Source organism: Pseudomonas palmensis (assembly GCF_049942755.1).
GTDB lineage: Bacteria > Pseudomonadota > Gammaproteobacteria > Pseudomonadales > Pseudomonadaceae > Aquipseudomonas > Aquipseudomonas palmensis.
Genome location: NZ_CP187958.1, coordinates 5,181,722 through 5,297,064 on the forward strand (window position 1 = coordinate 5,181,722; position 115,343 = coordinate 5,297,064).

86 protein-coding genes and 1 pseudogene (2 of these 87 running past the window's edge) are annotated in these 115,343 nt (G+C 62.4%); 27 read left to right on the forward strand and 60 right to left on the reverse strand.

The annotated features are described in order from the left end of the window. Together ACPRTJ_RS24015 and ACPRTJ_RS24020 are read right to left on the reverse strand one after the other, a co-directional pair. Positions 1-5,853: the 5' portion of a GH36-type glycosyl hydrolase domain-containing protein gene (locus ACPRTJ_RS24015; protein ID WP_426427390.1), read on the reverse strand. 2,739 nt of this gene lie to the left of the window's left edge; only the first 5,853 of its 8,592 coding nucleotides appear in the window; the start codon lies at positions 5,851-5,853; its stop codon lies beyond the left edge, outside the window. Between the two features lie 211 nt (positions 5,854-6,064). Further along, positions 6,065-6,961: a LysR substrate-binding domain-containing protein gene (locus ACPRTJ_RS24020; RefSeq protein ID WP_078480977.1), complete on the reverse strand. Its 897-nt coding sequence runs from the start codon at positions 6,959-6,961 to the stop codon at positions 6,065-6,067. Positions 6,962-7,120: 159 nt separating this feature from the next. On the opposite strand from ACPRTJ_RS24020, the gene ydiJ reads away from it, so the two are divergent. The 3 genes from ydiJ (at position 7,121) to ACPRTJ_RS24035 (ending at position 11,410) form a co-directional block, all read left to right on the forward strand. Next, on the forward strand, positions 7,121-10,159 hold the full coding sequence (gene ydiJ / locus ACPRTJ_RS24025) for a D-2-hydroxyglutarate dehydrogenase YdiJ (protein WP_275732000.1): 3,039 nt from the start codon (positions 7,121-7,123) through the stop codon (positions 10,157-10,159). A gap of 37 nt (positions 10,160-10,196) precedes the next feature. After that, positions 10,197-10,916: a TraX family protein gene (locus ACPRTJ_RS24030; RefSeq protein WP_043862795.1), complete on the forward strand. Its 720-nt coding sequence runs from the start codon at positions 10,197-10,199 to the stop codon at positions 10,914-10,916. A gap of 89 nt (positions 10,917-11,005) precedes the next feature. After that, positions 11,006-11,410, forward strand: coding sequence for a DUF2251 domain-containing protein (locus ACPRTJ_RS24035; RefSeq protein WP_229590104.1), 405 nt, complete (start codon positions 11,006-11,008; stop codon positions 11,408-11,410). A gap of 174 nt (positions 11,411-11,584) precedes the next feature. Here the strand turns inward: ACPRTJ_RS24035 and ACPRTJ_RS24040 are convergent, their stop codons facing one another. The 11 genes from ACPRTJ_RS24040 to ACPRTJ_RS24090 all read right to left on the reverse strand — a co-directional run bounded on the left by ACPRTJ_RS24040 (position 11,585) and on the right by ACPRTJ_RS24090 (position 23,832). Beyond that, positions 11,585-12,085 (reverse strand): DUF4019 domain-containing protein, encoded by a 501-nt coding sequence (locus ACPRTJ_RS24040; protein ID WP_058540192.1) that lies wholly within the window; start codon positions 12,083-12,085, stop codon positions 11,585-11,587. Positions 12,086-12,138: 53 nt separating this feature from the next. Then, entirely contained in the window at positions 12,139-12,570 is a 432-nt protein-coding gene (locus ACPRTJ_RS24045; protein WP_426429150.1) for an N-acetyltransferase, read from the reverse strand. A gap of 755 nt (positions 12,571-13,325) precedes the next feature. Then, the gene (locus ACPRTJ_RS24050) at positions 13,326-14,000 is read right to left on the reverse strand and encodes a hypothetical protein (protein ID WP_426427391.1); all 675 of its coding nucleotides are present in this window, start codon (positions 13,998-14,000) and stop codon (positions 13,326-13,328) included. Then, positions 13,987-14,946 (reverse strand): hypothetical protein, encoded by a 960-nt coding sequence (locus ACPRTJ_RS24055; protein ID WP_426427392.1) that lies wholly within the window; start codon positions 14,944-14,946, stop codon positions 13,987-13,989. The genes ACPRTJ_RS24050 and ACPRTJ_RS24055 overlap by 14 nt, the downstream gene beginning before the upstream one ends. An 11-nt stretch (positions 14,947-14,957) precedes the next feature. Then, complete coding sequence (locus tag ACPRTJ_RS24060; protein WP_226926229.1) at positions 14,958-15,425, reverse strand: hypothetical protein; 468 nt, start codon at positions 15,423-15,425, stop codon at positions 14,958-14,960. Between the two features lie 656 nt (positions 15,426-16,081). Next, a complete protein-coding gene (locus ACPRTJ_RS24065; protein WP_426427393.1) occupies positions 16,082-16,789 on the reverse strand; it encodes a DUF7281 domain-containing protein in 708 nt (235 codons plus the stop codon). Then, positions 16,786-17,948 (reverse strand): IS3 family transposase gene (locus ACPRTJ_RS24070; protein ID WP_100632666.1). Its coding sequence is split into 2 segments (ribosomal slippage): positions 16,786-17,696 and positions 17,696-17,948, totalling 1,164 coding nucleotides; the frame shifts between segments, so codons are not numbered across the junction. Before ACPRTJ_RS24070 ends, ACPRTJ_RS24065 begins: the two co-directional genes overlap by 4 nt. Continuing rightward, on the reverse strand, positions 17,917-18,168 hold the full coding sequence (locus ACPRTJ_RS24075) for a hypothetical protein (RefSeq protein ID WP_426427394.1): 252 nt from the start codon (positions 18,166-18,168) through the stop codon (positions 17,917-17,919). Before ACPRTJ_RS24075 ends, ACPRTJ_RS24070 begins: the two co-directional genes overlap by 32 nt. After that, a complete protein-coding gene (locus tag ACPRTJ_RS24080) occupies positions 18,165-19,406 on the reverse strand; it encodes a hypothetical protein (protein WP_193039938.1) in 1,242 nt (413 codons plus the stop codon). The genes ACPRTJ_RS24075 and ACPRTJ_RS24080 overlap by 4 nt, the downstream gene beginning before the upstream one ends. Beyond that, positions 19,403-20,038, reverse strand: coding sequence for a hypothetical protein (locus tag ACPRTJ_RS24085; RefSeq protein ID WP_186731512.1), 636 nt, complete (start codon positions 20,036-20,038; stop codon positions 19,403-19,405). Before ACPRTJ_RS24085 ends, ACPRTJ_RS24080 begins: the two co-directional genes overlap by 4 nt. 8 nt (positions 20,039-20,046) lie before the next feature. Beyond that, complete coding sequence (locus tag ACPRTJ_RS24090) at positions 20,047-23,832, reverse strand: ATP-binding protein (protein WP_426427395.1); 3,786 nt, start codon at positions 23,830-23,832, stop codon at positions 20,047-20,049. An 88-nt stretch (positions 23,833-23,920) separates the two neighbouring features. Here ACPRTJ_RS24090 and ACPRTJ_RS24095 point away from each other — a divergent pair, with 88 nt between their 5' ends. After that, on the forward strand, positions 23,921-24,874 hold the full coding sequence (locus ACPRTJ_RS24095) for a WYL domain-containing protein (protein WP_226926230.1): 954 nt from the start codon (positions 23,921-23,923) through the stop codon (positions 24,872-24,874). 334 nt (positions 24,875-25,208) lie between these two features. Then, entirely contained in the window at positions 25,209-26,768 is a 1,560-nt protein-coding gene (locus tag ACPRTJ_RS24100; RefSeq protein WP_426427396.1) for an endonuclease NucS domain-containing protein, read from the forward strand. Positions 26,769-27,459: 691 nt separating this feature from the next. On the opposite strand, the gene ACPRTJ_RS24105 is transcribed toward ACPRTJ_RS24100, so the two are convergent. The 10 genes from ACPRTJ_RS24105 to ACPRTJ_RS24150 all read right to left on the reverse strand — a co-directional run bounded on the left by ACPRTJ_RS24105 (position 27,460) and on the right by ACPRTJ_RS24150 (position 41,005). Then, positions 27,460-29,064: a DUF2357 domain-containing protein gene (locus ACPRTJ_RS24105; protein ID WP_426427397.1), complete on the reverse strand. Its 1,605-nt coding sequence runs from the start codon at positions 29,062-29,064 to the stop codon at positions 27,460-27,462. A 138-nt stretch (positions 29,065-29,202) separates the two neighbouring features. After that, a protein-coding gene (locus ACPRTJ_RS24110) for an IS3 family transposase (protein ID WP_426427398.1) occupies positions 29,203-30,353 on the reverse strand; the annotation gives its coding sequence in 2 pieces (ribosomal slippage) (positions 29,203-30,119 and positions 30,119-30,353; 1,152 coding nt in all). Between the two features lie 113 nt (positions 30,354-30,466). Further along, the gene (locus ACPRTJ_RS24115; protein WP_088515128.1) at positions 30,467-31,162 is read right to left on the reverse strand and encodes a hypothetical protein; all 696 of its coding nucleotides are present in this window, start codon (positions 31,160-31,162) and stop codon (positions 30,467-30,469) included. A gap of 90 nt (positions 31,163-31,252) precedes the next feature. Then, entirely contained in the window at positions 31,253-32,386 is a 1,134-nt protein-coding gene (locus ACPRTJ_RS24120) for a maltoporin (RefSeq protein ID WP_426429152.1), read from the reverse strand. Positions 32,387-32,622: 236 nt separating this feature from the next. Beyond that, positions 32,623-34,431: a thiamine pyrophosphate-binding protein gene (locus tag ACPRTJ_RS24125; RefSeq protein WP_168186847.1), complete on the reverse strand. Its 1,809-nt coding sequence runs from the start codon at positions 34,429-34,431 to the stop codon at positions 32,623-32,625. Positions 34,432-34,521: 90 nt separating this feature from the next. Next, positions 34,522-36,096, reverse strand: coding sequence for a GMC family oxidoreductase (locus tag ACPRTJ_RS24130; protein ID WP_426427399.1), 1,575 nt, complete (start codon positions 36,094-36,096; stop codon positions 34,522-34,524). Between the two features lie 523 nt (positions 36,097-36,619). Next, on the reverse strand, positions 36,620-36,820 hold the full coding sequence (gene thiS, locus ACPRTJ_RS24135; protein WP_116053986.1) for a sulfur carrier protein ThiS: 201 nt from the start codon (positions 36,818-36,820) through the stop codon (positions 36,620-36,622). Positions 36,821-36,854: 34 nt separating this feature from the next. After that, complete coding sequence (locus tag ACPRTJ_RS24140) at positions 36,855-38,081, reverse strand: MFS transporter (protein WP_426427400.1); 1,227 nt, start codon at positions 38,079-38,081, stop codon at positions 36,855-36,857. 184 nt (positions 38,082-38,265) lie between these two features. After that, complete coding sequence (locus tag ACPRTJ_RS24145; RefSeq protein ID WP_426427401.1) at positions 38,266-39,762, reverse strand: CoA-acylating methylmalonate-semialdehyde dehydrogenase; 1,497 nt, start codon at positions 39,760-39,762, stop codon at positions 38,266-38,268. Between the two features lie 82 nt (positions 39,763-39,844). Beyond that, the gene (locus tag ACPRTJ_RS24150) at positions 39,845-41,005 is read right to left on the reverse strand and encodes an iron-containing alcohol dehydrogenase (protein WP_088515023.1); all 1,161 of its coding nucleotides are present in this window, start codon (positions 41,003-41,005) and stop codon (positions 39,845-39,847) included. A 621-nt stretch (positions 41,006-41,626) separates the two neighbouring features. On the opposite strand from ACPRTJ_RS24150, the gene ACPRTJ_RS24155 reads away from it, so the two are divergent. Further along, complete coding sequence (locus ACPRTJ_RS24155) at positions 41,627-42,883, forward strand: MFS transporter (protein WP_426427402.1); 1,257 nt, start codon at positions 41,627-41,629, stop codon at positions 42,881-42,883. Between the two features lie 73 nt (positions 42,884-42,956). Here the strand turns inward: ACPRTJ_RS24155 and ACPRTJ_RS24160 are convergent, their stop codons facing one another. Beyond that, positions 42,957-43,742, reverse strand: coding sequence for an IclR family transcriptional regulator (locus ACPRTJ_RS24160; RefSeq protein ID WP_043859787.1), 786 nt, complete (start codon positions 43,740-43,742; stop codon positions 42,957-42,959). Positions 43,743-44,074: 332 nt separating this feature from the next. Here ACPRTJ_RS24160 and ACPRTJ_RS24165 point away from each other — a divergent pair, with 332 nt between their 5' ends. Then, complete coding sequence (locus ACPRTJ_RS24165) at positions 44,075-44,941, forward strand: helix-turn-helix transcriptional regulator (RefSeq protein WP_043859788.1); 867 nt, start codon at positions 44,075-44,077, stop codon at positions 44,939-44,941. Between the two features lie 83 nt (positions 44,942-45,024). Here the strand turns inward: ACPRTJ_RS24165 and hisD are convergent, their stop codons facing one another. The 3 genes from hisD to ACPRTJ_RS24180 form a co-directional block, all read right to left on the reverse strand. After that, a complete protein-coding gene (gene hisD / locus ACPRTJ_RS24170; RefSeq protein ID WP_088515025.1) occupies positions 45,025-46,332 on the reverse strand; it encodes a histidinol dehydrogenase in 1,308 nt (435 codons plus the stop codon). 314 nt (positions 46,333-46,646) lie between these two features. Beyond that, the gene (locus ACPRTJ_RS24175) at positions 46,647-48,368 is read right to left on the reverse strand and encodes a thiamine pyrophosphate-binding protein (RefSeq protein WP_426427403.1); all 1,722 of its coding nucleotides are present in this window, start codon (positions 48,366-48,368) and stop codon (positions 46,647-46,649) included. Positions 48,369-48,581: 213 nt separating this feature from the next. Further along, positions 48,582-49,448, reverse strand: a complete 867-nt coding sequence (locus ACPRTJ_RS24180) for a sugar phosphate isomerase/epimerase family protein (protein ID WP_123753041.1) — start codon at positions 49,446-49,448, stop codon at positions 48,582-48,584. A 29-nt stretch (positions 49,449-49,477) separates the two neighbouring features. On the opposite strand from ACPRTJ_RS24180, the gene ACPRTJ_RS24185 reads away from it, so the two are divergent. The 4 genes from ACPRTJ_RS24185 (at position 49,478) to ACPRTJ_RS24200 (ending at position 54,546) form a co-directional block, all read left to right on the forward strand. Beyond that, positions 49,478-49,603 carry a hypothetical protein gene (locus ACPRTJ_RS24185; protein WP_263010523.1) on the forward strand — a complete coding sequence of 42 codons (126 nt, stop codon included), beginning with the start codon at positions 49,478-49,480 and terminating at the stop codon, positions 49,601-49,603. Between the two features lie 222 nt (positions 49,604-49,825). After that, positions 49,826-50,143: a hypothetical protein gene (locus tag ACPRTJ_RS24190; RefSeq protein WP_043861263.1), complete on the forward strand. Its 318-nt coding sequence runs from the start codon at positions 49,826-49,828 to the stop codon at positions 50,141-50,143. Positions 50,144-50,221: 78 nt separating this feature from the next. Continuing rightward, a complete protein-coding gene (locus ACPRTJ_RS24195; RefSeq protein ID WP_426427404.1) occupies positions 50,222-53,737 on the forward strand; it encodes a hypothetical protein in 3,516 nt (1,171 codons plus the stop codon). 83 nt (positions 53,738-53,820) lie between these two features. Continuing rightward, positions 53,821-54,546 carry a hypothetical protein gene (locus ACPRTJ_RS24200; RefSeq protein WP_426427405.1) on the forward strand — a complete coding sequence of 242 codons (726 nt, stop codon included), beginning with the start codon at positions 53,821-53,823 and terminating at the stop codon, positions 54,544-54,546. A gap of 43 nt (positions 54,547-54,589) precedes the next feature. Here the strand turns inward: ACPRTJ_RS24200 and ACPRTJ_RS24205 are convergent, their stop codons facing one another. Next, the gene (locus ACPRTJ_RS24205) at positions 54,590-56,032 is read right to left on the reverse strand and encodes a tetratricopeptide repeat protein (RefSeq protein ID WP_426427406.1); all 1,443 of its coding nucleotides are present in this window, start codon (positions 56,030-56,032) and stop codon (positions 54,590-54,592) included. 318 nt (positions 56,033-56,350) lie between these two features. After that, positions 56,351-57,314 (reverse strand): annotated as a pseudogene (locus tag ACPRTJ_RS24210) (GNAT family N-acetyltransferase). 261 nt (positions 57,315-57,575) lie between these two features. On the opposite strand from ACPRTJ_RS24210, the gene ACPRTJ_RS24215 reads away from it, so the two are divergent. Beyond that, a complete protein-coding gene (locus ACPRTJ_RS24215; RefSeq protein WP_426427407.1) occupies positions 57,576-58,886 on the forward strand; it encodes an MFS transporter in 1,311 nt (436 codons plus the stop codon). A 133-nt stretch (positions 58,887-59,019) separates the two neighbouring features. Continuing rightward, entirely contained in the window at positions 59,020-59,235 is a 216-nt protein-coding gene (locus tag ACPRTJ_RS24220; RefSeq protein ID WP_054914496.1) for a TIGR02450 family Trp-rich protein, read from the forward strand. A gap of 25 nt (positions 59,236-59,260) precedes the next feature. Here ACPRTJ_RS24220 and ACPRTJ_RS24225 read toward each other — a convergent pair whose 3' ends face one another. After that, positions 59,261-59,893 (reverse strand): dTMP kinase, encoded by a 633-nt coding sequence (locus ACPRTJ_RS24225; protein WP_426427408.1) that lies wholly within the window; start codon positions 59,891-59,893, stop codon positions 59,261-59,263. An 88-nt stretch (positions 59,894-59,981) separates the two neighbouring features. On the opposite strand from ACPRTJ_RS24225, the gene ACPRTJ_RS24230 reads away from it, so the two are divergent. The 3 genes from ACPRTJ_RS24230 to ACPRTJ_RS24240 all read left to right on the forward strand — a co-directional run bounded on the left by ACPRTJ_RS24230 (position 59,982) and on the right by ACPRTJ_RS24240 (position 61,769). Next, positions 59,982-60,704: a hypothetical protein gene (locus tag ACPRTJ_RS24230; protein ID WP_078480947.1), complete on the forward strand. Its 723-nt coding sequence runs from the start codon at positions 59,982-59,984 to the stop codon at positions 60,702-60,704. A gap of 67 nt (positions 60,705-60,771) precedes the next feature. After that, positions 60,772-61,458: a hypothetical protein gene (locus ACPRTJ_RS24235; RefSeq protein ID WP_054914493.1), complete on the forward strand. Its 687-nt coding sequence runs from the start codon at positions 60,772-60,774 to the stop codon at positions 61,456-61,458. A gap of 140 nt (positions 61,459-61,598) precedes the next feature. Then, positions 61,599-61,769 carry a hypothetical protein gene (locus tag ACPRTJ_RS24240; RefSeq protein ID WP_173925048.1) on the forward strand — a complete coding sequence of 57 codons (171 nt, stop codon included), beginning with the start codon at positions 61,599-61,601 and terminating at the stop codon, positions 61,767-61,769. A gap of 4 nt (positions 61,770-61,773) precedes the next feature. Here ACPRTJ_RS24240 and betI read toward each other — a convergent pair whose 3' ends face one another. The 8 genes from betI to ACPRTJ_RS24280 all read right to left on the reverse strand — a co-directional run bounded on the left by betI (position 61,774) and on the right by ACPRTJ_RS24280 (position 72,141). Continuing rightward, positions 61,774-62,421 carry a transcriptional regulator BetI gene (gene betI, locus ACPRTJ_RS24245; RefSeq protein WP_052504246.1) on the reverse strand — a complete coding sequence of 216 codons (648 nt, stop codon included), beginning with the start codon at positions 62,419-62,421 and terminating at the stop codon, positions 61,774-61,776. 166 nt (positions 62,422-62,587) lie between these two features. Then, complete coding sequence (locus ACPRTJ_RS24250) at positions 62,588-64,030, reverse strand: purine-cytosine permease family protein (RefSeq protein WP_043861246.1); 1,443 nt, start codon at positions 64,028-64,030, stop codon at positions 62,588-62,590. 60 nt (positions 64,031-64,090) lie between these two features. Then, a complete protein-coding gene (locus tag ACPRTJ_RS24255; RefSeq protein WP_054914492.1) occupies positions 64,091-65,275 on the reverse strand; it encodes an iron-containing alcohol dehydrogenase in 1,185 nt (394 codons plus the stop codon). Between the two features lie 10 nt (positions 65,276-65,285). Further along, a complete protein-coding gene (locus ACPRTJ_RS24260) occupies positions 65,286-66,782 on the reverse strand; it encodes an aldehyde dehydrogenase family protein (protein ID WP_236176252.1) in 1,497 nt (498 codons plus the stop codon). Between the two features lie 158 nt (positions 66,783-66,940). Beyond that, entirely contained in the window at positions 66,941-68,308 is a 1,368-nt protein-coding gene (locus tag ACPRTJ_RS24265; RefSeq protein ID WP_043861243.1) for an APC family permease, read from the reverse strand. Between the two features lie 269 nt (positions 68,309-68,577). Then, the gene (locus ACPRTJ_RS24270) at positions 68,578-69,477 is read right to left on the reverse strand and encodes a proline iminopeptidase-family hydrolase (protein WP_426427410.1); all 900 of its coding nucleotides are present in this window, start codon (positions 69,475-69,477) and stop codon (positions 68,578-68,580) included. Between the two features lie 188 nt (positions 69,478-69,665). Next, entirely contained in the window at positions 69,666-70,742 is a 1,077-nt protein-coding gene (locus ACPRTJ_RS24275) for a hypothetical protein (protein WP_426427412.1), read from the reverse strand. Between the two features lie 58 nt (positions 70,743-70,800). Then, positions 70,801-72,141 carry a diguanylate cyclase gene (locus tag ACPRTJ_RS24280; RefSeq protein WP_426427414.1) on the reverse strand — a complete coding sequence of 447 codons (1,341 nt, stop codon included), beginning with the start codon at positions 72,139-72,141 and terminating at the stop codon, positions 70,801-70,803. A gap of 353 nt (positions 72,142-72,494) precedes the next feature. Here ACPRTJ_RS24280 and ACPRTJ_RS24285 point away from each other — a divergent pair, with 353 nt between their 5' ends. Next, entirely contained in the window at positions 72,495-72,779 is a 285-nt protein-coding gene (locus ACPRTJ_RS24285) for a methyltransferase domain-containing protein (RefSeq protein ID WP_426429154.1), read from the forward strand. Between the two features lie 110 nt (positions 72,780-72,889). Here the strand turns inward: ACPRTJ_RS24285 and ACPRTJ_RS24290 are convergent, their stop codons facing one another. Next, positions 72,890-73,663, reverse strand: a complete 774-nt coding sequence (locus ACPRTJ_RS24290) for an ABC transporter ATP-binding protein (protein ID WP_043861240.1) — start codon at positions 73,661-73,663, stop codon at positions 72,890-72,892. A gap of 433 nt (positions 73,664-74,096) precedes the next feature. Here ACPRTJ_RS24290 and ACPRTJ_RS24295 point away from each other — a divergent pair, with 433 nt between their 5' ends. The 6 genes from ACPRTJ_RS24295 to ACPRTJ_RS24320 all read left to right on the forward strand — a co-directional run bounded on the left by ACPRTJ_RS24295 (position 74,097) and on the right by ACPRTJ_RS24320 (position 83,878). Then, positions 74,097-74,651 (forward strand): phage tail protein, encoded by a 555-nt coding sequence (locus ACPRTJ_RS24295; RefSeq protein WP_054914486.1) that lies wholly within the window; start codon positions 74,097-74,099, stop codon positions 74,649-74,651. Between the two features lie 29 nt (positions 74,652-74,680). Next, entirely contained in the window at positions 74,681-75,238 is a 558-nt protein-coding gene (locus tag ACPRTJ_RS24300; RefSeq protein WP_116053949.1) for a phage tail protein, read from the forward strand. Between the two features lie 35 nt (positions 75,239-75,273). Continuing rightward, positions 75,274-75,813, forward strand: coding sequence for a phage tail protein (locus ACPRTJ_RS24305; protein WP_116053946.1), 540 nt, complete (start codon positions 75,274-75,276; stop codon positions 75,811-75,813). Beyond that, the gene (locus ACPRTJ_RS24310) at positions 75,806-76,351 is read left to right on the forward strand and encodes a GNAT family N-acetyltransferase (protein ID WP_426427417.1); all 546 of its coding nucleotides are present in this window, start codon (positions 75,806-75,808) and stop codon (positions 76,349-76,351) included. The genes ACPRTJ_RS24305 and ACPRTJ_RS24310 overlap by 8 nt, the downstream gene beginning before the upstream one ends. Before the next feature lie 123 nt (positions 76,352-76,474). Next, entirely contained in the window at positions 76,475-81,742 is a 5,268-nt protein-coding gene (locus tag ACPRTJ_RS24315) for a putative Ig domain-containing protein (RefSeq protein WP_426427418.1), read from the forward strand. A gap of 138 nt (positions 81,743-81,880) precedes the next feature. Then, positions 81,881-83,878, forward strand: a complete 1,998-nt coding sequence (locus ACPRTJ_RS24320) for a peptidase U32 family protein (protein WP_043861235.1) — start codon at positions 81,881-81,883, stop codon at positions 83,876-83,878. A gap of 56 nt (positions 83,879-83,934) precedes the next feature. Here the strand turns inward: ACPRTJ_RS24320 and ACPRTJ_RS24325 are convergent, their stop codons facing one another. The 6 genes from ACPRTJ_RS24325 to ccsA all read right to left on the reverse strand — a co-directional run bounded on the left by ACPRTJ_RS24325 (position 83,935) and on the right by ccsA (position 92,653). Next, on the reverse strand, positions 83,935-85,635 hold the full coding sequence (locus ACPRTJ_RS24325; protein WP_426427420.1) for an AMP-binding protein: 1,701 nt from the start codon (positions 85,633-85,635) through the stop codon (positions 83,935-83,937). 56 nt (positions 85,636-85,691) lie between these two features. Next, positions 85,692-86,849 (reverse strand): quinohemoprotein amine dehydrogenase subunit beta, encoded by a 1,158-nt coding sequence (gene peaD / locus ACPRTJ_RS24330; RefSeq protein WP_274096299.1) that lies wholly within the window; start codon positions 86,847-86,849, stop codon positions 85,692-85,694. Between the two features lie 31 nt (positions 86,850-86,880). Further along, positions 86,881-87,204 carry a quinohemoprotein amine dehydrogenase subunit gamma gene (qhpC, locus tag ACPRTJ_RS24335; RefSeq protein WP_054914481.1) on the reverse strand — a complete coding sequence of 108 codons (324 nt, stop codon included), beginning with the start codon at positions 87,202-87,204 and terminating at the stop codon, positions 86,881-86,883. Between the two features lies 1 nt (position 87,205). Continuing rightward, positions 87,206-88,636, reverse strand: a complete 1,431-nt coding sequence (gene peaB / locus ACPRTJ_RS24340; RefSeq protein ID WP_426427421.1) for a quinohemoprotein amine dehydrogenase maturation protein — start codon at positions 88,634-88,636, stop codon at positions 87,206-87,208. Positions 88,637-88,708: 72 nt separating this feature from the next. After that, positions 88,709-90,226, reverse strand: coding sequence for a quinohemoprotein amine dehydrogenase subunit alpha (gene peaA / locus ACPRTJ_RS24345; RefSeq protein WP_104572475.1), 1,518 nt, complete (start codon positions 90,224-90,226; stop codon positions 88,709-88,711). 240 nt (positions 90,227-90,466) lie between these two features. Continuing rightward, on the reverse strand, positions 90,467-92,653 hold the full coding sequence (gene ccsA / locus ACPRTJ_RS24350) for a cytochrome c biogenesis protein CcsA (protein ID WP_426427422.1): 2,187 nt from the start codon (positions 92,651-92,653) through the stop codon (positions 90,467-90,469). 303 nt (positions 92,654-92,956) lie between these two features. On the opposite strand from ccsA, the gene ACPRTJ_RS24355 reads away from it, so the two are divergent. Continuing rightward, positions 92,957-94,276 (forward strand): hypothetical protein, encoded by a 1,320-nt coding sequence (locus ACPRTJ_RS24355; protein ID WP_054914478.1) that lies wholly within the window; start codon positions 92,957-92,959, stop codon positions 94,274-94,276. A gap of 4 nt (positions 94,277-94,280) precedes the next feature. Here the strand turns inward: ACPRTJ_RS24355 and qhpG are convergent, their stop codons facing one another. The 9 genes from qhpG to ACPRTJ_RS24400 form a co-directional block, all read right to left on the reverse strand. Continuing rightward, the gene (qhpG, locus tag ACPRTJ_RS24360) at positions 94,281-95,585 is read right to left on the reverse strand and encodes a flavin-dependent monooxygenase QhpG (protein ID WP_104573172.1); all 1,305 of its coding nucleotides are present in this window, start codon (positions 95,583-95,585) and stop codon (positions 94,281-94,283) included. Beyond that, positions 95,578-96,258, reverse strand: coding sequence for a subtilisin-like serine protease QhpE (gene qhpE / locus ACPRTJ_RS24365; RefSeq protein WP_104572477.1), 681 nt, complete (start codon positions 96,256-96,258; stop codon positions 95,578-95,580). The genes qhpG and qhpE overlap by 8 nt, the downstream gene beginning before the upstream one ends. Next, positions 96,248-97,981: an ABC transporter ATP-binding protein gene (locus ACPRTJ_RS24370; RefSeq protein WP_104573171.1), complete on the reverse strand. Its 1,734-nt coding sequence runs from the start codon at positions 97,979-97,981 to the stop codon at positions 96,248-96,250. The genes qhpE and ACPRTJ_RS24370 overlap by 11 nt, the downstream gene beginning before the upstream one ends. Before the next feature lie 5 nt (positions 97,982-97,986). Then, on the reverse strand, positions 97,987-99,900 hold the full coding sequence (locus ACPRTJ_RS24375; protein WP_088515045.1) for a sigma-54-dependent Fis family transcriptional regulator: 1,914 nt from the start codon (positions 99,898-99,900) through the stop codon (positions 97,987-97,989). A gap of 169 nt (positions 99,901-100,069) precedes the next feature. Then, entirely contained in the window at positions 100,070-101,107 is a 1,038-nt protein-coding gene (locus tag ACPRTJ_RS24380; protein ID WP_054914476.1) for a FecCD family ABC transporter permease, read from the reverse strand. After that, on the reverse strand, positions 101,104-102,108 hold the full coding sequence (locus ACPRTJ_RS24385; protein ID WP_054914475.1) for a FecCD family ABC transporter permease: 1,005 nt from the start codon (positions 102,106-102,108) through the stop codon (positions 101,104-101,106). The genes ACPRTJ_RS24380 and ACPRTJ_RS24385 overlap by 4 nt, the downstream gene beginning before the upstream one ends. 3 nt (positions 102,109-102,111) lie before the next feature. After that, complete coding sequence (gene fepB, locus ACPRTJ_RS24390) at positions 102,112-103,050, reverse strand: Fe2+-enterobactin ABC transporter substrate-binding protein (RefSeq protein WP_116053933.1); 939 nt, start codon at positions 103,048-103,050, stop codon at positions 102,112-102,114. A gap of 3 nt (positions 103,051-103,053) precedes the next feature. Continuing rightward, the gene (locus ACPRTJ_RS24395) at positions 103,054-104,364 is read right to left on the reverse strand and encodes an NtaA/DmoA family FMN-dependent monooxygenase (protein WP_426427426.1); all 1,311 of its coding nucleotides are present in this window, start codon (positions 104,362-104,364) and stop codon (positions 103,054-103,056) included. A gap of 64 nt (positions 104,365-104,428) precedes the next feature. Continuing rightward, positions 104,429-106,519: a TonB-dependent receptor gene (locus ACPRTJ_RS24400; RefSeq protein ID WP_058540521.1), complete on the reverse strand. Its 2,091-nt coding sequence runs from the start codon at positions 106,517-106,519 to the stop codon at positions 104,429-104,431. 227 nt (positions 106,520-106,746) lie between these two features. Between ACPRTJ_RS24400 and ACPRTJ_RS24405 the strand changes: the two genes are divergently transcribed. Further along, positions 106,747-107,535 (forward strand): IclR family transcriptional regulator, encoded by a 789-nt coding sequence (locus ACPRTJ_RS24405; RefSeq protein ID WP_426429156.1) that lies wholly within the window; start codon positions 106,747-106,749, stop codon positions 107,533-107,535. Here ACPRTJ_RS24405 and ACPRTJ_RS24410 read toward each other — a convergent pair. From ACPRTJ_RS24410 to ptrR, 6 genes are all read right to left on the reverse strand, one after another. Then, positions 107,503-108,327: an ABC transporter ATP-binding protein gene (locus tag ACPRTJ_RS24410; RefSeq protein ID WP_043861228.1), complete on the reverse strand. Its 825-nt coding sequence runs from the start codon at positions 108,325-108,327 to the stop codon at positions 107,503-107,505. The two genes, ACPRTJ_RS24405 and ACPRTJ_RS24410, sit on opposite strands and share 33 nt — an antisense overlap. An 86-nt stretch (positions 108,328-108,413) precedes the next feature. Then, on the reverse strand, positions 108,414-109,472 hold the full coding sequence (locus tag ACPRTJ_RS24415) for an NAD(P)/FAD-dependent oxidoreductase (RefSeq protein ID WP_229590264.1): 1,059 nt from the start codon (positions 109,470-109,472) through the stop codon (positions 108,414-108,416). 5 nt (positions 109,473-109,477) lie between these two features. Then, positions 109,478-111,421 (reverse strand): LodA/GoxA family CTQ-dependent oxidase, encoded by a 1,944-nt coding sequence (locus tag ACPRTJ_RS24420; protein ID WP_426427428.1) that lies wholly within the window; start codon positions 111,419-111,421, stop codon positions 109,478-109,480. A 130-nt stretch (positions 111,422-111,551) separates the two neighbouring features. Beyond that, positions 111,552-111,767, reverse strand: coding sequence for a PLD nuclease N-terminal domain-containing protein (locus ACPRTJ_RS24425; protein ID WP_282361499.1), 216 nt, complete (start codon positions 111,765-111,767; stop codon positions 111,552-111,554). 87 nt (positions 111,768-111,854) lie between these two features. Next, positions 111,855-112,601, reverse strand: a complete 747-nt coding sequence (locus tag ACPRTJ_RS24430) for a hypothetical protein (RefSeq protein ID WP_043861224.1) — start codon at positions 112,599-112,601, stop codon at positions 111,855-111,857. A 118-nt stretch (positions 112,602-112,719) separates the two neighbouring features. Beyond that, the gene (ptrR, locus tag ACPRTJ_RS24435) at positions 112,720-113,592 is read right to left on the reverse strand and encodes a putrescine utilization regulator PtrR (RefSeq protein ID WP_088515131.1); all 873 of its coding nucleotides are present in this window, start codon (positions 113,590-113,592) and stop codon (positions 112,720-112,722) included. 106 nt (positions 113,593-113,698) lie between these two features. On the opposite strand from ptrR, the gene ACPRTJ_RS24440 reads away from it, so the two are divergent. Continuing rightward, the gene (locus ACPRTJ_RS24440) at positions 113,699-115,090 is read left to right on the forward strand and encodes an aldehyde dehydrogenase family protein (protein WP_054914471.1); all 1,392 of its coding nucleotides are present in this window, start codon (positions 113,699-113,701) and stop codon (positions 115,088-115,090) included. Between the two features lie 215 nt (positions 115,091-115,305). Continuing rightward, positions 115,306-115,343 carry the beginning of a polyamine ABC transporter substrate-binding protein gene (locus ACPRTJ_RS24445; RefSeq protein WP_043861222.1) on the forward strand. 1,006 nt of this gene lie beyond the right edge of the window, so 38 of the gene's 1,044 nt are visible here — the first part of the coding sequence; it begins with the start codon at positions 115,306-115,308; the stop codon falls past the right edge of the window.

Below are 115,343 nucleotides of genomic sequence, written 5' to 3' on the forward strand. Positions count from 1 at the left end.
GATCACCAGGTCCACCACCAGGCCTTTCTGGCGCCAGTAGGCATGGGCCTGGACCATCTGCTGTACCAGCTCGATGTTGGCCGGGTCGGCGATCTGCACCAGCACGATGGGCAGGTCCCCGGAGATCGCCTGGCCCCACAGCCCCGACTGGCTGCGCCGATTGCTGGCCAGCACGGCGCTTTCGGCGCGCAATGCAGGGTTGGCATACAGCACCGAGGCCGCCATCTGCTCGAACAGCCGGGCATCGGCCATCGAGGTGTTGAGCTGGCGCAGCAGCACCTGGCTGTGGGTCCAGGCCAGGTCGAACACCCGGTCGGCCAGGTGCCGGTCGCGGTATTTGTCGATCAGGTGCAGGCAGGCCTCGCGGCTGTCGGCCACCCCGGTGACCAGGTCGATGGTGGCGCTCTGGCCAGGCTCCAGGCTGATACGGCAGCGGATGGCCACGACCGGGTCGAGCACCGCACCGGCAGTGCCGGACAGCTGCTCGCAGGTGTCAGTCAGCGCGGCCGGCGCCTGCAGGGTGCGGCCGCGGCCGATGAAGCGGGCACGGTCGGTTTCGTAGGAGATCTGCTCGATGTCCGCCCCGTGGGCTGCCAGCAGGTGGCACATCCACGGCACGGCTTCGTCACTGGCACGCGGACGCCGGCTGCACAGAATCGCCTGCAGCGGTCGCACCAGCTCGGTTTGCACGAACAGCTTGCTGAACGCCGGGTGCAGCGCATCGCTGATGGCCGAGGCCAGCACCACTTCGGCGTAGCTGGTCAGCTCCAGGGTGCGACGGGTACGGGCGCGGTTGGTCAGGTGCAGGCGACGCAGCTCGATATCGTCCTCGGGGGACACCACGATCTCGGTGTGGCAGTCGAAGTTGAACTCGCGCACGCGAAACTCGGCGCGGGCATCGGTGAACACGGTTTCCTGGCTGTGCGCGCGATGCTGGGTGGGCTGGTAGGTCGTGGACCAGAAATGCCCGCTGGCCACGTCGCGCAGGTAACAGAAGGTGCCAAGGCTGTCGCTGGCGATGTCTTCGCGCCAGCGCGTCACCGCCATGTCGTTGCAGCGGCTGTAGCCGCCACCGGCATTGCTGACCATGACGTGGTAGCGCCCGTTGGACAGCAGTTGCACGGCCGGCCGACGACGGTCCGGGTCGGTGAACACGCGCAGCTTGGTTTCATTGCCCTGGCTGGCATCGTCGACGGTAGGCGCCTGGGCTGCATGCAGGTATTGCGTGGCGCGTTTGGGCACGCGCTCCTGCAGCAGCAGGGCACAGGCCTGGAAGGCCGGCTCGGCGGCAAAGCGCCGCTGCATGGGCTGGCCCAGCAGCAGCGAGGTCAGGGCCAGCAGGCTCATGCCCTGGTGGTGTGCCATGAACGAGCGCACCACGGCGGCATCCGTTCCAGGGGGCAGGCGTGCCGGGGTGTAGTCGACCGCCTCGTACAGCCCGAACCGCCCGGCCACCCCCTGCCTGGCCAGGCGCCGCAGGTTGTGGCAGGCGGCCGCGGGCGCGACCATCAGTGCCAGGGCACTGGCGTAGGGCGCGACCACGTTGTCCTCGCCCAGGCCACGCTTGAGGCCCAGCCCCGGCACGCCGAAGGCGCGGTACTGGTAGTTCAAGTGCGCATCGACGGTGTTGTAGCCGGACTCCGAAACGCCCCAGGGCGTGCCCAGCTGGCTGGCATGCTCGATCTGGCGGGTGACGGCCGCGTGGCAGGTCTGGTCGAGCAGTGTGCCTTCGTAGCTGGGCATCACCAGCATCGGCATCAGGTACTCGAACATCGAGCCGGACCACGACAGCAGCACCGGCACCCCGGCATTGCTGGTCAGCAGGCGCCCCAGGGCAAACCAGCTTTCCTGCGGCACCTGGCCCTGGGCGACGACCACGAAACTGGTCAGGCGAACTTCGGACGCCAGCAGGTCGTAGAAGGCGCTGTCCAGGCGTCGCTCATCGACGTTGTAGCCGATTACGAACAACTCGCGGCGGGCATCGTAGAGAAAGCCGAAGTCCATGTCGGCCATGGCCTCGACGCGCTGGGCAAGCTGCGCCGCCTGCTGCATGCGCTGGCGGGCCAGGGCCTGTACCTGCAGCACCTGCGGGCGATCGGCAGCGCACCACTGCTCGGCGTCCAGCCGCGCCAGGTCGCGCCAGCAACCGGTCGGCGGCCGCGTGCCCGGTTCGTTGGTGGCAGGCAGGGCAAAACGCAGCAGTTCGTCGCGCTGCTCGGTGCACTGACGTTGCAGGCTGTCGAACCAGAAGCGCGCGTCCGGATCGTCGGCGGGCGCCGGCAGGTCGAGTGCGTCCTGCAGCAGCTGCGCCAGATCGTGTGGCTGAGGTGCCAGCAGACGCCGGCATAACGCCTGTACCTCGGTGGCGGGCAGGCCGGCATTGGTCAGGGCCTGGCCGAAGACTTCCAGGGTATCGAGCAACCCCTGGGCCTGGCGCGGGTCATCCAGCGGTGTGTCGGCCAGGCCCAGCAGGCCGGGCTTCAAGGTCAGCAGCAGACCGGCGAGATTGCCGCTGTCCACCGTGGAGACGTACAGCGGTGGCAGGGGTTTCAGGGTGAGGGTGTCGTACCAGTTGTAGAAGTGGCGCTGGTGACGCTCCAGCCCGTCCATGCTGTCGAGCATGGACTGCAGGCGCTCGAGCAGCCGCCCGCCGCCCAGGTAGCCAAAATCGTGGGCGGCCAGGTGGGCCAGCAAGGCCATGCCCATGTTGGTGGGCGAGGTGCGGTGGGCAATGCGGGCAACCGGCAGTTCCTGCACGTTGTCGGGGGGCAGCCAGTGGTCGTCGGGGCCGACGTATTGCTCGAAAAACGCCCATGTCTGGCGCGCAAGGTTGCGCAGAAAGCGCAGGTCTTCGGCAGTGGGGTCGAAGTGCGCGCGCGGGGAGGGGCGGCTGATCCACCAGGCCAGTGCCGGGCTGGCCAGCCACGCCAGCAGCAAGGGCGCCGCCAGGGCCAGGGTCATGGGGCTGGGCAGCAGGCACAGGCCCACGACCAGGGCCAGTAGCGGGGCGCTGCACATGCTGCGGTACAGAGCCCCCAGGCGATTGACACTGGTGCGTTCGACTTCCCGTGACGGGCTCCATTGCAACAGGCGCTGCTTGCTGACCAGCATGCGCCACAGCGTGCGCACGATGGCGTCAAGGCTGTAGTAGACCTCGTACGGCAGCCAGGCCAGGTGCAGGCCGGCGCGCGCGAAATGCAGGGCGCAGCCGCGCAGCGCTGCCCACAGGTGCTGCGCAAGGGGTACGTCGACAGGCTTGCGCAGCATCTCCAGCAGGGTGCCGAGCACCGCGTGGGTCAATACCAGCAACAGCGCGGCAAGGGTCCACAGCCCGGGCCGGCCCGAGGCCAGCCAGCCCCACAGCAACAGGCACAGCAATGCACCGGGCTCCAGGCTGCGGCGCAGGTTGTCGAACAGCTTCCAGCGGGCCAGGGCATCCAGCCGGTTGCGCGCATAGGTGCCGCCAGCGGTGGGCGCCCAGGGCAGCACCCACGGCAGCAGTTGCCAGTCCCCGCGAATCCAGCGGTGGCGGCGCTTGACGTCGGCGCTGTAGCGGGCCGGGTACTCTTCGAACACCTGAACATCGCTGAGCAACCCGCTGCGGGCGTAGCAGCCCTCGATCAGGTCGTGGCTGAGGATGCGGTTGTCCGGCAGGCAGCCTTGCAGCGCCTGCTCGAACGCATCCACGTCGTAGATACCCTTGCCGATGAACGAGCCTTGTTCGAACAGGTCCTGGTACACGTCCGACACTGCGCGGGTGTACGGGTCGACGCCGGCGTCGCTGCCGAACAGTCGCGCATACAGCGAGCGCGCCGCGCTGGGCAGGCTGATGCCGACCCGCGGTTGCAGGATGGCGTAACCGCTGCCGGCCTGGGCGCGGTTGAGCGGGTGCTGCATGGCCCCGACGAACTGGCGGGCCGCATTGCGCGGCAGCTGGGTGTCGGTGTCCAGGGTGATGACGTAACGTACCGCCTCCAGCACCTGGACATCCCCCACCTGCAACATGAAGCGCCCCTGACCGTGCCCGCGCAGCAGTGCATTGAGATCGGCCAGCTTGCCACGCTTGCGTTCCACGCCCATCCATACCTGCTCGGCGGGGTTCCAGCGCCGCGGACGGTGCAGCAGCACGAAGCGCGCATCGTTCGGGTACTTGTGGTTCAGGCCCTCGATCAGGCTGGCGGCCAGGGCCATCAGCGCGGCGTCTTCAGGCAGGGTTTCGCTGGGCGCATCGAGAAAATCGGTCAGCAGGGCAAAGTGCAGGTAATCGTCACGATTGGCCAGAAAGCGCACTTCCAGCCCCTCTGCCAACTCCTCGATATCGGCGGCATTGGCCATCAGCGTGGGCACCACCACCAAAGTACGCGCCTCAGCGGGCAGGCCCTCGCTGAAATCCAGGCGCGGCAGCAGGCGGGGCGTCACGCTCAGGGTCACCAGCCAGTTGACCAGGTCGATGGCCAGGCGGCTGGTCATCACCAGCGTGGGCAGGGCCAGCGCAAGCAGCACTGCCAGTGGCCAGCCATCGCGCAGCGTGGTGTACAGCAGCGGTGCGCTCAGGCCCAGCGTGAGCAGCGCCACCGGGCCGAGGAAGAACGTGAGTGGCGCGCGATGCAGCAGGCGCCGCCAACGCTCGCCCAGCGCCACGCCGGCGTGCACGCGGCGCTCGAGCTGCGCTCGCCCGGCGCCGACCAGGTAGAACCCCACATGGGTGGTGGCGCTGGCGTGTGGCAGCGGGCTGGGCGCACCGGCGGCCAGTTCGACGGCGGCGCGGGCGATTGCCGCCTGCGACTGTGCGCTGTGCCGGGACAGGCGTTCGATGACATGCCGGTAATGATCGCGGCTGGCGAAGTCCATGGCTGGGTAGATGCCGGCAGGATCGCTGCGCAGCACCCGTTCGACGTGGCTCATGTGCTCGACGAATTCGCGCCAGTCGCTGGTGGCGAGCAGGCGCAGGCTGGCAATGCTGTTGCTGACCGAGACCTGGTCGGCTGCCTGCTGCTGGGCATCGAGCTGCACCTGACGCTCGATGCTCAGGCCGGATTCGGCGAGCATCTGCTCCACCCAGGTCAGCGGCTGGATCAGCGCGGCGCTCTGGCCTTGCAGGCGGCGTGCGAGCTCGGCGACGAAGGCGGCGGTCATCGGCGGCTGCGAGCGCGCCATGTCGGCCAGCACCAGCACCACGCTCTTGGCGTCGCGCCCGGCGGTCTCGCGCAGGCGGTCGGCCCAGTCGTTGGCCAGGTTGCGGTCGGCCCAGCTGGCCATGACCCGCGAGGCGACCCGGCGCAGGTTTTCGATCAGCGCCAGGCGCAGCATGATCGGAATGGCCCACAGCTCGCCCAGCGCCAGGGAGGTGACGCTCTGGTAGGCCTCGACGAAGTGGCTCAGGCTGTCCACGTCGACGCGCCCATCGCCATGGGCGATGGTTTCCAGGGCGATGTCATACACCCGCGGCAGCCCGCTGGACACGCCGTTGGCCAGGCGTGGCAGCTCGCGGCTGTAGCCTTTGGGCAGGTGGGTCTTGGCGATGCGGATGTGTTCTTCGACCAGGTAGTAGTTGTCCAGCAGCCATTCGGCCGCCGGCGTGACCCGTCGCGCGGTGGGCTGTTCGGCGATCAGCACCGCGCAGCTGCTGGCCAGGGTCCGTTCGTTGTCGGCCAGCCGTGCCAGCAGGGTGTCATTGCCGCTGCGGGGGCTGAGGGCGTGGTGCTGGGCCAGAAAGGTGCCGTGGGCGGCCATCTGCTCGGCGCTGAACAGTTCGGAGCGCAGGATGGCTTCGTATTCGAACTTGCGGGGTGTGGTGCGCCAAAGGCCTGCGTTGCGCAGGCTGGCGCGTGCACGGCTCCAGTAATTATCCATAAAGGCCTGTAGGTGCTCGCGTCGCGGGGTCTGGCCCCCAGTGTGGCGACGCATGGCGCAGGCGTCTGTTCGCTAGCGAACACAGTGGGCTTTGTGCCCGGCAACCGGTAGGCGCTGGCCATGCCAGCGAAGGGGCAGCGCGCACCTTGCGGCAACGGCGTCGGTGCCTTCGCCGGCAAGGCCGGCTCCTACATGGCGCCGGTAACGTCGCTCAGCTGTCGGGAAACTCGACCGACAGCAGCCACTGGGTGAACGCCTGCAGCGCTGGCAACTGCTGATAGCGCGTGGCGTAGGTGAGGTAGTAGCCACGCCCGCTGTCCACCGGCTCGAACAACGCCACCAACTCGCCGCTGGCGATCTCGTCCTGCACCAGAATGCGTGGCACCAGCCCGATGCCGATACCGGCCACCGCCGCCTGGATCAGGTGGGCAGTCAGCTCGAAGCCCGGCCCCATGCGCATGGCCCGGTGCTGCAGGCCGTTCTGTTCGAACCAGTCGGCCCAGGCATGGGGGCGTGACACCACGCTGAGCAGGGCCTGCTGCGAGATGTCCGCCGGCGTCAGGCTGGCATAGCCGGGCAGGGCGCCAGGGCTGGCCACCACCACCAGCGTCTCGGACAGCAGCCGATGCGCCACATGGCCGGGCCAATGCCCGGTGCCGACACTTATGAAGGCGTGCATCTGATCCTTGTCCTGCTCGGCCGGGGCAATGCGCGAATGCATGTGCACCAGCACGCCGGGGTGGCGGCGGTAGAAGTCATTCATGCGCGGCAGCAGCCACTTGGAGCCGAACGTGGGCAGCACCGCCAGGTGCAGCGGCCCGTCGCCGGCCTTGTGGGCGATGGTCTGCAGCGTCGCGTTGCGAATGCGGGCCAGGGCCGCGGCCAGCTCGTGATGATACAGGGCGCCGGCGGCGGTGAGCTCGATATGCCGGCCCACGCGGCTGAACAGCGCCACCTCCAGTTGCGCCTCCAGCGCCTGCACCTGGCGACTGACCGCACTCTGGGTCAGCGCCAGTTCTTCGGCCGCCTTGGTGAAGCTGCCATGGCGCGCCGAGGCCTCAAACGCGATAAGCACCGACATGGAAGGGGTGAGTCGTCTTGGATTCATTCATAAAGCTCATGCAAAAGTCACACGAAATTCAGTTGTAGGCCCGCGCCGCACACGGGAACATAGCCCCATAAAGCATGCGGCAGACCTTGCCTGGCTGCCAAGCATACGTGTTTTGAATGTGACGCTGCGTCATATATCGCCTCAGGATCCCTTGTCATGATTGCTCTGCTTGCCCCCGACCGTGTCCCCGCCAGCCATTACCAGCGTTTTCTCGATGCACTGCAGAGCGAGGGCTTCAGGGGCGAGGTCGCGCGCGACATGGGCCTGCGTACCGTGCTGGCCACCGACAACTCCATCTACCAGCGCCTGCCCCAGGCGGCCGTGTTCCCCCGTGACGCGCAGGATGTCGAGTTGCTGGCACGCCTGGTCGCCCAGCCGCAGCATCGCTCGGTGGTGCTCACGCCGCGTGGCGGCGGTACCGGTACCAATGGCCAGTCGTTGACCGACGGGATCATCGTCGACCTGTCGCGGCACATGAACAACATCCTCGAGATCAACGTCGAGCAGCGCTGGGTGCGGGTGCAGAGCGGGGTGGTCAAGGACCAGCTGAACGCCGCGCTCAAGCCCCACGGCCTGTTCTTCGCGCCGGAACTGTCCACCTCCAACCGTGCCACCGTGGGCGGCATGATCAACACCGATGCCAGCGGGCAGGGCAGTTGCACCTATGGCAAGACCCGCGACCACGTGCTCGAACTGAGCACCGTGCTGCTGGGCGGCGCTCGCCTGGACACCGCACCGATCGACAACCCGCAGTTGCAGGCCTGTACCGCCCGTACCGACAAGGTCGGCGAAGTCTATCGCTGCGCCCAGGCCATTGCCGACGGCAAGGCGGCGCTGATCGAGGCGATCTTCCCCAATCTCAACCGCTGCCTGACCGGCTACGACCTGGCGCACCTGCGCGAAACCCCGGACACCTTCAACCTCAACAGCGTGCTGTGCGGTTCGGAAGGCTCGCTGGGCTTCATCGTCGAGGCCAGGCTCAATGTGCTGCCCATCCCCAAACACTCGATCCTGGTCAACGTGCAGTACGCGGCGTTCATGGATGCACTGCGCGACGCCAAGGCGCTGATGGCGCACAGCCCGCTGTCGATCGAGACGGTGGACTCCAAGGTTTTGATGCTGGCGATGAAGGACATCGTGTGGCACGGCGTGGCCCAGTACTTCCCGCCGCACCCCGACACCCAGACCCTGGGCATCAACCTGATCGAGTTCAGCGGCGACGACCTGGATGCCCTTGAACAGACCGTCGACGCCTTCATCCAGCACCTGCAGCGTGACACCTCGGTGGTGCGCCTGGGCCATACCCTGGCGGTGGGTGCCCAGGCGGTGAACCAGGTGTACACCATGCGCAAGCGCTCGGTCGGTCTGCTGGGCAACGTGCAGGGCGAGGCACGCCCGCAGCCCTTTGTGGAAGACACCGCCGTGCCGCCGGAGAACCTTGCCGACTACATCTTCGAGTTTCGCGCCTTGCTCGACAGCCACGGCCTGCAGTACGGCATGTTCGGCCATGTGGATGCCGGCGTGCTGCACGTGCGGCCGATCCTGGACATGAAGGACCCGGCCCAGGCCCAGCTGATCCGGCCGATTTCCGACGCGGTCGCGGCGCTTACGCACAAGTACGGGGGCCTGCTGTGGGGCGAGCACGGCAAGGGCCTGCGCTCGCAGTACGTGCCGGATTTCTTCGGTGAGCTGTACCCGGCGCTGCAGGACCTCAAGGCCGCGTTTGACCCGTTCAACCAGCTCAACCCTGGCAAGATCGCCACCCCGTCGAGCGTGCCGGCGGCGCGCCTGACCGAGGTGGACGCGGTAACCCTGCGCGGCGACCTGGACCGCACCATCGACGAGCGCGTGTGGCAACACTATGAAAGCGCCGTGCACTGCAACGGCAACGGCGCGTGCTACAACTTCGACCCCAACGACGCCATGTGCCCGTCGTGGAAGGCCACGCGCAACCGCATCCACTCGCCCAAGGGCCGTGCCTCGCTGATTCGCGAATGGCTGCGCCGCCAGGGCGAGGCGGGGGTGGACGTGCTGAACCTGGCGGGAGCGGGCAGGGTAACCGGTGTAGCGCAGCGCACCTGGAACTCCCTGGCGCGCCTTGTTGGGCGCAAGGACTTCTCACATGAGGTGTACGAGGCGATGTCCGGTTGCCTGGCGTGCAAGTCGTGCGCAGGGCAATGCCCGATCAAGGTCAACGTACCGGAATTTCGCTCGCGCTTTCTGGAGCTGTACCACAGTCGTTACCTGCGCCCGATGAAGGACTACCTGATCGGCTCGCTGGAGTTCAGCATCCCGCACCTGGCGCGCTTGCCGCGACTGTACAACGCGATCATGGCCGCCACACCGGTGCGCTACGCGCTGCAGCACATGGCTGGCATGGTCGACAGCCCGCTGCTGAGCACCCATGACTTCGAAGCCGAGTGCAAGCGCTGGAACGTCAAGCAGGCAAGTGTGGGCGCCCTGGCCGCGTTGTCCGACGAACAACGCAAGCGCAGCGTGATCCTGGTGCAGGACGCCTTCACTCGCTTCTTCGAAACGCCTCTGGCAGCCCAGTGGCTGGAGCTGATCAGCCGCCTCGGCTACCAGGTGTACCTGGCACCGTTTGCCCCCAATGGCAAGCCGTTGCAGGTGCAGGGCTTTCTAGGTGCGTTCGCCAAGGCTGCGCAGTTCAACGCCAAGTCGCTGCTGCTGTTGCAGGCCTCGGGCGTACCCCTGGTGGGCCTGGACCCGGCGATGACCCTGGTGTATCGCCAGGAATACCGCAAGACCCTGGGCAACGACGGTGCCCCGACCGTGGCTTTGCCACAGGAGTGGCTGGCGTCGGTGCTGCCCGAATCGGCAGCGGTGGTCGACGAAGAGGTCTACCAGTTCCTGCCGCACTGCACCGAAAAGACCAACGAGCCGGCGGCGATCGCGCTGTGGCAGAAGGTGTTCGAGCGCATGGGGCTCAAGCTTCAGGTGCTTGCGAGCGGTTGCTGCGGGATGTCCGGTACCTATGGTCACGAGACCCGCAACGTGGCCACCTCCGCGATCATCTACCAGCAGTCCTGGCAACCGATCGTGGCCCGGCATGGGCAGGGTGGCCGGTTGCTGGCCGATGGTTATTCGTGCCGCAGCCAGGTCAAGCGCCAGGAGGGGCAGGGGTTGCAGCACCCGCTTGAGGTGTTGCTGGCGCGGGTAGCCCGTCAAGTGTGATGATGGCCTGGCCTTCCATTGACCCAAACGAGGAGCCATGACTGTAGCGACACGGCGCGATATCCCGCTGGACCTGATCAAGTGGCTGGCCATGCTGACCATGCTGTTGGATCATCTGCGCCTGTTGTGGCCCGACGCCCACGCCCTGTTCATACCCGGACGGCTGGCGTTCCCGCTGTTCTGCCTGGCGATCGCCGCCAACGTCGCGCGTTCGCGCCCTGGCCAGTTGCTCAGCCAAAGCAACACGCGCTACCTGGGCTGGATGCTGGTGTTCAGCGTGATATCCGAAGGGGTGTACCGCCCCATCAGTGCGCTGGGCACCCTCAATGTGATGTTCACCCTGACCCTAGGGCTGCTGATTGCCTGGGGCTTTCAGCATCGCAACACGCTCAGTGCTGCCTTGGCCGTGGGCGCCGCTGTCGCGGCCGCCTGGCTGGACGAGAGGCTGATGTACGGATTTCTCGGCTGCCTGCTGCCGGCGGCCCTGCTGTTGGCCATCAAGCGGCCGGGGCCGATATGGCTGGTGCCGGCCTTGCTCAGCGTGGCGGTCAATACCCGCAGCAGTTTGTGGGCGAGGGCGATGGAAGTGGACGCCTACTCACTGGCCGTACTCGGCACCGCGTTCCTTGCACCGCTGTTCGGCCTGTGGCTGTTACGCATGCCTCTCACCACCGGCATCTGGCCGGTACGCCATTGGGCGTACTGGTTCTACCCGGTGCATCTTGGCGCGCTGCAGGTCATACGCAAACTTATGTGAGTGCCGGGCCTTGCGTTGCACTTGCGAGTACTGCGCAAGGCTAGGCATCATTCGCGCCTTCTTTTTATTCGGTGACAAGGACCGTTCGCATGCCCATCTACCTCGCAGCAGAGCAGGAACTCATCGTAGGCCAAGCCACTGTAATCGAGGCGCCCGCACAGGAGGGGGCCTTTGTTGTGGTGTTCGAGGACGACGAGGAGACCGGCTACTTCTATGCACTTGACACCACCGCTACCGATAATCCGATTCAGGATGCGTTGCACATCTACAACGTGGACGAGGTAACTGATCGGCAAAAGCCTTCGACAGTGAAGGTCGGCTGGTCCATGGACCATAGCAAGGCGGTACTGCTGATCAACGATCGCCCTCATGCGGTGTTTGATTTCACGGGCAAGCAGGGCTATTGCCATACCGCATTTCCACCACCTGTGGGTAACGGCTGGTCGGAGCAGGGCCATGAGTGGAATGACGATGTGCTGAAATTGTTTGCCTGATGAGGCAGCAATTTGACCAGGAGGGGGCAGGGTACAGGTAGGCGTGACCAGCTGCTTTCCACATTTCAATATAACTCAACTAAATAGTCCTTTAGTTGAGTTATAAGAAAAGGCTAGTTTAGCGGGGAGCAGGGGCACCCTTGAACCGCTGCGAATCCAACCTCACGAACGCTACTAGAAGAGCCGCATTTTTGCAGCAACTTCGACGGTTTTACTGAGGTTGTAGCCAACAACGCGCCACTGTTCGTTTTCTTCAGCCAGCAGCACAGCCTCGGTGACGGTGAGGTTCGAAAAGGCCGATTGGGTCTGAACTGCAGCGTAATGCCCAGGCGGCGCATCAGGCAGCTGTTTGGTGAAGGTGATCTGTGCTCGATCACGTTGCTTCAGCTCGCCCAGGCCCATGCGCAACGTCCCGATGCCTTTTACCCAGTTCGACTCGGTCGTGGTTGCCTTGAGCGCGGAGCCCGCTGTGGCCCAGGTCATGTCGGTTCTTCCGGCATCGAGCAACATCAGGAACTGCACAGCGGTATCGACCACCAGGCGTTGCTGTTGCGCAGAGCCTGGATCGGATACTACGACTGCGGACGCCTGTGTACCGCTGGCGTTTGTGTTGAATGAAACATCGCAACCGGCAATCAGTAACAGGCTGCTTAGAACGGCGAAACATTGCTTCATGCAAAAACCTCGAAGGTTGAGGGGTCCAACGGACGAATGTGGCGTCCAGACGTTTAAAGGTGGCTCTTGTAGCTCATCAGGTATTCGGCATGGCCTTTCTGCGGATCGATCTGCTCTTTGACCACTGTAAAACCCTGGGACTGGTAAAAAGCGATGCTGCGTGAGTTCTCCTTGTAAACCCCCAGGCTCAATTCGGTGCGCAACGATTTGACGTGTTCGAGCAATTGACGACCCAGCCCACGGCCTTGCTGGTCAGGGTCCACGAACAGTGCCGCCAGTTGGTTGCCCAGCAACGAGCAAAATCCCTGAACGGCGGATTGGTCTTCGATGACAATTGTCTGTGATGCAGGGATGTAGAGTTCGCGCATTGCCACGACATTGGATTGCCAATACGACGCGTCGATAAAGTCATGGGCCTTGATCGAAGCGCGCAACCAGATGTCGAGGACGCGTTCCATGTCTTGCGGTTCAAATGTTCTTACCATGTCGTCCCTTGAAGTGCGTGCAAGCGGTACAAAGCTTGTGAGTATGCCGCAAAGCGATTCGTGGTGGGAAAGCACGGGGGCTCAGGGTTGAAATCTGGCCTGGCGTAGTCTTGAGCGGATGATACGGCAGTACGCATAATGTATATTATGTTAAATCGCGTGTAGCGTTGGTAAGTTCATGTACGTGATGTTTCGTACTGCCGGCATACTGCTTCATGACCTGGACATGAGTACGCTGAAGTAAAGCTCTGTACAGAATCCTCTCTCCCTACCATTTAGACCTCAAATCCGCGATGACTAGCGATCAGTTCAGGCTTCCGCTGCTCCGACCTGCTCCGAAGGTTTAGACTCATCTTCACTTCTAAAACTCTCATTTAGCACCTCATCGCATGTAGCTAAACGCCAACTAACTATCAAACGTCTTATGCGGCTCTCAATAGCTCAAATTATAGTCTCATATGACCATCAAGCTAGGCTGCCGGTCTGTGACTGCATCCCCATACGCGTCAGTGAGTTTTGACTTGCCGCGACTACGCCATGTCTAGCCTTCACTTCAATGCCGCACGCTCAGTCCTGATGATTACTTCAAATGATCATTAAGGCGCTGTAGGCTCGCGGCTAGTCTTTGAGGTAAGGCGTCTCAGGCCCTCTTGTGAACTTTTAAACAAAACGGAATTCTGTTGCGTCCCCGGAAACCGGATCTGCGCCGCGCTACCTGTACTATCACAGTGACATAGAGCCAGTGCAGTGCTTGGTCAGGAAAAGCACATCATTACCGGTCGTATCGCCTCGGGTGCCACGAGTTTGGCAACCTCTTCTATCACCCATGCCGCGCAAGGCCACAGTGCCTGCGCAGCCAGCAGCACGGTGAAAACGAAAAACGCTCGCAAGAGGTAGTCATGCGCCAGCTTGATATGGCTCACCTTGGCGTTGTTGCCGGGGTAGTTTTCGATGACTTTTATAGCAATAGACTTGGCCAAGCTCGCGGCGGGTTGTTGCGTGCTCCAGCAACGCGAAATGTCACCGGCCCCCACTGTGTGGGCATTGCTCACGCGCAGTACGCAGAACGCGCTGTACCCCGCTCGAAGGACATACGCCACGGCAAGCGCAAACACCGCCAGCGACAGGGCGCCAAGGGCTTTACTGGTCTTGTCGCTCCAAAGGGTCGGCAATAATGACACCAATACAGGGATGAGTGCGGTTACTGCCGCAAGATAGACCCCTGCTTTCGTGTCAGCACCCCTACGACGCTCCTGTTCGGCGTCGTACATCCGGCGCGCCTCTTCCAACGCTATTTCGCTCTGCAGATCCCAATTGCCGTTGTTGACGGATGCTTTCCACTCGGCGCGCATTTGGTCATTTGCCACAACCTGTTCAGGCGTAGGAGGAGCCAGGGTCGGCCAAAACAACTCTCTATCAAAGCGGGCCATTTCGGATCATCTCCAGCTCATCAACGATTGCCGCAGCAATTGGGTATCCGGTTTGATTTTCGATCCAGGCCCACTGACCGTTTGGATTGATTTCCAAAAACCACAGCTTTTCGTCTGTGTCGCACACCAGATCAATAGCGCCATACCGCAGGTTCAGACGGTGTACCAGCTCTCGACATTGAGCAGCCACTTGATCGGGCAAGCTGATGGCATCGTGGCGTAAGTCAGGGCGGCTACCCCGTCGCCAGTCAACTTCGGTTTCTTCGTTATCCTGAGACCAGATGGCAGTGGCGAACACCTGAGCGCCAACGACCGTGACGCGAACATCATATTTTTTTGGCACTTCAGCCTGAATGATCAACGGGGCAAGGCCAAGGGCAGGCGCATCTGCTTCGGTCAATGGCTGCAGCCGTGAGGTGAACATCACCTTCTCCAGCGCGCCCGGCAATACCGCTTGCCGCAGAGGCTTCCCAACAGCCCTTCCCTCTGATGTCAGCAACTCGGCGGGCTTCAACTGGTTCGTTATGGCAGTATCCGGGATATTGAAGCCGAGGTGCCGCGCAATTAGGAGCTGTCGCGGTTTATCCTCAGCCAGAAAGATCTGAGTAGGGTCACTGAACCAGCAACCCTCCAATCGGAAATAGAGACTCTTCAGGAAGCTGCTCCATTCCGCCTCAATGTAGGCACGCTCACCCGCATCCAGGACTGCTTCAGGTGCTTGTGGCGCGCCAGGCCTGCGAAAATAGGCAGCGGTAACGTCACGCCCTGTAATTCGTTTCCCTTCCAGCTCAATTGCCCAATCATCCATGGCACGTACGCCCAATGTGCTTCGAGACAGAGGGAGCAGTTCAGTGTTGAGCCTGAAATAAGGCAAGCCCCGCCGTTGGAGCTTTGCGACGACGAAGTCCATCGTTATGTCGCGGCGATTAGTGACCAGCAGAAACATAGTGGAAAGCCTCAATCCAGGTAAAAACGCTCGTCGAGGCCGAATTGCATATCCCCTGGATCATCGTGCTCAAGCTCTGCCTCGGTTTTGGTCATCAGCTCCAGCATGGCATAGCTGTCACCCGGGTCATCCTCTTCGATCACCGTATCAGTCTTGGTCATCAGTTGAAGCAGATGAGAGGCCTGCCCCTTGGAGATGAGATCGTCGTCACTTTCGGGCTTGGAGTTTGTTTTTGTCAGCGTTTCGAGCGTCACGAACGAGTCGTCATCCTCTTCACTGTTGACCTTGGTCTTGGTGAGAAGCTCGTCCAACGCTCCGCGAGCAATAACGGGCTGAATACCATTAGGTGTCTCAACAACCCACATATCGTGCTGAGTCGAGTAATAACCTGGCAGATTGTCGGTACCTGTTCTCGGCACAGCGCTTCTTGCGAGCAGGGGTGAAACTGCCTTGTAGGCGGGGATGGAGGCTGTAGGCATTACGCTGAACTCCTGTATGGCGATTTGCCAACATGTTACGGAGAACTGAGCGATTCGTCATGTTCGTTCCTGCTGAGCACCTGTAGGCCAGTGTGTTGCGTTCGTTCGCAGAGGACTCTTCGTGAATTGATACCTTTGATCCTCAACACTGCAGCCGACCGCATGGGGGAATAGTCAAATTCCAGCGTTGGCCCGACCCATCATCGGCGAAAGTCGAACCTTTCCTGATTTGGCGACAATTTGGCACGACAACGTGGTCGCATAGATGCTGCGGCTGATGACCGGAATTATGGCCCAGGCGCAGCAGCGTGGTGAGGTTCGGCCTGGCGATCCGGCTCTGTATGCTTTCTCAGTATTGGGCCAATGATTGCCGGCGCGCTATTTCGAGAGATATTTGGCCTATCGAGTCCTTATGCTCCGAGCTCCAGGCGCGTGCCAAGCAGCGTGGCGACACGGTTGTCAGGGGAATGCTAGTACCAGTTGAACAAGGCCAGTAGGTGCTGATGCCCGATGTGTGTTGAGCGGACGCTTACCTGGAAGTCCCTTCTTCGGGAAACAATCACGGTCTATACATGGGCAGCAAGGCTATCGACCCTAGGTATCCACGAAAGATAACAACAACAGGTGCCTACAACGGGCACCTACGCATTACACTTTCAATCAGCGGTAACGTTGCACCAGATCTTCAGCTGCCGTCTCGCCATGGATTCCTGACTGAACCCGGTACGAAGGTCGCCGAGAACGAGTGCTAACGGATGACCCGACCTGGTTAGGCCATCCATCATCTGCAGTTGGTTCATGTAGTCATGCGGCTTATCCAAGCCATCAGCTTTGAGCTCACGAAGTCCATCAAGGTTGCAGCTTATGACCCCAGAGCAATTGGCTGCATTCAAGCTGTTGGCCAAACCTTGAGGATCGGTGTCTGGGAAATAGAAAACATTTGGCGTCTCCTCGGCCAGCATCGCAGCCGTAGCGGGTGAAAATTGTGGCGACCCCCTGAAGACCCACGGAACTCCCGCAAGCTCCTCAGGCATTTGATACAGATGAGCGCCCAACAGGACTGCAAGATTCTCGACCATCACGAACCGGTCAATGCCGGCCAGCACCTCCACTGGGAGCGCTAAAGATCCACCGGGTGGAATCATGAAGCGGGAACCACCCAAGTCCACTCTCCCCTGAGGGCTACTCACCAATACCAACAAGCGGCCGACAGCTTCATTGGAAGCTTTTTCTACTCGAGTATGGCTGGCCAGCGCGAGCCGTGAGCCTTCGACCTTCCTGGACTCAACCGGATCCCAGTTGGCCTTGTCGATCAGCAGGCTTCTAAGTGCTTGCCTGTCAGCAGGGCTCAGTGTAGTGGTCAACTGATCCCGGACACTGAATTGAGTTTTTCCTCTGCGACCGCAGGCGGTAGCCCTTCGTTGAATTGATGCGGTCGCCGCCAGTTGTACCGCTCCATCAAAAACCGACTGATATCTTGCTGCGCCAGCACAGCGCTCATGTAGCCCACCGTCGGTATCCATTCAGTCTTCAGGCTGCGAAATAGCCGCTCCATCGGCGCGTTGTCGTGGCAGTTGCCGCGCCGACTCATGCTCTGCGTGAAGCGGTATCTCCATAGTCTCTGGCGGAAACTCAGGCTGCCGTATTGGCTGCCCTGGTCGCTGTGAAACAGCACATTCTGAGGCCGGCCACGCTGCTCATAGGCCATATCCAATGCCTTGATCACTAGGTTGGCATCAGGCTTGGCTGAGAACGCCCAACCTACAACACGCCGGGCACAAAGGTCGATGACAGCCGCCAGATAGTGCCATTGGCCTTCAGCCCAGACGTACGTAATGTCACCGCACCAGACTGTGTTCGGGGATGCCACGCTGAACCCGCGATCAAGCACGTTCGGGATATCAGGCCGCTCCACGGTAGCCTTTTTGTAGGCATGGGAGCCCGGCTGTTTGCTGATCAAGTTCAGCTCGCGCATCAACCTACGTACCTTGAATCGCCCGATCTGCATGCCGTCCTCTTTCATCATCAGCATGATGCTCCGGCTGCCCGCAGCGCTTCGGCTTTGCGTAAACAACTCGTTCACGCGGCTACGCAAGACTACTCGTTCGGCATCCGGATACCGACGTTTCCGGCAGTACGCGTAGTAGCAAGATCGGGTGACATCAAATACCGAGCACAACAGATCAACAGGCTCTTGAGCCCGCAGTTGATCGATTAACGCGAACGCTCGTGTTCCTCGGCCATCAAGAGCGCGGTGGCCTTTTTTAAGATCGATTTTTCCCGTTCTAGCCGATTGATACGGGCTTCGAGTTCCTGGATTTTTTGCTGCTCAGGTGTCAGAGCCTTGCTGGTGGGAGTAACACCGCTACGTTCTTGCTGAAGCTGGCTCACCCATCGACGAAGCGCCGATTCGACCAATCCGAGCGAACGGGCGGCTTCGATATGGCTGTAGCCTTGGTCGAGCACCAGGCACGCAGCCTCGCGCTTGAACTCAGGGGTAAAGGTACGACGTTGCTTGGTCATCAGACACCTCTCTATGGCGAGCATTCTCGCCTAAATGGGTGTCCGGTTTCATTAGACCACTACACAGCAACAGCTTACTGCCACTTACTTCACCGACCCCATAGTCGCGGTGAATCGTCTTCCAAAATTTGCCGAGCGCCACACTTTCAAAGCCCATACGCACGAGCGCGCTGATCATCTCTATACTTCGCTTGCTGCGTAACACGCTGTGGTTGCTCATTCGCCCCGCCTCTTGATACGTAAGGTAAGGTCAGTCACGAGTTGGTTCGCGATGCCTCTGGGCATGGGCTCAGCTACTGGCTCAAGCACGTACCGCAGGGGTTTTTCAGTTTTCTGCGCAACCAGCACAAGGTTTCGGTAATAGGCATCTAGCGCGTAAAGCCAGACATTCACCCCGTATTCACTCTCGGCATTGTCTTCCCAATAACGGCTGGCGCTCTGCGGCACACGATGCTCTTTCAAAGCTAAGAGCATGGCTTCCAAGTGCGGTTGAGCAAATGGAATGGGGGCCTCGACGACTTCCAGCTCGGTGGGGATCACACGTGCTGCTGGCCGGGCCGCAAGATCTTCAACGGCTTTGCGCACCCTCGGTGCGGGTAACGAGTGGATGAGCAGCGCCATATCGTCAATCGCTTGGGAGTCTTCTACGGGAGGGTGCAGATAGCCGCCTAGAGATAAGGGCGATGCGCATACCCACTCAGCCGCATCCGCGCGATCCAGAATGCCCTCAAGATCCGGGACATTGCCGGCTTGGAGCCAGCTTTCAACGGCCAGCACCACTTGGCGCAATCGGTTACGTTTTCTTACCGTTACTCCCAGCTGGTCGAGCCGGGTGATCAAGTCCCCCAGGCGGGTGCGCTGGCGCATAATTGCGTTGTGAAGGGTTGTCAGCAGCAGCCGACGCAGTGTCCGGTCATTGTTACACCAGCCTGACAGCTTGTCGTACTCAAAAGCGTCCAGCTTGTTGGACAGACGCTCCAGGCGTTCCACGGCTTGCCGGATGTCGCGCAGGCGGTCTTCAAACCGGGGCGAAAAGCCGTATCGGCCTTCGATGAACTCAGTCGTTGCTCGATGCTCATCGCGCAGGTGCGTCACGACCTGGCGCACGGCCAGCCAGATTGATCGCTGCTCCTTATCAGCATCGGCTAGGGATAAGTCCTTCGCTGCCAGATACCGCTCGCAAGCCTGCTCGATCTTGACCAGCAACTCTTCAAGATCCGGTGCGGATAGCTCGAAGCGTTGCGAACTGATTCGTACACCGAGGTCGATCAGGAGGGAGGAAGGGTGCAGGCTTCCTTCGAACTCATCGACCAGGTGCTGCTTGATCAGCCACATAATGCCCTGGGTCATCATTTCTGGCTTGGCGGCACCCTCCTCATCCGCCTGGACAATGGTTTCAAGGGTGGCGGCGTTTGCGACCAGGTGCTTTCCGAGCGTTGCCCAATCTTCGGCTCTCACAGGATGAACTCGCTCTGTGTGTCGGAGGCAGCATCGCTTTCGTCGTCGGGAACTAACTTCTGGTGCTCCACGATCCAGGACATGGCCCGATAGATATAGGTCATTTTGCCCGTGGCGACGAAGATGGATGATCCAACCCCTTTCCTGACCAGGAAGCCCGCCTCTTCCATGGTCTTGAGCACGACGGAGAGCTTCTCGCTGTGGCTGTCTCCACGCTTGGATTTGCGGAAGAAAGCGTGACCCGCAAGATCGCGCAACTGATCTCCACAAATCGAGCTGTTTTCAACTTGTGCCAGAAGCTGCGCGGTATGCACTTCCTCCCCAGGAGCCAGGCAGACGTCTCCCCTACCAGCCCGGGCACAGAGCTGGATGAATTCCACCACAGGCCAAATGGCGTCACGGATATGCTTGAATTCCTCAGCAGCGGCAATGCGATCATTCGCATAGGAGAGGCTCACGAAGCGCGAGAAAAACGCGCTTGGTTGCTCAATACTGCCCAGCCAGCCAAGTGTCCGACCCAATGGCTGCAGAGCCTGGTCGACAGCGCGGGCATAGCTGGCGTCACAGAGCTGGCTGTACAGCTCAGGACTTGAGTAGCGACAAATGAAGCGGCCGCCCAGCAGGCTTTCCAAAGTGTCTCTCATACAAATGCCCCCGGCCCATCGATATCTGGCCCATTGGTATGCGGCCTATTGATATCCGAGCCATTGAGATCGAGCCCATCATCAAGCTCTAGCTCATCATTCAAATCAGCAAGTCTGTCGGTTTCGGGAGCTTGATACTGCTTGACGTACACGGCCCCCGAAGGCCGGCGGTCAAGGGCATAAAGGTGCGTGAAGTGACGGATAAGCTCAGGGGCGCCACCGGGAAATCCGAGCATCAGCTGTGAGTTACGAGCGTTGAAGTATTTAAGCAGGGTATACGCATTGTTCACATCGAGCTCCAACGCCTCATCAATCGGCAACAGCAGATCGAAGTCAGCATCACGTCGAATGAGCTCAAATAGCGCCTGGTAAATCATCCCGACGATGATCTTGAGCTGGCCTGTACTGAGCCCATCGCCCAAGTCTGCGGTGTTGAAAGCGACCTTCTGAACACCGTTGACCATCCAGCTCAACGAAACGTCGAAGCAGTCCGCAAGCTTCGGGGAGAGCCAACCCCCTGCCTTCATGCGCCGCTGCATGGACATCAGTCGTTCATTGAGAGCGTCCGTTGGGATCTCGCCAGACTTGAGACGCCAGCGGTTGAAGTGCTCCACTAACCCCTCGATCTCGTCCCATGCACTGATGTCGTGGATCCTGGAAACCACTCGAAATTCGAAGTTGGTAAACTGAGGAAACGCTGCCAGCACCTCATTCACCTTCCTGGTGGCCTTGCGGCCGAGATCCATGATGGAGCGATGCAGTCCATTGAGCACTGACTGGTTTTCGGCGACCTGGGTACATAGAGATCTAACACGGGTGATCAGCTTGCTGCGCTGCACGTCATGACCTTCTGCCATGTACACCTGCAATTCAGGCGTGGCGTGGAACCAGACTTTCTCACCGGTGCCATCCGCTTGGCGTGAGCGCATCGCGATGTCCTGGATCGCGTCAAATTCCGCGGTATCGCGTGGGCCGGCCATAATGGCTTGCTCAATCTTTCTGAATAAGCTCCTGCCTTCTTCTCGCTGGCTCCTGGCTTCGCGCTCCAGTCGCCCTACCTCGGCCTCGATATCGGCCGGCGTGAGCTTGCGCAGGCTATCAAGATCCGAATTCACCACGGGGGTGTCCTCTAGCCGCTTTATGACCGATGCCAGTGTCGATAGCTTCGTACCGAGCACAGATTGGCGTTCAGAGATCACTGCCGAGGCGGCCTTGAAGGCATTCAGTTGCTCAGTCCTGGCTTGCTGGAACGCTTCTACTTCAACTTGGATACGGCTGGCCAGCTCTGAAGCCTGGAGGTGCGTGGCTTTGAGCGTAGGGAGCTTGGGCAGGTCATCATTAAGCCACCGCTGGTAGTTTCGGATGTCGGACAAGTGGTTATTCAGGGTGGCGAGTTTCGACTCCAATGCAATCATCGCTGCTTCAAGGTTTTTGATGGCATCACTGTCCACCCCGGCCTCTGTGAGCTCAGCGAGTCGAGCAGCCGTGTAGCCATCCACCTTCTCGGCTTGTTCTCTATCAAGCGCGTCGAGGGCGTTCTTTTTCGCCCGTTCAATTTCATCCAACTGAACCGCAAGCTCTTGCTTGACTTTGTCCACGATCCCTTTGAGGTTCGCCAGATGGTGTTGCTGAGACCTTTTCAACTCTTCGCGCTGGATGACATGAGCTTCCAGGCTGCGCTCAGCTTCAGCTAAAGATTGGGCACATTGAGATCGCAGGCGACCGATGTTCTCTTTACCCTCTTCTTCCAACGTGGCGATGTGGCCTTGCAGTGCTTGGAGATTCTCCTGATGCTTGTTCTGGCGACGGAGGATCTCGACAAGTAATGACTGGTGCTGCTTGCGCTGTTCCAGCATCACGGAGGCTTTGCGGGTCAGGCGCTGCTGTTCTTCGTCGACCTCAGTAAGGTGCTGATTTGCTAGAGCCAAGCTTGACTCTATTGCTTCCCTGTCAGACTCTGCCACTGGTTGAAGCCGATTCAGATCAAGCTGAATCCCGAACAGGGTGGACGATTCGAGCGCACGTGAGGGCGACAAGTCATTGCGCAATAGGAGCCCGCGGTCGATGACCTTACCGATCGATTGCTCCCAAGCTGGGCACTCTGAGCGCAAAAATGCCAGCAACGTGTCCTCGCTTGGATTGAGTTGACACTTGAGCGTCTCGACTTCGTCACGCAGTTGCTCACGACGCCTTACGACCTGCTCCTGCTCATCGGCTACCGCTTGCTGCTCATGAGCGAATCGCCGCTGCTCGGCGCCGTGCTCGGCAACTTCGATCGTTGCGCTGTCCAATTCGGCGCGGATGAGGTCGATCGACCACTGTTCGTTCTGTATCGCATCAGCGGTTTCCGGTAGATACCGAGTGGCACTCAGGAAAGCGGCCTGGCTTTTGAGCTCTACGAGCGCTGTGGCCAGCAAGGTATGCTTCTGCTCGTGGTCTTCAAGCTCACTGCTATGCTTTTCCCGGGCAGATTCGAGTTGCTGCTCCAGGTGATCCAGTTGAGCTTGGGCCTGTGCCCGGGTATCCATTTGCCGTATTTCGGCCTCTTGGCTGCGGCGTTGTTTTCGCTCGAGCACTGAACGGGTCAGCTCTGTCTGAAGCTTGTCATACCGCTGTTGAATGCCTTGGCCTTGCTCGACGAGTATGGAATGCTCGCCTGCCGTAGCGCGCAGTCCCTCCTCCATGGCACTCATGGAAGCATAGTCCTTCATCAGCGACGGGAGGCTGCTTTGGTCATAGCTGTCCCGTTGGCGGATCAGTGATTCGACATCTCGCAGGGCCTCCCTCTCTGCACGACGCGCGGTGCTAAGCCGGTCGTGAATGGCCTCGCTTCTTTCGCTGTAAAGGTCGGACGCGGCGGATTCGCGTGCCCTGGCCTCCTGGATCTCCGCTTCGACGGTTGTCTTGGCAGCTAGAGCGTCCCGTTGTTGATCAGTTGCGATTCGTTTGAGGCGGCCTTGCTGACCTTCGTTGGTGACCAACCTGGGGTGCAGTTGGGCAAGACGATCGATCATGGGTCTGATCTGTTTTTCCATGATCAAGAAGCTTGCGCGGCTGTCGATCGCTCCAGTGAATGCGGCTAGATCCATCCCGGAAAGATCGACACTCTCAACGCCTGTCTCTTGTTGGAGTATCTCTTTCATCGCCGACTTCATGGAGTCGAAGGTACCTTTGGACTCCAGAAGCGAGAACATCAGGTTGTCGATGCCGCCGAAGTGATGCCGCAGTGGTGCCAGTGAATAGGAGCGCCGAAGTCCTGCAATCATGCGCTTGCGTTCGACTGAATTGATGCCCTCAAGATCCGCTACGCCTGTGTTGTACTGGATTATTCTGAGGTAATCACGAGGGGTGAGCTCGGGGGTGCAGTCGATTCGCATATTCATTGCACGACGCTGTAGACTGCTCGGCTCGACTAAAAGACCAATGATTTGATCTACATACAGAAGCTCTGGGTTCCACGCGCAACTGACCAGGCGGTAGGCATATCCCGAGTGTGAGCGATGAAGCACGGCGCACCGCGGCTCATTCTTATGATTCAGATATTCGAAAACGATGTAGCTGGTGAAGCTGGGTAAATAGTGGTCGGCAAAGCTGGAGGTGTTTGTCCCCGCCTTTACCATCCTTCCGGCGCTGGCGCCGTAGAACAGCGGAATCAGCTTCAGGAAGGTCGACTTACCGATGCCATTGGTACCTGTGAGGCAGGTATTGGCATCAACGAGCACTTCGGCCTTGTCGCCGGCACACAGCGAATCAATGAGAACGATGCGGAGCAAACGTGACATAGCAAACCTCTGATCAACGAGTCACATGGCGCACCCCTCAGCGAAGGGCTAGACTGAATGGCTAGAATGAGCGCATAAAGAGATCAAAATGATCTCAATGTCGGACGATAACGATCCTAAGATAAGCTTGCAACTGAGGTTTTATACAGTGGGTTTGCGAGAAGAACTTCCGCAGCTGTCACAGAAACAGCGCGATCGACTGGCTTTCATCGAGCTGCAGGCGTGGTTTTGTGGCGCGGTGTCGCGACAGGACATCGTTCAGCGCTTCGAGCTGCAAACGGCCGCAGCTACGCGTGACTTGGCGCTCTATCGGCGCTTGGCACCGGACAATCTGGTGTTTGATAGTCGCACCAAGGCATACGCCCCCGCCGAAAATTTCACGCCGATATTTGAGTTCACCTCCGAACATGTGTTGACATGGGTCAGTCGGGGCTTTGGCGATGCCGAGCCATCGAGCTGGACTCCAGGTATCCCTTGCTTGGCTCAACCCCAACTTGCGAAGCCTCGACTCGACATCCTTGCGTCCATCTGCAGGGGCATTAAGCAAGGTCATGCAGTCAGGATTGACTATGAGTCCCTGCGCGAGAGAAGCGAGCGGGAGCTGGTTCCGTATGCGCTTTTCGACAACGGACAACGGTGGCACGTGCGCGGTTATGACCGCAAAAGCGGTCAGTTCAGAGATTTCGCGATTACTCGCATCACTGGCGTGAGTAGCGCCCAGGGCCCAATCCTCCCTAACGAACTAATGGCTGAAGATGATCAGTGGAACCACCGAGTGGAGCTGGAGCTTGTCCCCCACCCGAAACTGGCAAGGCCCGAGACCGCGCTCCTCGACTTCGATATGGATGAAAGCGCTACCCTGCGAATCCGGCTTCGTTCAGCGGTAGTGGGCTACGCTTTGCGCCAGTGGTCAGTCGACTGCAGTCCTGATCACTCACTCGACCCACTGGAGTTTCGCCTGTGGCTGAAAAATCCTGGGGCTCTGTATGGCGTTCATAACCTAGAGTTGGCCCCGGGCTATCCGCGCACCGACCATCGGTGACAGGGGGAGTTGGATGCATCCGATCTGTAATCGATGTTTTGATTACTTGGTTGAGAACGGCCGGCAGCTGCGGATCCGCTTGAGTAATGCAGGTTCAAAGGCGACCGGTATCGTCGATTGTCTATCCGAGCGCTGCGCTTCAGGCTAAGTGGCCTAGCCGATCATATGGGACGTTCCCTCATCGCGCTTCAACCGGATGCGTCACCTCGGCTGAAGGTCTTTTCACACTTCACTAATCAAACGCCGACCGCCCGACTTTTAAGAACGCTATGCAGGGTTCACATGGAGTCGGCAAATTCAGACCTGCCTCTACACGCTGTTAAGGAAATTCGGTATGCCGGGAGCAAAACCTGTCTTGGGGCTTTTCAAGAATGAGGACGAACTGCGTGATCACCTAGCAGAGCGCCTGACAATTGTTGAGCCGCAGCTCGCGTTGATAACCACTAATTTTGTTGTCGAAAACCCAGCAGGCGCAAGCGGCGCCTTTGACATACTGGCTAAAGACCGCTTCGGCAATTTTGTGATCATTGAAGTCAAGCGCAGCGAGCAGGCTGCACGACAAGCCCTCCATGAGTTGAGCAAATACATCGCTTTGTTCATGGAAGATCAGAAAGTGGATAGCCACAGAATCCGCTGCTTCGTATTGTCAACACACTGGCACGAACTGGATATCCCCCTATCGTTCTTCGCTGATTACTGCCCGGTGCAGGTGAAGGGTTTTGAGATTACGCTGGAGAATCAGGCTGTTGTTTCTGAAGAACGAGTCCTGCCCAAAGTGAGCCTACAATCTCGCCTGTCACCAGACATGCGTTTCTATTATTTCGCCTCTGCGCAAAACCAACAAAGCTTCAGCGCTGACCTTCAACGGGCTTTAAGCAACGCCGAGCATGTACGAGCTGCCGTGATCGTCATGGAACCGATTGGCAAACGCGAACGCATGTCCCTATTGTGCGTCTGGAGAGTACCCGATAAGGCCATTGGAGATGTGAAAAAGCTGATATTTAATCCGGACTTCCAGGAAGAAATTTACCTGCATCCAGGTTGGGAGATTGAGACCGACCTTTGCGACTGGCTGGAAGATCAGAGCGATAAAGCCGAGTTCGTTTTCTACTCGGACACTCGGGCAACCCCTGAGAAAGTCGAGAATCAGAAAGTTCACCATCACTATGCTCAACTCGTGAAACTGGGAGACTGGCCTCGCAATGACCTCGTGAACAACCTTGATGAGATCATGCGTTGCTTAACAGCCAAAGATGTAGACGCAAGGTCGACTCGCTCCAATCGATACCGTTTTAGCAAGGCCTCCAGCAAATCCACCGGCAAAGCTTGGAGTTACGCATCAGAGGCCTTTGCATCCTTCATCGGACATACCCCTTTCTGGTTATCGATGTACCAACAGATAGCTTCGGAAATTCCGGACGACGCCACTGTTGAGTTTGAGGGCTATGACATGAGGCATTTCTACTACGCAGTGCATCAGGGAACTGAGTACCCCGGTGCAGAACTTTCAGCGTTTGGCTTGATTATAAAAAATAATGACATTCACGTCACAGTTGAAGGTGGATGGATGTGGGATGGACTTACTCGACCTCAAAATGCCCTCGCCAATATCGAGAAGACATACGGAAACCTGCCGAGCTTATGGCATATGATCGGGAGCGCCGTTGACCAGGACAGGTACGAGTCAGTGTATGAGGAGCATGGCTTCTTTCCCTATGTGTTCGTCCAGAATCTGCATGCTTCAGAGGCAGTGCTGTACGGCCCGGATAACTCTCCAACGCAATTGGATACTCCCAAGAAATTGCAGGCTTTCATTGCCGCCAACCCTGATTACTGTGCAGAGGTTTCAGAGTGCCTGAAATGTTTCCCTCGCAATTTTGCGACCGTTGAATGATCTCCATCCTGCAGCCACCCGGAGACCGTCCAACCTCATTGCTTAAAATTTTCCTTTAGGTCACGCTCAATGAGTTGGTCAACCCCACGCCCCAGCTCCAAGACCTCATGATGAAGATCCTTTGCTCAGACTGTAGGAATATCGCCCGTGAGGTCACGAATCTTATGGACGTACGAGTCACCAAGGGCATAGTGCTGGATCGGGATAGAATCGAGGCTGCAGTTGAGCATTGGGGCGGCCGAAAGGCCCAGCAAGGCCCCCAATCTACCTCGACTTCAGTCCCTTTCCGTCTCTCAGACAGGGTTGCCTATGGGGAGTAGAACTCTCCGAAATCAAATGGGTTCAGCGACAGCAATTCCCTGGCAGGGCGACTGAGGCGCAACCGTATTCAGCCTGGTCTGTCACTGGACGAGAATGAGATATCCCGGCGGCTGGAAGCGCCGAGATCCTCAAGAGCCCCGTGCATGAAGAGCACTAATCCCTGTCATTTGCGCAGATCTGATCTGCTGCCGTTACACTGAACATCCTGCCCGATTTTGATGGCAAAGAAGACGATGGACAGAGCAGATCGGTATCCGGTGCACCCGCTACCGCATCAAGCCGTTGCCCAGTGTCGTCCGCGCGAAGACGTATTTTGAGCTCTCACAGGAGCCGGTAGGAATTTGCACTCAGGCTGGGCGCGCGCGATCGCTTACGTCGTCGCTCCAGTAACAATCGAACACACCGGAGCGGCCGCGATTGGTACCGCAGTCAGAATACGTTTGATCTCGCCCCCCAGCGCCTCCCCTTCTGATTCAGCTCCGATTTGCCAAGCTCCAACCCCATAGTCCGCATGATAGGTCGGGCTGGCAAGCAGCGTTACGTTGTCTGCCCGAGGGATCAGCAGCAACGAAACGTCAGGCTTGATGCCCTTCCACCGGAGACTATCGTGATATATGTGCGCTGACTCCATTGCATCCAGGACGCTGGCGCGGGCGCTGCGATACTTCGCGTCGAAAACCACGAAGCGCTTCGCCGAAGGCGAGTCCAACGTCACGACGATGTCCGGATATCGCTCTCGCGATAAGCTTTGGAAACCGCGATGCGCAGGTTGATCAATCGCTGGGCATCGGACTTGGTAACACACCTCAACGGTCACATCAGCCGCCTTCCCCCGCCATACGATTTCTTTTAACCCCAACGATCGATATTCACGACTCCATACGAGTTCAGGAAACTGACGTTGCAGCTGTGAGACAACCGTCACAAAGCACCACCGCTCATAGATCTCCCATGTTGGGCTGATCCACAGAGTCTCATCAGGATCCTTCCCCAACCACCCTGAACGCAACGCGTACCAACCAAACCGATAAGCTCGTGCATATGCAGGGTGAGCAGAGATCGCATTCAATCCCGCAGCCGATAGACGTCTGGCAGTCACGATGCAGAAAGGTCTTGCGCGTTGAAGGCGTTCTAGCTTGCGAGCAAGCGACTCGGTGAATGCGATTCGGCGTACGAGCCTTGGCGTTAACGCTGATCGGGTATCACTGACCACTTCAGTGGCAGCTGCGTGCTGAAGCCCCCTCACCACCTGCCGGCAACGTCTAAGTACATCAAAGAGAATAAGCCCAACGGTCTGATTCGCGGGATTGTCCTCTTCCTCGTAAGATCTGCTGACCTCAAAGCGAACAGTGTTCAAGACCGGACGCTGAGTGCTAGCAGGATGCAACAGTGCCTGCCCGGTCGGCCCTCTCAGTGCCTTGCGCACGGATGCGGAATCCAACCGCTTGACCGTGTGCGCACTCACCGACGTGCGATCGCTCTTCAAGGTTGTTAACGGCCGCTGAGATATCTGTTTGAGCGCGCGGTGTAGTCGATCCCCATAGCGTCTCAGCCTCGCATACTGCAGATGCGGGCTGGTTAGTGCTCCATCATGGCCAATTCCAAACTGAGCCTCTTCTGTCCCCAGAACGAGAGCCGGGTCGAAATCCAGAATCGCCTCAACCATGGCAGCGAATACCTGTCCTCCAAGCTTATTATCAGCTGCTGAGACGTCCAGCCGGTAACTGGCGGCAGTCCGCCCCTGACCATCCAGAAGCTCGGCCGCGACCTCTCCCGCATAAAAGCCTGGCGACCATAACCACGCACACGCCCCGTTTTGGTCGACCGCCTCGACCAAAACGTCATCAATGTAGAAGGAAAAGCCTTGAAGCGCGGTAAAACGATAAGCCTTCTTCTCCATGAAACCTGGGCTCAACTGACCTGGGTGCACTTCAAATCGCGCATCCCCGTGCTCTACCTGCAAGATGATCGACATGGTCTACCGCCAGAATCTGGTCGAACCGGAGTGAGCCAGGTCGTCAGCCATTTCTTTGACCTTGCGCAGAGACATTTCCAGACCAGCCTGTTTGAGCGTGGTATGGAGCGATGTGAAGACTGAATCGCCCCTGGTTTCCTAGAGACTCTCCAAGCTCAGAAAATAGCGTTTCTCATACTCTACCGGCGACAGCTGATTGTTGAAGCCATGCCGACGTTTTACGTTGTAGAACATCTCGATGTAATCGAACACATCACTACGAGCATCTTCCCGCGTGGTGTAGATTTTCCGCCTGATCCGTTCCCGTTTCAGAAGTTGGAAAAAGCTCTCGGCCACGGCATTGTCATGACAGTTGCCTCGGCGACTCATGCTGGCAACCAAATTGTTCGCCTTCAAAAAGCTGCGCCAATCGGAACTGCTGTATTGGCTGCCCTGATCGGAGTGAACCATCACCTCCTGTTTCGGTTTTCGCCTCCAAACCGCCATCAATAACGCATCAATGGCCAAATCACTGGTCATCTGCGACTTCATTGACCAGCCAACGACCTGACGAGAAAACAGATCCAGCACCACTGCTAAATACAGCCAGCCTTCGTACGTACGAATGTAGGTGATGTCGGTGACCCAAACCTTGTTGGGTTCTACGACATCAAACTGGCGCTTCAGCAAGTTGGGTGAGGCGATTGCTGGCTTACCGCCGTACTTTCCAGGGCGACGTCGATAACCTGACTGAGAACGCAGACCTTCAAGACGCATCAGCCTTGCCACACGATGACGACCACAATCCTCGCCGGCCTCGCGCAGATCGTCATGGTTTTTGCGATAGCCATAAACGCCGCCGCTCTCCAACCATGAATGCTTAATCAAACCCAGCAGTCGCTGGTCGTCTTTGGCTCGTAGAGATTGCGGCTCAGCCAGCCAGGCGTAATAACCGCTGGGATGGACTTTCAGCGTCAGGCAAAGCCGTCGAATCGAATACTCGTCCGCGTGCTGCTTGATAAAGGCGTACTTCAGCCGCACTCCTTGGCAAAGTACGCGGCGGCCTTCTTTAAGATGTCTCTCTCTTCCGTCACACGCTTGAGTTCAGCGCGTAGCTTGCGCAACTCGGCCTGCTGATCATCATCTTGCTGACGCTGCTCTTGGGGCTTGCTGTAGACCTTGATCCAGGCGTAAAGGCTGTGCACGGACATGCCCAGACGCTGGGCGACATCGGCAACAGGTTTGCCTTTTTCGGTCACTTGCTTGACCGCTTCGATCTTGAACTCTTCGGGGTAACGCTGACGACTCATGGCACCTCCTATTTGGGCCTCATTATGAGGCTTGGAGGTGTCTACGAAACCAGGGGCGATTCAGAGATCTCATCTGAATCAACAGTCAGGTGCACACGATCCAAACCTGATCATCACTCCGGGTGGAACTCGATAGCCAGCCAGATGCAGTCCGAATCGGAGTAGTAACGGTGCCATGGGTACGTCGGAAGGCCGTTCTCTTCAACATGAGAGAACGGGTCATGGGTGTAGCCAGGCGCCATGACGATCTGCTCGTAGAGCGTGCTCTCGTCACGGTCCACAAACTTCTGGATGCGCCCTACCCCATGGATCTGAGTATGGATTTCCAGAAAGGGGTGCTCGTTATGCATGTAGCAATCAGTACCTGTCGGCGCCCACCACAGGTTGATGCGAACGTTGTAATCCCGGACATCAGATGCCTCTTCACGCTGATTGGCGAAGACGAACGGATCAAGCTTCACCGACCCCACGTGGTCATAACGAGAGATGTACAGCGGAGTCGTACGAGGGAATTTGGCAAAGCGGTTGCCGAACCAATCCCATTCTCCAAAAACCAGCCCGCCCAGATTGGTTTCGGATTGAACACGCAAGACCGCGACGCGCTTGGCGCTGGTAATGATGCCGTTGAACAAGGTGGCCGACTTCCACCCTGGGATTACACTCGGTACCGGGCCGCCGATGTGCATGGGCTCATGGTCGAGGTTCACCACGACACCCCCTGCCACGGTAAAATTCCTGACGTTCTCAACAAGATAACTTTCTACAAACTCGTCCGAGAACTGCAATGGGCGCTGAATGTTAGTTTCCATGTGGTCATCCTCAATCTTCAAAAGCAAATGGGTTATAAACATGCAGTCTGCTCGCGGCCGTTTACCAACTAGCCGGCGGCCACACCATCATCATTCCCACCAATATTCTACTTGCGCACCAAAGTTACTACCATGATTAGCACCTCCAAACGGCCCCGTGGTAGACAAGGCTGATCCTTCTGCAATGGCATCAGCTGCACGCTGGGCAACATCGTTCCACCAGGCGTAGGTGTAATAGAATCTGATTTCAGGTCGATCCCAGAAGCCTGGGCCTTTAGGCGACCAGGTCGGCGCGACAGTGAATTTCGTCAGCTTGCGAGTGCCATCCGAAGCCTCTATCTGATCTCGCCCGATTTCTGTAACAATTTTGAATTGGTTCGTGATTGCATAGATGGGGCGCACACCCACGGATGTCCACTCCTGGCTTCCACCATCGTCCCGGATATCTTTCTGATATACCGCCTGAACCTGCCCGCTCCACTTTTCTGACATTTTCCAGTCAAAGTACTCGACCGCCCGCCAACTGCGATTAGTACGATCCAGGGTGACGTCACCGGTGTTGCCCAAGCCGGTTCCTGGCCCTTCACCGTATTGCAACGCGACGGTATTGACCCCACCCAGAAACGCATCCTGCTTGTGCTGCGCGGTCACGGCCCAACCACTGTTGCTGTCGTCTCGGCTCGGCTTGTCAAGAAAGCTGACGCCGAACTCAAGGTGACCATTGGGGTTGGAGCGAAAGCCACTTACGTTGAAGTCGTGCCGACTGACATCGTTCTTCTGGAACACGCTGTCTTTTCGCGAGAATGCGTAGCTGTATTTCAAGCCGTCGTATTCGAAGTTTTCGAGACCTGCGCCGGTAGCGCTTTGATCCCAATAATAGAAGTCCGAGATATGGATATCATTGCGTTTATAGAAACGACGACCCGCCCAGAGCGAACCACCGTTCAAGAAGCTGACATTGCTCCACTCGGTGTACATCTGGTTCATCCTGGCATAGCCGTAGTCGCCGGTAAAATCCAGTGAATGTCCATACGCATTGTATAACTGAGCCATGCCCTCAAGACTGACAACAGAACCGTCATCGAGCGTCAGGACATCTTGCCGCAAATCAAGTTCTATATACTGTTCACATTCGTTACCCAAACGATACTTTGAAGGTGCGCCGGGCAATTGAAAACAGGATTGCGTGCCCCCCAACGTTGCCCCACCTACCCCACTACGCATATAGCCGCTAAACTGCACTGCTTCTGACGCCGCAGACACACTGAATAAAACCGGAACGGCCAAGCAAATACGCTTACCGAGATTCATACCATTTCCTTTTTTCTTGTCATTAATTCGGATTGGCAGCACGTGACACGCATTGCGCGCGTCATAAAAGCGAAGTTCTAATCTTTATGGATTCTGACGGTGATAAGACACAGGCCGCCGAAGCGGCCCGGCCCGTACTACAAGACGGCTTAGAAGCCGCGGTTCTTGACGTACTCGTCGCGCAGGTCACCCAGGTAGGCGGGAACAGTAATGTCCCACCAGCCAGTCGGGTGCATGTTGCTGTACGGACGCTCGATGGAACAAATGGCCTCAACCAGGTACGGCTGACCGGATGCCATGGCGCGCTTGAGCGCAGCGCCGATTTGTGCAGGATCTTCAACGCGTTCGGCTTGTGCACCGAGCGACTTGGCGAAATCTGCGATGTTGGCCATGTAGCTGCTGCCGTCTGGCTTGCTGAAGTTGGTGATGATTTCGCGGTCCTCACCGAACATGTTCAGCTGCAGGTTGCGAATAGCACCCCAACCGCCGTTGTTGATGATGAGGAAGATCGCCGGAACCCCCATCATCACTGCAGTCGCCAGCTCCTGCCCGGTCTGCAGGAAGGCACCATCACCGCACACCGCTACAACGTGCTGGTTTGGCAGGCCCATCTGGGCGCCGATTGCGGCTGGTACAGCGAAGCCGATACCGGAGAAACCACCCGGGGTGATGTGCTGCTTAGGCCCATATACCGGAAACTCGTTGAAGACCTGGTTTTGCGGGTTGCTGGAGTCGGTAACGACCACAGTATCGCGTGGCAGTACCTTGCGTGCCTCGAAAAGCACCTGGGATACGCTCATCGGCGAGTGGTTGCAGGTACGCAGCGGATGCAGGTGCTCTTCCCACTTCGCCTTCAGTTCCTGCAGGCGCAGGAACTGAGGATCGCTGGTGTAGTCCTTGGCCGGTGCAGCCTCACGCAGGCCTGCCAGCAAGGCGTTCAGGATGGCGCCGGCATCGCCCACGATACCGATTTCAGCTGGGTAGTTCTTGCCGATCTCGAAGCCATCGATGTCGATCTGAATCAACTTGGTCTTCGGAATATCGAAGGTCACACCTGGACGATACGACGAGGTGATACGGTCGCTGAAGCGGCAGCCAACGGCCAGAATGACGTCCGCTTCACGGGTCATGGCATTACCCGGGATCGAACCCAGGTCACCACACGGCCACGCGTACAGCGGGTGGTCTTCAGGGATGGAGCCTTTACCCATGAAGGAAGTGGTTACAGCGGCGCCGACGTGTTCTGCAATGGCAACCAGGTCAGGGCTGGCATTGGCAGCAATTACCCCCCCACCGGCGACAATCACCGGGCGCTGGGCGCAAAGCAACAGCTTGACCGCGTTTGCGATGTCGACGGGGTCGCCATGCAGACGACCGTGAGAACGGTGAGTCTGGGGTGCTGGCAGATCAATTGCGGCCTCTTCGGCTTGCAGATCCTGCGGCATGTTGATCAGCGCCGGGCCACGACGACCTTCCAGCATGACGTTGAAGGCCTGGGTCATTACACCAGGGATCTGATCAACATGGCTTGGCTGCCACCAGCGCTTGACCACCGGCTCGGCCATACGTGGGAAGTTGTCCGGATGCGGACGATCCAGCTCCTGTAGAACGCCTTTACCCATCATGTAGGTGTGCACACCGCCGCTGATGACCAATTGCGGCAGGGAGTCGGCGAACGCTGTGGCGATGCCGGTCAGTGTGTTGGTTGCACCTGGGCCGATCGATGCGCAGACTGCGGCGATCTGGCCGGTCGCACGGTAGTAGCCGTCGGCCATGTGCGAAGCGCCTTGCTCGTGCATAGCAGGAACAAGTGTGATTTCGTCTTTGCGATCAACAAAAGCGTCGAGCAGCGCAGTATTACCATGACCAGGAATGCCGAATACGTAAGGCACTTTTTCGCGGATCAAGTATTCGACAATGATTTCGCCGCCGGTCATTTTCTTTTTTGTATCAGCCATTTGCTGTTCCTCATTATTAAATAAAAGCTACTGCGAGCTGGTCGCACACATCAGTTCTGCATTCACGCCAGAGCGGCGCTGGCGGAACGCTTAACGCCTCACGGCGGCTCCATAGATCAAGGCCTTGGCCTTGGCTTCTGCGGGTTGTTTGGTGACATCGATGCCGAAATCTTTTTTCAGCATGTGATCGGCAGCCCGGAAGGCATTCGCTGCGATGGTCAACGCCGGGTTGACAGCGGCAGACGACGGCATGAACGAAGCATCAATCACGAAAAGATTGTCTTGATCGTGGCTGCGGCAATATTGGTCCAACGCCGACGTCGCCGGGTCATTGCCAAACTTCACAGTTCCGCACTGGTGCGAAGTGGAGTGCTTCAACAACGGCTTGGTCAGTACAACCGGATAGCCACTCAACCTAATCAGCGACGCCAACTTCTTAACCAGGACTTTATGCGGCTTGAGATTGTTACGACGGATGTCGAGCTGGACCTTTCCATTCTTCCACAGCACCCGGTTGTTTGGATCAGGCAGATCTTCAGTAAATGCAATCCAGTCGATACTGTGCTTCGCCATTGTCACGCCCACGATCTTCGGCAGGTATGGCACATTGGCGGAGAGCATCCCACCTTGAAGCTTGCCCAGCATCTGGGCGTGTCCCAACGGGAACGAGTAGTCATCAGCGCCAAAGTAGAACTCGTTCATCTGAAGCGTCTTTTGGAACACCGTGTCGTTCTCTTTCAACGAGAGGCCCATGAGCGCCGTCTGGTTGTGCGCCATGTAGTTGCGGCCTACCACCCCAGAGCTGTTCGCCACACCGTCTGGCGCCTGGGCACAGGCAGACCTGAGCAAAAGCGCAGCACTGTTGATCGCACCGCATGCCACGACGATCAGTTTCGCAGTCAGCACCTCGACCTTGCCGCTACGCATGACCTCAACGCCTGTCACCTGCTTGCCGTCCTCGGAAAGCAGCAGGCGTTGAACAAGCGTATTGGTCGACAGTGTCACTCGCCCGGTGGCCAAAGCTGGCTGAATCAAGGCCGTCTCAGCTTCGCTCTTGGCACCTACGCGGCAAGGAAAGCCGTCACAGGTCTTGCAGCGTATGCAATTGCCACCTTCAAAGTGATTCAGGCCCAACGGAAGTGCCGAAGTGCGTGCGCCGTAATCGCGCATCGATTTCGCCATCTGGGCGACGACGGGCTCGGTGGCCATCGCAGGGTACGGGTAGGCCTGGCTACGCCAGGGCGCGCTTGGATCGTCCGTGTCGTCGCCGTGAACGTTGAAGATCTCCTCGGCTTCCTGGTAATAAGGCTCGATGTCCTTGTAGCGATAGGGCCAGGCTGGCGACAGGCCTTCAACGTGAAGCAGGTCGTCGAAATCTTTCTCACGGAAACGGATCAGCGATGCACCATAGAACTTGGTGCAACCCCCTACGTTGTAATAGATGCTCGGGCGAAACGCTTCGCCCTTGGCGTCCAGCCAGGTGTCGTGCGCGGTGTACTTCTTTTCGAAGAACACCGAAGACACACTCCAGTTGTCTTGCTCGCGAGGAACCCAGTCGCCGCGCTCAAGGATGAGCACATTCACACCATTCTCAGCCAGACGACGGGCAGTGGCCCCGCCACCGACCCCGCTGCCTATTACAATGACATCAGGTTTTGTTTCCATCTTGTTCTTAGCCTCACTAATCACGTAACAGGCAGCTAACTGATGCGTCACAGGGCTGAACCTCCAACCTCTACCCACAGGCTCATCTCGGGCCCATGAAGCAACGCTAGTGGTGCCAGTATTTGCACTACGGCTTTCGAGCTCAATTTCGCAGCCCCCTCCAAAGGCGACGCACACTGACGCACTAAGTGAGCCCCCCAGCACGGCACGCCGCAGCCCCCCGAACTAGAGGGGTTGCGTGTGATTTAGCAACGTTGCTGGAGCCGCCCATGACGTGATTGGCACACGCCTAACTGTGCTTTAACGCTGGAACGCGTCGACTACGGAGCACAAGCCCCAGTCAGTGATCGGCATGTTCATCGCAGGTGACGCACTGGTGTACGGATTTCGAGGCATCCGGTCTGCCAGATGGGCCAGTCAAGCGTCTATCACCGCATGCTTCATGGCTGCGGCCAGCTGCAGCGGGTATAGCAGCCATCTGCTCGCTCGCCTCGACTAATCGCCTGAACAGTTGCACGCTCGCTCAACCCCCGCCGATGGCGTGCACCACCTCAAGCCTGTCGCCTTCGCAAATCTCGGTAATCGAATAAAGGCTTCGAGGAACGATATCCTGATTGAGCTCGACAGCTATGCGCCGATTGGAAAGCCCAAGAAGCTCGATCAGTCTCTCAACCGTCGCATCCAAGGGGAGATTGAAGTTTTCTCCATTCAGACTTACACGCACTTTTGCACCTCAACAAACCGGATGACACCGAACACTATGTACGGCTGCGGGAACGAACCGCTGGAACCAGGAAGAACACGATCGTCAACATCGCAAGAACCGGAGTCATCGCCATTCGTAACCCGAAGTGCTCTCCCAAAAAACCAAGCATGGGGGGACCGACCAGGAACGCGAAGTAGGCCGCCGTTGAGGCAATTGACACGCGAGCCTCCGGATCATTGGGCGTATCACCCGCGGCAGAAATACCAATCGGGAATCCGATGGAGACGCCAAGCCCCCAGAGCAACGCTGCAAGCCCGGCGAGTATCGGGTGGTTGATGAAGATCACACCTGCCAGGCCCGCCACGCCTAGCCCCAGGCAGGCCCGCAACACGCGATCACGACCAAAACGCTCGATGAAGTAGCTTCCAGCAAATCGCCCTATGGTCATCACGGCGGTAAAACCGGCATAGACGATCGAGCTGGCAGCGCCGCTGTAGCCATGGCCATCCACCATCAACAGCGGCAGCCAGTCGCTCGCCGCCCCTTCAGCCAGTGCAATTGCGAGCACAAGGATGCAGATCAACAGCAGCCGAACATCTTTCAAGTGCAAAGCCAGGCTGGGTGATTCAGCCGTCGAGTTCCCCTGCCCCGCCACCGGTCGCCTGCCAAGTCCCGGTCGGATGTGTCCCAAGGCAGTAGCCGCGATCACCATGCCCACTCCCACCGCGCAAAGCAGATGCAGGGCCACGGGAAACTTCATTGCAGTGAGCGCTATTCCGCATACAGCCCCTAGAAACGTCCCGAAGCTGAAAAAGCCGTGCAGTTGCGTCAGCACTGATCGTCGAATGATCTGCTCGACATTCGCTCCCTCTATGTTGAGAGCAATTTCGGCGGTTGCCATGCCGAGCCCGAAGGCAAACAAGCCTGCCGCCACAACCAGGGCAATGGAAAGTGACGCCCCCACTGCCATGATCGATAAACTCAAAACAACTGATGACACCCCAAACGATACGATGGGTTTGGTTCCGAAGTGCCGAACCAGTACCGCAGCGCTTAACACGCCAATGATCGAGCCCAAGGAAAGCCCGAACAGCACCATCCCCATTTCTGCGGTTGTGGCAGAGAGGCTGCCCCGAATATCTGGTGTGCGGGACACCCATGTCGCCATGCAAAGACCAATGATGAAAAACAGCGAAAAAAGCGCTCGACGGCGCTTGTAAATCGTGGCGTCAATTAGCCCCTCTGGAGCTTTCTCAACCGCAATATCAATGGAACTCACACCATCCTCCGTAAACTCCGCTGACAGCGGCCATTGCAGTGCTCACCACGCCTTGAAGAGTATTGATCAGCCCACCCGATGCGATCCATTTCGCAGCCCGGCCCACATCGACGCGAAGTGAAGCACTTTGGTTGGGGCAAAAAAAACCACCGCACCAGGCGGTGGTTATTCTGCGACTCGATCACTACTTCATGGTTGGCATCGAGAACTCTGCGCCTTCACGAACACTTGCCGACGGCCAGCGCTGCGTGATGGTTTTACGACGGGTGTAGAACCGGACGCCATCCGGGCCATAGGCGTGCAGGTCGCCAAACAGAGAGCGCTTCCAACCGCCGAAGCTGTGTGAAGCCACCGGTACCGGCAGCGGCACGTTGATTCCAACCATGCCCACCTGGATGTTGTCGCTGAAGTAACGGGCGGCTTCGCCATCGCGGGTGTAGATGCAGGTGCCATTGCCGTACTCATGAGCGTTGATCAGTTGCATGGCTTCTTGCATGGTGTTCACACGGATGACCTGCAGAACAGGGCCGAAAATTTCGGCTTTGTAGCTGGACATGTCGGCGGTGACCTTGTCGATCAAAGTTGCACCAACAAAGAAGCCATCTTCAAAGCCAGGGACGATGACGTCACGACCATCAACGACCACGCTGGCCCCCTGAGCCTCGGCGCTGGAGATGAAGCCGACAACCTTTTCTTGGTGCTGGCGAGTGATAACCGGCCCGAAGTCATTGCTACGCTCGGTGTGATTACCGACCTTCAGAGGCTTCATTGCCACCTGCAGCTTTTCGACCAGCGCGTCTGCTACTGCATCACCAACGGCGACAGCGACCGACAATGCCATGCAGCGCTCACCGGACGAGCCAAAGGCCGCACCAAGCAGGGAGTTCACCGCGTTATCAAGGTCTGCATCGGGCATCACGATCGCATGATTCTTCGCACCGCCAAGGGCCTGGCAGCGCTTGCCATTCGCAGTGGCGGTGGAGTAGATGTACTCCGCGATCGGGGTCGAGCCCACGAAGCTGACGGCCTGGATACGAGGATCATGCAGCAGGGTATCAACTGCCTCCTTGTCACCGTTAACCACGTTCAGCACACCCTTTGGCAGGCCAGCTTCATGCAGCAGCTGAGCGATCAGCAGGGTTGAGCTAGGATCGCGTTCGGAAGGCTTGAGGATGAAACAGTTGCCGCAGACCAGGGCCATGGGCAACATCCACAACGGTACCATCACGGGGAAGTTGAACGGGGTAATGCCCGCCACAACACCCAGAGGCTGGAACTCGCTCCAGGAATCGATGTTCGGGCCTACGTTCTTGCTGTGCTCACCTTTGAGCAGTTCAGGAGCACCACACGCATACTCGACGTTCTCAATACCGCGCTGCAGTTCGCCAGCGGCGTCGTGGGAGATTTTGCCGTGCTCCTCACCAATGAGAGTGCAGATACGCTCAGCATGCTGCTCCAGCAATTCCTTGAAGCGGTACATGACGCGGGCCCGTTTCATCGGCGGGGTATCCCGCCAGGCGGGGAATGCAGCCTCTGCCGCGGCAATCGCCTCCTCAACAGTGGCCTTGCTGGCCAGGGCGACCCATTTCTCTACCTTGCCGATAGCCGGGTTGAAGACATCCTGAGTACGGTTGTCATCCAGGCGAACTTCGCCGTTGATCAAATGCCCGATCGTGTTCATCTAGTAATCTCCTACTTCGAATTCAAAAAATGCGATAACTACGGTTAGTCGCGACACCAGCGTTAAGCACAAACGGGGCAGTTCACCGCCAGAGAGCCTGGTACAGCTCCACCATCTCTTCTACGGTCGGTACTCGCGGATTGTTGCCTGGAGAGCCCGAAGCCAGTGCCTGTTCGGCCATGGTCGTCACCACTTCATCAAAGCGCTCGCGGGTCACACCAAACTCTTGGAGAGTTGGCACCGACAGGTCGCGATTGATCGCTTCCAGGAAGCTGACAAGCCGTGCATTGGCAACCGCATCCGGATCGCTTGGGCTTGCCGCCCCAATGGAACGCGAGCATTGGGCATAGCGCTCCGGCGCAGACGAGATTGAGTACGCCGTCACGGACGGCAGGAGCATGGCGTTCGACAGACCGTGAGGCACATGGAAGAAAGCGCCGATGGGACGACTCATGCCATGCACCAGGGCAACGGAAGCGTTGGAGAACGCGATACCGGCCAGCGTTGAGCCGATCATCATGGCTTCGCGCGCCTCCTCATCAGATCCGTTTTCGTAAACCCGGCGAAGGTTCGGCCCGATCAAGCGCATTGCTGCCAGTGCTTGCGTATCGCTGTAAGGGTTGGCCTTACGACTGACGTATGCCTCGATGGCATGAGTCAGCGCATCGATGCCCGTATCGGCCGTTGTTCGAACAGGCAGAGTCAGCGTGAGCTTGTAGTCGATCAACGCGGCAACAGGCATGAAGCCGACACCTGCGCAGAGCAACTTCTCGTCAGTCTTTTCATTGGTGATGATCGTAAAGCGCGTCACTTCCGACCCGGTGCCTGCCGTTGTAGGAACAGCGACGATCGGCAGGCCTGCCTCGTTGACCTGGCGGGGGAAACGATAGTCCTGAATCTCGCCGCCGAACTTGCCCAGGATGGCAATCGCCTTGGCGCTATCGATTGGGCTACCGCCTCCAAGCGCGACAATCGAGTCGAAGCTCCCCTCTCGCACCCGGGCAACGCCGGCAGCGATGGAAGCAGCAGTGGGCTCGGGCACGGTGTCGTCGAACACCTCGGAAGGGATATCCCGCTCCGACAGCAACGAGGTCAGGCGCTCGGCATAGCCCAGCTTGACCATCACCTTGTCCGTGATGATCAAAGGTCGCCGGCAGCCCAGCGAGTTGAGCACATCTGGCAATTTGAGGCTGGCATCGCCTCCGATTTCCATGATTCGCGGCAGGATGGCTTGTACCGACATGGATCACACCTCCAGGCTTTTCAGAAGCCAATATTTTTATATAACGAGACAAAACGTATCGCTATTGGCTTTTTATGTCGAGGGTGTCTTGGTGATTTTTTTCGTGCCTGCAAGGCCGGCACTCTCGATTGCGAAGGGCAAAAAAGCTTCAAACCCATCTGCTACAGGGCTATCGGGATTTGATGCACGGCTCAGATGTTCGGCGATGCGGCGATTCACACCGAACCATGCGCTGCGACTGTGCTGCGGGATTGTTCGCGGAGTGCGTCGAGGTTGCTTCAGAGTGCGTCTATCAGGATCGCGATGCGAAATTGTGAGGCAGTGACTCCGTCAGTTAAAAATCGAGTCACCGGTTCTTTGCAGGGATGCGTAGAGCGCACGGAGAACCCGGGAAGCTGGAGCTGCCTGGTCACTCGACCAGCAGATCGAGCCTGAGGAATCAACCAGGTGCAAGATAGAGCGAGCAGCACCGTTGCGAATCAAGCGCGCAAGCTAACAGTGGCGATAACAGCCAAAACAACAAGCAGTAGACGTCAAGATTCATCACTGTCTAAAAGCCTTAGGCAATAACAATCCAATCAAGGAAGAGCAATCCCAAGCTACTTCCGGGCAGGTGATAAAATGCAATCCAACAATCAAAACAGTTCTCTCGTGACACCCAAAATCCGCAACGCGCGCATGGCAACCTTCTCTGGCTTCATGCTTCTGGGCGCCCTCTTCTACACATGGTCTGTCGGCGTCACTGCATTTCGCAATCACCTTGGCCTCTCCGGGAGCCTGGGCGACATGGACTTCGGCATGCTGGCACTGGGTATCGCCGTGGGTGCTGCGTTCGGCGCTTTCCTGGTCGGCTACGCGGTCGACTACTTCAGTCCGCGAGCTGTATTGCGAGTACTCCTCTGCGCCTATCCGGTCTCGTTCATTTGCTTGGCGGTGGCCCCTGAATACTGGTTCGCCATGGTGTTCGCCTGCATGCTCGGTTTCTTGCGCGGCGCCACAGACACAGCCCTGAACGCGCATGGTGTGGAGGTCGAGAGGTACTATCAACGCCCCATCATGTCCTCTTTCCACGCCTTCTTCTCACTGGGTGGCTTCCTGTTCGGCTTCATCGCCAGCTACCTGGCCGGCTTCTCCACCGACAGTGCCATTATTCCTTTCACAACCGCAGGCGTGTCACTTGCAATCCTGGGTCTGATTACCAGCAAATTCATGCTCGGCAAAGATGACCTTCTGCCTGTACCAACACCAACCGGTGCTGCTGCCTCGACCAGCCAGATGGATTGGCGCGTACTGTCTCTGATGGTCGTATTCGGCCTCATCCTGATCGCCGGCATGATTGGTGAGAGCTCTGTCAGCGACTGGGGACAGGAATTCATGCACCGCGAGCGCGGCATGAGCATCACCACCGCAGGCATGGCCATCAGCCTTTACACTGGTGCCGGCTTCATTGCTCGCTTGACCGGTGACTGGCTGGCGGCGCGAATTGGCCGCGCAAGCATGCTGTTCCTGAGCTGCGTCGTATCGATCGTCGGCATGCTCTGTGCCACCCTTAGCAAAGAGCCACTCATGAGCGTCGTCGGCTGTGCGCTACTGGGTGCAGGTCTGGCTTGCATCGCTCCTCTGATGTTGGGTGCGGCCGGCCAGAAGGATCCTTCGAACGCAGGCCGAAACGTGGGCATCGTCAACGGCATCGGTTTCTTCGGCATGCTCGGCGGCCCAGCTATCTACTCGCTGATCATTACCACCTACGGAATCGAAGCACTCTTCTACCTGCCGCTGGTACTCATGGCGATCGTCACCGTCATCGCCCCGCTGAGCGTACGCGCCAAGCCAGCTAACCAGGCGTGCACCACCCCCGGAAATCTCGCCGTGCGTTAAGCGCCGGCTCGCCAGGCCTCAGCACCACCCGCATAAACCAGGGGCTCCCTGGTTTATGCGTTATCAGGACGCCCTACTCCTCCCCCAAGGGTTCCTCCACCAGGCTCGACAGTTCCGCCGCCGCCTGCTGAAGGTTTGGCTGGAATCGGAGCAGATCCGCCAGGCTCTTCCTCACCGTCGGTGCATGCGCGTAGAGGCACGCCATGAGGCGCCCACTTGCATCCTTGATCGGCACCGCGCAAGCCACCATGCCCTCTACAAACTCCTCGTTATCGATACCGATCTCTGTCGACCTGATCTTCAACAGCTCAAGCTCCAGTTGCTCAGCACTGGTAATAGTATTTTTCGAGAGCCGCTTGAGGGCGAGATTTTGAAGTATTTGCTGACGGCGAGACTTAGAGAACGTGCTCAAGTACAACTTCCCACTGGCCGTGCACCACATGGGAACATGCGCCCCCTCAGGAAGGTGCAACTGCAACGGCCAGTCACTTTGAACACGGTCGTAATACACCATATCAATACCGTCGGGCATCGCGATGCCACAAGTCTCATCCAACTCACTTGACAGTCGACGCAAAATTGATTGCCGGAGTGCCTTGTAGCGACTGGCGTAAATGACGCCCATGGCTATTTTATGAAGCCGCGCTGTTGGCACAACCAGCCCACGCATATTGGTTTGGAGGTAACCATCAGCCTGAATCTGTTGAAGCAAGCGATGAATACTTGGCTTCGGAATATCCAACATAAATGCCAGGTCTGCCGGGGACAGGGCCGCCTTGGCCAGCGCGACAGCCTCGATAATCTCCATGACGCGCGAGATGGAGGATCCCTTAATCCTGCCAGTGTTACTTTCACTCATTCAAAACACCATTTTGTCATAAGTCAGTTACGGAACATGCAGCGGCGTGCCCACCCTCAAAGACCTGAAACAGAGCGGATACATTGCTCGACACAGTAGACCGAACGTCGATTCTGACGCAGAATGTACAGGATTGAGACAGCAAAACTCAAAAATCGGAGAATGCCATTGAAAACCCTGCCTTGCTTCAGATGGCACAAAGCATGCTTGAGTTTTCAATCACCGTGTAGCTCGATGAAGTGTGTGCCCCCAGTTTCCTCCAGTATTGGGAGTGATACTGCCGAAGCTTACAGCTTGGGCGGGCCGCTATTCGTAGTGGAGGATTATAAGAAATGCCTGTAACGATTACGCCCAATCTAGTTGAACGCAGTCAAAACCGGTACGACTTGCAGCTCAATCTTCAGAAAAACTTAATGACGCTTGTAGAGTCCTGCCGTTCTGTTGCAGACCTGTGTCGAAAAGTTGATGTCAATCGGCAACAGTTCAACAAGTATCTCGCGGGACAGCACCTGCCTTCTCAGAAAATCCTGCAGAAAATCTCCAGGTATTTCATGATGGAGGTTGACGACTTATTCCGATCGCCCCTTGAGTTTAAAAGCTTCTACGAAGGATTTGAAAACGAACTGCCGATGGGGCTCCGCTCATCAAAAGAGTTCACGCACTTCTTGCCACTGGCCAAAAACTCGCCTGAGCAATTGAACGATTATCTGGGTGTTTATTACCGCTATCACAACTCGTCAATTTACAAGGGTCGCATTCTTCGCTCGGTCACCTGCCTGTACCGCGCTGAGTCGATGGTGCAGTACGTCACCGTGGAACGCTTCCCGCTGCTGGATGGCAGTGGAAAAATCGGCTGCTCGTTCACCTATCACGGGTTCTGCTTGTTGCTGGGCGACCGAATCTTCATGATCGACTTTGAGAGCAAGCAGCGCAACGAGATTACCTGCTCGATCCTTACGCCACAGCACCGACGCCCCATTCGCTTCCTCTACGGCCTGATAACCGGTGTAGCGTCCACGTCCTACCGGCAGCCGTTCTCTACGCGCATGGCGCTTGGATACGTGGACAAAGGGCTGATCCGCCGCGAGCACCTCAGGAACGCGACTGTGATACTGCCCAGCGACCTGTCCGTGCCGCTGGAAGTGCGCGAGTACATGACAGGGGATAGCTCGACCATCCTGTGGGGTGGTGAGGGCTGAGTCAGCACGCGCGCCACTCGCAAACCGGGCAAACGAAAAAAGGCTGGTCATCACTGACCAGCCTTTTTCATGAGCGCACGGTGTTACTCAGCAGCCGCACCGAACGGAACATCCTTGCCGCCGTAGCGGCGAACACGAATGTTGGCCTGCTCGGCGTGGCCAGTGAATTTCTCCAGGATACACAGACGGGAGCAGTATTCACCGATCATGGCCGAGGCCTCGTCTGTGAGGATGCGCTGATACGTACAGGTCTTCAGGAACTTGCCAACCCACAGACCGCCGGTGTAACGAGCAGCACGCGAAGTAGGCAGCGTGTGGTTGGTACCGATCACCTTGTCGCCATACGCAACGTTGGTGCGGGCGCCCAGGAACAGCGCGCCGTAATTCTGCAGGTTGTTCAGGAAGTAGTCCGGATCACGAGTCATCACCTGGACGTGCTCGGAAGCCAGACGGTTCGCTTCCACGATCATCTCTTCCTGGCTTTGGCAGATGATAACCTCACCGTAGTTGTCCCAAGCCTTGCGCGCGATCTCAGCAGTGTCCAACAGCCCCAGCAGACGCTCGATCTCAGCCAGGGTGTCTTCACCCAGCTTGCGCGAGGTCGTAATCAGCACTGCCGGCGAGGTCGGGCCATGCTCAGCCTGACCTAGCAGGTCGGTTGCCACCAGCTCGCCGTCAACCGAGTCATCCGCAACAACCAGGGTCTCGGTAGGGCCAGCGATCAGGTCGATACCGATCTTGCCGAACAGCTGACGTTTGGCTTCTGCAACGTAGGCGTTACCTGGGCCAACGATCATGTCGACCTCAGGGAATTCACCGATACCCAAGGCCATCGAAGCAACGGCTTGCACACCACCGATACAGTAGATCTCATCGGCGCCGGCCAAGTGAATTGCAGCGATCACCGGAGCGCTTGGACGGCCTTCGAAGGGCGGGGAAGTCGCGATAACCTTCTTCGCACCGGCGACCTTGGCAGTAATGATGCCCATGTGAGCCGAGGCCAACAGCGGGTACTTGCCACTCGGGATGTAACAGCCAACCGTCTCAACCGGGATGTTCTTGTGACCCAGGATCACGCCAGGCAGCGTCTCGACCTCGATGTCTTTCATCGAGTTGCGCTGATGCTGAGCGAAGTTACGAACCTGTGCCTGAGCAAACTTGATGTCATCAATCTGCTGCGGGGTCAGCTCGGCCAGGCATTCGTCGATTTGCGCTTGAGTCAGGCGGAAGCTGGCGGGGTCCCATTTATCAAACGTTGCCGAGTATTGGTGAACTGCCACTTCGCCGCGGTTGCTGATGTCGGAAATCATCTCCTCGACGATTCGGCGTACTTGTACGCTGTCCGCCTCTCCAGCTGGCTGAGTGGTTGAAGATTTCAGATAGTACGCCATGGGTTGTTCCCTTTTGTTGATTTGCTTCGCCTAGGACGGATGCGCTCAAAATGAGCTTGGTTCTCCCATCCGATGAGCGAAGTATTCCCAAGAGTCCATAGCGCGCTCAATTTCGCAGCTCCAACCTGATTGACGCACAGTGACGCATTTGCAGGCGTAGTTTGAGAAAAAACCCAGCAGTCCCCGTACGGCAGGCTCAAGTCCCGGCGTAGCAGCCAAAGAGATCAGGCAAGACCAACGGCAGAAAATCGAGATAGGCCGCATAGACCTTGCATCGTGCGTCAGGTGTGACGTGCGACGCAGGTAAGAGCGCTTCAGCGTGCGTACTGCGGGGCCGGGAAAGAAAGGTCATTCTGTAGCACCGGCCCTGCCCCCTCACGCGCAACGATCACCTCAACAAGTGACGGCCCATTGCTTTTCAGCGCCTTCTGATACACCGACTTCAATTGCGAAGCGTGCTCCACACGCCAGGCATCGAGCCCGAAATTCCTCGCAACCTCTGCGTAGTGTGGAGAATATGGTTTGCCATCTGGAAAGTTGAACTCGCAACCATAATGGCGCCCGAACACCCCGTTCTGCCCGTCGCGCAGCGACATGTATCCGCTGTTGTTGAACACGACGAACAGGACAGGAATGGTATGCATCACGCAGACCGCCAGTTCCTGGAGCGAGTGGAGGAAATCGCCATCACCGACCAGGCAGATGACTTGGCGAGCGGGCATGGCGAGCCTGGCGCCGATTGCAGCAGGAACTGCCCAACCGAGCGATGACGAGTCACCACACGTGAGGTGAGTGCGCGGGTGGTAGATGGGAAACATCTGGTGCACCGCCCCTTTGACGCCGCCTGAGCCTACAACGATGATTGCGTCGCTTTCGATCCAGTTGCGAAGCTCCAGCAGCGGTCGCTGCAGGTTGAAAGGAGCACAGTCACTGTTACTCAGCAACTCGACCTGCTCATCCCACTGCTGTCTCAGGGCAATAATTTCCTTCAGATAGGGCGCCCGCCTGGTGGCCAACTGCGTACGTTGAGCCGCGGTGATTGCCGATCCAATTGCATCCAGGGCCAGCTTCGCATCTGCAACGATTGCCAGGTCGACGTCATGGCGCTTGCCAATTTGCTTTGCATCGATATCGATGTGCACCAGACACGCATGAGCAAGGGCAGAATCTCGTCCCCCGCCCCACCCCAGGTCCAACACATTCTCCAGCCGGGTGCCAACAGCCAGGATCAGATCTGCACTACTCAAAAGACAGTTGCCACAAGTACTGCCTAGACGGCCGATAGCGCCGCCATTGAGGGCATGATCATCAGGGAATGCGCCCTTGCCACCGGATGTACTGACGACCGGAGCGTGCAGGTACTCGGCCAGTTTCACCAATTCATCAGTGACGTCAGCATTGATGACGCCACCCCCCACCAGAATCACCGGGCGCTGGGCATCACAAAGCAGCGCAGCAGCATTCGACACCACCTGCGCATCCGGACATGACTTGAGATTGGCCTGCCGCTGAACCGAGAAATCGAGTTTGGCTTCTGACGTGCCGATCTGCGCACTGACCGACAATGCAAGGCTGGCCGGGCCAGGCCGACCCGATAGCATGCTAACGAATGCCTGCCTCAGAACCTCCGGAATTGCGTCGACCTCGTTCACGTAGCAATCGACCTTGCAAAGTGTTGCTCTATCGCCTCGAGACGCGGTTTTCGCAGCGTCAACCAACGACCTTTCCTTATCCCCGCTCAGAACCAGTACGGCAGAAGAATTCGCTGACGCCGTAGCCAACGCACAGACAGCTTTAGACGCTTCCAGACCGGCTGGCAGTAACGCTGCCATCGGCCGTCCGCAGGCTCGAAAGAAACCATCGGCCAGATGAACGGCGCTCTGTTCCTGCATGACCTGGATGAAGGGAATCTCGGATCCAGGCTCAAGGAAGGCATCCACCATGGCCCAAGAACCGTAGCCGGGAATGCCAGCAACGTACTGTACCCCGTGGGCTTTTAGCGCTTTTGCCAGAATCTGGCCCCCAGTGAGCTTCATTGGAATACCTTCTTGTTGAACGCCGATGACGAGGTGCGAGCCTGCTGCAGGGAACACTTCCAGGACCGAAGATTATTTTTCCCATCAGGCGAGATCTCCATTTCGCACCCCTTGAAAAATCGACGCAATGAGACGCACACGTTCGGGCTCACCCACGCTTGAGCCCAAGCTCCACAAGATGAAGCCCGATGAAAAACATCGGAACTCAGTCTGTCAGGCGTAGGGGGGTTCGAAGAACTGCATCGCAGATTGGTAAGCGAGTTCAGCCATCTGATCCACCGCAAGCCCACGATGAATGCCCGATATGATCTCGACGCCCCAGGGCCCGTCAAAGCCCGTCTGCCTCACATTGTGAATGAACCCGCAGATATCGATCTCTCCGTCGCCGATGAGCAACCTCTGGTGGTTGGACTGCTCTATCAGGTTATCCGACATCACGAACATGGCGTCACTCAGCTCCACGCCCTTGATCAAAGGTGCTGGGATCTTGGCAATCTCGGACATCTCCATGCCACCATAAGCTACGTGCCAACTGTCGATGACCATGCCTGCGTTATCGTGCAAGCCTTGGGTGACTGCCATGGCCTTGTCGATAGTCGATACTTTGGAGAACGGCATGAACTCGATAGCTACGTCGATGGAGAATTCAGCTGCGACTTCGCACAAGGCCAGCAAAGAGGCCCGCATGCCCGCTACATCAAGGTCGCCCTGCTCCAACACACCAGCCCCACATTTGAGTCGCTGGGCCCCGATAGCCGCCGCGAACTCCAGAAGCTGCTTTCGCTTGTAGTCGGAAGCTTGCTTTTTGCTTCCTTGCAAGTGCCAATCGGTCAGGAATTCGACTTCAGCGTACTCCAGGCCATGCTCTTTGAGCAGATTGGCGACTTCTCGAATACCAATGGTCTGCTCCAAGTGAAGCAAATCAGCATAGGTGAACCCCAGCCCACTCCAACCGGCCTTACTTGCTGCAGATACACGATCCTGAAGGCTAAAAGTGGCGACCTCACTGGGCGCGCCAGGAAACGTGTTCCCAGCCAGTGTCCAGTACGAAGCGATCAATTGAGTTTTCTTGTTTTTCATGCAGAGCACCTGAACTCAAGAACATGGCAGTGAGCAACCTGATCAAGCAGGCAATATGGGCAATTGCGGCAGTTGGCCGAAACTTCGCAGCCCATGAAATCGCGACGCAGATCGACGCACAGCGTTGTGCTCCCAGATTTTTCCAGAAGGATTGAATCGCCACGGATGCTGCAGACACCTTCTTTACCTGCGTGGCCGCCCCCGGTAGCCCACGAGCGAAGCAATGCCGCGCCCGCAACGCACCTGCAGCGAGGCAAAAAAAGATTGTGGCCATTTGCTATATCGCCGAGTGCCTACTACTTTTCCAAGCGCCACCGTCGCGTCACCAGGAAGGTGGCCACCCCCCCCCCCAGTCCATGCAGCAAGGAGCTCTCAGAATGGGTATCAGTGCCAAAGTAAATGCTGAGTTTTTGATCGACAACAAGACCTACAAAGCTTCGCTCAACATCCCCAACTCCGCACCGACTGCCGATAAGCCGTTCATCTTCACTGTCACCTCCAAAGGCGAAGCCGCAGACGCGGTACTGCAGACACTTCTCGAAGTCGCTGTCGGCGCTACCGACCAGGTATACGTTGCAGTTGCACCCCCCATGGACCTGATCTCCGACGCCATTGGTGGTGACGCCAAGGTCGTCCAGGCGCTCAACGTTGAAGTCTCCGAAGGCAAATACAAAGACGGGAAATTCGAAGCCTAGGCCTGACTCCTCCACGGTGGGGCATGTCACTATGCCCCACCGCATTGATGTACCTGCCTGCGGGAGGGCCCCTCGCCCATGGATATCCGCGTTACGGCGCACTTTGCCTGGTCGGAGATTTTTGGTCGCAAGATCGCCGCCCGAAGCAAGTGCCAGCTGGACCTGTCACGCCAGTACAGCCTGATCTATGCAGACCTGGGAACAGAGGATGCACAGGGGTGGAATGTTCTCGCTGAACTCAACAAAGCCTTCGATATCGAGCTTCCGGCCGAATATCTGAGGGTGATGGATGCCGGGTTCTTCACATTCAGTCATTTCGGCAACGGGGCGGTCCCCCCGAACACCTCTTTGGACAAGATTTTCCCGCAATCGCCGGTTCCACTCAGTGTCTCCAGGGCCACCGAGCCGATGACCAACACAGCGGGGTTTTGGCTGACGGTAAGCCTCGACGATATCAAGCTGTTCGGCAGCCTGATTGAAATAGGGTACGCCTCGCCCTCTGGCGACGGTGACAAACTTTCACTCTCCGCGGTGCTGGCTAGAGGGACTGTCGCCGGCAAGGCGGTGAGTGACGCGATCTACTTGGCCAGCTTGCCGAGCTTCCGCTTGTTCAAGCTGTTCGGCTTTGAAGAGGTCGAGGTTCGATATCGCTTCAAGGAAGCCAGACAGCTCAATGTCAAAGGCAAGCTGCGTGTGTCCCTTTTTGATGAGAAGCAGTATCTGTTCGAAGGGGTACTGAACTCGGACGAGGTCAACAGAACCTTCTCAGCCTGCTTGAAAAGTGCCGAACCCGATCAAAGCGTTACCAGGCTCTTCGGCGACCAGATGCGTGGCATTACCTTCCAGCGCCTGGTGTTCGGGATATTCGCTCGCTATGGCGACAACGAAGATCAACGAACATTCCAGGTCCAGGGTACGGTCAGAGTCGGCTCAGCCCAGCTGACCGGGTACATCTACCTGCACAACGGCAAACCCCAGGTGGCCAGCATAAAAGTCGACAAGGCACTGTCGATCGGTGATGTGTTCAACCAATGCATCCCGGGGGCCCCGTGGCCGACCTCGCTCATCGACATCACCTTCAAGGCAGGCAGCGAGCTGTATTACCGCTCGGCCGCTGGAAGCCAACTCGCAAGACTGGAGACATTCTCATGCCCTGCCGAGGGGGACCTGCTCGATCGTCAACTTAGCGCCAGCCTCGACTACCAGAATGGGTTCAACATAAGGGCGCTGTTCGACCTGACACTCGTCAAGACCCTGGAAGTGGTCGGCACGATCCAGATTGCCGAGGATGGCGTCACTGCCGATATCAGCCTGGGCAAGCCCATCGACCTCTTCATCGTGACCATCGCGGCATCACGCGCCTCACAGCCCATCGGCGGGCCTGCGTTCGAGCTGTCTACCGTCGAGAAGAAATCCTCTATGGGTTTCGTTGGCAGCCTATGGTTCATGCAGGAACAATTTGGCGTCGACGTCCGCGTGAAAGCCACCAGAAACGCGAAGGGAAACACCCAGGTCGACGGTACGCTCACGGCGCTATCGAACTACCCACCGTTCCTGCCCGCTGGCACATCCCTGGGGCTTCGGTACAGCAAGGACGGTGGCTTCCAGGTGACGAACTGGCCAAGTTTCGAGTATCTGACCAACGCCATCGATTTCATCAAGACACTGCAGAAACTCTCCGACCAGGGCAGCGCCGGGTGCGGCAAACTCGTCGGGTTCGCCTTCGAGAAGCTTCTACAGTCGAAATTCCGCGTGAGTGTCTCGTTTGGTACCCAGGAAAATGATGAGGGGGTAACGCTGGTCCTCGATGGGTCCTATACGCTCTGCGTCGCGCAGACCTCCCTCACCGCGGTAGCGATTCCATTTCCAGGGTTGGTGTCGATCCCCCTACCCAACTCGATCAGCTTTTCCGAGTTGGGCAACTACATCGAACGTGCTCTGGCTGCAGCAGCTGAATCATTTGTCAAAGCCCTGGTGAAAAACCGAGAGGCCATTGCTGCCGTCATTGGCCTCACCGCGGGAAAAGCCGCGGCCTCCTATGCCGCTACTCTTGCCTGCCAGGCCTTGATCGACGGTGTAGCAGCAGATGCTGTTGTTGCGACAGCTGCAGAGACCCTTGCCGCAGCCACGGCCGCAGAGGCGGGGGCCGGCGCTGCTGGGGCCCTGGTCGCCGGGGCCGTAGTCGCGGTTGCAGATTTCTTTGCTGGCACAGGCACAGGGACTGGCACTGGCGGCACAGGAACAGGAACAGGAACAGGAACCGCGACACAGAGCCCGCCTGTTGATCCGCGAGTCACCATCACCAACCGTGTGGTCACTCTGACCTGGGGGGGTGGCCAGGGCAATGCGCGCTATCACGCGCAATTGCTCGACAGTGCCGCGACCATCCTGCTGAACAACCCGGACCTGGCGGGTGCGGCCCGGCAGACCCAGTTCGAGTTTGGCCCAGAGTGGCCTTCAGGCCCTTACACGGCCCAGGTCCAGGGTGTTCATGAACAATCGGCCACCCGCTGGGCGGCGGCTCCCTTCAACCGGCTGACAGCGCCGGCCCAACCCAGCGCTCAAGCAGACACCACGGTCCCGGCGCCAGCATATGGAGTGCAGCTGAGTTGGCCACCGATTGCCGGGGCCTCCTCGTACGAGCTCTCTACCCGCCTGCCCGGGAGTGCGACCGATAGGGTCCAGATCGAGCCCGGCGCAGATCAGTCGCTCCCACCTGCGACATACGCATTCATTTTCGAAGAGGCTTCCCCAGCGGGGGATTATCGCTTCAGCGTAACGGCCAAGGGTGGGCATGCATCCGTAGCAAGTCCAGACAGCGAGCCGCTGACGCTTGTACGTCCAGGCCAGCCCCAGGACTTCCAGGCCAGCAGTATCGGCAGCAATGTTGCATTGCGCTGGCGTTCGGTTGCCGGTGCATTGCGCTACCAGGCATTGGCGCAGAAGAAAGGGGTTGCCCCTTTGGTTATTGAGCTGCACGCCCGGGAGGAAAGCGGCGTCGAGCATGCAGACTTCGCTCTACCCTGCCCTTCGCATTCGCCTTCCGTTTACCAGGTGCAGGTCTGGGCGCTGCCTGGCGCTGACCAGGTGAACTACGTAGCGGGCGTGCCGTCGGCCGTCGTCGAGGTGACGATTACGCCCTATGCAACCGCATCAGAAATGGCCACCGCGCTGCATGCCCTCACTATCGAGGGGAACGCGTGCGGTACACAGTTGATAGCGGCATTCCCGAACCTGACACCGGACACTTTGGCCATCGCCATGGCGCAAGGCGGCTACCCCGCCATTGAGACCAGCAATGGCCTGCTTGCTGTGTGGCCTGATACCCCACCCCTTGAGCTGGCGACCGTACTCGCCCTGGCGTATCCCGATCCGTTGCAGTTTGCCGCCTCCCAGCGTGGCCAGGGCGTGCCTGGTGAGCTGTGCGCAGTCAATCTGTTGAAGGCATTCCCACAGCTTGGCGTATCAGAGATGGCGCGCGCCATGGCAAAGGCAGGTTACCCCGCAACGGACACAGCGACAGGCCTCAAGGTGGCGTACCCCGCCATCTCGCCTGTGGAACTATCAACTGCGCTGGTGCTCGCTTATCAGTGACGCCGCCATGCCGAGCAAGAAGATCCACCGTTCAACTGCGTCATTCACCCCATTACAAACAGCGACTACGAGAGGTAAACAGCATGAGCACCGAAACCCTGATCAGCATCCTGCAGTCTCTTAAGCAACAAGGGCTGAGCCCCCTTGAGGCGGTCAAAGAGGCACTGGCCCAGCTCCAGTCACATGCCCGAGGGGCTACCACCGACAACACCGCAGTGGCCGAAGCCGTGATCGAGGTTTTCTCGCCCCTGACCGCGACCCAACTCGCAATCATCCTGCACACCACCTATCCGGACCTGACTGCGCTTGACGTCGGGAAAACCATTCTCAACCCGAAAGTGCTGCCAGCCACACCGGCCACCGAGATGAATGAAGCCCTTGGCAAAGCGGGTTTCGACGCCTCCAGCGTCAGTGATGCAGTGAACATCCTGTATCCGGTTACCGTGACCATTCAGGCCAATCAAGCCTGGCAGCAAAGCGGCCTGACAGTGACTGGCCGCCAGGTCACCCTGATTGCAGCGCAAGGCTCCTGGACTTCCAACCCGGCAACAGGGAAAACAGGCCCGGCCGGCAACACGAACTATCGCGCCAAGCAAGGCTATACCCTGCCAGGCCAGTTCGAGGGGGCCCTGATCGGCCGCATTGGCGACAACGCACCGTTTCTGGTTGGGCCTCAGGTCAAGGTGCCGGCAGGACAGTCGGGGGCCTTGCAACTGTGCATCAACGATGACCTCAACGGGATTTATGGTGCGGGCCTGACGGACAACGTCGGTAGCATGCAGGTAGACATCCGCACGCAAGGCGAATAGCCGATGCTGCCAGCCCGGTGGCTACCTCACCGGGCTGGCAGCCTCATTGCCCCGGCGCGCTGCCACGCTCCCCGAAGAGCAGCGTCACATTGACCCGTTGATTGAGGTAGCCCGGCCGGAAAGCCAGTGGCGCGGTGGCATGGAACAGATCTGAGTTGAAAATCACAGCGCGATTGCACCTGTAAGGGATGACTGTGCGCCGGGCTCCAGCCTCCTTCAGAAAGGCGGCAATTCGATCACCTTGGCGATTGTAGGTTTCGAAATCCCAGTCAAAGGGCGCCTCGACGTCGTAGACCACAAGCCCTCCCGAGTCGCGGTCAAGGTTTGCCTCGTTCGGCGTGATCCAGAAGTTCACGTTCACAGCGGCAAAGTCTGCATGGGGGTGTGTCGCAGGCTGGTCATGCTGGTACTTGAACCCCCACATCTGAAGCAATGGGTGATGCTTGCCGATAAGCTGGGGGAAGCAACGCCGAATCTCATCGGCAACCTGCAGCAGAAGTGGGCAATTGAAACCCTCCCTGAAGAACGCGCCGAGCCGACCATGAGCATATCGGTCGGTATGCCAGATGGTGGACTGCAAACAGAACGCCTGCACAAGCGCCAGTGCATCAGCAGACAGGAAGTCGTCGATCACGACCAGGCCCAGGGGGCTCTCCAGGTAATCGCGTTCAGCTCGCAGCAGCGCCTGGCTCATCTTCAAGGCCCCCTCTTGCAGTCGCGGAGCCTGCAACTGGTGCACATTACGCCCGTAGCTCGGGGGCAGCGCAGCGACGTTGGCCGGGGGTGTTGCCAAACTGTTGGGCTGTTCGAATGGTTGGAGAGCTGCCTCATAGCTAGCAATCTCCGCCTCAAGACGCGGACCAATCAGCTGGTGGTCTCGCAAATAGCGTAACTGCTCCAGGTCGTGGGCCAGCTTGGCCCGCGAAGCCCTCGGTACAGCGCCACGCCCTTCGCAGGCACCGGGTTGAGACAGGCTGCGCTCGTCACCACGAACTACAGAGGCATAATGCGCAGCCCACAGGCCCGCAGCGTCAAGGTCGTGAGTACGCAATGAAGTGCTGACGAGTTGCTCCAGGATCTCTGGATCGCGCGGGTACAGTTCGCCGAGGACCTCCCACATGCCACGGGCCGAATCGTGCTGGCCCATGTGGCCATACAGCGTGGCCAGCAAAAAGGCCAGGTTGGCCCTGGCCAGGTCGAAGGCAGGCTGCAGGCTGATCGCAGCCTTGTAGCTCGAAATTGCGTCCTCATTGCGCCCCGATTGCTGCAAGGCCCAACCCAGGTTGTTATGGCCAACAGCCCAGTCAGGACACTGCTGCACAACGGAACGAAAGCATGCCTGTGCGGCATCGAACTCGCCCTGATCGCACAGGGTACAGCCCTCCTCCAGCAGCACCGATACGGTCTGCTGCGCGCAGCCATTGCCTGCAGCTTCTGGCGTGGTGCGCAGGGCACCATATTTCGCCATCCAGACTTGCGCACTCACGCAAAGCCTCTGAACGGGTCAAGGGCAGCCTTCATCTTCATGGCGCGACCGAAAGCGTCCTTGTCGGTACTTTCAGCAGCCTCATTCCCGTCATCGTCAATCGCGGCGCTCGCACCGCCAGTGTCATTCAACGCAGCCCAGGCAGGCTCGGTCTCAAGAGACCTTGCGCCGTAGGCTCGAATCACACCGGTTATGTTTGTGCTATCCCTTTCAGCGTGCATGGTCCGTCCTTGGAATCGAGCATCAGGTGGCTCGTGGAGCCGGGTTGCGAAACGCCAAGCATAGCCACTGTATCGCCACCATCCACTGAAAGTGCAACTACAGGTGGAAATGCCCCGCAGCCTCGGGCTGATAGAGCACTTTCCGGATCTCGATCCGGCGGGTTCGATCAGCTATTCGCCAGTCGATGGCGTCCCCCTCCTGATAGCCGAGGATGGCGGCGCCGATGTCGGAACACACCGAATGCTTGCCGGTGCTGCTGTCCGCGTCTTCGGGGTAGACCAACGCCACTTCGATCTCCTCGTCGTCCAGCTGCAACAAGGCCCTGGAGTTCATCGTGACGACATTGCGCGCCACCTGCTGCGGCTTTACGACGATGGCTCGCTCGAGCTCATGCTCGAGTTCCACCACGGTCGGGCCTTCCTCTAGCGCGATCAGGCCCTCGAGCCTGGCCTTGTCGATTTCTGTGATGTAGATCCCGGTGGAGTCGCCCACTGCACCTTCGCGCAAGAACGTGAGGTAGCGCCCCATCGTCATGGCAAATGACTTCAATGTCGGGGTTTCGCTCTCCAGCACAAAGCCGCTGCGTACAAAGGCTTTCAGCGAGCGCGTGTTGTCCGGGTGGATCTTGGCGATGAGCTTCTTGGCCCGCATGTCGAGGAAGGCCAGTTTCATGCCTTCGCGAATCGTACGGGCGCCAAGGTTTCGGCCCCACTTGTCGCTGTCTCCGATGACCAGGACGATCTCGCAGTTGGAGCCAGTCTTGACGAGGCGGACAAAGCCGACGGGGGCGTCATGCCGGTCATAGGCCATGAAGAATCGGCCGCCCCGATTGAATAGATGGGTCAGGATCGGCAATTGAGTCCGATCGATGGCTTGTTCGATGGAGCGAGAAACATCACGCGAATCACTCAGATAGCAGGTAACACGTTCGTCTTCCAACCAGTCCATCAACGTCAGCGCATGTGCCCGGGTAATTTCAGGGCACAGCGAAATGAAAGGCCTGTTCATCTTCACCACACTTGATATGCAAAGGATGAAAGCCCTTCATGGCGATTGCCATGACGGTTCTTTCGGCAACCGGCCATCTTAAGACATAACGCCAGAATGGCGAACAGTTTGCGCACTTTCCTCCCCCCCGCACCGCCTGCGTCCGAACGTCGCAGCAAAGTGACTTGGCAAATGCCGCGCAATGCTTAAAATCTCGCCTCCTTTTCTACAGTCTGCAGGCGGCATCGCCCTGCCCTGGCTGGCCCTTTCCTGCCGTTCGATACATCGCGCGTACTGCCCGAAGGCGCCGTGCAGCAGGTCACTCGAGGTTTTTATGTCTCCGCGTTTGCTGGCCATGGCGCTGGCGCCCCTGCTGGGCCTGTTCATCATCGCCCTGGGCAATGGTGCCTTGTCGTCCTTGACCACATTGCGCCTGGGCGAAGCCGGGGAATCGGCCACGATGATCGGTATCGTCGCCTCGGCCTACTTCATCGGCCTTACGCTAGGCGCCCTGTTCAACGACCGGCTGATCCTGCGGATCGGCCATATCCGTGCCTACAGCAGCTTCGCCTCGCTGATTGGCGTCACCATCCTGCTGCAGGGCATGTTCTATGACACCTGGGGCTGGTTCGTGCTGCGCCTGATCAACGGCTGGGCCACCGTCGGCGTGTTTCTGGTCATTGAAAGCTGGCTGCTGCTGGCCGGTGACGCAAAGATCCGCGGGCGCCTGCTAGCGCTCTACATGATCGCCCTGTACGGCGCTGGCGTGCTGGGCCAGGCAACCCTGGGCGAGATCACCGGTTGGGGCGACACGGCGCCATTCATGGTCGCCGGCTTGCTCGCGTCCTTGTCGGTGCTGCCGATCGTGATCCTGCCGCGGGTGTCGCCGCTGCTCGACCAGGTCGAGCCGCTCAAACCACGACAGCTGCTGGGGGTGACGCCTACCGGTTTGGTGGGTTGCTTTGGCTCAGGGGTGGCCATTGCCGCCGTGTATTCGTTGCTTCCGCTGTACCTGCAGCGTATCGGCCACGATATCGGCGAAGTCGGCAGCCTGATGGCCTGGACGATTCTCGGGGCAATGCTGCTGCAGTATCCCGTAGGGCGCTGGTCCGACCGCAGGGACCGCCTGGAAGTACTGACCGTGCTTGCGGCGGTATGCAGCGTGCTTTCGCTGGCCGTGGTACTGCTGCCGCTGTCCGCGACGCTGCTGGCCGCACTGCTGTTCCTGCTGGGCGGCGGCGTGTTCGCGCTCTACCCGGTAGCGGTCAGCCATGCAGCAGACCGCGCGTCGCCCGAGGCGCTGGTACCCATGATTCAGGGCCTGCTGCTGATCAACTCGCTGGGCTCTGCCATGAGCCCGCTGATGATCTCGCCGGTCATGACATCGCTGGGCGAAAACGGGCTGTTCTGGGCCTTCGCGGTGGTCAACCTGAGCATGGTGACGTTTTTCGTCTGGCGTCGCGGCAAGCGCCCGGTACCGGTCAATCCTGCGCCGTTCACGGCCTCGGCAACCTTTTCGCCTACCGGTGCCGAGTTGCGCCTGACAGAAGACCTGATGCAGGCCGTGCAGGATCACCCGCCGATGCCCGATGCGGTCAACGGCCAGGCCGCCCCCAAGCCCGCGCCACACTGCGAGCCTGGTTGAAAGAGGCTACAGTGGAGCGTCCCGAGACCCCGAACGCGTTGATCGAGCGTTCACCTTGGGTCGAGAGGCACTGCTTCAGCAGTCGACAGCCTCTTGGGCAACTCGCAATCTGCTCGAAACTGCCGGAGGACGCATGAACCGTTTCAATCCACGAAAGCTTGGGCTGTCAAAGTGGACCGCCTGCCAGCCGGTCAACCGTGAAAAGCACTTCCTGGTCACCGAGTTGATTTGCGATGAGCACGGCACACCCCTGCAGATCGAACTGCAGGCCGTGCACAGCGGGCGAAAACAACTGCTCGACTGGCAGGAACTCAGGGATAGCCAGCGCTGGAAAATCGGATGGTGCTGAACGGCACATTCTGGGTATGGGACGATCAACCGATCGCCTTGTGAATCCTTTGACTGGCAGCATGGATCTCGCAAACCAGTTGCCTCACCGCCTCCTCAACCGTGCCTTCATTACGGCACAGCACCCACCTGTTATCCGCAACCGCCTGCTCGAATGCCTGCGTGGCAGCAACCTGCTCCTCCAGGCTGAACATAACGGTACTGCGCAGCCCTCGCGTTCTGGCCGCCGCCCTCGCCCACGAAATCTGCGGGCTGGTAACCACCCCTACGTGCAGGTCCGGCACACTCACCTCGCGCTCGAGGTTCAACCGCAGAATCTCGGCAAACGGCACTATCCGGCGAAACGCCGCATCCGATGGATACCAGCGGTCGATCAGGATGATGCTGTTGGGCGGCTGCCTGGTCAGCACCTGCCGGGAAATCCAGGCCCGGCTGTCGGCAAGGCGTTCGCAAACCGCCCACTCCAGCGACCGGCTGGGGTTTCTGACCAGTGCGTTGACGAGCGCCATCGTCTCGCCCCGGCCGGGGTCGCTGTTTTTCTCGGACAGCCGGACCACCTTTCTGCCGTCCGCCCGCAGTGCCTGGGTCACGGCTTCCAGCAGCGTGGTCTTGCCGGTTCCCTTGGGGCCATCCAGAGAAACGAAAAGCGGACGGTTCATTGTTGTTGCGCCTCTGGTTGTGTCCATCAGTCATGAGCCGGCATTCTTGCACACCCGCTCCCCAGCAGACACCGAGGCACCTCCGTCAATGGACCCGACACTCACCCAGGCCCTTGCGCAACTGCGCCGCGCCCTGCCCATCGGCCTGCGCCACGCCCGGGCCCTGCTGCAACGCTGCGCCGGCAACCCGCAGCAGGCCGCCGAGCTGTACAAGGCCGAACTGCTGCAGGTGCTGATGGAAAAATCCGGTCTGCCACACCACCAGGCCCGCCAGTACCTGCACAGTGCGGGCTACGACCTGAGCCGCGCCTTGACCGCCCTGGACGAAGCGCGTTTCACCCTGACCCAGCGCATTCTGCGCCACCATCACCAGGACAAGCCGCGCGCCCTGGACCTGATCGCCCAGGCCATCGAAACCGCCGGACAGCTGCCCCGCCAGTACTGGCTGGATTTCGAGCGCCTGGATCAACTGCCCCCGGCGCTGCGCTGCTTCATGGTGATCCACGAATGGCTGGCCTTCGAGCAATGGGAAGGCTTTGACAGTGCCCTGCACTTTCACCTGCCCCAGGCCATCGCCCAACTCAGGCACCTGCAGCTCGATGCCCTGGCGCACACACTGGAGCAGGCCGATCAGCGCCAGCAGCACCTGCGCCAGGCCCATGCCGATGAACACCACGTCGAGCTGGCCATACGGATCCAGCATGACCCGCTCTTCGACGCCTGCCAAACCCGCTTCAACCAGCAGCGCACGCAGCTCGACGAGCAGCTGTACGCGTGGGTGGAGCGGCACATGGCGCAGTTTCCCGCCTGAGCTGCGCCCCTGCAGCGCGCAAGCCGGTAGACTGCCGCCCTCCCCGACGGACCTCGGATTCCCCCTCATGGAACTGCACTACCGCATCACCCCCGACCACCTCCAGTCCTGGATCGCCGAACCGCTGAAGCAGGAACTGCTCAAGCAGGACGCGCAACAGGCCCGCGCCCTGGCCACCTTCGCCAGGTGGCAGAGCCGCCTGATCGGCCCGCTGATGTTCGCCCTGTGCCTGATCGGCGCCCTGCTGGCGGTGTATCTCCCGGAGCGACGCATCACCCCGGAGAAAGCCATCGCCCTGCTGCTGTTCACACTGGTGTTCATCCCGCTGTGGTGGCGCTTTTCCGGGCGCTGGGTCGGCCACCTGCAAGCGCGGATCGCCGCCAACCACGCCAAGCCCCGGGCACCGGTACGCGGGCTCAACCAGCGCCTGATCGAGGCCAGGCTTCGGGCACCCCTGAAATCGGCCCAGGACACGTACAAGCTGAGCTTCGATGATCAGGGCTTCACGCTGGACAAGGCCCGGGGCGGCAAGACGGTCCTGGCCTGGGAGCAAGTCGTACACCTGCTGGAAACGCCGGATTTCTACCACGTGGCGAGCGCAGACATGCGCGCCAAGGGCATGGCCTGCCTGATTGCCAGGCACAGCGAGCTGATGCCGGCGCAGGACTATCAGCAAGGTCTGCAGGCGTTTCTGAGCCACTGCCCGGTCACGGCTAGCGCCCCGGCCACGTCTTGCCCATCAACCCCGAAGTAGCCCTCGGCCGGCCTGGGCGCAGGTGGTAATTCGGCCAAAGCACAGGGAAGCAATGCCATGGCAACGCGCCGGTGCTGCATGCAGCCATGGCGAACGTATAAGGTAGGCCGCACAACAATCCAACTGCCAAGGAGACAGCCATGACCCTGTTCTGCCGGCTTAGCCTGCTGTTGCTGATCGTGGGAATGCTGCTGGGCGAGATCGTGATCGCCAGCGTGGGGCTGGTGGGCGTGTGCGGTGCGGCGCTGTACATCAGCATCCGCGAGGACACCCCGCAGGCGCCCCCCGCCGAGCCGGAGTTTCTCGCCTAGCCGTTCAAGGCTGCAGCGGTTCGGCGCCCTTGACGAACATCTGCGCCGTGACAATGCAGCACTTCTCGGCCTTCTTCGAACTGAAGGCCTTGTGGTCGAGCGCCCATTCCAGCCAGAAGCCGTCGATCAGCGCGGTGATGGTCAACGCCGCGCTTTTGGCGTCTATCTGCGTGCCCTGTGCCTTGCCGATGGCCTTGAACACCGACTCCAGTTCCTTGCGATAGTCGGCATAGAGCTTCTTGTTCAAGGCTCGCAGCTGCTCCGACGATACCGCCGCCCCCCAGAACCCCAGCCAGGTGGTGAGGATGAACTCGTTGAAGATCTGCCCGCGAAACGAGGAGCGGATGATCGCCAGCAGACGGTCCTCGGGCGTGCCGCCCTGCACCGCCAGGTACTTGCGGGTTTCTTCGCGCAGCTGGTCGGTGAGTTCCTGGTAGGTCGACAGCATCAGCTCTTCCTTGCTGGAAAAGTGATGGCCGATCAGCCCGATGGACACCCCGGCCTGCGCGCAGATGCGCTCCAGGGTACTGCCACTGTGGCCATAGCGGGTGATGCACTGCATCGTCGCCTCGATGATGGCCTTGCGGCGCGTCTCGGGGTCGATGCGGGTTCGACGCTTCCTGGGTTGGGTTACTTCGGGCTCACTGCTCATACGTCAACAACCTGTGCACTGCGGGGCATGGCCCCGGTCTCCGGACAGCGGCTACATCTCAGTCGCCAAGCGAGGCGACAATTTAGCAACTTTTGCCCGGGCAAGTGACAGGAAATGGCGATTGCCCCGGCGTGCGTCGCGCACGCCGGGGCAATCGTCGACAGGCTCAGTTGGCGCTCAGGCCGCGCTCCAGGTCCTTGTCCAGTTCATCGATGCGCGACAGCTCCGCCGCGATGTCCTGGGTGCGGCACAGCCACCCGTAGACCAGCGCCGACACCACCAGGCCCACCAGCATGCTGATGTCGGCGCCATCGAGCAGCGTGGTCACGTAGCCGGTATACAGCCCGGTGCTGGAGAACGGCAGCATGGCCACGAAGCCTGCCACGTAGGCGCCGATGCCACGCCAGTTCCAGCGCCCGTAGATCCCGTTGGGCTTGAAGATCTCGGTAATCGAGAACTTGCCGTGGCGTACCTTGTAGAAGTCCACCAGGTTGATCGCCGTCCACGGGGTGAACAGGTACAGCAGGATGGCCAGGAAGTCGCCGAAGTCCTTCACGAAGTTGTCCGAGGCGGTCATCGCGATGGCGATCGCGGTACCGCCCACCAACAGCATCGAGACGATGCGCTTGAACAAGGTGGAGGTCTGGGTCTTCACCGTGTCGGCGATACTCAGCAAGGTGATCGAGGCGCCGTAGAAGTTCTGCGCCGCGCTGGTCACCAGGCTCAGCACCGCCAGGATCAGCAGGCATTCACCGAAGCCGCCGAACAGTGTGTTGCCCAGCATCACCAGGCCCTTGGCCAGGTTCTGCCCCGGGCTCAGTGCCGCGGCCAAGGCGCCGATCAGCATCATCCACACCCCGCCGATCATCGCGCCCATGTAGGTCCACCAGAACGACGAGCGCACGCTGACGTTGGCCGGCAGGTAGCGCGAGTAGTCCGACACGTAGATCGCCCAGCTCAGTTGATACGCGGCGGCCACGAAGAACTGCGCCAGGAACGGCGTTGCCTTGAAGTCCGAGACGCTCAGCTGATCGGCTGGCAGCTTGACGAAGAAGAACAGCCCCACGGTGAACACCAGCATCACCGCGATCAGCACGAACGCCAGCAGCCGCTGCACCTTGTGGAAGGTGTTGTAGCCGGCAATCGCCATGACGATCGCCAGCAGCGAGAAGGCGATGGCCGAGCCGTTTTCAGGAACGTCGAACAGTTCGTGCAGCGTCTGGCCCACCAGCAACTGGTTGAAGGCGTTGTAGCCCACGTAGGTGGCGATGGCCACCACATACACCAGCAACGCGCCCAGGTAGCCGAATTGCGGGCGCGACTGGATCAGTTGCGGCAGGCCCATCTGCGGGCCCTGGGTGGAATGGCCGGCCATGAACAGCGTGCCGAAGGCGCAGCCCAGGAAGATCGCCACCGCCGACCAGAACAGGTTGGCGCCCATGCCGACCCCGATGATGCCCACCGCCAGGGTGGTCAGGTGCGCTTCCCCGCAGAACCAGATGGGCCACAGGTGCCACGCCTTGCCGTGGCGCTCTGCGAGCGGGACGTAATCGATGGAGCGTGTTTCAAGGTTCAGGCGTCCCTTGGACGCCGAGTGGGAGGCAGACATGGCAGTTGCACCTTTTTTTATTGGTCTGGTTGCACGGCTAAGCGGAAAACAGCGAGTTCATCAATCGCGGGCGTGGTTGATCGCCTGGGTCAACAGCGCCTCCAGTTGCGCCTGGGTGCTGTCGCGCGGGTTGGTCAGCCGCGCCGGGTCGCCCATGGCCTTGCGTGCCACGGCGCCGACATCGGCCTGGCGGACCCCGAGCTCGGCCAGCGACCTGGGAATCTCCAGGCGGTCGAGCAAGGCGCACACGGCGTTGTAGAAGGTCTCGAACTCGGCGTCCGGCAAGCCCAGGGCCTGCGCCACCGGCATCAGGCGCGGGGTGATCTGCGCCTGGTTGTAGCGCAGCACCACCGGCAGGATGACCGCGTTGGTCAACCCATGGTGGGTGTTGTAGGTGGCGCCCACCATATGGCTCAGTGCGTGCACCAGCCCCAGGCCCTTGAGAAACGCCACGCCGGCCAGGCACGAGCCGATCAGCATGTTGCCCCGCGCCTCCAGGTCGTGACCGCGTTCGACGGCGGTGTCGATCGAGCCCCACAGCAGCGTCAATGCCTGCAACGCGGCGCCATCGCTGAGCGGGTTGAAGCTGGGCACGAAGTAGGCTTCCAGGGCATGGATGATCGCATCGCACCCGGTCCATGCGGTCAGGTTGGCCGGCAGGCTCTGGGTCAGCTCCGGGTCCAGGATCACCGCCGCCGGGCGCGCCCGTGGGTGCCACACGCAGCCCTTGATGCCGCGCCCGGTGTCGGTGAGCATCGCGGTGCTCTCGGTTTCGGCGCCGGTGCCGGCGGTGGTGGGAATCGCGATCACCGGCGCAAAGTCCGCCGCACTGAAACCTGCCGGCACCGGCTTGTCGAAGTCGAAGGCCCACAGCTCGCTGCGCTGCTGACGGGCGACCAGGGCCACCGCCTTGCCGCCGTCCAGGCCACTGCCGCCCCCCAGCGCGATGATGCCGTCGGCGCCCCAGGCCCGATAGGCTGCGGCACCGGCCAGTACCGACTGGTCGGTGGGGTTGGGCTCGATGCCGCCGTACAGGCCGCAGGCAAGCCCCGCCTCGGTCAGGCTGCGCTGCAGTTCATCCACGAAGGGCAGGCGCAGCGAGCCCTGGTCGGTGATGATGATCGGTCGGCTGATGTTGAAGTCCCGGCACAGCCTGGCCAGGTGATGACGCGCACCCGGGCCGTACTCGATGGGCAGTGGCACGGTCCATTGTTGCGGGTTCAAGGCTGAAAGCGTGTTTTGCATGGGGTTGACCTCAACGGCAGCGCAGGATGGTGGATTTCAATTCGGTGTACTTGCCCAGCGCATGGGCCGAATTGTCCCGGCCATTGCCGGACTCCTTGAACCCGCCAAACGGGAAGTTCATGTCCACCAGTTCGTCATAGCAGTTGACCCACACCGTGCCGGCCCTGAGCTGGCGGGTGGCGCGGTGAATGGTCCCAAGGTCGGATGACCACACCGCCGCCGCCAGGCCGAACTCGGTCTGGTTGGCGATGGCGATGGCCTCATCGAGGGTGTCGAAGGGAATCACCACCAGCACCGGGCCGAAGATTTCCTCGTTGGCGATACGCGCCGTTGCGTCCGGGGCAAGGAAGATCGTCGGCTCCAGGTAGGCGCCTGCCCCCACCGGCGAGAGCGCCTGGCCGCCCTTGAGCAACTGCGCCTCGTGCCGGCCTGTTTCGATGTAGCGCTGGACGCGCTCGAACTGCACCGCGTCGATGATCGCACCCGTGACGCTGGCCGGGTCCAGGGGGTGCCCCGGGTAGTAGCTGTCGGTGGCCACGAGCAGTTCGCGCAACAGCGGCTCGATCACCGAGCGCTGCACCAGCAGACGCGACCCGGCGCTGCACACCTGGCCCATGTTGGCGAAGATCGCCGCCGCTGCCGACTGCGCGGCCTGGGTGAGATCCGCGCAATCGGCCATGACGATGTTGGCCGACTTGCCGCCCAGCTCCAGCCATACACGCTTGAGATTGGAGGCGGCGGCGTTCTGCGCGATCTGCCGCCCCACCGCGCCGGAGCCGGTGAAGGCGATACAGTCGACGTCGCCATGCAGGCTCAGCTCGCGTCCCACCGCGCCATCACCGGGGAGCACGTTGAATACCCCCGCCGGCACACCCGCTTCCATCGCCAGGGCGGCGATGCGCAAGGCGCTCAACGGGGTTTTCTCCGACGGCTTGAGCAGCACGCTGTTGCCGGCTGCCAGGGCCGGGGCGAACTTCCAGGCGGCCATCAGCAGCGGGTAGTTCCAGGGCACCACCGCCGCCACCACGCCCAGCGGCTGCTGGGTCACGGTGCCGAAGAATTGCGGGTCGGTGGCCGGCACCTCGCCGTGCACCTTGTCGATCAGTTCGGCAAACCAGCGCAGGCAGTAGATCGTGCCCGGCAGGTCGGCACCGATGGTATCGGCAATCGGCTTGCCGCTGTCCAGGGTCTCCAGCAGCGCCAGCTCGTCGGTATGCGCCTCGAGCAGTGCGGCCCACCTCAGCAGCACCGCCTTGCGCTCGCGGGCCGCCAGCTCGCTCCACACGCCGGCCTCGAAGCTGCGCCGCGCAGCAGCCACGGCCAGGTCCACATCGGCCTTCGCGCACTGGGCCACCGCCGCGAGCACGGCGTCGTCAACCGGGCTGCGGGTGCAGAAGGTCGCCCCGTCTTGCGCGTCCACATAGCGCCCGTCGATGAATGCCCTGCCCTCCAGCGGCAACGTTGCTGCCTTGTCGAGCCAATAGGCCCTGTCTTTGAGTCGTGTCACTGCAATACCCCGTCTTGTTCTTGTCAGGCTGGGGCAATCCTAGGCGATACTGAAAATATCTTCAATAACGATCAAGACCGTTACTGAATTTATTTTCAATAAAAAATGCCCGCATGAGCGGGCATTGTTCCAGGCGATGCATGGGCAGCAGCGTGCAGTCAGTCCGTCCAGGTCAGCGAGGGCGCCCCCCGCCGGCGCATCACCCAGGCAATCAGCAGGCCGCCGAGCATCCAGGCGGCGCCCAGCACCTTGGCGTGCACGTTGGTGCTCCACAGCGCATAGCTCAACAGCAGCACGCCCAGCACCGGGGACACCCCATGGCTGAACAGCTGCGCCTGGCCGATCTTCCTGAAGTAGATCATCACCGACACGTGCAACAGGATGTAGGCGGTCAGCGCGCCGAACGTGACCAGGGTCACCATCACATCCAGGTAGCCGGCCCCGGCGAACGCCACCACGAACGAAACCAGCGCAACCGTGACGATGGCGTTGGCAGGCACGTTGGTGCGGGCACTGATGCGGCTCAGGTACGCGGGCAGGCGCTTGTCCCGCGACATGCTGAACAGCACCCGCGCCGTGGTCGCCTGGGACACCAGGGTGTTGGCCATCAGCGCGATGATGCCGCTGGTCAGGGTGATCACCGGCAGAAACCAGGCCCCGACGATCTCGGCACTGAGGGTATAGAACGCGGTGTCTGCAGCGGCGCCCTGGTACACCGTGCCCAGCGGCACGAACACTGCCGCCAGGTACACCTGCCCCACGAACAGCACCGTGACCAGCACCAGCAGCATCATCGTGGCCCTGGAGACCGTCTCCCCGCCCCCCTTGGCCTCTTCGTTCAGGGTCGACACCGCGTCGAATCCGATGTAGCTGAGGGCTGCAATCGGTACGGCGGCGAACACCATGGCCATGGAGAAGTCGGAGCGGTTGTAGAATGGCGCGATGAAGTGCTCCAGGGTCGGCTTGAGTTCGATGATGCGAGAGGTGGCAAAGGCGGCGAACAGAAACAGCACCACCAGCTGGATCAGCAGCAGCACCTTGCTCAACCTGGCATTCATCTCGATGCCCATCAGGTTGACCGCCGTGGGCACCGCTACGAAGGTGACCAGCCACACCGTGGTCGGCACCTGCGGGAACTGCGCCGACAGCGCCGCCGCCCCCAGCACCGCCAGCAGTGCCGGCAGCAGCAGGTAATCGAGCAGAATCGCCCAGCCGGCCACGAAGCCCAGGCTGCTGTTGGTGCCGTGGGTGACATAGGAATAGACCGAGCCGGCCAGGGGGATCTTCCTGGCCATCTGGCTGTAGCTGATGGCGCTGAAGATCATCGCGACGGCGGCCACCAGGTACACCAGCGCCACCATGCCGGCGGAGGTGTTGTAGATAAGCCCGAACACGCTGACCGGGGCGATGGGCACGAAATACAGCAGGCCGTAGGCGAGCACATCGGAAAAGCTCAGTACCCGTTTGAGCCCTGCCTGCTCCGGGTCTTGTGTACTGGGGGTGTCTGACGCATTGGCAATCGACATGGGCAATCTCCGAAGCAATAGATCGTCGAGGCGCAACCCCCTGCTTCGCCAGGGGCCTGGGTCGACTTGTTTTTTATAGTTTTATCCATGACTTCAAGGGTCGGTACAGCGCGCGCGGGGCTGCGTGCGCTGTACCGGGGCTGCTTCCTGCAAGGGGCAAGTATCAAAGTGGGCCACCAGGCGAACAAGCGACCATTGCGCATGCAATCAGTCGTCGGCGGAATGATCCCCAGCGGTGCCGCCATGGCTGTGCATCGACCCGACGGCATTCAGGTGCGCGGGGTCGCCTTGGCAATGAAGGCGCGCAGGTGCCTGAAGAAGGGTTCGGGGTTTTCGATATGCGGCATGTGGGAGGCCTCGGGTATGCAGCAGAACTCGGCGCCCCTGACCATCGCCGCGAAGGCCCGGCCCGATTCGGGGGTGCCTTCGTCGTGGGCCCCGCACATGAACAGCGTGGGCACCTCGATCGACGCCAGCTTCGGGGTCAGGTCCAGGTCCGCCAGTGTGCCGGTGCCGAAGAACTCGGTGGGGCCCCACATGTAGCCGTACAGTTCGGTCGCGCAATTGTCCATCGTGTCGACCACAATCTGCGGCCAGGGCTGCACGCGGCACAGGTGACGCACATAGAACGCGTTGACCGCCTCCAGGTACTCGGGGCTGGTGAAGTCGCGCTGCGCCTCGCACCGGCGCATCACCGCCTGCAGGTGGTCGGGCAACTGCGCCTTCAATCGCTCGCAGTCCGCCATCCAGCGCTTGGCATCGACCAACGGCCCCGACAGCGCCAACGAGCACAGCCCGGCCGGCTGCCGGGCCGCATAGTTGATGGCGATGCTGCAGCCCCACGAGCTGGCAAACAGATGCACCTGGCCCAGGCCCAGGTGCTCGCGAACGGCATCTATCTCGTCGGTAAAACGCTCCAGCGTCCAGTTGCATGTGTCGCCCACCCGCTGCGAGCGTCCGCAATCGAGCTGGTCGTACAGCACCACGCTGCGGTCAGGCACCAGTTCGAGCAGCGGCAGCAGGTAGTCATGGGAGTTGCCGGGGCCGCCATGCAGCACGATCAGCGGCACGGCACCGCTGTTGGCCGAGCGGTTGAGCCGGTACCAGACCTTCCCACCCGGCACATCGATATGGCCGCTTTCATCTGGCACAGCAGCGTAGTCACTCACGAGCACCTCCAACCTTGTGATTGTTATTCTGTTGGCGCACGCCCCCGAACCCGCGAGCCCGGTACTGACGCGGGAACAGGCGGTCGTCGCCCTGCTCGAGTCTTAGGGCACGAAGGGGCTGGCACAAGCGAAAAAAAATAGGCTGGTCCTGAATTATTTTCCTGACCTGCCGTGGCGCTGCGGCACGCTCAGGGCGGCGGCGCGAACAGCACGGGCCGCGCTGCATCGGCGCCCAGTACACAGGCCACGTCATGCGCGCAACCTGGCACGATGACCATGCGCCTGGGCGTGCGCGGCTTGAGCACGGCCTGTTCATAGGCGGCATACGCCAGCCCTCGCTGCAATCGGAAAGGCCCCTGCAACATGGCCGCGCAGGATTTGTCGAGAATCGGGTAGAACGTGCCCTTGTCGGCACTGCTGTCGAGGGCACCTTCCAGGTAATCGACCTGGGCCGCCGCATAGTGTGCGCGGGCCTGCGCGCCGGTACGCGGCAGATAGCCAGGCAGCGACTGGGTGCCGTACTTCCAGTGGTCATAGGCACAGGCCGGAGACGTCACCGGCACGTCGAAGCGCCAGGTGCAGCCCCCCGTACCACAGGCCTCCCACGGCACCGTTCGCTCGCCCCGCAGGGGCACGGGGCGAACCGGGTCGAAGTACAGCCAGCTGCCCGGGTCGGCGATCACATAGCGCAGCGCCACACCCGCCGGCGGGTCGGCGGCAAAACCGATGCTGTGCTGGAGCATCTGCGCACCGGCCGAAAACCCCACCAGGGTCACACTGCGCAGGCTCGGCCACTGCCGGGCCAGTTCGCCCAGCAAGGCGTCCAGTGCCGCAAAGGCGCCAAGCGGATGGGCGCCCAGCGAGGGAGCCCCCGCCAGCCAGCCGGCACAGCTCCACAGCGCGTCGCCCGGTTGAGCGCCGGGCGTGTCCGGCATGCTGCAACGCCCGGCCTGCGCCGGCGCCACCTGATACAGCGGCGCCACCACCAGGGTACGCGGCAACCGGCCCGCAGCACGTGCCGCCTGCAAGCCGGCCTCGAAGCTGCGCCCGACATCGCGCGGATGCCCGTGCAGTATCAGCAGTGCCGTCTGCGGGCCGTGGGGGTCGCCGGGCCTTGGCACGCGCGATGCGTAGTAATGCATCTGGCCTGCACCTGCCGGCAACGCGAAGCTGTGCAGGCACTGCGGGCCGGCCTGGCGCCCGCAGTGGCCGTGCTCGGCGGCGAGCGCGCCACTGGCCATCAGCCACAGCACTGTCAACCACATAACGCTGCGCCAGAGGCGCCTTGGCGTGTGCATCGTCGCCTCCATCAGGCTTGGTCTGTCACTCCGGCGAGGTCAGTTCCCCATACGCCACCACCCGGTTCCGGCCGCCCTGCTTGGCCTGGTACATGGCCTGGTCGGCCTGTCGCAGCAGGTGCTGGTAGTCGGGGTGGCCGTTGTAGGTGGCCATGCCGATGCTCACGGTGACCTGGTGCCTGCGGCCTTCGGTCAGTTGCAACTTTTCCGCTTCGACCTTGCGCCGCAACTTCTGCGCCACCTTCATGGCGTTGGCGCTGTCGATGTCCACCAGGATCATCAGGAACTCCTCGCCCCCCATGCGGAACACGTAGTCCCCCGCGCGGCTGTGGCTGCTGAGGATCTCGGCGATCTGCTGCAGAATCGCGTCGCCGGCTTCGTGACCGAAGTTGTCGTTGATCGACTTGAAGTTGTCGATATCCACCGAGAACACCGAAAACGTCTGCCCGGTCTTCTGCGCGATGGCGATCTCGTTGCCGATCACCACCGGCAGGAACTTGCGGTTGAGCATGCGTGTGAGCACGTCGCGGCCGCTTTCCAGCTCGTTGGCAGTGTTGAACAGGTTGTCGAGGTTGAACATCAGGCTCTTGGTCTGGTCGCGAATGTCGCGCAGCAGGCGCATGCGCGTCTCCTGCTCGTGCATCGAGGCAAGAAACATGGGCAGCAACACGTCATCCATGTGACGGATGATCTTCAGGATCTGATCGCTTTCGCTGGTGTTCTGGAAGGCGTAGGCGCCCTTGTGACGGAACCACAGGCCGAAATCAGAGGCCGCGAGCCTGGGCAGGTTCACGCCGTTGGAGCCCATGGCCAGGTCGAACATCAGGCTGTTTTCCCAGTCCAGCAAGGCGCCACGCTGACGCTCGCGCTCGGTGCTGATGTTCTGCAGCACCGAGAACAGCCGGTAGCCTTCCTCGTTGCGCGAGTTGCGGTCATGGGACCGCGAATAGGCGTGGCTCATGATTTCCATGGCCAGGTCCATGGTTTCGCTGGCCAGGCGCAATGCCTGCGCCTCGCTGGCCCACTGCTGTTCGAGAATCAGCTGGAACAGCAACTTCTTCAGGTGCCGCGCACCACTGAGCACCAGGTGCAGCGGCACGTCGATGCGCGCATGCACTTCCCCCACCTGTTTCTGCAGGGCAACCAGCGGCATGCAGTCATCGGTGGGCGACACCGAATAGACCCGCACCAGCCAGGCCTGCATCGAACTGCCCAGGCGGCTCTTGACCTCGTCGTGGGACAGGATCAGCGAAGCATTGGGGTCGGCCAGCATGTGTTCATAGAACCGCGCGGCCAGCATGACCTTGTTGCGCTCGACAAGGCCCTGCAACGATTGGGTCAGCGAGCATGGGTACTGGGAAACCATGCTGTGCCATTCTTTGGCTTGTACTTCCGGGGAAACGCTTGGCATGTGTGGCCTATTTTCAGTTCAGCAAGAAGCCTGATGCCTACACGAATCACAAGAGGCTTCGGCACTGGACGAACCAACCGGGTTCGCCCGCCGGGTATTCTATTGCACGCTGCGCGGGAAGTCTTTGAACGCGAGCCCTGCATACCCGGCTCAATACTTGCGCGGCCCTGCCGATAGCCTGCGCAAGGCATTTTTTCAGACGTGAGGCATTCCTGTACCCGCAGGACCTGGAAGACTACACGCACTACAAGCAGGAACAGGCCAACTACCACGCCGAGCCCGCCAGGGTCGACGCGCTGGGCGACTTCCTGGATATCCCCTTTGCCGACCAGGCCTTCGACTACCTGATCACTTCCCACGTCATCGAGCATGTGCCCAACCTGCTGGCGGCCTACGTGGAGTCATCCCGGGTGGTGAAGGACGGTGGCGTGTTCTTCTGCATCTTCCCCAACCGCAACGCCGAGCCCACCGACCGCATCCGCGCGCTGACCACCCTGGAACAGATGATCGACGCCTACGAAAAGCGCGTCGACATGAGCACGATCGACGCGCACCTGTGGCGTGGCCATCACCTGGTGTTCTCCCGGCACTGATCATCGACCCGGAAAACGAAGAGTACCGCCAGTGGTTCGTGCAGTTCACCGGCGGCCCGTTCATGAACCCTGTGACCTGACCCCGCCGAGCCGGCCGCACGCAGGCCGGTTCAGGCGTGCCAGCAACGGTACCAGCCATCCTGTTCGCTGATGCGCAGCTGCGTCTGGTACAGCTGCGACAGTGCCGCGCTGGTCAGCACCTCGGCCTTGGGCCCGTCGGCCACGATGCGCCCCTGGCTAAGCAGCACCACACGCTCGATCTCCGGGATGATCTCGTCGATATGGTGGGTGGTGATGATCATGGCGTGCTCCTCGGCGCAGAAGCTGCGCAGCAACCTCAGCATGCCCAGGCTCGCCCCCATATCCAGGCCGTTGGCCGGCTCGTCGAGAATCAGCGCACTGGGCCGGTGAACCAGCGCGCGGGCCAGCAGCAGGCGGCGCTTCTGCCCGGTGGACAGGCGCTGGAACATGGTGCTTTCGTACCCGGCCATTTCCACCTCGGCCAGCAGCGCACGCGCCTGCGCCAGTTGCTCGTCATCGGGCTGCAGATGGCCATGGGCACCGATGGCGCCGAAAAAGCCCGACGCCACCACATCCAGCGCCTGGGTGTGCGGGGTGTAGTCTTCCTGCAGGTCCTGGGACACGAACCCCAGGCGACTGCGCAGTGCCCACAGGTTGACGGTGTCGCTGCCGAACAGCTTCAGGTGGCTGCCTTCGCGCTCCACCGGGTACAGCTCGCGGGTGATCAGCTTGAGCAGGGTGCTTTTGCCGGCCCCGTTGGGGCCCAGGATGGCGACCTTCTCGCCGGCACCGATGTGCAGGGAGAAACCGTCCAGCACACGGTTGTGCTGCTGGTAGGCGGTGACATTGTGGAAATCGATCATGGCTTGCTCGTCAGTGCGGCACGGAAAAGAACCCGGATCTTTCCACAGCACGCAGCCACTGGCTACAGGGCACGGCCAGGTGCCCATGAATGCCGGGCGCGACGCGTATCTGGCGCCAGATTACCGACAGCCGCCCCGCGTCAAACAATCGTTTGAAAAAAATCGTCGAAATACCCATTTTCAGTGATGGCAATGCGTCACTACCTCGCCTAGCATCAACCCACCTCCCGAGGGCCGCTTCGCCGGACCCTCTGCCTGTTATCGCAACCATGGAAGGAACGCTCATGAAGAAGCGCAGATGGAAGCTGGAACGGCCACAAGCCGTGATCGATAACCGCCTTACCTAGCTAGTCAGCTCTGCCGTGATTGTCACTCACTTGCCTGCAAGTGGGTTTTTTTTGGTGCCTGAGAAACATGATGGAGGTTTGTTCATATGGAACCTTTCGTGGGTGAAATCCGCCTGTTCCCGTACAACTTCGTGCCCAAGGGTTGGCTGCCGTGCGACGGACGCCTGTTATCCACGCAAACCAACGCTGCACTGTTTTCCTTGCTCGGCACCCAGTTCGGCAGCTCCGGCAACAACCTGTTTGCCCTGCCTGACCTGCGCGGGCGCACCGCGCTGGCCCGGAACAGCACCGGCACCCCTGACCCCGGCCTGAGCAATCATACCCAGGGCCAGTCAGCCGGCACCGAGAAAGAAACACTGCCCGCCGCCGCACTCGCCCAGCATACCCATGAGGTCTATGTATCCGATGCCCTGGGCAACAGCGGGCCGGCCGGTGCGTTCCCGGCCACCAGTGCCAACCTGGCAACCCCACCGGTCGCTTCGCGCAGCACCTACGTCAAGTTCGACAGTAGCAAGCAGCAAGCGCTCAACCCGGCAACGATTCAGCCCACGCCACCCCAACAGCCCCTGGACAACATGCAGCCTTCGCTGGTGCTGCAGTACTGCATCGCCAGTGTTGGCGTTTACCCACCGCGCCCGTGAACACGCTCCTTCACATCAAGGAATGAACCATGTCTGAAGCCTTTATCGGGGAAATCCGTCTGTTCGCAGGCAACTACGAGCCACAGGACTGGGCACTGTGCAATGGCCAGCTGTTGTCGATCCAGCAGAACCAGGTGTTGTTCACGCTGTTGGGCACCACCTATGGCGGTGATGGGGTCAACACCTTCGCCCTGCCCGACCTGCGCGGCCGGGTACCGGTAGGCGCCGGCGCAGGCCCCGGCCTCACGCAGCGCAACCTGGGCCAGGCAATGGGCAGTGCACAGACCTCCATTGGCGTGCAACACATGCCCGCTCACTCGCATACCTTTTACGCCAGCACGCAGTTGGCCGATGCCGCCTCGCCGGTCGACACCCAGGCACCGGCCTCGCGCACGCTCGGGGTGTTCACCGCGCAAAGCTCGACCAAGGGGCTGTACAGCAACGGCGGCACCAACCCCAACGTCACACTGAACTCCGCGGCAGTGTCGGTGGCGCCAGGCGGCGGGCAACCACATGCCAACCTGATGGGCAGCATGGCGCTCAACTACATCATCGCGCTGGCCGGGATCTACCCGTCGCAGCAGTAAGCCCACCCCTCTCTGAATCAAGGAAAGAGCATTCCATGGACGCTTTCTATGGTGAAATCAGGCTTCTGCCCTACAGTTTCGTGCCGCAGAATTTTCTTCCCTGCGACGGGCGTTCGTTGTTGATCCAGCAGTACAGCGTGCTGTTTACGGTGATCGGCAACCGATTCGGCGGCGATGGCAAGACCACATTCATGCTGCCCAATCTCAATGGTCGTGTGGTGATGGGAGCCGGCCAGGGTACCGGGTTGCCAAACGCAGCCTTCGCCAGTACCGCTGGCGCCGACAAGGTAGCACTCAATTCCTTGAACTACCCGCCACACAACCATGGGTTCACCGCGCGCGATGGTACCGAGCCGGACCAGAGGGTCGACATCCCGAGCACCACCACCTACCTGGCCCAGCCACGCAACATCAACCTGTACAACACTGTGGGCACCACGCAGACGCTGGCCGAAGGCAGCATGACTGACGCCGGTACTGGCAACGGCAACATCGAGCGCAACCTGATGCAACCCTACCTGGCGCTGGCGTACTGCATCTGCGTCGAAGGGGAGTACCCGATCCGCAATGACTAGCCTCGAGCGCCTGGCCCGCCTGTTGCCATCGTCGTTCGTTCCCGGCCTGCGCCTGCAGGCCGAGGCGGATGACGGGTTTCTGCGCGCGCTGTTCGTGACGCGCCGCTGGGAAGAGGTGCGTGCAGCACCAGGGTGGACCGACGCGCAGCGGGTCGCGTTTCTGCACGCCCAAGCCGAGCTGCAGCAACGCCACTACGCCCTGCACTATCGCTCGGCCGAATTCCTGTTGCTGGAGCACCAGGGGCAACCGATCGGCAGGTTGTGCCTGCAGGTGCACGCCAGCGAAGTGCGGGTGGTCGATATCGCCTTGCTGCCTGCCTGGCAGGGCAAGGGGCTGGGCAGCACCCTGCTGGCCGCGGTGCTCGCGCTGGCCGACGGCCAGCACACGCGCTGTGCCCTGAGTGTGGAGCCGTTCAACCCGGCGCGCCGGCTGTATGCGCGCCTGGGCTTCGAGGTAGTTGGCGAGCAGGGCTTGTACCTGCAGATGCAACGGCCACTGACGCAGACCTGTGCCGAGGGTGCCCACATGGAACCCTGACCACGCCGCTGCCGTTACCTCAACGCTGCAAAACCCGCACTGCCAGTCACGGCATACGGGTTGTTCCGATGACTCTTGACCCGCGCCGCAAGCGAGTAATACCGCTACCTGGCAGGAAGCCCCATGAACAGATCCCTGATTGACCTTCGTCACCGCATGGCCCGCAGCATTGCATTGCTGGGCCTGATGCTCGTCTCGCTGCTGCTGTGCGGCCAGGCCAGTGCCGCCCCGACCCTTTCCCCCGCCAGTGGCACCGCCCTGCCGGATGTGGCGGTCAACACACCGATACAACCTGTCACTATCACCGCCACCGGCGGCGCCATGCCGATCTTCGAGTGGTACGAATGTGATCAGGATGACCCCAGCATGCCGACCAACTGCCTGCCGCCCGGTCTGTTTCTGGACACGTCGCCTGGAAGCGCGACCACCACCCTGCATGGCACCCCCACAGCCATCGGCAGCTACGATTTCTGGATTTCGGCCCTTGACAACAATGACGACGTCGGCAAGGCCCGTTACACCCTCAGGGTCACAGGCGCAACACCGACCCTGACCGCCGTATCGCCCGGCAGCGGCGGCGCCATCGGCGGCACCTCTGTGACCCTGACCGGCACCAATTTTGTCGGCGTCACCAACGTGACATTCGCTGGCGTGCCCGCTACCAACATCATCGTCGTTTCCCCGACCTCGATAACCGCCACCGTCCCCGCCCACACGGCAGGCCCGGTCAACGTGACGGTCACAACGGCAAGCGGTACGAGCACGCTGACCAATGGTTTCACCTACCTCGCCGTACCGACCCTGACCATCGCTACGCCCAATTCCGGCGCCACCACCGGCGGCAATCAAGTGTTTATCTCAGGCACAGGCCTGACCGGCACCACCAGCCTCACCTTTGGCGGCACGCCGGTAAGCAGCTTCACCGTCAACAGTTCGACATCGATCACCGCCATTGCGCCCGCGCATGCCGCCGGGCCCGTCAATGTCGTGGCCACCACGCCGGGGGGCAGTGCCACTTCGGTCAATGCCTATACCTACCTCGCCGTGCCGGCCCTGAACACCGTCACCCCCAACTCAGGCCCCATCGGCGGTGGCACCAGCGTGACCCTCACGGGCACCGGCCTGACCGGCGCCAGCAGCGTCACCTTTGGTGGGGTATCGGCAACCGGCTGGACCATCAACAGCCCCACCCAGATCACCGCCACAATCCCGGCCGGCAACGCCGGCGTGGTCAACGTGAGTGTCACCACTGCCGCCGGCTCGGCGTCGTTGACCAATGCCTTCACCTACATTGCACCGCCGGTTGCCGGCCCGGTCAGCGCCTCTGTCGGCCACAACAGCAGCGCGAACCCTGTCACACTCAGCCTCTCGGGGGGCGTCGCCAGCAGCGTGGCCATCAGTACCTCAGCAAGCCACGGCACAGTAACGGCCAGCGGCACCAGCGTCACCTACACACCCACGGTCGGTTTTGCAGGCACGGACAGCTTCACCTATACCGCCACCAACAGTGCAGGCACCTCTGCCCCGGCGACCGTGACCGTTACCGTCGGTTCCCCGACCATCAGCATCGCCCCTGCATCACTGCCTGCGGGTACTGCCGGTATCGCCTACAGCACCACCTCGCTGGCTGCCAGCGGGGGTAACGCGCCCTACGCCTTTTCGCTTGCATCTGGAGCCTTGCCCAGCGGCCTGACCCTGGCATCCAACGGCACGCTCAGCGGCACGCCGACCAGCAGCGGCAACTTCAGCTTCACGGCCAGGGCCACCGACGCGTTCAGCTACACCGGCACGCGCAGCTATACACTGACCATCGTTGCCGGCAGCATGGCCATCACCCCGGCGACATTGCCGGCCCCCATTTACAGCAGCAGCTACAGCCAACAGCTCACCGTCAGTGGGGGTGTCGCGCCCTACACCTTCAGCATCAACGGTGGCAGCCTACCGACCGGAATCGCCCTTTCCAGTACCGGTACCCTGACCGGAAGCCCCTCCAAAGCCGGTACTTACACCTTCAGCGTCACGGCGGTCGACAGCTCCAGCAACCTCACCAGCGTCAGTCAGACCTATACCCTCACCATTGCCACGCCCTTCATAGACATCACGCCGATTACCTTGCCCGCAGCTACGGTGGGCACGGGGTACAGCACGTCGATCAGCGCCAGCGGTGGGGTTGCACCCTTCGACTACGGTATCGCCTTCGGCGCGCTGCCTGCAGGAATGAGCCTTACCAGCACAGGCACCCTGAGTGGCACACCAACCACCGCCGGTACGTTCACTTTCGGGGTGCGGGCCAGTGATACCAACAGATTCACCGGAGTGCGTCCCTATTCCTTCGTGGTTGGCCAGCAAGCGCCGGTAGCCGCCAATATCAACCAAACCCTCGCAGCCAACAGCGGCGCCAGCACGATCAGCGCAAGCCTCAGCGGGGGGCCGACCACCAGCCTGGCCGTGGTGACACCCCCTGCACATGGCACCGTCAACATCACCGGGGCCACGGGTTTCACCTATACCCCGACCCCAGGCTATGCCGGCGTCGACAGCTTTACCTATACCGCCACCGGCCCGGGGGGGACTTCGGCGCCTGCCACCGTCAACCTCGCCATCACGCCGCCCACCGTGGTTATCGGCACGACCACACTGGCCAACGCCACCCAGAACGTGCCCTACACGGCCAGTATCAGTGCCAGTGGCGGAACCGCGCCGTACAGCTACACCATCGTTTCGGGCGCCCTGCCGTCCGGCATGACCCTGGCCCCGACCGGCAGCCTGGCCGGTACGCCAACCGCACCCGGCACCAGCAGCTTTACCGTCAGGGTGACTGACAGCCAGAATTTCCAGGCAAGCCAGGCGCTGAGCCTGACAGTCGTGGCGCAGGCGCCCGTGGTCGGCAACGTGTCGGCCAGTGTGGCCGCCAACACCAGCAACAACCCGCTGACCCTGAACCTGGGCAGTGCCCCGGTCACCAGCGTGGCCGTGGCCAGCAACCCACAGCACGGTACTGCGCAGGTCAGTGGCACCAGCATCACCTACACCCCGACTGCCGGTTACTCGGGCATTGACAGCTTCACCTACACCGCCACCGGCCCGGGCGGCACCTCGGCACCTGCCACGGTGAACGTTACCGTTACCCCGCCAACCCTGGTGCTAAGCCCAGCGTCAGGCTCGCTGCCGCCAGGCACCGTGGGCACCGCCTACAGCTTCGGCCTGGGTGCCAGCGGCGGGATGGCGCCGTACAGCTATGCCATCGGCGGCAGTCTGCCCAATGGGTTGACACTCAACACCTCGACCGGGGTGATCAGCGGCACGCCGACCGAGGCCGCCAACGCCACGCTGACCGTTACCGCCACCGATGCCAACGGTGCCACCGGCAGCCGTACGCTGAGCCTGACAGTCGTGGCACAGGCGCCCGTGGTCGGCAACGTGTCGGCCAGTGTGGCCGCCAACAGCCGCAACAACCCGCTGACCCTGAGCCTGGGCAGTGCCCCGGTCACAAGCGTGGCCGTGGCCAGCAACCCACAGCACGGTACTGCGCAGGTCAGTGGCACCCGCATCAGCTACACCCCGACTGCCGGTTACTCGGGCGTGGACAGCTTCACCTACACCGCCACCGGCCCGGGCGGCACCTCGGCAGCCGCCACGGTGAGCCTCACCATCACCCCACCGACGCTGGTAATGAGCCCGGCCTCCGGCCCACTGCCGCCAGGCACCGTGGGCAGCGCCTACAGCTTCGGCCTGGGTGCCAGCGGCGGGATGGCGCCGTACAGCTACGCCATCGGCGCCGGCAGCCTGCCCAATGGCCTGCAGCTCGACCCGGCGACCGGGGTGATCAGCGGCACGCCGACCGAGGCCGCCAACGCCACGCTGACCGTTACCGCCACCGACGCCAACGGCGCCACCGGCAGCCGCAGCATTACCCTGGCGATCGCCGCCCAGGTGGTCACCGTGGTGTCATCCAGCGAGGCGCTCAGCCCCGGTGCTGTCGCCAGCGTCGACCTTACCCGTGGGGCCACCGGAGGGCCGTTCCTGCGCGCCCGCGTGCTGTCGTTGAGCCCAGCGTCAGCCGGGCATGCCAGCCTGACATCGGTGGCCCCTGCGCGAGCAGCGCGTGCCGCCCTGTCCGGTTTCAACCTGCGCTTCGTGCCTGCCGCTGCCTTTGCCGGCACAGCAGTGGTCACCTTCAGCCTGGAGAGCACCAGCGGTGCCAGCGCGACCGGCACCGTGACCTTCAGCGTGCAGGCACGTCCCGACCCCAGCAAGGACGCCGAAGTGATCGGCCTGCTCAACGCGCAATCGCGCGCAGCGGATCGTTTTGCCAGCACCCAGATGGACAACTTCAACCGGCGCCTGGAGCAACTGCACCGCCCTACCTGTGACCGCAACGCGTTCAACGCCAACGTTCAACATGGCCGCGACAACCTCGGCCTGGGCAGCCTGGGCAAGGCGCTGCGCGACGAGCTCGAAGGCAACGGCAAGGGCAATGACGACGAGGACGCGGACGACACCCGTCGCAAACAGCGCGACACCGCCCGCGCCACCTCCGGCGAGTGCGTCGAAGAGGCCGTGGCCTACTGGACCGATGGCTTCATCAACACCGGTTCCAACCGCGCACGCGGCGCCAAGGACAACAGCTTCGTCACCTACGGACTGAGCGCCGGCGTCGACTATCGCCTGTCGCCAAGGGCCGTGGTGGGCATCGGTTTTGGCTACGGCAACGACCGCGCCGACATCGGCGAGCAGGACACCCGCAGCGAGGCTGACGCCCTGGGCCTGGCGGCGTACCTGAGCGTCAACCCGCTGTCGGAGATCTACATCGATGCACTGCTGGGCTACAACCGCATCCGCTTCGACTCGCGCCGCTACGTCACTGCCGACCCGTCCAACGGCTATGCCCATGGCTCGCGCGACGCCGACCAGCTGTTCGCCTCGCTGACCGCCAGCTACGAGTACCGCGAAGGCGCCCTGTCGCTGGCGCCGTACACACGGCTGAACGCCAGCTTCACCAAGCTGGACGACTTCAGCGAACGGGGCGGCGGTATCTACGGGCTGTCGTACGAACAACAGCGCCAGCGGACCTTCACCTCGTTCCTGGGCGTGCGCAGCGGCTACGACATCCAGACCGGCGCCGGCGTGCTCACGCCGCGGGTCGGGCTGGCGTGGGGTCACAACTTCAGCCACAGCGACGACTACCGCATGCGCTACACCGACCAGACCAACGACGGCGTGCTGTATCGCCTGTCACCCGACCCGATGGACAGCAACTTCGTCGACCTGGACCTGGGCCTGGACTTCAGCCTCAGCCAGAGCTGGCGCCTGGGCTTCTCGTACAAGACCGCGCTGGCCACCGACGAGCGCAACGAGATGTTCCGCATCGGCCTGGACGGGCGCTTCTGACCCCTGCCCTGGCGCCCCTTTGCCGGCCTCACCGGCGAAGGGGGCTGGTCAATCTGCATGACGCCTGTCGGCAAAGGTGCCGACAGCGCGTTGCGCGGCTACAATGCGCGGCTACCGTGACCAGCAGACTAAAAAGACATGTCCCTACCCAAGCATCACCTGGAATTGCTCAGCCCCGCCCGCGACGTGGCGATTGCCCGCGAGGCGATCCTGCATGGCGCCGATGCGGTGTACCTGGGTGGCCCGAGCTTCGGTGCCCGCCACAACGCCTGCAACGAGGTGAGCGATATCGCCGGGCTGGTGGAGTTTGCCCACCGCTACCACGCGCGGGTGTTCACCACCATCAACACCATCCTGCACGACAACGAGCTGGAGCCGGCGCGCAAGCTGATCCACCAGCTGTACGACGCCGGCGTCGACGCGCTGATCGTGCAGGACCTGGGGGTGATGGAGCTGGACATTCCGCCCATCGAGCTGCACGCCAGCACCCAGACCGACATCCGCACCCTGGCACGGGCCAAATTCCTCGACCAGGCCGGCTTCTCGCAGCTGGTGCTGGCCCGCGAGCTGAACCTGCAGGAAATCCGCGCCATCGCCGACGAAACCGACGCGGCCATCGAGTTCTTCATTCATGGCGCGCTGTGCGTGGCGTTCTCCGGGCAGTGCAACATCTCTCACGCCCAGACCGGACGCAGCGCCAACCGTGGCGACTGTTCCCAGGCCTGTCGCCTGCCCTACACCCTCAAGGACGAAAAAGGCGGCGTTATCGCCTACGAGAAGCACTTGCTGTCGATGAAGGACAACAACCAGAGCGCCAACATCCGCGCCCTGGTAGAGGCTGGCGTGCGTTCGTTCAAGATCGAGGGCCGCTACAAGGACATGGGCTACGTGAAGAACATCACCGCCTACTACCGCCAGCGCCTGGACGAAGTGCTCGAAGACCGCACCGACCTGGCCCGCGCCTCCAGCGGCCATACCGCGCACTTCTTCGTGCCCGACCCGGACAAGACCTTCCATCGCGGCAGCACCGACTACTTCGTGAGCGAGCGCAAGATCGACATCGGCGCGTTCGATTCGCCCACCTTCACCGGCCTGCCGGTGGGTGTGGTGGAAAAGGTCGGCAAGCGCGACCTGCAGGTGGTCACCCATGCACCGCTGTCCAACGGCGACGGCCTCAACGTGCTGGTCAAGCGTGAGGTGGTCGGCTTTCGTGCCAACATCGCCGAGGCCAGGGGCGAGTTCGACGAAGACGGCGAAAAGCGCTACCGCTACCGCGTAGAGCCCAACGAGATGCCCAAGGGCCTGCACCAGCTGCGCCCCAACCATCCGCTGAGCCGCAACCTGGACCACAACTGGCAGCAGGCGCTGCAGAAGACGTCGGCCGAACGCCGTATCGGCCTGGGCTGGGTCGCGCAGTTGCGTGAACACGGCCTTGAGCTGACCGCCACCAGCGAGGAAGGCATCAGCGCCAGTGCCACCCTGCCCGGCCCGTTCGGCCCGGCCAACAAGCCGGAGCAGGCGCTGGAGCAACTGCACGACCTGCTCGGCCAGCTGGGCACCACCCAGTACCACGCCACCGGCATTCGCCTGGATGCGCCGCAGGCGTACTTCATTCCCAACTCCCAGCTCAAGGCGCTGCGCCGCGACGTGATCGAGAGCCTCACCGCCGCCCGCGTTGCCGCGCACCCGCGCGGCAGCCGCAAGGCCGAGACGGTGCCGGCGCCGGTATACCCCGAGTCGCACCTGTCGTTCCTGGCCAACGTGTACAACCAGAAGGCCCGCGACTTCTACCACCGCCACGGGGTCAAGCTGATCGATGCGGCCTACGAGGCCCACGAAGAGCCCGGCGAAGTGCCGGTGATGATCACCAAGCACTGCCTGCGCTTCTCGTTCAACCTGTGCCCCAAACAGGCCAAGGGCGTCACCGGCGTGCGCACCAAGGTTGCGCCCATGCAGCTGATTCACGGTGACGAGGTACTGACCCTGAAGTTCGACTGCAAGCCGTGCGAGATGCACGTGATCGGCAAGATGAAGGGGCACATCCTCGACCTGCCGCAACCGGGCAGCGTGAAGCACATCGTGGGCCATATCAGCCCCGAAGACCTGCTCAAGACCGTGCCGCGCGGCACGCACTGAGTGCCGCCCGGGCGGTCATGCGCCCTGCATGACCGCCCGCACCCGGCTTCGCAGGCCTACCCCCTGGCCGCCAGCTGGCCTTGCCTGGCCAGGGTCAGTTCCTCGATGCTGATCTCGCGCATGCGAAACTTCTGCACCTTGCCGGTGACCGTCATGGGGAACTCGTCCACCAGGCGAAAGTGCCGCGGCACCTTGAAGTGGGCGATCTGCGCCCTGGCCCATTCGCGCAGTTCGTCTTCGCTGGCACTGTGTCCGGGGTGGAACTTGACCCAGGCCACGATCTCCTCGCCATAACGGCTGCACGGAATGCCGATCACCTGTACGTCGGCGATGGCCGGGTGGGTGAAGAAGAACTCCTCCAGCTCCCGCGGGTAGATGTTCTCGCCCCCGCGAATGATCATGTCCTTGCTGCGCCCGACGATGCGCACATAGCCCTGCTCGTCCATCACCGCCAGGTCGCCGGTGTGCATCCAGCCCTCGTGGTCGATGCTCGCGGTGGTGGCCTCGGGGTTTTCCCAGTAGCCGAGCATGACACTGTAGCCACGGGTGCACAGCTCGCCGATCTGCCCGCGGGGTACCGTGAGCCCGTCGCTGTCCACCAGCTTGCTCTCCAGGCACGGCTGAGTACGCCCCACGGAGGTGACGCGCAACTCCAGCTCGTCCTCGGCAGCGGTCTGCAGCGACACCGGGCTGGTCTCGGTCATGCCATAGGCGATCTGCACCTCGCTCATGTGCATTTCGTCGATCACCCGGCGCATCACCTCGATCGGGCAGGTAGCGCCGGCCATGATCCCGGTGCGCAGGCTCGACAGGTCGAATTCATGCCGCTGCGGGTGGTCCAGTTCGGCGATGAACATGGTCGGCACACCGTAGAGCGCGGTGGCGCGCTCCTCGGCAACGGCGCGCAGGGTGCTCAGCGGGTCGAAGGCATCCCCGGGGTAGATCATGGTCGAGCCATGGGTCAGGCAGCCCAGGTTGCCCATGACCATGCCGAAGCAGTGGTACAGCGGCACCGGGATCACCAGCCGGTCGTGCTCGGTCAGGCCCAGGCTCTCGCCCACCATGTAGCCGTTGTTGAGGATGTTGTGGTGGCTGAGGGTTGCCCCCTTGGGAAAACCCGTGGTGCCGGAGGTGTACTGGATATTGATCGGGTCGTGCCAGTGCAGGCCGGCCTGGCGCTCGGCCAGGGCCTGCACGGTCACCGCCTCGGCCATGCCTTGCAGGCCCGCCCAGGGCAGAAAGCCTGGGGGTGGTTGCTCGGCCAGGCTCACCACGCCGCGCAGGGCCGGCAGGCGCTGGCAGTTCAGGCTGCCGGGGGCGACGCTGGCCAGCTCCGGTACCAGGCCGAGGAGCATCGCGTGGTAGTCGCTGGTCTTGAACGCGTCGGCGCAGATAACCCAGTTGCAGCCGGACTGCTTGAGCGCGTATTCCAGCTCGCTGCTGCGATAGGCCGGGTTGATGTTGACCAGGATCACGCCGACCTTGGCGCTGGCGAACTGGGTGATGCACCACTGCGCGCAGTTGGGCGCCCAGATGCCCAGGCGATCGCCGCGCTGCAGCCCCAGGGCCAGCAGGGCCCGGGCGTGGCGCTCGACCTCCTCGGCCAGTTGCTGCCAGCTGTAGCGCATGCCCTGGTGGCGCACCACCAGCGCTTCACGCGCGGCGAACCTGGCCGCGGTGGCGTCGAACGCCGCACCGATGGTCATGGCGAGCAGGTCCTTGTCCTGACGCCCCTGGGTATAGCTCGGTTGATTCATGGTTGCCCCTTGTGATTGTTATGGGCCGGCGCAGGTGGTTGCCCGCCTGCGTTGAGTCAGCGGGTGAATACCTGTGCGGTACCGGTGGCCATGTCGCCGCCTGGCAGCTTGATGTTCGCCACCAGCTCCAGGCTGTCCGGGTCGTACACCGCCACGTCGTTGAAGGTGCCGGTCAGGTACAGCTTGCTGCCGGCCTTGTCGAAGCTGATGCAGTAGTACGAATGCGCCAGGTTCGCGGCCTTGATCAGCTTCTGCTGCTTGATGTCGTACTTGGCCAGGCGGTTGAGCACGCCGAACATCTGGTTGGGGTCCTTGGGCGAGCGCATGCCGGTGAAGTACACCTCGGTGACCGGGGCAAAGTCCTGAACCTGGGTCTTGCCGGTGGTCAGGTCGACGCTGACGTAGCCGTAGACGAAGTCGGCGGTGTCCGCGTCCTGTTTCTCGTCCTTGTACTTGGCGGCGGTGTAGAGCAACGAGAAATCACGCCGGGCGGTCTGGTGAGACCAGATGTAGAGCAGGTCCGGCGGGCTGTATTGCGGGCGCTTCCAGCTGCCGGTGGGCAAGGCCACGCTGTACTGGCCGGTCTTCACGTCCAGCTTGTAGATGTCGCGCCCGGCCATGTACAGGCTACCGTCGTCCGCGGCCTGCATGATCGAGATCTGCCTCGGCACCTCGAAGGTGCGCAGCGGCTGGGCGTTCAACCCGGCGTCGGTGGCGTACACCTGCAGGCGCGGCGCCTGTACCGCATAGTGGTCGTTGAGAATCTGCGTGGGGTTGGCCACGCTGTACAGTTCCTTGCCGTCCGGGCTGACGGCGAGCGACAGCATCGACTTGGCCTGCTCGCCCGGCTTGAACGCCAGGCGCGCATGGAACACCGTCTTGCAGGTGTCCAGCTCGATGCCGTAGATATCGCCGTAGTGGTTGTTGAGCACGTAGGCGACCTTCTTGTCCGGCGCCACCTGCGCCGCGCCCGGGCCGAAGGCGTCGGGCATCTGGCAGGTCTTGTACAGCGTGTCGCTGGCCACGTCGATCAGGTGCAGGTTGTTGGGGTAGTTGGTGGCCAGCAGGTATTCCTTGCCCGGCTTGAGCGCAGGCCCCGACGCGTTGGCGGGTACGTCGCTGGCGGCGAAGGCCAGGCCGACACCGGCAGCGGTGCAGATGGCAAACAGACCCAAGCTCGTCGCGGCCATGCGGCCGATGAACTGAAGCTTCATAGCGGTATCCTTTTTTATTCTTGTCGTCAGGTCACTTGTCGTTCGGGAACACGGTGGTGAGGTTGCGCCAGCCCTCGTCGGAACTTTGCGCGTCCTTGTTCCAGTCGGGGAAGGTGCTCATCATGTCCGGCACCTGGGCCGGCCACCAGCACGGGTCGGAGCAGCCATAGAGGTCGGCCTCCATCGGCTGGCACAGCGACGCCACCCCCCCGAACACGTCCACCTCCCAGCCCGGGTCGGTGGTGGCGGTGCACCCGGCCACGCTGCTCATTGCCACCACTTCCTCGAGACGGTCTTCGGCAGCGGCCTGTTCCAGAATCAGTGCCTTGTTGTTCAGCGGCTTCAGATGTTTCATGTCAGTGCGCCTTCCGCGGGGTGATGTAACTGCTGATGAAGGCCGGGTTGGCGGCCATGATGCGGCTGTAGACCTCGATGCCGAAGTCCACCCAGTCGCGCATCAGTTCGCAGTAGTGGTAGGTGGGATGGGTGGGGTCGCCATAGCGGGCGTAGCTTTCGTGGTAGCAGCCGCCGGAACACAGGTTGCGAATGTGGCAGGTGTCGCAGCCGGTACCGCTGCGGTCCAGGCGCTGGGACAGGAAGTCGTTGAGCTCGGCCTGCTTGACCTCGCCGTGCACGTTGCCGAAGGTCGGCAGGCTGGAGCCGGTGAAACGGTGGCACAGGTTGAGCTCGCCCTTGTGGTCGACCGCCAGCATTTTCAGCCCGGCCCCACAGGGCAGCGCCTTCTTGTGGCCTTCGTGGATGTCGGTGATCAGCTGGTGCAGGTTGGAAAAACCGATGTTGCGGTGCTCCAGCGCCGCCTCCAGGTAGCGCCGGCCCAGGGCCTTCATGTTGGCGAACACCTCCACCAGTTCGTCGCCGGTGAGGTTGAAGTCGGACATGTCGCCCGAGGTGACCGGCGCAAAGCCGACCTCGGCAAAGCCCAGCTCGTTGAACAGGTGGTTCCAGATGGTCTCCACGTCGGTGATGCCACGGGTCAGCGTCACCCGCGCGCCCACCGGGCGGCTGCGGTAGCGCGACAGCAGCAGGTCGACCTTGCGCCGCACCACGTCGTAGGTGCCCTGCCCGCCCACCGTGATGCGGTTGCGGTCGTGCACGGTCTTGGGCCCGTCGATGCTCACCGACAGCCCGAAGCGATGGGCATTGAGGTAGTCGACGATCTCTTCGGTGAGCAGCGTGGCGTTGGTGGTCATGATGAATTCCACCTGCTTGCCGGCCTCGGCAAAGCGGCGCTCGCAGTAGTTGACCATGTGCTCGATCAGCGGGCGGTTGGACAACGGCTCGCCGCCGAAGAACACCACGCTGTAGCGCTCTTCGTCGGGCGACTCGCGCAGCAGCATCTCCACCGAGGCCTCGGCGGTGTCGGCGCCCATCTTCTTGCCGGCCGAGGGTTTGTCCAGGTCTTCCTTGTAGCAGTAGGTGCAACTGAGATTGCAGCCGGTGTTGACGTTCAGCACCACGGTGTTGAGCGCTGTGCGCTCGACCCGGCTGATGCCCAGCTCCGGGGTCAGCGGCGAGCCGTCGTTGACCACTTCCAGCGCGATCAGCTCGCGCAGGGTCTCGTTGACGTCATGCCCGGCGAAGCGTCCGGCCAGACGCAGCACCAGGTCTTCGCTGGTGCAGCTCTGCACGCGCAGGGCGTCGATGATGCCGCCGGTAACGTCATCGGTGGCGAACAGCGAGCTGCTGGGGATGTGGAACAGCATGCGGTCGTCGTCCACCCGCACTTCGTGCAGGTTGCGTTCGACCAGATTCAATAATGCACCCATGGTGACCTCCGCAAATGTGACGATTCGTCGTGGCAAAGCCGGGCGAGACGCGCTCGCCCACCGCCTTCGCGGTCAGGGCAGCGGCGGGCTGTTCCAGCGCTGCACCGTGACGATCAGTTGCCCTTCGCCTTGCAGGCCACCCTCCTCCAGCTGGGCGATCACCTTCAGGTTGCCGACGTTGTTGGCCATCATCCTGCGCTGCGGGTTCGGCCCGGCGCCGGCAGGCAGGAACACCCCGTCGCGCTGCATGGTGCCGGCGAACTTCACGTCCTCGTCGTCCCTGGCCTGCTCGTTGAACGGCTCCACCGTCCATTTGGCCGGCAGGTAGCCGATGCGGTAAGGCTGGCCATCGGCGCCCTTGCCCCACGCCTCGGCCTCGAAGCGGCCCTGCACCTTGGGCGTGGTGCCGCCGTTCTCGCCGATGCGCGCCACCGAATACGCCGGCACCACCTTGACCTCGGCGACCTCGGTGTACACCGCAAGGTCCACGCCCTTGAGCGCACCCAGGGCCACGTTGCGCAACCCCGGCGCGGCATCGGCTGCCGCCTTGACCTTGACCCGCAACAGCTGCGGGGTGCTTTCCAGCACCTTGACCACCTCAACGCCTGCGCCCAGGTCCGGGGTGCCGGACAGGCCGCTGCCCACCAGGGTCAGCTCGGCCTCGTTGCCGGCGCGGATGAACGCCGGCTGTACCGCCAGCAGGCGGGGGCTGTCCTGCCTGGCCGCGCTGAAGTCCAGGCCGCGCTCGTCGTGCTCGGTCTCGAACATGCGCCCTTTCATCTCGCCGTTCAGGGCCGCGAATACCTGATGCATGCGCACATCGCCGATCTTCAGGTTGCCGCGCCATTCGTAGCCGTTGTAGACGATGGCCGAGCCGCTGCCATTGAACGGCGTGCCGTCGGCATACTGGCCCTTGACCTCGATGTTGAAGGTGTCGCCGCTGTCGTGGGTCACGCTCATCACGCCGCGCACATCGCCCCTGGTCATCATGTGGCCGCTGAAGCTCCACTGCCCCGGCAGTGCGTCGGCGCCCGGCTTGCTCTTCTGCCAGTCGCTCCAGGCCTGACTCTCAAGCGGGTAGTCCTTGGCCAGCTGGGGCGCCACTTCGTTGCGCGCCAGCCCCAGCCAGTCGCGGTCGCGGGACATCATCTGGTATTCCAGCGACGGCCAGCGCCCCAGGTGGAACTCCACCAGGCGTTCCCATTCCTGCAGCGGCCGACGCTGCAGCGCCACCCGCGCGCCGGAGTGACAGCGGGCACACATCTGGTTGAGGGGTTCGTCGAACTTCTCCACGGTGTTCAGGCGCCGCTCCATCGCATAGCGCATGCCATCGGTCTCGCTGGGTGCCAGCCCCTGCCTGTCGGCCAGGTACTTGACCACCGAGCGACGGTCTTCATCGCTGATCTTCACGCCGTACATCAACTGCATGCGCGCAATGCTCATCAGCCAGCCTTCGGGGGTCTTGCGCTGGTGGCTGATGCGGCTCAGGGCGTCGTTGCCCTCGGGGGTATGGCAGGCCATGCACTTGGCATTGAGAATCGCCTTGCCATCTTCGGCCACGGCGGGGGGCAGAACAGCACAGGCCAGCATGGCCAGGGTGCCGGCACTCAGGTAATGCCGGAGTCGAGTTGTCTTCAAGGTCAGGCCTCCACGGTATTGTTTTTATAAATCGTCCGCGCCCGGCGAGGGGCTGTACTGCACATCTGACTCACACCAAGCAGAGTGCATGCCAACAAAATCAATTCCTTGTTTAACAAATAGTTACTGGATACTCCTGATAAACAACATTGATTCAAGCGCTGCCCTGGCGTGCAATTTCGCGATGACTGTCTAACTCTGAGACAGCTGAGACCACTGCCTGGCCGGGTGAGCCTGGCCCGGCAGCACCAGCATACCCAGCACCATCGCCAGCAACCCCAGCCACACCAGCGACACGAACGGATAGCGCCGTACCACGATCACCCCCTGGATCGCGTCGCCACCGTCCAGCGTGCCGGCGGCCGTCATCAGGCGTGGCGAGGCCGGTACCCATACCTGCAGGTCCTGGGCCCAGCCGCGCACGATGAAGGGGTGCAGCACATAGCCCGGGTCGCCCACATGGCGTGCATAACGGTAGTCGAGGATTTCGCACAGCTGTCGCACCGGGCCCTGATAGGCCGGCGGCAATGCGCGCCGGTCCTGGAACAGCGCATGCCCGGCGATGACCTGGTCGTCGCTGCGCAACTGCACCTGCGCCACCGCCTGGTAGCCCGAGAAGTTCTGCTGGCTGCTTACCGGCAGCACGCGCACCTGCAACTGATCGGCCACCCGGTGCCACGCCTGCGGTGATGAAGCCGGGGCAATATTGATGGGCATGTAGGTATTGAGTGCCGTGGCCAGCAGGCCACCGGCCAGCGCCACCATCGCCCCACCGTGAATCAGCGCCAACGGCGCCGTATGGCGCAGGGTGCCGAGCCGGCGGCTGCGCCACAGCACCCGCATGCCCCAGGCCAGGCACGCCAGCAGCAGGAACATTCCGGCCAGCAGGGCCGCGTCCAGCCACGGCAGCACCTGCACGATGCGCTGGGACAGCACCCCTTCGCCGGTGTAGCGCGAGGTCAGCCAGGCACCGCGCCAGGCCGTCAGCGCCACCCACAGCGCCATGCCCAGGGTAATCAGGCCGGCGTAGCGCGCCGGCAGGCTGCGCCGCAGGAACACCCACCCGCCGAGCAGCCCGAGCAAGCCGATGACGGGCATCAGCCACTTGCCCAGGGCATGGCCGTCCACGTCCCAGTGATCGAAGGCCCGGCGCAGACCGGCCAGCTCCTCGGCACTGGCCCACACGGCCAGGGTCTCGAGGAACGGCTTGAGCTCCGAGGCCTTCTCCAGCGCCAGCCACTGACCGACATGAGCGCTGAGCAGTTGGCCCACCGCCAGCAACGCGGCCACGGCGAACAGCCACATCGACAGGTCCAGCCCCCAGTCCGAAGCCGACCGGCGCACTGGGCGGGCCTGCGCCGCCGGCCGCCTGAACGCTCGCCAGGCAAACCACAGCATCTGGCCGAGGATGCCCCCCGCCAGCGCCAGGTGCCCCAGCCATGAAGTGGTACCGATATAGCGGTGTGAACTGGCCAGCACCTCGCTGCGCGTCACCGACATGGCGATGCAGGCCAGCGCCGCAGTCAGCAGGCTGAACAGCGGCAGCGCGCGCCAGTGGCGGCCCTGCGGCCGCCAGCGCCGTGCCCCGTGCAGTACCGCGCCGAGCATCGCCCATACCGCGAAGGCGGCTGTCTGCACCGGGTCCCAGTGCCATAGCTGGCCGAAGGTGAAGTCTTCGAGCGCCCACACCATGCCCATGCCGATGCCGGCGGTCAGTACCAGCCAGGCGCGCCTGCCGTAGGTACATGCCAGCGCACCGTAGGCGTCGCCGGTACGTGCCAGTGCATCCAGCGCAGCACCGGCCGGGGCGATGGCCCAGGCATAGGCGGCGATAATCAGCGGCGCGTGAAACGCCATCCAGATCGTCTGCAGGTGTGCGTTCATGCCCTGGCTCGCCTGGGCCGCCAGCCAGTCGGCCGGCGTTACCGTGAACGGCCCCAACCCGGCGGCAGTGAGGGTGTACCAGGCCGCCACCAGCGCATTGGCGCGCCCGGCCCAGCCCGGCAGCGCGGCATTGCGCACGCCGATGCCCATGCACAGGGTTGCCAGCAGCAGCACGGTGCCTTCATCGCCGCCCCACAGGTTGGCGACCTTGAGGTAGGCCGGCAGCGTGGCGCTGCTGTACAGCCAGATGTAGCGCAGCTGGAAATGGTCGGCCAGCAGGTGCATCACCAGGCTCAGGCACGCCGCACACAGCCCCACCAGCGCCAGCCGCCAGAGTATCTGCCGCAGCCGTGCGCGCACGGCGCCCAGTACCACCAGCCCGGCAATCAGCACCAGCAGCAGGTTGCCCATCTGGGGCAGCCACCACAGCAGCGCGCAGCACAGCAGCAGCCCCAGGGCCGGTGGCCAGCCCGTATCCCATCGCAGATCGCTCACGACGCCCACTCCTTCTTGTTGTTGTGCAAGCGGCCATACAAGTACTGCGCCAGGCCAGGTTTCACCTGCCAGAACAGCAGCTTGGCCGGTTTCAGGGCATCCCGGGAGTGCGTGCGTGTGTGCCGTTCTGAGACAGTCGATGGGCGGCTGAGACAGTACGGCCCGCCTCGATCTCGCCGGGCTGGGAGACAAACCGCCGACATTTCATCGGGTTGAACGCGTCGTGCAGGTATGGCGCAGTAGTTGCTTGGGCCGGTGCAGCTCGCTGCACACCTTCGATAACAACAAGAAAGGAGCACACCGATGATTCGAGCCGCCCGCACGCCCTTGGCGCTGACGCTTGCCCTCATGGCCTGCAGCGCCCAGGCCCACGAGCTGTACAACAACGAGGGCCGCGTGCTGAACGCCGACCTCGAGGCCCTGTTCGGCGTATTTCACAGTGACGAAAGCTACGCGGTGGGCGGCAACCGTCAGCCTGGCAGCAGTGCCTGGCGCGAGGGCTACATCAAGTATGGGCTGAGTGCGAGCCAGGCACTGGGCGCTGCGGGCACGGCCTACGGCGCGTTCAACCTGGTCAGCTCCGGTACCTGGGGCGACGGCGACGCCGCCGGCCTGACCCTGGGCAGCGAACGGCGCACCGGCGTCGAGGATGCCTACCTGGGCTGGCGCTCCGGCGACCTGTTCCCGGCGCTGGGCAAGGACGGCGTGGACGTTTCCGCCGGCCGCCAGACGCTGACCCTGGGCGACGGCTTTCTGATCCAGGGTGATCCGGTCAACCTTGGCAAGGTCGACCTGGGCGCGAACTTCAACCGCGGCGGCGCCTATTACCTGGCCGCGCGCAAGGCCTTCGACCGCACGGCTGTACTGCGCCTGGGCGGCAGCGAGGGCCTGCGCGGCGACCTGATGTGGCTGAAGTCGGACAACCATTACCAGGCCGATACCGAGCTTGCCATCGCCAACCTCGAACAGGTGGGCGAAGCCGGCACCCTGGGCATTTCATGGATTCGCGGCCTGGATGTCGACCGGCGCTATGCGTCGATCCTGGGCCTGCAGGAGCGCGATGGCATGGATACCGTCAGCCTGCGCGGGCGCGGCAGCCTGGGGGTCAAGGACCTGGAGGTGGCCGCCGAATACGTAACCCAGGACAAGCGCAGCGGGCGCGAGAACGCCTGGTACCTGGAAGGCGCCTGGACCTTCTCCGAGGTGCCCTGGAGCCCGACCGCCACCTACCGCTACAGCCGCTTCTCGAATGCCTTCGACCCGCTGTTCTACGGGGCCAGCCGCGGCTACGGCACCTGGTTCCAGGGCGAGGTCGCGGCCAACTATGCCGGCCCGTTCAACAGCAACAGCCAGGTGCATCACGTGGGCCTCAAGGCCACCCCACGGGAGAACCTGACCCTTGGCGCGCTGTACTTCGACTTCGATACCCTGGACAAGGCGCGTGGCAACCTGGGTGGCCGCGAGCTGGACCTGTACGTGGAGTGGATGGTCAACGAGCACCTGCTGATCAGCCCGCTGCTGGGTTTCTACAAGCCTGATCGCAGTGCCGACAACGGCGGCCTGCAGCTGGGCAGCAGCGACACCAGCACCTACCTGCAACTGCTGGTGGGCACCTTTTTCTGAGGTGTCACACTGGATACCCCTGCGCGGCCAGCCAGCCGCGCAGCCTGGCCTGTTCCGGCGCCGGCCTGCCGTGCAGCAGCCACTGCAATGGCTGACCGGCCTGAACCCCACGTACCAACGGGGCCAGCGGCACGCCGTCGAGGTGCCAGATACCCAGCGGCTGGTCGGGCCCCACCACCACCTCGGCCTGTTCGATGAAGCCGTGGCTCACCACCGGGCGCTGCTGCACCTGCCATTGGCGGAAGTCCCCGGCCAGGTGCAGTGGTTGCGCATCCGGCCACACCTGGCGCGGGCCCCAGAACGCTTGCCCGGCCTTGTCTGCCTCCTGGGCATAGAAATCCCGGCCGATGCGGGCGAAGCGCAGGAACAGCTGCTCGATACGTTCCTGATGAAAGCGCAGGGCCAGCGCCTGCTGCCCGGGGCGGCGCAGCAGGGTGTTGATCACTGCGGGCGCCTGCAGGGCCGAGGACAGCGACTGGAAGATGCCGTTGCCCGACAGCGGGTCCACCGCCATGGCGGCGTCGCCGATGCGCAGCCAGTTGTGCCCCGCGCATGCGCCTGCCAGGATCGCCGTGCTGCTGCGCGCATGCACCGGCACCGCCTGCCCGGCCGCCGCGCCGAATACCTCGGCCACCAGTGCCGATTCGCCCCGACGCCGGGCACAGTACTCAGGCAGGTGCGCCTTGCCCGGCAGACCGCCGGCGCTGCTGTCCAGGCTGATCTGCCAATAGCAGCGGCCATCGGCCAGGCGCGCCATCCAGGCCCAGCCGTCGGCCAGGCTCTGCACCGCCGACACCGGCTCGGCCGGCGCGCCCTGCCACACACTGAGCAGGCTGACGCTTTCGGGGCCGCGCAGGCGGCTCGCCGTCAACGGGGCCTGGCGCCCGCGTGCCTCCACCAGAAAATCGGCATTCAGCACCCGGCCATCGTTAAGCTGCACCTGGTGCGCGTGCGCCGTGCTGTGCAGCTTGCTCACCCGTGCTTCGATCAAGCCCACGCCGGCCCGGCGCAGGTCTTCGCGCAGGGCGGCATCGAAACGGCGGCGGTCCAGCAGGCATTCCTGGTTCAGCCATTGCTGCTGGCCGTTCCAGTGCACTTGGCGGCGCGCGGGCATGGCTGCCTGTTCCAGTGCGCTGCCAAGGCCGGCATGGCGCAGGCCGTCGAGCACCCGTTGGGACACACCCTCCACCGCCTCGAAACGGCGCCAGTCACACACCATCTCGACCGGGTAGCCCAGGCGCTGCAACCCCATGGCGCACGCCGCGCCTGCGGGCCCGGCGCCCAGTATCAGGATGCGCGGCTCAGCCATGCACGCCGCCACGGCGTTCTGCACCAATGAAGGCGGCCTGTTGGCGCAGATGCTCCAGTACCTGTTCGCGACCCGCGTTCGGCTGCGCCGTCAACAGTGCGCGCACCTGGCCGCACAGCGCCGCACTGGCCAGGCTCGCCCCCGCCACGCCGCTGGCCGGATCGACCGCAGCGCCGAAATCGGCCTGGGGCGTGTCGAGCCACGACCATTGGCCCGGCGCGCAGCGGGCATCGCCGGTTACCCGAATCACCCCCGGATAACGCGCCGGGTACACCGGCGCACCGCGCGCCGGGCTCGATGCGCACAGCAGCACCCCGGCCTCGACGGCCACGGCGCAGGCCGCACGCAGTACATTGCGGTCCTGCTGCAGGCCCAGGCTCAGGTTGACCAGCATCGCGCCCTGCTCCACCAGCCACAGCAGCGCCGCCGCCACCTGCAATGCCGAGGTCTGCCAGTGGCGGTCGAACACCTGCGCCACCAGCACCTCGCCGGCACCGCCCTGGGCCAGCAGGCAGTCGAGTACCCGGCTGCCATGCCCCAGGACATCGGCCTGCACCTGCCCCTCGCGCAACTCGCCGTGCTCCAGCCAGAAACGCCGGCCACCGGCGATAGGCCCGGCCTGATGCGCCGAGCACCCGCTGTCGATCACCCCGACACGCAGGCTAGTGCCCATGCAGCACGGGCTGCGGCTGTACACAGCGCAGTTGCCCGTCCTCGAGGTGCAGGTGAAGGTCCGCGCCGTCCAGGGTGGACGGCCGGTGGCTGATCAGGATGCGCGTGCGCCCGGCGAACAGCTGGTCGATGGCCGCGATCACCTCGCGCTCGGTGGCCTCGTCGACCGCCGAGGTGGCTTCGTCGAGCACCAGGATCGATGGCTGCTGCAACAGGGCGCGGGCAATCGCGATGCGTTGTTTCTGCCCACCGGACAACTGCTGCCCACGTTCACCCAGCGGCCCGTCCAGGCCCAGGGGCAGGCTGTGCACCAGGCTGTCCAGGCGCGCCAGGCCCACCACCTGTTCCAGTTCTGCACGGCTCGCGTCGGGCCGGCAGTAGGCCAGGTTCTGCGCCAGGGTGCCGCGAAACAGCACGATGTCCTGGCTGACCACCGCAATGCGCCGGCGCAGTGCCAGCAGATCGAGGTCGCGCAGGTCCTGGCCGTCGAGCAGGATGCGCCCCTGGTCCGGGTCGTAGAAGCGTTGCAGCAGGTCGATCAGGGTCGACTTGCCAACCCCCGAAGCGCCGCTGATGGCAACCTTGAGCCCGGCGCCGATGCACACCCGGGCATCCTGCAGCACCGCGCCACGACGCTGCTCATGGGCAAAGCACACTCCTTCAAGGCGCAGCTCGCCGCCGCCGTCACGCATCGGCTGCGGCGCGGCCGGCTGGGTCACGCTGACCGGCTCCTGCTGCAACTCCATCACCCGGCCCAGGCTCACGGCCATGCGCTGGACCGCCACGTACAGGCCCAACAGGCTCTGCACCGGCCCCACCGCCATGCCCAGATAAGTGGAAAAGGCGATCAGCGCGCCCAGTTGCCAGGTGCCCTGGATCACCCAATAGCCGCCCACCAGAAACGCCGCGGCGCGGCACAGCGAGGTCAGGGTGCCCGGCACCGCCTGGGTCAGGAACTCGGTCACCTGCACCTTGAGCAGTTGCCCCATGTAGCCCTGGCCCAGTCGCCCCAGGCGCCCGGCTTCGCGCTGCTGCTGGCCCGCGGCCTGGATGAACTTCATCGCCGGCAGGGTCTCGACCAGAAACGACGAGACATCGGCCGAGCGTTCGCGCAACTGGCGCACCTCGCGCTCGACCTTGCGCCGCATCCAGCGCAGCCACAGCACCTCGATGGGAATCAGCACCGCCAGCAGCAGGGTCAGCTGCCACGACAGCATCAGCATCAGGCTCACTGCGCCCACCAGGCCGATCAGGCTGGAAACCGCCGAAAACAGCGAATCCACCGCAAAACGCTGGATTTCCGCGACGTCGCCATCGAGCCGCGAAAGGATGTCGCCCAGCCGCTTGCGCCCGTAGAAGCTGGGCGACAGCTGCTGCAGGTGGCCATACAGGTCGTCGCGCAGGGCGAACAGGATGCGCCCCGACAGGCGCGTGTGCAGGTAGCGGTTGACCCCCGACAGCACGGTGCTCGCCAGCCCCACGCCAACCATGATCGCCGCCATGTGCCACAGCACCTCGAAGTCCTTGGCCAGCAGGCCCTCGTCGATCAGGGTCTTGACCAGCCAGGGCTGGGCCAGCACCAGCAGCGAGGCGCCCAGCGACAACCCAAGCAGCACGCCGATCGCCCGCCCGTGGGGCCGCACGAAGCCGTACAGCCAGGCCAGCGCCCGGCGCATCAGCTGCGGGTCGTCGGTATTGACCAGGCGCAGCAGCACTCGGCCCAGGCGGTTCAACTGCGCAGCTGCTTGATCTTGCGGTACAGCGTGGCGCGGCTGATGCCCAGGGCATCGGCTGCCGCGGTGATGTTGCCGTGATGACGCGCCAGGGCGCCACGGATCAGCTCCTCCTCGTTTTCGCGGATGCTGCCCGGCTGCTGGGTGCTGCCCCTGAGGTCTTCGAGCAGGCAGTCGGTCAGGTGTTCCAGGCCTAGCAGTGGCTCGCCCGGCTCGCGCATGGCCACCGCCGAGCGCAGCACCATCTCCAGCTGGCGGATGTTGCCGGGCCAGTCGTAGTTGTTCAGCAACGCGGCCAGCTCCTTGCTCAGGCGCACGCCGTGGGCGCCGAACTTGTGCAGCAGGCTGTCTATCAGGGTGCCCAGGTCGTCGCGCTCGCGCAGTGCCGGCAGGCGCAGGCTCACGCCGTTGATGCGGTAGTAGAGGTCTTCGCGAAACTGCTGCTCGAGCACGTGGCGCTTGAGGTCGCGGTGGGTGGCGCAGATCACCGCCACGTCGATGTCCTGCTCTTCGCCGGCGCCCAGCGGCGCCACCCGGCGCTCCTGCAATACCCGCAGCAGGCGTGCCTGCAGGGCCAGCGGCATGTCGCCCACCTCGTCGAGAAACAGGGTGCCACCGTGGGCCTGCATCAGGCGCCCGACCATGCCGCCACGGCGCGAGCCGGTGAAGGCACCTTCGCGGTAGCCGAACAGTTCGGACTCGATCAGCCCCTCGGGTATGGCCGCACAGTTGACCGCCACGAACGGCTTGCCGGCACGCGGGCTGGCCTGGTGCAGGGCGCGCGCCACCACTTCCTTGCCGGTGCCGGTTTCGCCCAGCAGCAGCACCGGCAGTTCGTTCTTCAGGCCCTGCAGGGCCATGCGCAAGGTGCGCGCAAGGCTGCTGTCGCGCCCGGCCAGGGCCTCGAGGTCGACGCTCTTCTGCGCGGCCACCGGGGCAGCGGGTGCAGGTGTCGCGGCAATCACGGGCTGGCGCGGCAGGTGCTGGGAGCGGAAGTAGAACTCGCCCTTGGCGGTCTGCACGCTGCTGATGCCGCCCTGCCATACCCGGCTGATGAAGGCGCTGGAGCGTTCGCCGATCAGGTCGCTGCAGCTGCGCCCCACCAGGGCGGCGCGCGATACCTGCAGCAAGGCGCAGGCCTGGTCGTTGGCGGCCAGCACCTCGCCGTCCAGGCTCAGGGCAAGCAGGCCGTGCCAGGCGCTGCCCAGGTACTGCGGGCGGTTGTGGAAGGCCACCACCAGTTGCTCGGGGTAGCACAGGCCGAACATGCGGCTTTCGATGTTGCCGGCCGCCAGCAGCAGGGTCGAGAGGTTGTCCTGGGGCTGGGCCATGACGCCTTCGCGGGTCAGGTCGAGCACCCCGATGATCTCGCCGCGCGGGTCGCGCAGCGGTACCGAGGTGCAGGAGAACGGGCTCAGGCGGTCCAGGTAGTGTTCGCCGCAGTTGATCAGCGTGGGGCGCCCTTCCACCACGGCGGTGCCGATGGCATTGGTGCCGCGCACCGACTCGCTCCAGCAACTGCCCGGGTGCAGGTCGCGCAACCCGGTCTGGCGCAATGGCTCGGTGTTGCCCTCGATGGCCAGCACGTTGGCCTGGGCGTCGCCGAGGATGATGATGCCGCCCTTGCCCTGGCGCGACACCAGGTACTCCAGCTCCGGCGTGGCGGCGTCGATCAGCAGCCGGTTGCTTTCCAGCAGGCGCTTGAGTTCACCGCGCTGCGGGGCGGCCAGCTCGTGCCGCTCGCCTTCGAGGCAACTCAGGCCATGGCCGAGGCTGCGCCGCCACGAGGCATCGATCTCGTCGCGCAACATGCCCAGCGGCAACTCCCCGTCATGGACCAGTTTCATGCGTGCCTGGCGTGACTCCTGCAAAGGGTCAGCGGCGTTTTTTATTAGAATGGTGCGTGCCATCGCTTACTCCAGCGCCCGTCGAACGTTGTGCACTTAAGGCAATGTAACTCAAGGGAGTGTGCTTGAGATTTGCAGGGCCGTCACCCGCAGGCGCCGACAACCTGATCGGCAGAGTGGCACAAGGTTACGTTTACGTAAAGGTGATGAATCGCGACGTGTCGTCCTCCTTTCAGGCGCGCCGATTGCGCGCCAGCAGCCACAGCAGGTACACCCCGCCCAGCAGGCCGGTGGTCAGGCCGATGGGCAGGTTGAGGTTGGCCACAAAACGCTGGCTGAGCAGGTCGGCGGCCAACAGCAGTACCGCCCCCATCAGCGCTGCGCTCACCAGCGGCACCTGCGCCGAGGTGGTCAGGCGCCGTGCCAGCTGCGGCGCGGCCAGGGCGATGAAACTGATCGGGCCGGCCGCCGCGGTGGCGATCGCGGTCAGGCCCACCGCCGCCATCACCATCAGCAAGCGGGTACGCTCCACCGCCACACCCAGCTGAGCGGCGCTGTCGTCACCCAGTTCGAGGATGTTCAGGCGCCGTGCGTGGTACACCGCCACCGGCACCACCAGCAGCAGGCCCAGCGCCGCCGGCAGCACATGCGACCAGGTGCGGGTGTTGAGCGAGCCGGCCAGCCAGATCTGCGCCGACATGGCCTGGTCGAGGTTGCCCATCACCAGCAGCACCGTGTTGAGCCCCGAGAGCATCGCGCCCACCCCGATGCCCACCAGCACCAGGCGATAGCCGCCGGTGGTGCGGCCCTTCATCGACAGCACGAACACCAGCGCAGCGGTGCCCACGCCGGCGATCACCGCCGCCAGCGACGCCCCCAGCGGGCCGGCATCGAACAGGATGATCTGCACGATCGCCCCGCTCGCCGCCCCGGTGGTGAAGCCGATGATGTCGGGCGAGCCCAGCGCGTTGCGCGAGATGGACTGGAAGATCGAGCCGGCCATGCCCAATGCAGCGCCCACGCACAACGCGGTGAGCACCCGGGGCAGGCGCACACGCAGCACGATGCGCTCGGTGGTCGGGCTCGGCCCTGCCCCCAGCAGGCTGGCCAGCACCTGGCCCGGTGTCAACGGCAAGGTGCCGATGCCCAGCAGCAGCACCCCCAGCCCCAGGGCCAGCAGCACCAGCACGGCACACACCAGCACCCCCCGTGGCTGCCAGCGAAACGACAGGGCGGCCAGGCGGACGACCCGTGTAGCGGTAGTGTTCATAGCTTGCTCAACCGGAATGTGCGCACCAGCGCGATAAAGAACGGCCCGCCGATCAGCAGCGCGACGATACCCGCCGCCACTTCCGCCGGCGCCGCCACGACCCGGCCCAGCACATCGGCCCCCAACAGCAGCACGCCGGCAAACAGTGCCGAGTACGGCAGGATCCAGCGGTAGTCCGGGCCCACCAGCAGGCGCGCCAGGTGCGGCGCCACCAGCCCCACAAAGCCGATCGGCCCGGCAGCGGCGGTGGCAGCGCCGGCCAGCAGCATCACTGCCAGGCAGGCCAGCAGCCAGGTGAGGCGCACGTTCACCCCCAGCGCCAGGCCCAGGTCCTTGCCCAGGGCCATGGCATTGAGGCTGCCGGCCAGCGCCAGCACCGTGACAGCGCCCGGCACCACGGCCATCGCCAGCACCCCCACCGCCTCGAAGCCGCTCTTTTCCAGCGAGCCCGATGCCCAGTGGCGAAACTGGTCGAACACCTGCGCCGGCGCATTGAGGATGATGATGCCGGTGACCGAGGCCAGCATCACCGACAGACCGGCGCCGGCCAGCACCAGGCGCACCGGGTTGGTGCCGGTCTCCTGGGCACGGCCCAGCATGAACACGGCCACCCCGGCCAGCCCGGCGCCGACGAAGGCGCACCACACGTAGCCGCTCATGCTGCTCAGGCCCAGCACGGCCACACCGACGATCACCCCTACCCCGGCCCCGGCGTTGATGCCCAGCAGTCCCGGTTCGGCCAGCGGATTGCGGGTGACCGCCTGCATGATCGCACCAGCCAGGCCCAGCGCCAGCCCGGCCAGTATCGCCACCAGCGTGCGTGGCACCCGCAGTTCGCGCACGATCAGGTGCTGGTCGTCGAGCCGGTCGTAGGCCGACAGCGCCTCGAATACCTGGGCCACGCCGATGCTGCGCGACCCCACCACCAGGCTCGCCAGCACCGCCACGACCAGCAACAGCAGCCCCAGCAGCAGGCCCTGACAACGTCTTGATCGCACCATGGCTCAGCGGTACGCCCGCGCCACGGCGTCGATCATCTCGCGCCCGGAGTAGTAGTCGATGCGAAACGAACTGGGGCCCAGTGCATACACCCGCTTGTGCACCACCGCCGGCAGGTTGGCCAGCACCGGGTCGGCGAGAAACGCCTGCACGTCGGCGTCGCTGCCGCCCAGCAGGAACACCGTGTCGCCGGTGATGGCCGCCGAGAGGTTTTCACGGGAGATGAAGTCCACGTCGGAGCTGCGCTTGACCTGCCCTTGCAACCCTTGCGGCAAGCCGGCCACCGCGAACCCGAGAGCTGCCAGCAACTGCGCATGGGGGCTGTCCAGGCGCGCTACCGAATAGCTGCCACCCAGGTTGTAACCCACCACGCTGACCGCGCCGGCAGGTGGCGTGATGCGCGCTGCAACCTGCGCGGCGTAGGCGTCGAAGCGCTCGATGGCCGCCTCGGCCTGCGCCTGCAGGCCGCTGGCCTGCCCCAGTTGGCGCGCCAGCTCCTGCCAGCTGTGGTTGGCGTAGTTGACCACCACCGTGTCGATACCCTGGGCCTGCAGCTCGGCCTGGTGGGGCAGCACACTGTCGGCCCCGGTAGCCGACACCACCAGCAGGTCGGGTGCCTGCCCGACCACCGCTTCGAGGTCGAACACCAGGTTCTTGTACAGCACCTGCACGCCGCGCTGGTCGGCCACTTCGGCCCACTGGGTGAAGAAGCCCTTGGCATCGGAGATGCGGCTGGGCGTGGTCGCGGCACTGGCCACCAGCGGCGCGTCCATGGCCAGCAGGATGCCGGTCACGCTCGGCGAGGTGGACACGATGCGCTTGGGCGAGGCCTGCGCCGACGCCGTCGGCGCCTCGTCCGCAAGCTCGGCGGGCTGCCGGGCCAGCCACAGGGCGGCGCTGGCCACAGCGACGATGGCCAGCACGGCCACCACAGTCTTTTTCATCGTCTAGCCCTGCTCGTCAAGGTGGTGGGCGAAGGTCGAGCCGCTGTAGCTCTCGCGGAACAGGCCGGCCTGCACCAGGCGTGGCATCAACTGGTCGAGAAACAGGTTCAGCGACTCGACCGAGCCACCGGGCGCGGCAATGAAGCCGTCGATGGCGCCACTGGCAGCCCAGTCCGCGATCTGCTCGAAGGCATCGTCGACGGTGCCGACCACCTGCCAGTGCGCCGCCGAGATCACCTCGGGGCGCAGCAGCAGTTGGTCGATGCTCAGCGACTCGCGCTCGATCAGCCGGCGCAGCAGGCTGCTGTGGGTACGGCTGGAGGCGTCCGGCGCAACCCCCGGCAGGTCGGCGCGGGTCACCGGGCGGTCGAGGGGCCAGTCGGCCAGGTCCAGCCCGGTCATTTCCTTGATCGAGGCCAGCTTGCGCGCGCGGTTCATGCGCCCGTGGGTTTGCATGAACACCGCCCGGGCCTGCTCGCGGGTGTCGGCCAGGTACAGGCTCAGGCCCGGCAGCAGGCGGATCGCCTGCGCCGAGCGGCCGTGGCGTTCGGCGCGCCGGCCCAGGTCACGGCGCAGTTCAAGCGCCGCTTCCTTGTCGGGCGTGGGTGCGAACACCAGGTCGGCCACCGAGGCGGCGAAATCCCGCCCCGACTCCGAGGCACCGGCCTGGATCAGCGGAATGCGCGTGCCGGGGAAGGCTGGCAGGTTCAGCGGGCCCTTGACCTTGAGGTAGGTGCCCTCATGGTTGACCGGGCGCACCTGGGTGGTGTCGGCATAGCAGCCATTGGCACGGTCGATGGTCAGCGCCTCGAACGGGAAGCTGCCCCACAGCTGGTGCACCAGCTCGGTGAACTCGGCCGCCCGCGCATAGCGCTCGTCGGCGTCGGGCATCTGCTCAAGGCCGAAGTTCTCGTGCCCCTGCAAGGCGGTGACGATGTTCCAGCCCACGCGCCCGTTGCTGATCCAGTTCAGCGATTGCAGCTGGCGCGCCACCACATACGGCGGATAGAAGGTGGTCGACACCGTCGACACCAGGCCGATGTGCGAGGTCTGCTGGGCCACGGCGGCCAGCAGGATGGTGGGGTCGAGGCTGGTGAAGCCAGGGCCGCTTTCGAGCATTTCCACCGGCAGGCAACTGACGTCGGGGCGGAACACGAAGTCCAGGTGCGCCGCTTCGGCGCGCTGCGCCAGATCGATGGCGAAGGCGCTGGTGAACAGGCCCTCGACGTTGCTGTCGGCGCGCCGCCAGGCGTCGCCGCTGAGCCAGGTGGGGGCCAGTGAAAGGCCGATATGGAGTCGCTTGGGCGAGGTCATCAAAGCTCCGGGTGCAGGTGATAGAGTACGGCGGCCCCAGGGCCGCCGTTGACAGTGGGTTGATTCAGAACGAGCCCTTGACGCCCACGCCGAACATGCGTGGCGTGGTCATGCTCGCCTCGGTGCCGCCGATGCCGCGGTTCTGCTGCAGGTAGGTGGCCGAGCGGTCGTCGAACACGTTCTTGACGTAGCCGTACAGTTCCACCGCCGGGGTGAACTGGTAGCTGGCGCGGGCATCGGTCAGGGTGTAGGAGTCGACCGAATACGACGAGTTGTTGGCCGTGTCGGAGTAGTAGCCGTCGATATGCCGAACCTGGGCCGACAGGTTGAGCTTGTCGGTCACGTCCCAGCTGGGCCCGAAGCTCAGGGTGTAGCCGGGCGACTTGGCAAACTCGTTGGCCTGGTAGCTGTCGTTGCTGGTGATGCGGTCGATGCGCGTGCGCAGGGTGCCGGCGCTGGCCTTGAGGGTCAGGCTGTCGAGCAGCTGGTAGTCGGCGCTCAGTTCCATACCGTAGGCGTGGGCCTTCTCGGCATTGATGGTGTAGGACTGGCTGATCCCGGTGGAGATCACCACCGGAATGTTGTACTGCGAATCCTTCATGTCCATGTAGAACAGGTTGCCGCTCAGGCGCAGGCGGTCATCGAGCAGGCTGGCGCGGGTGAACAGCTCGTAGTTCCACACCGACTCTTCCTTGAAGTACTGCCACTGGCGCGTCGACAGGTTGAGCGAGACACCGCCCGGGTTGTAGCCGCGGCTGACCATCGCGCCCACGGTCCAGTCCGGCGTCGCGGCGTAGGCCAGCGATACCTTGGGCAGCACGGCGGTGAAGGTCTTCTGGTAGTCCAGCGCAGTGGGCGCCAAAACCGAGTTGCCGTCGCGCTCGATACGGTCCTGCTGGAAGCGCAGGCCCGTGCTCAGGGTCCACAGGTCGCTCAGGCGGTAGTTCAGCTCGCCGAAGAGGCCGAGGTTTTCCTTGGTGTCGTCGAACGCCGACAGCCCGGCCAGGTTGAGGGTTTCGTCGGTCCTGGTGCGCGCCACGTAGAGGCCGGTGGCGCCGCTGAGCACGCTGTGCTGGTCACCGAACACCAGGCGGGTTTCGTTGGACAGGTTCTTCTGCTTGATGTCGGCGTCGCCCTGCCCCGGGATGCCGGTGTAGCGCTGCACGCTGGACAACGAATACTGCGCCTGGTTGATCAGCTTGAGGCCGTTGTCGAAGTCGTAGCTCACGTCCAGCACGCTGGTGTTGGTGCTCTGCTCCCAGCTGGGCATGGTCGTGGTGGTGTGATCGAGCTTGTGGTACGGCGCCGAGGCGGCTTCCTGGGTGGGGCGGTTGCTCTCGTTGTGCGAGAAGGTGAACTTGGCCTCCAGCCCCTGGATGTCGGTGGGCAGCCATAGCAGCTTGGCGCGGGTGGTGAGCGCGCTGAAGTCGTGGTCGGTCTTGCCCTTCTGGAAGTTGGGGTTGGTGTAGTCGATGAAGGTATCGCGCGCCGAGTAGTCCACCGCCAGGCGCCCGGCCAGGTCGGTGCCCATCAGCGGCCCGGACAGCGCGATGGAGGTGCGCTTGGCGTTGTAGTTGCCGATCTCGGCCTGGTAGGCGGCCTCGGGGGTGAAGGTCGGGTCCTTGGTGTTGACGATGATCGCGCCGGCGATGGCGTTGGCGCCTTGCGAGGTGGTCTGCGGGCCGCGGAACACCTCGATGCTGTCCACGTCCCACACCGAGGTGGCGCCGAAGAACATCTCGTTGTAGTTCAGGTAGTGGCCGTCCAGGTTGATGGTGGCCCGTGGCACGGTGCCGCCCCAGAACTGGTTCTGCCCGTTGTTCGGGCCCTGGGTGTCCTGGCCGCGGATGATCGGCGCGCCTACCGAGTCGGTGTAGATCACGTTGGGCACGTCATTGAGCACTTCATGCACGCTGGCGTTGCCGGTGTTCTGGCGCTCGATGTCGCGGGCAGTCTTGACCGACACCGAGGAGGCGGTGTTCTTCAGGTCACGCTCGAGCTTTTCCCCGGTGATCATGATCGGTTCGAAGGTGACTGCGCCTTTGCCCGGGGCAGCAACGGCATCATCGGCCATCGCAGGCGCCATGCCGAGCACGGTCGCCAGGGTCAGCACGCTGAAACCGCAGGTGAGTTCAAGGGGTGAATAGGCCTTCAAGATACACTCCAAATGATAATCATAATCGTTTGTGCGAAAGGTATCATGTGGCCACTTCATTCCTCAATAGAGAATTGATTCTGCAATGTGGTAAATCCAGGGGCCCGGCCAGCGCTCGGAAAAGTCGGTATCATGCGCACCGACGCCGCGCACAAGCGGCGCGCACTTGATGCCTGATGAGGACCAGCCGCCAGCCGGCGATGAGGAGAGGCCCGTTGAAAAAAACCATTCCAGCTGCGGATGACGCCCCGCACGCGCCGGGCGAAAAACGTTCGGGCACCATTCAGTCCGTCGCCATCGCCGCCCGCTTTCTCAACGTACTGGCCAGCGCCGAGCACGAACTGGCCCTGGGGGAAGTGGCGCGGCGCACCCAGACCGGCGCGTCCACCGCGCACCGCTACCTGCAGAGTCTGGTCAAGGAGGGCCTGGCCAGGCAGGACCCGGCCAGCAGCCTGTACGACCTGGGCCCGGCGGCGCTGAGCATCGGTATCGGTGCGCTCAAGCGGGTGGATGCAGTGGAGATCGCCGCCCAGCACATGAAGGCGCTGGCCCACCAGCATGCGGCCAGCGGCGGCGTGGCGATCTGGACCGACCGTGGCCCGACGCTGGTGCGCTGGTACCGCAGCGCGTTCTTCTCGATCAACCCGCTGGCCCTGGGCGACGTGCTGCCCATCGACAACACCGCCTGCGGGCTGGTGTTCCAGGCCTTCCTGCCCAAGGCCACCATCGATGCGGCGCGCAAGCTGCAACCGGCGCACTTTCGCGGCACGGCGCCGGCCAAGGCTGTGCTGGACGAGGTGCGCAGCAGCCGCTGGGCCGAGAAGACCAGCCACCTGCTGTCGAATGTCACCGGGCAGGCCGCGCCGGTGTTCGACGCCCAGGGCGAGATCGTGTGTGTGGTGACCACGGTGACCGACCTGGGTCAGCTCAAGACGCCCGAAGACCGCGATGCGCTGTTCCGGGCGGCCAGCCGGGTCAACCAGTCAACCGGCGGCCTGCCGTGGCAAGGCGCCTGACACCACCGCCCGCTCGCGCGACAAGGGCACCAGCAGCGGCGTGCCGCTGACCGGGTCGGCGATGATCATCGAGGCCACGCCGAACACCTCCTGCACCAGGGCCTCGGTGAAGATGCGCGCCGGGTCGCCCTGGGCGACGATGGCGCCGGCCTTCATGGCGATCAGGTGCGAGGCATAGCGGCACGCCTGGTTGAGGTCATGCAGCACCGCAACGATGGTGCGGCCCTGGCGATTGAGCTCGGCCAGCAGTTCCAGCAGTTCGATCTGGTGCGCGATATCGAGGTAGGTGGTGGGCTCGTCGAGCAGCAGTACCGGCGTCTGCTGCGCCAGCACCATGGCGATCCATACCCGCTGGCGCTGGCCGCCGGACAACTCCTGCAGCAGGCGCTCGGACAGCTCGCTGACCTGCGCCGCCTGCATGGCTGCGGTCACGGCCTGTTCGTCGGCCTGCGACCATTGGCGCAGGAACGACTGGTGCGGGTAGCGCCCGCGGGCCACCAGGTCGGCCACGGTGATGCCGTCGGGCGCAACCGCGCTCTGGGGCAGCAGGCCGAGCCGCCGGGCCACGTCCTTGGCCGCGAGCGTGTGAATATCGACCTGATCGAGCAGCACCGTGCCGCTCGAAGGCACCAGCAGGCGCGACAAGGCCCGCAGCAAGGTGGATTTGCCACAGGCATTGGGGCCGACGATGACGGTAAAGGACCCTTCGGTGATAGCCACCGAAAGGTCCGTGGAGATCGTGCGCTGGTCGTAGCGAAGCGTCACGGCGTCAGCCTGCAGGCGATACGTCATGGAGAGGGTGTTCCAGTGAAGGGATTCGGCGCCAGTATTGCAGATGAGGAATTTATTCCGCAATCCGGAACGCCGGCGCCCTGCCCTCAGCCCGCCGCCATCAACGGCTGGCACTGCGCGTAGTGCCGCGCCAGGCCCTTGAGCGAATGCCCCAGGGTGATACGGGTGTGCCGGTCGTACTGGTGCAGCAGGTCCAGACGGCCCTGCTGCAACCTGGCCAGGATGGCGCGGGCAGCCAGGTCGGTGGCACCCAGGGCGTGGGTCAGCCCCTGGGACGACACCGGGTCGAAGGCGATGGCCGCCTCGCCCACCGCCAGCCAGTGCGCCGATGCACAGCGCTGCAGTGCACTGCAGCCGGCATCCAGCACCTGAACCTGCGCTGCGGCCAGTTCGTCGGCACCTGCATAGCGCTGCATCAGGCGCGTGCGCTGCAGTTGCTCGGCCAACTGCGGCGCGGTGCGCTGACCGTCACCGCCGGGAAAGAAGCGCACCAGGTGGCGCTGGCCGCTGGCGGTGGTGGCCCCGGACCACCAGCCCTGGGCATCCGCCTCGATCAGCAGCCACTCGGTGTCGGCCAGTTCCGAGCCACCTCGGGGCAGGCGCGCCGCGACGGCCACCTGACGACTCAGGCGCTGGCGTCGTGCCCCGCCGAGCCGGGCGATGCAACTGGCCTTGCCGGTGGCATCCACCACGAAACGTGCCTGCCCGCGCCAGGGGTGTTCACCTCGCCGACCGCCCAGGGTAATGCTGTCGTCGGCAAAATCGGCATGGGTCACCCGCACGTCGTCTTCACGGGTGATCCCAAGCGCCGCCGCCCTTTCCCGCAGCCGGGCGTCGAACACCCGTCGTTCCAGGAACGCGCCATGGGCGGCGCGCTCGCAGAAGTAGTCGCGAAATACCGGCTCGCTGGTCAGCCAGATCGACTGCACGCCGCAGCAGCGTCGCGCCACGGTGCTGTCGTCGAGCAGGTCGGCGTGCCCCAGTGCGGCAAGTGCAGGCAACGCCTCGGGGGACAGGCACTCGCCGGGGCGCAGCGCCGCCTCGGGTTCACGCTCCACCAGCCCCACCTGCAACCCTGCCTGCGCCAGGCGGATGGCCAGCGCCGTGCCGGCCGGCCCGGCGCCCACCACCAGCACGTCGTGCACCGGGTTCAAATCTCGTCCCTGCGCAGCCGACGACGTGGCGGTACCTTCTGCCTGGGCGGCTCCAGTTCGGTCTCGCCCAGCAACGGTGACGGCGAATCCAGGGCCTCGATCACCGCCAGCAGGTCGAGCTTGGCATTGGAGCCGGTGACCCGCTCGGGCCGCCCGCTTTCGATCCAGGCCCGCGCCGGCAACCCCAGTGCGGTCGCCTCGGGGGTGGCGTCGTGGGCCAGCAGAATGCCCAACTCCCACCAGTGGCTCACCATCAGGTTGATGCGCGTGAAGTAGCTGCCCTTCAGGTCGCGCAGCCAGTCCTCGCGGTAGGAAAAATGCTTGAGCTGCTGCGCTGGCGTGGTACGTCTTGCGCCCACACGCTCCCACGCCTCGCTGCTCAGTACCTGGTTGGGCACGCGGGCCCCCCAGTAGCTGGGGAACGACAGGTAGGTACTGGGCTCGTACTCGGCATCCGACAGGCACGAGGCCTCGTCGGTCTGCCACGGCACGCCCAGCGCGCGGGTCAGCGAACCCGGGCCCACGCCGTCCAGCGGGCCCTGGGGTGCCAGGCACACCTGTGGCGTGAGTTCGTCCCCGAAATCCTGGCGCACCGCCTGCCCCTGGGGCAGTACCGCCAGGCGATAAGGGCTGCGCCACACGCTGGGCACACGCATGAACCAGGTCAGTTCGATGCCCGGGTGGAACGGGCCGCCCAGGCATTCATGCAGGCCGGCGCGGTCCAGCGCCTGGGCCTGGGCGCGCGGTTCGAGCGTGTCGAAGTCTGCCGGCACCGGCGCGCCCTGCCAGTCGGCGACGAATTCGCCTTGCACCCACTGGCTCAAGGCCTGGTACATCAGCGGGGTGACCGCGAGCCCGACCGCGGATGGCGGCTGGGGGTCGAGGTCATAGTCGCCGTAATAGTCGCCGTACAGGGGCAACAGCGCCGGGGCGAACTCGGCGGTGCTGGCGGGGTCGCGAAACAGCGCGAAGACCTTGCGCCGAAAGTCCGCACTGGCCTCACCGGGGTCGGCCAGCCGGGCCACCACGTCGGGGTTCTGGGTATCGAGTGGCGAACCGTGGCCGCTGAGCATGAACAGGCCCTGGTTGGTCCACTGCATGTGGGTCATGCGCTCGAAGATCGGCCAGATATCGCGGGTGAACGAACAGCTCGGCTCGGCCGGCAGCTGACCCTGGCGCACGAACAGGTCGCGCACCACCTCTTCCATGGTGACCACGCCGAACAGCCCTGGCGCGTAGTTGGGGGGCGTCACCACCAGGTAGCCGGGTTCGGCATCCAGGCGCTGGCCGTTGTTGAACGTCACCCGTGCGTACACCGGGCCGTCCGACACGTCGTCGTGCCAGTCGTCGTTGTTGGCGAAGGTTGTCGGTGGGGTCTTGTCCACCCGCGGTGCGCTGTGGCCGTGCCCGCCGAGAGCGATCAGGCGCCCGGCCTCGTCGGTGCGCAGTTCGCCCAGGTACACGGGTTTGCCGTGGAAGGTGCCGGTGTCGAAATGGAAGGGCTTGCCTTGCTGGCGGCGGCCGCTGATGGTCCTGGGGCCGGGGCGGATGTCCAGGGCCTGGCGCTGCGCGCCGGTCACGTGCGGGTTGCGCCGTTTTTCGGCGATGGCGTACTGGCCGGGCAGGTCCATGGCGTTTTCGAAGGCGTACCAGCCGGCCTTGAGGTTGGCGACTTCCACGGTCCATTCGATCTGCACGCCGTCGTCCAGGCTCAGCTCCTGTACGGTGCCGTCGTGCAGTTCGGCATAGAGGCGAAAGCGCACGGCCTGGCGCCGCACCTGGCCCCTGGCATCGCGAAATTGCCCGTCGGCGCTGCTGGCCAGTGCCCCTGGCACTTGCGCGGCGAGTACGTACTCCTCATCGCCATCGGCGTTGCCGACACGGGCAACGCCGAGCCCTGGGTGCACACGAATGGATTTGATCGATGCCGGGCTGATCATGGCCGTCTAGCCTCCTTGCCAGTGGGGTCTGCGCGAATGCGCAATTTCGCGCTCAACGCTAGATGGCGAATGGAGGGGTGTCAAATGGCCATATCAGCCAGCAATCCGAAGCTCAATTTGCGCCGTTGAGTCAGCCGTTGCGAGAGGCCGCGTTGTTGTTGATCGCCTTGGGCCCCGCCACGCCCCACACGATCAGGCCGACCAGCGGCACGAACACCACCAGCACGATCCACAACATCTTGCGGTCGGCTCTGCTCTTGCTGCCGATGATGCTCTTGATGGCCCACAGTTCCACCAGGGCCAGGATTACCGCCAATGTGATCCAGATATAACCGTTGTTTTGCATGCGTCATCTCCCGAATGGTATTGCGTTAGGTCAGGCGACGCCGCGATGGTTCAGTGAATCTGCGCCCAAAGGCGCCAGGCAGACACCTCACTGCACCGGCAGAAAGTTCATCAGCAACAGGCTCTGCGCATAGTTCAGGCCGATGCGCCGGTAGCGCTCGTCGAGCATCTGGGTCAGCAGGTCCAGGCGCGCGACGATCTTGCCGAACTCCACGGCAAAGCTCAGGTTGCTGCCCGCCTCGGAGATTTCGTTGGAGAACAGCAACAGCACGCCATTGGCATCCTGGCGCTGGCTCAGCAGCCAGGTGGCCTTCTCGATGTTGCGCGCTGCGTTGCTGACGAACTGCGGGTCGATGGTGTCGGTGATGAAGAATTCGGTACGCCCGCCATGGGCGGTCACCAGCATGCTGCCGATGGCGTAGATGAACGCGCCAACGCGGTCCCCCCTGAACTCCGGGCTCAGGGCATAGCTCAGTGCCGCCAGGTCGCGGCGCTCGCCCAGCTGCGGCAAGGCCTGGCGCTGCTCGATGGCCTGGCGGATCTGCCGCTCGGCACTGGCAGCATCGAGAAAGCCCGATTCGCGCCACTGGTTGGGGTTGCGCAGGTACAGCTTGCTCATCAACAGGTACAGGCTCTGCAGGTTGTCCTGCATCGACAGCGTGGCCATGCGATCGACGCTGGTCTGGAACAGTTCCTGGGGCCGGCCGTTGCCTAGCTGGGTGGCGATATCGCGCCCCTGCTGCTGGGTACAGCCAGCGGCGCAGGCCATCAGCGTGCCCGCCAGCAACAGCCGGCGCAGCACGCGCTGGGGTGGAACGCAAAGCGGATAAACCATCGGCACCGGGGTCTGAATTCACGGGCCGCGTTGGGGATCGACGCGGCCTGGCGATGAATAGAGCCGAAAAAACGCAAAAAGTGCGATAACCGCCAGACCGCAGTGGCGCCACGCCGCATTATTGGAGCACCGCGCCCCGCTCCTCCAGCAGTTTCACGAACATCGCCAGGCTGCGCGACACCGTGCCGCTGCGCCATACCAGCCAGGTGCGCAGGTAGCGAAAACGTTGCGACATCGGCCACACGCTGACCGTGGCGCACCCCGGCATGCTCTCGAGCATGCTGCGTGGCATCAGCGCCAGCCCCGCCCCTGCGCTCACGCAGGCGAGCATGCCGTGGTAGCTCTCCAGTTCGAAGATCTTGCCCGGCACGGCGGCATCCTGGGTGAACCAGCGCTCGAAATGATGGCGGTACGAACAGTTGGCCCGGAACGCATAGATGCTCTGCCCGTTGACGTCCTGGCCACGATGGATCGGCGCATGGTTGAGCGGCGCGATGATGACCATCTCCTCCTCGAACACCGGCACGCCCTCCAGCGAAGGGTGCAGCACCGGGCCGTCGACGAAGGCCGCCGCCAGGCGTCCCGACAGCACGCCCTCGATCATGGTGCCCGACGGCCCGGTGGAGAGGTCCAGCTCGACCTTGGCGTACTGCTGGTTGTAGGCCGCCAGCAACGCGGGGATGCGCACCGCTGCGGTACTTTCCAGCGAGCCCAGCGAGAACGCCCCCTGGGGTTCCTCCCCCGCCACGGTCAGGCGGGCCTCCTCCACCAAGGCCAGGATGCGCTTGGCGTACTCCAGGAAGGTCCAGCCGGCCGGCGAGAGGCGCAGGCGCAGCTTTTCACGAATGAACAGCTCCACCCCCAGGTCGGCTTCCAGCTGCTTGATCCGCGTGGTCAGGTTCGACGGCACGCGGTGGATGTGCTGGGCGGCTGCGCTGATGCTGCCGTGCTCGGCCACGGCGGTGAAGATCTCAAGCTGTACCAGGTCCAAAAACATTCTCCAAACGTGAAAGAAACCGTTTTTATTATTCAGTTTTCGAAAGATTAGCACGGCATTACGCTGGGCCCCTGTTTCCCTTCTGACAGGAACGCCCGCCATGACCGACATAACCAGCCACACCCATGCCCTCTCGATCAACCCGGCCACCGGTGAACGCATCGGCCACTACGCCTATGAAACCGACGCACTGATGGACGCCGCCCTGGGCCGCGCCGCTGCCGGGTTTGCCGGCTGGCGGCGTACCCCGCTGGCCACCCGCTCGGCCCTGCTGGTGAAACTCGCCGGCGTGCTGCGCGACAACGCCCAGGCCATGGCGCGGATGATTACCCTGGAAATGGGCAAGCCTGCGGCCCAGGCCCGCGGCGAAGTGGAAAAGTGCGCCCAGCTGTGCGAGTGGTACGCCGAGAACGGGCCGGCCATGCTGGCCCCCGAGCCAACCCAGGTACCCGACGCCAAGGCCCACATCGAATACCGCCCACTGGGCCCGATCCTGGCGGTGATGCCGTGGAACTTCCCGCTGTGGCAAGTGCTGCGCGGTGCGGTACCCGCGCTGATCGCCGGCAACACCTACGTGCTCAAGCACGCGCCCAATGTGATGGGCTCGGCCTACCTGCTGCGCGATGCGTTCCAGCAGGCCGAATTCCCCGAAGGCGTGTTCGAGGTGCTCAACGTGACGCCTGAGGGCGTATCCAGGGCCATCGTCGACCCGCGCATCGTCGCCGTGACCCTTACCGGCAGCGTGCGTGCCGGTGCCGCCATCGGTGCCCAGGCCGGTGCCGCGCTGAAAAAATGCGTACTGGAACTGGGCGGCTCCGACCCGTTCATCGTGTTGAACGATGCCGACCTGGATGCCGCCGTACAGGCTGCCGTGATCGGCCGCTACCAGAACACCGGCCAGGTGTGCGCGGCAGCCAAGAGGCTGATCGTCGAAGCCGGCGTGGTCGAGGCATTCACCCGCAAGTTCGTCGAGAAAACCCGCGCGCTGGTGATGGGCGACCCGTTGCTGGCCGACACCTACCTGGGGCCGATGGCGCGTCATGACCTGCGCGACGAGCTCGACCAGCAGGTCCAGGCCACCCTGGCCGAAGGCGCCACGCTGCTGCTGGGCGGGCACAAGGTCGAAGGCCCGGGCAACTACTACGCGCCCACGGTACTGGCCGACGTCACCGACCAGATGACCTCGTTCCGCCAGGAGCTGTTCGGCCCGGTGGCCTCGATCATCACTGCCCGGGATGCGCGCCACGCCCTGCAGCTGGCCAACGACAGCGAATTCGGCCTGACCTCGACCGTGTACACCCGGGATGCGGCACTGGCCCGACAACTGGCCGACGAACTGGAGTGCGGCGGCGTGTTCATCAACGGCTACAGCGCCAGTGATCCGCGCGTGACCTTCGGTGGGGTGAAGAAGAGCGGCTTTGGCCGCGAACTCTCGCACTTCGGCGTTCGCGAGTTCTGCAACGCGCAGACCGTATGGTTCGATCGCCACTAAAGTACGAAGCACCTTCCTATAAAGCGCAGGATAAAAAAATAGGCTTATCCTGCGTTTAATAGATACCCATGGCAGCGCTTATCCATTAGCCTCAACTCACTCTCAAACACAGCAGGCACCTTGCCACTATAAAAATCAGCACCTTTCATCTATTTTGCGCCCGCTTGCAACTGCCAAACATAACTCGAAATAACAGTCTTGATTGGAGCGTTCGAATGTCGAAAAAACTCTTCACCCTCACCGTGCTCGGTGG

Coding starts and splice junctions, on each gene's coding strand:
- ACPRTJ_RS24020 (WP_078480977.1), bottom strand. CDS start 6,961: ATGAATCCAAGACGACTCACCCCTTCCATGTCGGTGCTTATCGCGTTT.
- ydiJ (WP_275732000.1), top strand. CDS start 7,121: ATGATTGCTCTGCTTGCCCCCGACCGTGTCCCCGCCAGCCATTACCAG.
- ACPRTJ_RS24030 (WP_043862795.1), top strand. CDS start 10,197: ATGACTGTAGCGACACGGCGCGATATCCCGCTGGACCTGATCAAGTGG.
- ACPRTJ_RS24035 (WP_229590104.1), top strand. CDS start 11,006: ATGCCCATCTACCTCGCAGCAGAGCAGGAACTCATCGTAGGCCAAGCC.
- ACPRTJ_RS24040 (WP_058540192.1), bottom strand. CDS start 12,085: ATGAAGCAATGTTTCGCCGTTCTAAGCAGCCTGTTACTGATTGCCGGT.
- ACPRTJ_RS24045 (WP_426429150.1), bottom strand. CDS start 12,570: ATGGTAAGAACATTTGAACCGCAAGACATGGAACGCGTCCTCGACATC.
- ACPRTJ_RS24050 (WP_426427391.1), bottom strand. CDS start 14,000: ATGGCCCGCTTTGATAGAGAGTTGTTTTGGCCGACCCTGGCTCCTCCT.
- ACPRTJ_RS24055 (WP_426427392.1), bottom strand. CDS start 14,946: ATGTTTCTGCTGGTCACTAATCGCCGCGACATAACGATGGACTTCGTC.
- ACPRTJ_RS24060 (WP_226926229.1), bottom strand. CDS start 15,425: ATGCCTACAGCCTCCATCCCCGCCTACAAGGCAGTTTCACCCCTGCTC.
- ACPRTJ_RS24075 (WP_426427394.1), bottom strand. CDS start 18,168: ATGAGCAACCACAGCGTGTTACGCAGCAAGCGAAGTATAGAGATGATC.
- ACPRTJ_RS24090 (WP_426427395.1), bottom strand. CDS start 23,832: ATGTCACGTTTGCTCCGCATCGTTCTCATTGATTCGCTGTGTGCCGGC.
- ACPRTJ_RS24095 (WP_226926230.1), top strand. CDS start 23,921: ATGATCTCAATGTCGGACGATAACGATCCTAAGATAAGCTTGCAACTG.
- ACPRTJ_RS24100 (WP_426427396.1), top strand. CDS start 25,209: ATGCCGGGAGCAAAACCTGTCTTGGGGCTTTTCAAGAATGAGGACGAA.
- ACPRTJ_RS24105 (WP_426427397.1), bottom strand. CDS start 29,064: ATGTCGATCATCTTGCAGGTAGAGCACGGGGATGCGCGATTTGAAGTG.
- ACPRTJ_RS24115 (WP_088515128.1), bottom strand. CDS start 31,162: ATGGAAACTAACATTCAGCGCCCATTGCAGTTCTCGGACGAGTTTGTA.
- ACPRTJ_RS24120 (WP_426429152.1), bottom strand. CDS start 32,386: ATGCGTAGTGGGGTAGGTGGGGCAACGTTGGGGGGCACGCAATCCTGT.
- ACPRTJ_RS24125 (WP_168186847.1), bottom strand. CDS start 34,431: ATGGCTGATACAAAAAAGAAAATGACCGGCGGCGAAATCATTGTCGAA.
- ACPRTJ_RS24130 (WP_426427399.1), bottom strand. CDS start 36,096: ATGGAAACAAAACCTGATGTCATTGTAATAGGCAGCGGGGTCGGTGGC.
- ACPRTJ_RS24145 (WP_426427401.1), bottom strand. CDS start 39,762: ATGAACACGATCGGGCATTTGATCAACGGCGAAGTTCGCCTGGATGAC.
- ACPRTJ_RS24150 (WP_088515023.1), bottom strand. CDS start 41,005: ATGTCGGTACAAGCCATCCTGCCGCGAATCATGGAAATCGGAGGCGAT.
- ACPRTJ_RS24155 (WP_426427402.1), top strand. CDS start 41,627: ATGCAATCCAACAATCAAAACAGTTCTCTCGTGACACCCAAAATCCGC.
- ACPRTJ_RS24160 (WP_043859787.1), bottom strand. CDS start 43,742: ATGAGTGAAAGTAACACTGGCAGGATTAAGGGATCCTCCATCTCGCGC.
- ACPRTJ_RS24165 (WP_043859788.1), top strand. CDS start 44,075: ATGCCTGTAACGATTACGCCCAATCTAGTTGAACGCAGTCAAAACCGG.
- hisD (WP_088515025.1), bottom strand. CDS start 46,332: ATGGCGTACTATCTGAAATCTTCAACCACTCAGCCAGCTGGAGAGGCG.
- ACPRTJ_RS24175 (WP_426427403.1), bottom strand. CDS start 48,368: ATGAAGCTCACTGGGGGCCAGATTCTGGCAAAAGCGCTAAAAGCCCAC.
- ACPRTJ_RS24180 (WP_123753041.1), bottom strand. CDS start 49,448: ATGAAAAACAAGAAAACTCAATTGATCGCTTCGTACTGGACACTGGCT.
- ACPRTJ_RS24190 (WP_043861263.1), top strand. CDS start 49,826: ATGGGTATCAGTGCCAAAGTAAATGCTGAGTTTTTGATCGACAACAAG.
- ACPRTJ_RS24195 (WP_426427404.1), top strand. CDS start 50,222: ATGGATATCCGCGTTACGGCGCACTTTGCCTGGTCGGAGATTTTTGGT.
- ACPRTJ_RS24200 (WP_426427405.1), top strand. CDS start 53,821: ATGAGCACCGAAACCCTGATCAGCATCCTGCAGTCTCTTAAGCAACAA.
- ACPRTJ_RS24215 (WP_426427407.1), top strand. CDS start 57,576: ATGTCTCCGCGTTTGCTGGCCATGGCGCTGGCGCCCCTGCTGGGCCTG.
- ACPRTJ_RS24220 (WP_054914496.1), top strand. CDS start 59,020: ATGAACCGTTTCAATCCACGAAAGCTTGGGCTGTCAAAGTGGACCGCC.
- ACPRTJ_RS24225 (WP_426427408.1), bottom strand. CDS start 59,893: ATGAACCGTCCGCTTTTCGTTTCTCTGGATGGCCCCAAGGGAACCGGC.
- ACPRTJ_RS24230 (WP_078480947.1), top strand. CDS start 59,982: ATGGACCCGACACTCACCCAGGCCCTTGCGCAACTGCGCCGCGCCCTG.
- ACPRTJ_RS24235 (WP_054914493.1), top strand. CDS start 60,772: ATGGAACTGCACTACCGCATCACCCCCGACCACCTCCAGTCCTGGATC.
- ACPRTJ_RS24240 (WP_173925048.1), top strand. CDS start 61,599: ATGACCCTGTTCTGCCGGCTTAGCCTGCTGTTGCTGATCGTGGGAATG.
- betI (WP_052504246.1), bottom strand. CDS start 62,421: ATGAGCAGTGAGCCCGAAGTAACCCAACCCAGGAAGCGTCGAACCCGC.
- ACPRTJ_RS24250 (WP_043861246.1), bottom strand. CDS start 64,030: ATGTCTGCCTCCCACTCGGCGTCCAAGGGACGCCTGAACCTTGAAACA.
- ACPRTJ_RS24255 (WP_054914492.1), bottom strand. CDS start 65,275: ATGCAAAACACGCTTTCAGCCTTGAACCCGCAACAATGGACCGTGCCA.
- ACPRTJ_RS24265 (WP_043861243.1), bottom strand. CDS start 68,308: ATGTCGATTGCCAATGCGTCAGACACCCCCAGTACACAAGACCCGGAG.
- ACPRTJ_RS24275 (WP_426427412.1), bottom strand. CDS start 70,742: ATGTGGTTGACAGTGCTGTGGCTGATGGCCAGTGGCGCGCTCGCCGCC.
- ACPRTJ_RS24280 (WP_426427414.1), bottom strand. CDS start 72,141: ATGGTTTCCCAGTACCCATGCTCGCTGACCCAATCGTTGCAGGGCCTT.
- ACPRTJ_RS24290 (WP_043861240.1), bottom strand. CDS start 73,663: ATGATCGATTTCCACAATGTCACCGCCTACCAGCAGCACAACCGTGTG.
- ACPRTJ_RS24295 (WP_054914486.1), top strand. CDS start 74,097: ATGGAACCTTTCGTGGGTGAAATCCGCCTGTTCCCGTACAACTTCGTG.
- ACPRTJ_RS24300 (WP_116053949.1), top strand. CDS start 74,681: ATGTCTGAAGCCTTTATCGGGGAAATCCGTCTGTTCGCAGGCAACTAC.
- ACPRTJ_RS24305 (WP_116053946.1), top strand. CDS start 75,274: ATGGACGCTTTCTATGGTGAAATCAGGCTTCTGCCCTACAGTTTCGTG.
- ACPRTJ_RS24310 (WP_426427417.1), top strand. CDS start 75,806: ATGACTAGCCTCGAGCGCCTGGCCCGCCTGTTGCCATCGTCGTTCGTT.
- ACPRTJ_RS24315 (WP_426427418.1), top strand. CDS start 76,475: ATGAACAGATCCCTGATTGACCTTCGTCACCGCATGGCCCGCAGCATT.
- ACPRTJ_RS24320 (WP_043861235.1), top strand. CDS start 81,881: ATGTCCCTACCCAAGCATCACCTGGAATTGCTCAGCCCCGCCCGCGAC.
- ACPRTJ_RS24325 (WP_426427420.1), bottom strand. CDS start 85,635: ATGAATCAACCGAGCTATACCCAGGGGCGTCAGGACAAGGACCTGCTC.
- peaD (WP_274096299.1), bottom strand. CDS start 86,849: ATGAAGCTTCAGTTCATCGGCCGCATGGCCGCGACGAGCTTGGGTCTG.
- qhpC (WP_054914481.1), bottom strand. CDS start 87,204: ATGAAACATCTGAAGCCGCTGAACAACAAGGCACTGATTCTGGAACAG.
- peaB (WP_426427421.1), bottom strand. CDS start 88,636: ATGGGTGCATTATTGAATCTGGTCGAACGCAACCTGCACGAAGTGCGG.
- peaA (WP_104572475.1), bottom strand. CDS start 90,226: ATGCTGGCCTGTGCTGTTCTGCCCCCCGCCGTGGCCGAAGATGGCAAG.
- ACPRTJ_RS24355 (WP_054914478.1), top strand. CDS start 92,957: ATGATTCGAGCCGCCCGCACGCCCTTGGCGCTGACGCTTGCCCTCATG.
- qhpG (WP_104573172.1), bottom strand. CDS start 95,585: ATGGCTGAGCCGCGCATCCTGATACTGGGCGCCGGGCCCGCAGGCGCG.
- qhpE (WP_104572477.1), bottom strand. CDS start 96,258: ATGGGCACTAGCCTGCGTGTCGGGGTGATCGACAGCGGGTGCTCGGCG.
- ACPRTJ_RS24375 (WP_088515045.1), bottom strand. CDS start 99,900: ATGGCACGCACCATTCTAATAAAAAACGCCGCTGACCCTTTGCAGGAG.
- ACPRTJ_RS24380 (WP_054914476.1), bottom strand. CDS start 101,107: ATGAACACTACCGCTACACGGGTCGTCCGCCTGGCCGCCCTGTCGTTT.
- ACPRTJ_RS24385 (WP_054914475.1), bottom strand. CDS start 102,108: ATGGTGCGATCAAGACGTTGTCAGGGCCTGCTGCTGGGGCTGCTGTTG.
- fepB (WP_116053933.1), bottom strand. CDS start 103,050: ATGAAAAAGACTGTGGTGGCCGTGCTGGCCATCGTCGCTGTGGCCAGC.
- ACPRTJ_RS24395 (WP_426427426.1), bottom strand. CDS start 104,364: ATGACCTCGCCCAAGCGACTCCATATCGGCCTTTCACTGGCCCCCACC.
- ACPRTJ_RS24410 (WP_043861228.1), bottom strand. CDS start 108,327: ATGACGTATCGCCTGCAGGCTGACGCCGTGACGCTTCGCTACGACCAG.
- ACPRTJ_RS24420 (WP_426427428.1), bottom strand. CDS start 111,421: ATGATCAGCCCGGCATCGATCAAATCCATTCGTGTGCACCCAGGGCTC.
- ACPRTJ_RS24425 (WP_282361499.1), bottom strand. CDS start 111,767: ATGCAAAACAACGGTTATATCTGGATCACATTGGCGGTAATCCTGGCC.
- ACPRTJ_RS24430 (WP_043861224.1), bottom strand. CDS start 112,601: ATGGTTTATCCGCTTTGCGTTCCACCCCAGCGCGTGCTGCGCCGGCTG.
- ACPRTJ_RS24440 (WP_054914471.1), top strand. CDS start 113,699: ATGACCGACATAACCAGCCACACCCATGCCCTCTCGATCAACCCGGCC.